A 113853-nucleotide genomic window follows, 5' to 3' on the forward strand; every position below is an offset into this window, starting at 1 on the left:
GCGATCGCCATGGGCCACCCGCTCGGCGCCTCCGGCGGGCGGATCCTGGGCACCCTGGCCCGTTCCCTGCAGGCCTCCGGGCAGCGCTGGGGCGTCGCCGCGATCTGCATCGGCGTCGGCCAGGGCCTCGCCGTCGTGCTCGAAAACGTCACCACCGGGCAGGCATAACCCGCAGGCTTAACCCGCAGGCATAACCTGTCGGCACAACCAGCGACGGACTGAGGGAATGCAGCACTGGCGGTCGGACACCGGGAGGTCCAAGCTTTAACCATTCGACGCGGGCCAAGTGTGGGCGTCCCGGCCTCCCTGGACTGCACGGCGAGGGTGATGGCACGGCGAGGGTGACGGCACGGCGGGTGCGAGGAGAGTGACGATGGTTGACACGGCAGCGCAGACTCTTCGGGCCGGTGCGCGGAACGACCTTGTGACGCAACTGCTGGGCATCTGGCTCCTCCTGGCTGTGTTCCTCGACGGCTGGGCCCACCTGCACGTTCCCGGGCTTGAAACCTTCTTCACCCCCTGGCACGCGGCACTCTATTCGGGCCTCGTGGCCACCGCCGCGTGGACGGCAAGTGTGATCTGGAGGAACCGCCAGCCCGGGCGGCCATTGACGCGGTCGGTGCCGGCCGGCTACACGGGCACGGTCATCGGACTGGTCCTGTTCGCCGTCGCGGGCGTCCTGGATCTGGCCTGGCACGAGATCCTGGGCATCGAAGTCTCCCTCGATGCGCTGGTGAGCCCCACCCACCTGCTGCTGGGGTTCAGCCTCTTCCTCATCCTCGGCACCGGTATCCGCAGTGCACGGGCCGCCGGCGGCGCAGAAGCCTTCTCATGGACGCCGGCTGCATTGTTGTCCCTCGCGCTGATGACCGGATTGGGAGCCTTCTTCCTCATTTACTGCTCGGCGTTCGTCCGGACCCCGCCGGCCGTCCCCTATCTACAGACGCCGATCGGGAGCCCCGGGCACACCCAGGCGGAGCTGCCCCCGGCCCTCGGACTGGCCAGCTATTTGGTGACCACAGCGCTGATTATCGCCCCCTTCCTCTACACCCTCTCCGGAGCCCGAAGGCCGCCTTTCGGTATTGCCACCATCCTGGTCGCCGTGGTGGCGTGGCTGCCGCTGGCCATGTCGGGGCTGCGCCCGGCCGCGGTCGCCGGTGCTGCCGGAGCCACGATCATCGCGGTAGCGGCGGATCTGCTGCTTGCCCGACGGCCGGGCCCGTGGCTGAGGCGCAGGTTGCCGGCGGTCACCGCCGTGCTGGCGGCACTCATCTGGACCGGCCAACTGGCTGGGATCGCCCTGGCTGCATCGATTCAATGGCCAGTGTCGATGTGGCTGGGAGCCGTTGTGCTGAGTGCGGGATTGGCCGCGGCACTGGCCTTCCTCAGCTCGTTGAACACCAGGAGCGCACCGTTTCCGGCAGGGCCACGATGAGCGTCAAATCCGCACTGTTCCCGGCGCCCGGAGTGGGCTAATTTGGGGATAAAGGGGAGTGCCCGGTGTCCGGTTCGTTGACGGCGGAGGCATCCGGCCTCGCCATCGAGTAAGGAACACACCGTGGCCTACAACGTGGCCCAAAAGCTCATCGCATCCCATCTGGTGGCCGGGGAGATGATTCCCGGCCGTGAGATTGGCCTGCATATCGATCAGACCCTCACCCAGGACGCGACCGGGACGCTGGTCATGCTCGAGCTGGAGGCCATCGGGCTGGACCGGGCACAAACTGAAGTATCCGTGCAGTACGTGGACCACAACTTGTTGCAGGCCGACAGCAGGAACGCTGAGGACCATGATTTTCTCCGCTCGGCCTGCCGCCGGTTTGGTCTGTGGTTCTCGAAGGCCGGAAACGGGGTGTCCCATCCGACCCACATGCAGCGGTTTGGCCGTCCGGGCACGACCATGGTCGGTTCCGACAGTCACACCCCGGCCGCTGGGTCGCTGGGGATGCTGGCAATCGGGGTCGGCGGCACCGAGGTGGCCCTGGCCATTGCGGGCGAGCCGCTCTACCTGAAGATGCCGGAGATCTGGGGCGTGCGGCTTACCGGCAAACTGCCACCGTGGACCAGTGCCAAGGACGTCATCCTCGAAATGCTTCGCCGGCACGGCGTGAAGGGCGGCAAGGACCGGATCATCGAGTACTACGGTCCCGGCCTCGCCACACTGAGCGCGATGGACCGGCACGTGATTGCCAATATGGGCGCCGAACTCGGTGCGACGAGCACGGTCTTCCCGGCCGACGACCGGGTCCGGGCCTTCCTGCGCTCCGAACAGCGCGAGGACGATTTCACCGAACTCCTCGCCGATTCCGGTGCCACCTACGACGTGACCGACGAGATCGACCTGGCCACGATCGAGCCGCTCATCGCCCTGCCCAGCTCGCCCGGGAACGTCGTTCCGGTGCGGGAGGTCACTGGGAGGCCGGTGGCGCAGGTCGTGATTGGGTCCTCAGCGAACCCGGGCCTGCGCGACTTCGCAATTGTCGCCGCCATCACGAAGGGACGGCAGTGCCACCCTGGACTGTCTTTCGACGTCAACCCGAGTTCCCGGCAGATCCTGCAGGACCTCACCAGGATGGGGGCCACGTTTGATCTGATCAGCGCCGGAGCCCGACTGCATCAGACCGGATGCATGGGCTGCATCGGGATGGGACAGGCCCCCGCGAACGGAAGCAACAGCCTGCGCACCATGCCCCGCAACTTTCCCGGCCGTTCGGGCACGAAGGAAGACTCGGTCTACCTGTGCTCACCGGAGACGGCTGCGGCTGCTGCGCTCACCGGAATTATCACCGACCCGCGGGACCTGACGGAGCTTTTCGACCTTGAGTATCCCGAGATCGAACTTCCCGCGGTGTCGAGCGTGAACGTGGCAATGCTGGAGGAGCCGTTGGCGCCGGAGGAAGCCGGCAAAGTAGCGCTGGTCAAGGGCGAAAACATCTCCTCGCTTCCGGTCTTCGGCCCACTCGCCGACCGCATCGAGGCACCAGTGGCCTTGGTGGTGGGCAACGATGTCTCGACGGACGAGATTCTGCCAGCCGGTGCGCGCGTTCTGCCCTACCGCAGCAACATCCCCAAACTCGCCGAATTCACCTTCGACCAGCTCGACCCCACCTACGCCGCCCGCGCCGCCCAAACCCGCGACTCCACCGGGCACATCCTGGTCGGCGGCACGAACTACGGCCAGGGATCCTCACGGGAACACGCAGCTATCACCCCGCGCTTCCTCGGGCTGCGCGCAGTGGTGGCCGTCTCGTTCGCGCGGATCCACTGGCAGAACCTGGCCAATTTCGGCGTCCTCGCAGTCGAGTTCACAAATGCGGCCGATCATGACCGCATCGAACAGGACGATGTGCTCGCGCTGACAGGGATACACGACGCCCTGCTCACAGGCAAGGAGATCCTCGTGGAGAACCGGACCCGAGACGAGGTCTACCCTGTGCAGCACAGTCTCTCCAGCCGTCAGGTGGACATGCTCCTGGCAGGTGGCCTCATCCCTTGGCTGCGCGAACGGAGAGCGCGGGAATGAGCTGCCGATCACCGCTGACGAGGATGGGTGTGCCGCGGTGAGCGGATGGCCGCGGCCGGACGAGCCCTCCGGCGAAATCAGCCTCGTACTCGACCAGCGCAGCACCCTGGATCCGAAGGCTGACCTGCGCGACGGGTTGTCCGCGGTCGCCCGGCAGGGTTCCCACCTTTGGGTCGCCAATGACGAGACGACCAGCCTCGAACGGCTCACCCTGGAGGCCGGCGGCCAGGCCCGCACCCACCGCAGCTTCGACCTCACCCACCTCCTTGAGCTGCCCGGGGACAGGGGTGAGATGGACATCGAGGGCCTCGATGTCGAGGATGACACGCTTTGGCTGCTTGGATCGCACAGCTCGGCCCGCAAACAGGTCAAGAACAACGCCACATCCGCAGAAGCGCAGGATTCCCTGGCGACAGTGGAGGTCAGCCAGCGCCGTCGGGTGTTGGCCCGGCTTTCGACTAAGGCCCTCCTCGATCCGGACGGCGGCCGGACGGGGCAACAGCAGCGCCCCGCCGTGCTGGGCCTCGGCCGGGGCACGGGCCTGGTGGATCTGCTGGCTGATGACCCACATCTTGGAAGCTTCATCCAGTCCTCGACGACCGGTCGCCCGATCCCGGGCAAGGACAACGGCATTGACTGCGAGGGCCTCGCCGTAGCGGGCGACCGGGTGTTCATCGGTCTGCGCGGGCCGGTGCTGCGTGGGTGGGCGATGATCATAGAGCTCCAGGTTGGTGGCGGGCCCGGCTTGGAGCCGCAGCCGATCGGTCCCGGGAATCGTCGCTACCGCAAGCACTTCCTTCGCCTGCATGGTTTGGGCGTGCGGGATCTGTGCCGTCACGGACGGGACCTGCTCGTCCTGGCAGGACCCACCATGGAACTCGACGGGCGCGCGGCCGTGTTTCGCTGGCGGGGCGCGCTGACGTCGCAGGCCGAGGCCGTCCTGCCGAAAGACGACTTGCATTGCGAATTTGACGCGCCGTTCGGTGAGGACGAGGACCATGCCGAGGGGATCACCGTTCTCGACGATGACCGGTCGGCCTTGGTGTTGTATGGGACGCCGTCAGGCAAGCGCAAGACCGGACGCCACGCGATCAAAGCCGACGTCTTCCGCCTCAGCACATAGGAACGGGCGCCGCGACGGTCCCGGGGAGATGTTCCTATTGCTGCCGGCCCACTTTTCCCAGCCAGGCCTGCAGGAGAGGAACGACGACGTCGCTGTGCATCGCGCCCAGGTGATCGAGTGCGGGGAGTACTTGGGAATAGCCGTAGTTCACTTCGGAACGCCCTGGCGCCATGGCGGCCCGATGTCCCTGCTCTGGCGCACACCGGCGCAGGGGGCGAGAATGGGGTCGTGCTCACCCTGATCGAACCCCACGGGAAGGACTTTCATGACGCTGTATCAGCCTGAACCGGTCGAAATCTCAACGAGGATGCGGCCGGGGGAGTGGACCGAGGAAAGCCTGGAGATGCTCGTCGCGTCATATCGCGAGCAGCTGTCGCGCATGGGGGCGGCCGCCTCCGAGATCGACGTCGTGATCGACCGCGACGACGGAGGCGGAGTCAGCGTGGTGGCGTCCTGGCTCAAGCCTGACGTGGCGCAAGAACTGACAGAGGTGAAGGACGACGCCGGGCTCGTGGCGATGGATCCCGACGCCGGGTCAGTGCGGCCGGCGCACGACGATTCCGCGCCCCGATAGAACTTCTGGGCCCGCCATGCCCTCCGGTAGGGTGATGTTTCCCGAAGCAACCCTTCGATCAGAGTGGAGCATTCATGGCACCGCAGATTTCCGGAAAAATCGATAAGAAATTGTTCGGGCTCTACCTCTCGGACCACCTCGCGGGAGCCACAGCGGGGCAGGGCCGCATAGAGCGCATGGCGCGCGACTTCACGGACACCCCCTTCCACGCCGAACTTGCAGCACTTGCCACCCAAATCAGGCAGGAGCGGGAGTACCTGCGCGGACTAGTGGCGGATTTTGGCCTGCCACGGCGAACTCCGCGGCGGGTGGCGGCGTGGGTTGCGGAGCGTGCCGGCCGACTCAAGCTCAACGGGCGGGTGGTGAGCCGCTCGCCGATGACGCTGGTGCTGGAGTCCGAGGTCATGCGGTCGGCGGTGATGGGAAAACTAGGGCTGTGGCAGACGCTGCAGGATCTCTCCGGCGATCTGGGACTGGACGGTTCCAGGTTCGACGGACTGGCCACCAAGGCACGCGACCAGATCGCCACCCTGGACCGGGTCCATGAGTACGCCCGCCGGCGGTCGTTCCACACGAACCAGGGCAGCTGAGCAGACCGGGCATCGTCGGCTCGACCGTTCGCGTCCTGCCCTGCGCCTGGTGTGCACTGGCGCGTGCCGGCAGCGGAGACGAGAATGGGCTCGTGCTCCCTCCTCGCCCTGGCGGGGACGGCGACGCGATGAACGCCGCCGCCCGAAAGATTCAGCGCATCTATTTGACGTTGACGCTGGGCAATACCCTTGCGGCCTCGTTCATCTGGGGGATCAACACCCTTTTCCTGCTCGACGCCGGTCTCAGCAACTTCGAGGCGTTTGCCGCGAATGCCTTCTTCACGGCCGGCATGGTGCTGTTCGAGGTGCCCACCGGGGTGGTTGCCGACGGGTGGGGCCGGCGCGTCTCGTTCCTGCTCGGAACCGTGACCCTCGCCGTCTCGACCTACTTCTACTACCTGCTCTGGCAGTTCTCCGCCCCGTTCTGGTGGTGGGCGGTGGTGTCGGTCCTGCTCGGCCTGGGCTTCACCTTCTTCTCCGGAGCGGTGGAGGCCTGGCTCGTCGATGCACTGCGCTTCTCTGGGTTCGAGGGCGGGATGGAAGCGGTGCTCGGTCGAGGCCAGATGGTCGCCGGAGTCGCGATGCTCGCCGGCTCTGTTGCCGGCGGCGTGATCGCGCAGGCCACCAATCTGGGCGTGCCGTTCCTGATGCGCGTGGGCGTGTTGCTGGCCATGTTCGCGGTGGCGTTTGGGCTCATGCGCGACGTCGGGTTCACCCCCGAACGCTCGACCCATCCCCTCCAGGCGACCCGTGCTGTACTCGCCGCCTCGATCGAGAACGGCTTGAAGAATCCGCCCGTACGTTACGTGATGCTGGCCGCGCCGTTCACTTTCGGCGTCGGGATCTATGTGTTTTACGCCCTGCAGCCGTACCTGCTCGAGCTCTATGGGGACCCCCACGCGTATTCTGTCGCGGGCCTGGCGGCGGCCATCGTGGCCGCGGCGCAGGTGCTCGGCGGCTGGATGGCTCCGCGCATCCGGCGCCTTGTCCGCCGGCGCACCACCGTGTTGATCCTGAGCAGCGTCGTGGACACGGTGATCCTGGTGGTGCTCGGGTTCACCCACGTATTCTGGTTGGCCCTGGTGCTGTTGGCGCTCTGGGCAGTGGTGTCCTCGGCGGGCATACCGGTGCGGCAGGCGTACCTGAACGACATGATCGCCTCGAAGCAGCGCGCCACAGTGCTCAGCTTCGATTCACTCATGGGCTCAAGCGGTGGCGTGGTGGTACAGCCGCTGCTCGGCCGGGCAGCAGATGTGTACGGCTATGCAGCGTCGCTGGCGATCGGCGGCGTGATCGAGTTGATCGCGGTGCCGTTCCTGATGGCGAGCCGCCGGCAACGCCACCAGGCCGATCAGTCCAGCGCCCCGACCAGCACCAACACCGGATCCCAGCCGGCGTAAGACGCCAGCCGGAATAACACTTCGGCCATGCTCCTTACTTGGCGGGGCCTTCGGGGCCTACAGTGGGCGTGTAGAACCGTCGACAGGAGCGCCCCAGTGATTACCCTGCAGATCGAACACCAGGTCCGGGATTTTGACATGTGGCGGAGGGCTTTCGACAGCGATCCGCTGGACCGCGCTGCGTCGGGCGTGCGGTCATTCCGGATCTCGCGCCCGCTTGACCAGCAGGATTACGTGATGCTGGAGATGGACTTCGATACGCAGGCGGCGGCGGTGGACTTCCTGGGCCGGCTGCAGAACGATACGTGGAAAACGGGTGTGACGGCGCCGGCGCTGGTTGGTGAGCCATCGACCAGAATCATCGAAACGGTCGCCATCGAGAACGTGGCAGCCGCTGACCGCGACCTTCGGTAGAACGTCTGCGCCGTCGCGGGGATCAGACGCGGGGATCACAAGAAACTCGCGTCATGCGTTTCGCTGTTGCCCCTGCTGTCCCTGGACGGGGTCGTGCGCGCTCCGCGGAGACACCGTGAGGGTGGCGACGCGTTCCAGCCTCGGATGCAGGTGGTCGCCGTCGTCCACCACCCCGGTCTGCCACCACAATTTCAGCCCTTCCGGTACCACCTCCAGATAGGCCACGTTGTTTTGGAACCAGGGCCCCCGGATGCCGGACCAGTGGAATGGCGGGTCCGGCACCTTGGCGGAGCGCGCGACCAAGGCGCCCACCGGGGTGGCCAGGCCGTAGGACATGATGGCCGCGAAGGACCTCATCAGGCGGGGCAACGGGTTGCGGATGGGGGAGCAGACGGCCTGCAGGATCCGGCTGCCCGAGGCACGCTCCACCTCCGCAACGTAGGAGTAGTGGACGTCCCCGGAGAGGAAGGTGATTGTTTCCGGTGCCGGGCCGCGTTTGCCGTCGGCGACTTCGCTGGCCATGGCCGCCAGTTCCCGGAAGCTGTTTTGGAATGCGCCCCAGTGTTCCAGGTCCAGCGCCTGGCGCAGCTTCTCGCCGGCCCAGGCGGCACGGTTACCCCACGCGCCCTCAGAGACGGCCTCATTCCACGACTCGACGTAGTGCAGGCCCATCGGCAACAGGAAAGGCAGGGACGTCGCCACGAGCAGGTGGCGGAAGCCGCCTTGCATCCGGTCGTCCAGCCACGCCATTTCCACCGCATCGACCAGCGCCCGGTCGTCCGGCGTCAGGTCCCGGGCTGCGCGGGAGTCGACCACGATCAGCCGGGTGTCGCCGAAGTCGCGGCAGTAGCTCCACCGGTAGGATTTGGGGTCCCGATCAGCCCGCTCCGCGAAGCTGTCCAGCTCGGCGCCCACATCGAGCTCATCCCCGCCTGTGTGCCCGATGATCCGCTGCCACACGGCATCCTCCGCCCGTTCCTGCGGTGACAGGTTCCCCAGATGCTGGTAGACCCAGTACGAGGCCAGTCCCGCGACGATCCGCCCATGCCACCACGAGGTTGCCTCCATCTTCTTCTTCCAGCTCAGCGAGGTATTCCAGTCGTCGCGGATGTCGTGGTCATCGAAGATCATGGCGCTGGGCAGGGTGGACAGCAGCCATCGGTTCGCCGGGTCTGACCAGGCCAGAAAGTACAGGTGGGCGTATTCCTCGTAGTCCTTGAGCTCTTCGCCGGGGGGTGCCTTGATGTCTCGCCGGCCGCGGATGAACTCCTGCATTTGTTCGCTGGTCAGGTCCGCGTACACCTGATCTCCGAGGAAGGCCAGAAGATCCGGCCACGGCAGGTCTCCGCCGGAGGCCATCTTCAGCGCATAGGCGCGCAGTGAGTCGACGCCATGGGTCCGGTTGCCGGATGCATCGTGCGGGACACTGGTCCTGCACGAGCCGTATGCCATCCGCAGCGGCTTACCGGTGGCCAGTGTGGCGATCATGGACGGCGGAAACCCGGATGAGGGGTCGGGCCAGGCCTGTGTTCCGTTGATATCGAGCGCGTACGGCGTCACCGTGCCGGGCTCCAGCCCGTCCAATTCCACCAGCGCGTAGTGGTGGCCGTGAACTGCGAATGTGCGGGCCTCCCAGCCCCGGCCGCCGGCACGGATGGAAATCCGGGCAGCGGTTTGGGTCTCCACCCAGACACTCGCCGACGTCTCATCCACGTACCGCACCATGGGGCCAAGCACCAGGGAAGGGGTGGTCATGAAACAGTTGTACCCGCTCCGGCCGGTTGCGGCCATGGCGCCAGGAAAGTCCAAGCGCAACGGAGGCAGCGTCAATGCCCCTGAGGCGGTTCCTTGGGTGCCCCTCCGAGGGCCGGGGTACTGCCGGAATCGCCCGGTCCCTGGGCCAGCTGGTCATGGAGCCTGCTGATCTGGGCCACGAGGCGGGCACGTTCCTCGCTGCCGATGCCTTCGTCCGATCGCCTCCGCAGATTGGTTGCTGCCGTCACACTTTCAACGAGCCAGGAGGACACCACCGCCGTGACCATGCTCAGGACTGCAAACCCGCCGACCATCAGCGTGGCCGCAGCCCACCGGCCCGGAACGGTTACGGGGTAGTAGTCGCCATAGCCGATCGTTGTGATGGTGACAATTGCCCACCACAACGAGTCGCCCATCGAGGTGATATTCGCGTTCGGTGCGCTCTTTTCGAAATTGAAGACGCTCAGGGCGACCGTGTAGAGCAGGAGGACCGCGGAGACAATGACGTAGGCCAGGACGCGGGTCCTGATGGCGGTGCCCGGGGCCCGTTCCATGACCCGGCGCAAGGTGAACGGACGCAGGAGCCGCAACGGCCGCGCAACGGGGAGCACCACCATAAGCAGGTCCAAGGGGTGGCGGACGAACCACCGGCCCCGTTGGGGCGCCAGGAGCAACTTCACAATGTAGTCGGCGCCGAAGGCGACCCACGTTGACCCCACGACGATTCCGAGAAGGTCGGCGTAGGGCTGCGGCGGTTCTGCAATGACGAGGATGGAGTAGGCCGCCAGAAAAACAAAAGCCGCACCGACGAGGGGCCACTCGGAATACTTTTGCCAGGTTTCTTGCCTCATGGCTGAATGCTAGGACTTTGTCCCTCGGATGTCCTTCGAAATTGCCACACTGACCCTAAGCGAGCCACCCGCTGGCAGCGAGCCACCCGCGGAGCGCTGACAACTGTCGCCGTCAGCGGTACATTGGCCTTCTGAGGTGGCAGACCGAGGCTGGGCACGGCAGACCACATGGCCAGAACCTGCGGAGGCGGACAGCCATGGCGGCAAATCAGGACAAAAACGGCGCTCGCCGGGACCACGCGCATCACGACGTCATACCCAACATACTTGAAATAGTGGAGCAAAGCGTCCTGCAGCGGATTGAGGACTTTAATGATCCGCGCCAGGAATGGCGGCGGCTGTTCTCGGAGTTATACGGCACGTTCCTGCTCGTGGTCGTCGCGGCCGGCGGCGGCATGATGGGCCAGGCGTTCCCCGGTGTCATCAGCCGCACGGCGGCAGTGGTGGCTCCGGGCCTGATGGTGATGGGCATCATCTTGTTCATGGGCAAGATCTCGGGCGCGCATCTGAACCCTGCGGTCAGCATTGCGTTCGCGCTCCGCGGTGACTTCCCGTGGCGCCGGGTGCCGGGCTACATCGTCGTTCAGCTCATTGGCGCGACGCTCGCCTGCCTGCTGCTGCAGGGCGTGATCGGCGTCTCCGCCACCTACGGTTCAAACTATCCGGCGGCTGGTTATACGGCCGGCGCCGCGTTCCTGATGGAGGCGCTGCTGACGATGGTGCTGGTCAGCGTCATCCTGGGAACCGCCTCCGGGGCCCAGAACGTCGGGCTGTTTGGGGCGTTCGGTGTCGGCGCGTACATTGCCTTGGCAGGCCTGTGGGGCAGCCCCATCTCCGGCACGTCGATGAATCCGGCACGAACGTTCGGACCGGATCTCGCCAGCGGAAACTTCAGCGACTACTGGGTATATGTCGCCGGGCCGCTGGTCGGCGCGGCGGCCGCCGTCGGTATCGCATTCATCCTGCGCGGAGCGGGCGGCGGGAGGTCGGGCTCGGGAGCCGCGCAGGGTGCCCTCTTCACCGAGGCCGCCGAGGAAGAGAAGCCGTAGCGGGCCGTGAACGTGACCCGCAGAAGGAGAGCGCCATGAGAAGGGCCGCACCGTCTCATCCGCTGGATCCGCTGGGCGAGGACGAGTTCCGTGCAGCTGCGTCCTTGCTCGCCAGCGCACAGGGCGTCACGTTTCCGGCGTGGCGGCTGGCAGCCATCGAGCTGATCGAACCGGAAAAGTCCGCTGTCGCCGCCTTCGAAGCCGATGCCGGCGCGCCGGCTCCGGAACGGATCGTCGGGGTGAACTGCTTCGAACGGTCCTCCAACAAGACCTACCAGGCGCGGCTATCGCTGACCCACGGGGTTGTCCTCTCCTTCACCCATATCCCTGGCGTTCAGGCGAACATGACCGTCGACGAGTGGGAAGAAGCTGACGCAGCGCTGCGCAGCCACCCGCAGGTGATCGCCGCGCTTGCCAAGCGCGGCATCACTGATCTGTCCCTGGTCTTCATGGACGTGTGGACCTATGGCCTGTCAATGATCCCGGAGAAGCACCAGGGGCGCCGGATCGGCTGGTCCGACACGTGGGTCCGTGCCGGTGCGGGCGCAAACCCGTATGCGGGGCCGGTCAACGGGTTCCACTGCGTCATTGACCTGGCTTCCATGGAGCTGCTGGACATCGAGGACACTTTTGCGGTGGACCGTCCCGAGATCATGGGCGAATATGTCCCGGCGCTGATCCCGGACCGGCTCCGCGACGCAAGCACCCGCGAACCGCTCAAGCCGCTGGACATTGTCCAGCCCGAAGGCGTTTCCTTTCAGATGGACGGCAACAGGATCAGCTGGCAGAACTGGTCCCTGCGCGTCGGGTTCAACTACCGCGAAGGTCTGACGCTGCACCGGGTCAGCTATCGCGACGGCGGCCGCGAACGGCCGATCGCGAACCGCCTGTCCTTCGCCGAAATGGCCGTTCCCTACCGGGATCCCAGCGATGACCACTACCGGCGCACCGCGTTCGACGTCGGCGAATGGGGTCTGGGATTCATGACGACGTCGCTGGAACTGGGCTGCGACTGCCTCGGGGAAATCCGGTATTTGGATGCGGTCATGCACAATTCTGCGGGGGAGCCCTACACCATCAGGAACGCCATCTGCATCCACGAAGAGGACGGGGCGGTGTTGTGGAAGCACATCGACCACGACGGCGGCATGGAAGTGCGCCGGATACGTCGACTGGTGATTTCTTTCCATGTCACCGTGGCCAACTATGAATACCTGGTGTACTGGCGCTTCTATCAGGACGGGAACATTGAGTGCGAGGTGAGGGCCACCGGCATCATGGTGGTCAGCCATTTCGGCGAGCGCCAGCAGCATCCGAGCGGAACGCTGGTGGACAACCGGACCTATGCACCCTTCCACCAGCACTTCCTCGTGGCCCGGCTCGACCTGGACATCGACGGCACCGCAAATACCGTTTACCGTTCGGAAACCGCGATGGTCCCGATGGGTCCGGACAATCCGTACGGGCTCGCCCTGCATCAGAACAAGACCCCCATCACGACCGAGGGGCACGACGACTACTCCTGGGAGACCCAGCGGGCCTGGACGGTGACGAACGACAACTCGGTCAACGGGCTCGGGACCCCGGTGTCGTACAAGCTGGTGCCCGGCGCAGCTTTCCCGTCGTTCTTTGACCCGGCATCTCCGGTTTTCCAGCGTGCGGAGGTCATCGGGCACACGGTATGGGTGACGCCCAACGATGCCGCGGAACGCTGGCCCGCCGGCGAATTCGTGAACCAGGGCACAGGCGGGCTGGGAATGCCCGAATGGGTGCGGCAGGGGCGGTCCGTTGAAAACACCGACGTCGTCCTTTGGTACGTTTTCGGCATTCACCACATCCCACGGCCGGAGGAGTGGCCGGTCATGCCGGTGGACACAGTCGCGTTCTGGCTCAAGCCGGCCGGCTTCTTCGACCGGAACCCGGCGCTGGACGTCTAGGCGGCCCGGGCCAGGGCGTGCCGCCAGAGGCACGTCACTCCAGTAGACACGTCAGTCCAGTAGATTTGTCGGAGTCGAGGCAGAATTTTGGGATCGAAGAACAGGGGATACGTGTGAGCAGGCTGAGCGGAAGATCGGACGGAACCGATGCGGACTTCGCGGCAACGCCCCTCACGGCGCCGGCGTATCCGCAACTGCGGCTCAACAGCGCTGCCCTCGAGAACAACATCCGGGTCATGGCGGCGTGGTGCCGGGAGCGGGGCGTGGACCTCGCGCCGCACGTCAAGACAACGATGTCGGCACCGATCATCGAGCGGCAGTTGGCGGCCGGCGCCGTCGGCGTCACAGTCGCCACCGTGGATCAAGTCGCCTCCGCACTGCGCTGGGGTCATCAGCGCGTCCTCGTCGCCAACGAGATCGTCGACAGGTCCGGGCTAACGCGTATCCGTGCCTGGCTGGAGGAAGATCCCGCCCGGGAAATCCGCTGCTTCGTCGATTCGGCAGCAGGCGTGAAGGTGGCTGCCGAGATCTTCGATGGTGCGGCGGCCGACCTGGAGGTGCTGATCGACGTCGGAACCCCCGGCGGGCGCACCGGCATCCGCAGCCTGTCCGAGGGTCTGCGCCTGGCCGGGCTGGTCCGTGCCACGCCGGGACTGAGGCTGGTGGGTGTTGCCGGGTATGAAGGCGTCGTGCCCAACAGCAGGGCCGAGGATAACGTCACAGCGGTTGACCGGCACTGCCGGCTGGTGCGGGACATCTATCTGGAAGCGGCGGAGTTCTTTGAGACAGCCACTCCCATCTACTCCATGGGTGGTTCCGCGTTCCCGGACCGCGTGGTTGAGTTCCTTCCCGATCGCGGCCAGGTGCCCGGAACACGAATTGTTCTCAGATCGGGCTGCTACGTCACCCACGACCACGGCACCTATGCCGCCGTCAGCCCCGTTCCGGGACTCATTCCGGCGCTGTCCGTTCGCGCGATGGTCCTGTCCACCCCCGAAGACGGGATGGCCGTCGTCGGAGCCGGCAAAAGGGACCTTCCCTACGACGCCGGACTGCCCAGCGTCCTCTCGGTCCGGACCGCGGACGGAGCCCTCAAGCCCGGCGCAACCGCAGCGGTGCGCAATCTCTTCGACCATCACACGGTGCTCTCCGGGGTGTCCGGAGTGGATGTCACCGACACGCTGGATTTCGGGATATCCCATCCTTGTTCCGCGTTTGACCGCTGGCCCGACTACGTCCTCACCGACGCCGACGGGCAGGACACGGACGTGTGGCAGACCGACTTCCGCCGGTCGTCCCTGGCCCCTGGCTACGCCCCGTCCTGACGCTCAATCCTTGAGCTGCCGGGTCAGCACTTCGAATTCCTCCACGCCCAGGATCTCCATGTGCTGCTCCGCACTGGTCTCGGCGCGGATCTTGGCGGCGGCCTGTTCGCTGCCGGCGAGAGCCGCCTCGTCCTCCCACAGCGTGATTGACAGTGACTTGCTGTCCTTCCCCAGCAGGTAATAGATGCCCAGGCATCCCGGCAGCTGGAGCACCCGGTTGACGGTGTCGTCTGTGGGTGCCCCGGAGCTGTCCGGGCCGGGCTGATACGTGCTGACGCGAGCGAACATGACTGTCCTCCTAGATCCAGGTTCGACGGTTGGAGCGCCTGCCGCCCCAACCGCTGAACCGGGCGGGAGCTGGATCCTTGCGATATCGCGCCCTGGCGGCGGGCGGCCTGGTCTCCTCCCACCAGTAAGGACCCGCGGGCGCAGAAGCACAAGGTTCGTGTGCCGGTCCGTTCGCCCTAGTCCGCCGGTCCGCTACTCAGCCGCCGGTCCGCTACTCAGCCGCCGGCCGCTACTCAGCCGCCGGCGCCGATGGCCCCACGGGCGTTCCTCTTGAGCTCGGCGAGTTCCTTGCGCGCCACAAGGGCCTCGTCCAGGCTGATTGCCACGAACCTGGTGGATGTGCCGGGGGCGGCGCGGGCCACCAGATCCATGTCGGCGCTGATGACCGTGCCCACCATGGCGTAACCGCCGCCGGAGACGGCATCGCGGTGCAGGATGATCGGCTGGGTGCCGCCGGGAATCTGGATGGACCCGACGGCATAGCCGGCATCCACGATGTTGGACGGATCGGAGCCGGCGCCGAATGGCTGCTCCCGCTCCTTCCACTGCACCCCGGGACCTGAGTACCTCAGCCCCATCCGGTCAGCCACCGGGGTCACCTTCCACTCGCTGTGCAGGAGATTGTCCAGTCCTTCGTCGGTGAGCCGGTGGTCGTAAAGGCCCAGGACGATCCGGACGGCCTGTTCCTTGGCGAATAGGGGACGGAATTCCTCCGGAACTGTATCGGCGTCGGGCAGGGCTCCGGCGTTGAGCGGGGCGCCCACCGGAATCCGGTCCCCGGCCTCCAGCTTGCGGCCATGGAACCCGCCGATAGCGCCCAGGCTGTAGGTGGACCGGCTGCCGAGCACCTCGGGAACATCGATGCCGCCCTGGACGGCGATGTAGTAGCGCGTGCCTCCCCGGATGACCCCGAAGCTGAGTTCGTCGCCGGCTTTCAGCTGGAGCCGGGTCCACTGGGGCCGGGCGTCGCCGTTGACCTTTACCTCAACCGGTGCCCCGGTGACGGCGACGACGGCATCCTGGTCGGTGGTCAGCACCGGGCCCAGGTACGTGCATTCGAGGACGGCTTCCTTGGCGGTGTTGCCCACCAGGGCATTTCCGAGTTCGGCCGAGTATTGGTCCAGGGAACCGCTCTGCGGGATGCCCACGTTGTAGTGGCCGGTGCGTCCCTGGTCCTGGACTGTGGTGGCCAGGCCGGGGTTCTTGATGTCAAACGCCATTGAGGGCCTCCATGAGTTCCTGGTTGTAGCCCGCGGGATTCGCCAGCGCCCTGGACAGATCAAATGTCACGGCCACCTGCCGGTAGCGGAACGTTCCGGCGGAGATCTCAGACTGGATGCTGTTGTATTCGGCCTCGGTGACGGGCTTGAACTTCACGATGTCGCCCGGCTTGAAGAACACCATGAAGTCCTTGAAATCGGCCAGGGACTGGGCAGGATCGAAGATGGGCGCGGCAGCGACCCCGAACATCTGGTAGCCGCCGGCACCGCGCACGGAGTAAATGCAGCCGAAGCAGCCGCCGTGGCCCACGGTCAGTTTGGGGGTGTCGGTGCGCGGACTCAGATACTTGGGTACTTCGAGTTGCTTTTCCTGCTCCACCAGCTGGAAGAGGAACGGGAGGCCTGCGACGAAGCCAACCATGGAGACAAGCCATGGTTGCTCATGGTGGCGCTGAATGAATTCGGCGGCGTCCTTGAGGTTGTTGACCTTGGCTGCGTAGTCAATGTCGGTGCCGCCGGGCTCCTGATGGAATCCTTCGCGGAATCGCTCGGCCACTTCCGCCGTGAACGGGTCTTCGTACCAGACCGGGACCTCGACGATCCGGGTTTCCAGCGAATGGTCGTGATGGTGCGCCAGATCCCCTTCAATGGTCCGGACGGTCTCTTCAAGGGTCGACGGCGGCAGGACATCGGGATCGAACCGCACCAGCAGCGAGGCGTTGGCGGGACAGATGTCCACGATGCCGGGCAGCTGCATGGCCGAAAGCTTCGCTGCTATGGACATCACCCGGAAGTTGGCGGCCAGGCTCATGGACTCCGCGACCTCAACGAACAGGAATTCGTCTCCGCCCCAGGTGTAACGGGCCTCCAACACGGCGGGTTCCGGGCTGCTCATTGTGCCTCCATCAGATCGGGGACGGTTTCAAGGAATTTCGAGTGGTGGGTGACGGCCGCAAATTCGGGCCGGCTCAGCAGCTTCTTGTGCACCGGGATGGTGGTTTTGACGCCTTCGATGCGGGTCTCATCCAGGGCCGTCAGCATCGCCTCAATGGCCGCTTCGCGGGTGTCCGCATGCACAATCAGCTTGGCCATCAGGGAGTCGTAGTACGGAGTGACCGTGGAACCGGTCTCCACCCCGGTGTCCACCCTGACGCCTGCGCCGGCGGGCCAGTCCATGGCCGTGATGAGGCCCGGGCTGGGGAAGAAGTGGTGGTCGGGGTCCTCGGCATTTATACGGCATTCGATGGAGTGGCCATTGAATGCGATGTCGTCCTGGCGGAGGGACATCGCCCCGGTGAACGCGATCTGCAGCTGTTCGCGGATCAGATCGACGCCCGTGATTTGCTCTGTGATCGGGTGCTCAACCTGGATACGGGTGTTCATTTCGATGAACGCCGCTTCATGGTTGACCGGGTCATAGAGGAATTCGACCGTTCCGGCGCCGCTGTAGCCGCACTCGCGGGCGAGTTCCACGGAGGAATCCCGGATCCTCTGGCGGACGTGGTCCGGGAGGTCCGGCGCCGGTGCTTCTTCAATGACCTTCTGGGAGCGCCGTTGCATAGAGCAGTCGCGGTCGCCGAGATGGATGAAGTTTGTTCCGTCGCCGAGGACCTGTACCTCCACGTGACGGGCATGCTGGACAAAGCGTTCCAGGTAAACGGTGGGATCGCCGAAGACAGCAGCCGCTTCGCCGCGTGTCTGCTCAATGGATTCCAGAAGCTTGCCTTCGCTGTGCACAAAGCGGATGCCCCGGCCGCCGCCGCCGGCGGAAGCCTTGATCACGAGCGGGTAGCCGATGCTGCGGGCGATTTCTACGGCGTCGGCCGCCGGATCGAGGGGGCCGTCCGAGCCACGGAGCACGGGGACGCCAGCCTTCCGGGCCGATTCCCTCGCCAAGGACTTATTGCCCATCATGGCGATGGCGTCCGCACGCGGCCCCACCCAGATCAGGCCCGCATCAGCGATCTTCCGGGCGAAGTCCGCATTCTCGGAGAGGAACCCGTAGCCCGGGTGGACGGCATCGCAGCCGTTGTCCACGGCCGCGGCGACGATGGCGTCCTGGTTCAGGTAGCTGGCGGTGGCAGGCGCCGGACCCACCACGACGACGTGGTCAGCGGACCGGGCAGCCAAGGATTCGACGTCGGCTTCGCTGGCCACCACGAATGTTTCGATGCCCATTTCACGGGCGGTCCGGGCGATGCGAACGGCAATCTCGCCGCGGTTGGCGATGAGCAGTTTCTTCATGGCTATCCTTCCCGGACGACGACGATTGCGTCGCCTGGGTTGACCATGTCGCCCTCGTTGACCTCAAACGACTCCAGGGTGCCGGCCACATCGGACTGGATTTCGGTGAACTGCTTCATGATTTCAATAATGCCGAGGGTCTGTCCGACCTCGATGGCGTCGCCTTCATTGGCGAAAGGCGGCTTGCCGGGGCCGGGCTTGCGATAAAAGACGCCGGGGAGCGGGGAAACGATGGTTGCCACGGGATGCTCTCTTTCAGATGGTTTGGATAGATCGGTTCAGCCCAGGACCGCACGCACTGCGGTGGCCACTGCGACAGAATTGGGTGCGTCGGAGTGGACGCAGATGCTTTGGAACCGGATGTCCAGCTCGGTGCCGTCAACGGCGAGGACGGGCTTGCCGGCCAGCGCCCTGCTGACACGCTCGGCGGCGGCGTCGGGATCGGTGGGCGCCGGGCGGCGCTGGATCAGCAGCTCACCGGCCGGGCCGTAGTTGAGGTCAACATAGAGTTCGGGCACGAAATCCACCCCCATGGACCGGCACACGCTTTCGTGGGCGGTCCCCGCGAGCCCGAAAAACGGAACGCCGAACTGCAAGGCTGTGCCGGCGGCAGCCTGCATCAGTTCCTCGTCGCCGGCCAGCATGCCGTAGAGGGAACCGTGGGGTTTGATGTGGTTCAGTTCCAGCCCGTACTTTGCGAGGAACGCCGTCAGGGCTCCGGTCTGATACAAGATGATCGATTCGACCTCGGCCGGGGTGAGAACCATTCGGCGGCGTCCGAACCCCACAATGTCCGGCAGGCCGGGGTGCGCTCCGACCGCCACGCCGTGCTCAGCAGCCAACGCCACGGTCCGTTCCATGACGTCGGGATCGCCGGCGTGATACCCACAGGCCACGTTGGCGACGTCGATGATGCGCATGAGTTCTTCGTCGTTGCCGAACTCGTGGAGGCCAAGGCCTTCGCCCATATCGGAGTTCAAGAGCACCCTCCGTTGTGCGGGGGGAGCGCTGAAAGGAGAGGCGTGGGCTGAGGTGCCTGAAGAAGTGTCGGGAGTCACATTGGGTTGCATGGGTGCAACGCTACTCAGCAATTCACGTGCCCGATATTGTGCAGGTCGCTGAATCTGCGGGCATCAATTATGGTTATTGCACTGTCCGGTGGGGGACGCCCGCCGTAGTGGGAGGGCCCCGTGCGAATTTCTGATTTAGCAGACAACGCCGATCTCAACATCCGGCTTCGGGTTGCGGGCGGCGAGGGCCGACTGGCCCGGCCCATCACCTGGTGCGCTCCCACCGAACACATGGACCCCACGCCCTTCCTCAGCGTGAACGCCCTGGTGCTGACCAACGGCATGGGCTTGAACGTCAAGGACTTCAGGACCTGGGACGCCTACGTGGAACGGCTGGTTTCCGTCCCCGTCTCAGGGCTGGCGTTCGGCTTGGGCGCGGCGCACAGCGAGCTGCCGGCCGGCCTGCTCCGTGCCTGCGAGGTGCACGGCCTGCCGCTGCTGGAGCTCGCGCCGCAGGTGCCCTTTGTGTTGGTCATGCGGCACGTGGAGCGGGTCATCGCTGCCGAGCGCTATGAGGAGTTGCGGAAGGGCTGGGAACTGGCGGACCAATGCACCCGGTTGGCGGCCGACGGGCATTCCCTGGCGGAGGTCCTGGAGAGGGTGGCGGATGCCATCGATGCGAGGGTGGCCGTGATCGACCAGAACGCCTTCGAGCTTGTTTCCGCGGGAGCGGCTCACGGCGGGACCGCGCGGACCGCGTTGCGCCTTCCCAGCGGCGAGTCCGAGCAGTTCAGGCTTGCCATTGAGGGGATCGGGAGCAACATTGTGCTGCAGCCCATTCTGGGCCCCGTGGCCGCCGTCATCGCTATGCAGCTTAGCTATACCCTCGGGTCCCATTCGCCCTTGCATTCCCGGGAAGCCGCACGCTTCATGGAGGCCCTTTATGAGGACCGCGGCGAGCCGTCCACGCCGCTGCGCCGCTACGCCCTCGAGTCCGGCTTCGATCCTGACAGCGACTGGGGTGCGGTGCTGATCGGCAGCTCAGAAGAGGTGGCCCCCGCAAAGCTGCGCGCCATCGCATGGCGCGCCCGGGTGGGTCTACAGGCCGGGTTCGGCACTGTGCGGTTCATGGAAGAGGCCGGACTCACGACTCTCTTGTTGCAGCACCGGCACTCGGCGGCCGACTTACTGGATGCTGCGCGCGGATTCTTTACGGACGCCCCGGAACTGTCCGTCATCGTCTCGGAATCCGCGGGCCTCAGCGAACTGCCGCTGGCGCTTCAGCTTGCCCGCCGTCATGTGGGACGGCCCGGGGTGCACCAGGCGCCGCTGGCAGATCTCGCCGGCATTGTGCAGGGACTGCCCAGTCCGGGTCTGGTTGCGATGTGCCAACGACTGCTGGCGCCCCTGGCCTCCGACGGCGGCAGCTCGCTGCGGGAGACCTTCGGCGCGTACCTGCGCCACAGCGGGAACTCCGCGAAGATCTGCGATGAACTCTTCATCCACCGGAATACGCTCAGCTACCGGCTGCGGAAAATCGAGGAGCTGCTGAAACTGGACCTGTCCGATGGCGAAGTCCGCGCCACGTGCATGCTCGCCCTCGGCATCGTTGCGGCCGCCCGCTAAAGGGACTGGGCAGTTTGCACTAAAAGTCGCCCCAATCTTGGGCGAACCTCCGATAGGACGCTGTGACCCGGGTCACTACTCTCAAGTCATGGGCTCCTCAACTCATGGGCGTGGAGCCTGCACGGTTGGGCTACGGATTGACGGACGGCGCGTGCCCGCATGGCCTCCCGATTCCACTCACTGATTCGACTGACTGGAGGATTCTCTTGCAGTGTCACACCGCGATGCCGAAGCCGCTGCTTTCCCGCACGCACAGGACCGGCTCCAGCCTGACCGATTCGACCTCCCGGCCGTCCAGGACGCCCTTGAGGAGCTGCACCGCCGTCCGCCCGATATCAAGCATGGGCGAGCGGACCGAAGAGAGTGGGATGGGCAGTTCCGCGGCCAGCGAGGTGTCATTGAAGCCAACCACCGCCACGTCGCGGCCGACGCCGAGGCCATGGGACCGCAGGGCTCCCATGGCGCCGATGGCCGCGAAGTCGTTGACGGCGAACAGTGCAGTCGGGTGGGAGTTGCCGTGAGCCAGGATGGTCTCGGCCGCTTCCCGTCCTCCGCCGGTATCGAATCGGGACCACACAACGACGTCAGGGGGAATCTTCCCGCCCAGCGCGCGCCAGCGGTCCACGAAACCGGCCGTCCGGTCGACGGCCGTGCTGGCATAGGGCTCGCCGGCGATCACGGCGACGTCCCGGTGCCCCATGCCCCACAGGTGGTCGGCCACAAGCTCGCCGCCAAGGACGTCGTCGCAGGTGGCCGACGGGAAGCCCGGGACGCGCCGGTTCATGAGCACGAACGGCACCTTCCGGGAGGCAAGCTCCCGCAACAGGCCGCTGTCCAGGTGTGCGTCGCCGATGATCAGCCCGTCCACGCGTCGGGCCAGCATGGAGTCCGTCTTGCGGCGCTGTTCCTGGGGCTCATCGCGCGAGTTCATAACAAACGTGGAATAGCCGAGCTCCGCCGCGGCTTCGTCGATGCCCTCGTACATGATCGCCAGAACGAGGTCCGAAAGCCGGGGAACTATCACGCCCATGAGATGCGTGCGCCGCGTCCGCAGGCCGGCGGCCTGCGGGTCGGGGGAGTAGCCGCGCTTCCGCGCGAGCTCGCGCACGCGTTCGGCGGTAGCTACAGAGGCTGCCCCGCGCGCCACTTCGGAGCCCGAGTGCAGGATCCTGGATACGGTCGAGGGGTGGATTCCGAGCTCGCTCGCGAGATCCTTCAGCGTGATGGTGCGGCCATCGGCCGTGCTCTCTTCCATTCAGTCCCCTGCCTCAGCTCAAAAGGTCGTCATCACCAAGAGTGCCTGATAATGCCCGGATCTCTGGTCCAGGCACTCTTGACGTGTCCCACCTCACATTCTATAGTCAATCAAACGGCGTACCCAATCGATTGGGTAGACGGAATCCCGGGAGCCGGCGGCGAAGTATTTACCCCCCTGAAACTTCCGGGAGCATCTGCAGGAAACATGGCAGGAATAACTTTTAACCACCAACCCAATCGATTGGGTAAGTGTGCGGAAACAGTTACAGAACAAACGGAGTGGACATGACCGTCACAGATTTAGTTGGCCCCCACGTGGTCCTGCTGGCCACGGGAGGAACGATTTCTTCACGTGCGTCCGAGGCCGGCGGAGCCGCGGTGGCGTCCGACACGGGGGAGCAGGTGTTTGCCAGCATGGGCGTGCCAGCGGCCCATCCGGTCCGCGTGTTCGACGTTTTCCGGAAGGGCTCGTACCTGCTGACAGTCGAGGACATGATCGCCATCTGCGCCACGATTCGGGAGGCCTTGGCCGACCCGCAGGTTCTGGGCGTCGTGGTCACCCACGGGACGGACACGATGGAGGAAACGGCCTATCTCGTTGACCTCACCCACGATGATCCCCGCCCGGTCGTATTCACCGGAGCGCAGCAGGCTGCCGACGCCGACTCCCCGGACGGACCCGGCAATCTGTCCCGTGCCATCGCCGTCGCCGGTTCTCCGCGGGCGCGCGGAACCGGTGTGTTGTTGGCCTTTGCCGGGACCATCTTCCCTGCGGCCGGAGTGCGCAAGCGCCACACAACCAGCCTCGATGCCTTCGCCAACCCGGACTTCGGAACCGTCGGATCGGTGTCCGACTCCGGCGAGGTCGAGATCCGGCCGGTACGACCAGGCCTTCCCCCGTTGCCCCTGCCGGGCGCGGACGCCGGTTCGCCGCGCGTGGACCTCATTGCTGCCTACCCCGGAGCCGACGCCACCCTCCTGCGGGCTGCCCTCCAGGCCGGGGCGGCAGGGATCGTGCTCCAGGGGACGGGAACGGGCAACGCTAACCGCGTGCTGTGCCAGGAAGTCGCGCGCGCCACCGCTGCCGGCGTCGTGGTGGTGACGAGCACCCGGGTGGATGCCGGTGCCGTGGTGCCCCGGTACGGCGACGGCGGCGGCGAGGACCTGCGCGCTGCCGGTGCCATCCCCGCCGGGCTGCTCAAGCCATCCCAATCGCTTGTCCTGCTGAGCCTTCTGCTCAGGCTCGGCACTCCCGCCGCCGGGATCGCGGAGGCCTTCGCCCTGAGGGGCACGCTTCCTGACTAGTTGCCGCCCAACATCCGAGCCTCACCAACAATCCACAGCCCAAAGACAAACCTCAACAAGAAGCCAAACCTCAACAAAAGCGCAGTGAAAGGTTGATCTCATGACTAAGGACATCCAAGTCGCGTTCGGCGTGGACGTGGACGCAGTTGCCGGAATGCTCGGCTCCTACGGGGGCGAGGACTCGCCCTGCGATATCTCCCGCGGCTTGTTCAGCGGCGAGGTCGGCGGCCCTCGGCTCATCCGGCTTTTCGAGAAGTACAGCCTGCCCGCCACCTGGTTCGTGCCGGGCCACTCGATCGAGACCTTCCCGGACCTGACGCGGATGATCGTCGACGCCGGGCACGAAATCGGCGTGCACGGGTACTCGCATGAAAACCCCATCGCCATGACCCGCGAGCAGGAGACGGCCATCCTGGACCGGTCGATCGAACTCATCGAGAAAGTCTCCGGCCGTCGGCCCACGGGCTACGTTGCTCCCTGGTGGGAATTTTCCCCGGTCACCAACGAGATCCTGCTCGAACGCGGGATCAAATACGACCACTCCCTGATGCACAAGGACTTCGAGCCCTACTACGTCCGGGTCGGCGACAGCTGGAAGAAGATCGACTACACGAAGGCCGCGGAAACCTGGATGGAGCCGCTGGTCAGGGGCACCGAAACCGACCTCGTCGAGATCCCGGCCAACTGGTACCTGGACGACCTGCCTCCCATGATGTTCATCAAGGCGGCCCCGAACTCCCACGGATTCGTCAGTCCCCGGGACGTCGAACAAATGTGGCGCGACCAGTTCGACTGGGTGTACCGGGAAATGGATCAGGCCGTCTTCACCATGACCATCCATCCGGATGTCTCGGGCCGCCCCCAAGTGCTGCTCATGCTCGAGCGCCTCATCGAACACATCAATTCCCACGAAGGCGTCAGCTGGCTGAAGTTCGACCAGATCGCGGACTCCTTCCTCGCCCGCAGCCCCCGAAAGGAAAACCAGTAATGACCATCCAGCAGCCCGCCGTCGATCTGACGCAACCCGGACCGGACGAAAAACGCCGCTTCCCGGTATTCTCCAAGCACCACACAACCGTCGCCACCGTCCTGGCGCTCTGTGCCTGGACGGTCGCCGTATTCGACTTCGGACTTTTCGGCACCCTCCTGCCGGCCATGCAGCAGGAGTTCGGCTGGACCGCCACCGAAGCGTACGCAATCAACACCTGGATCGCCGTCGGCACCGCGATCGTCTGCTTCGGAATCGGCCCGGTCATTGACCGGCTCGGCCGCCGCAAGGGCATGATGACCACTATCGGCGGGACCGCCATTGTCTCGGGCCTGACGGCCCTGATTCCGACCGGGATCCCGTTCCTCAGCAACGGCCTGCTGGTGCTGGTCCGTTCCTTCGGCGGGCTCGGGTTCTCGGAGCAGGCCGTCAACGCCACCTACATGAACGAGGTCTACCAGGTCACCGAAGTCGCGGATAAGCGCAAGCGCCCCGGCTTCCACTACTCCTTCATCCAGGGTGGCTGGCCGCTGGGCTTCCTGCTTGCGAGCGCCCTCGCCCTCGTCTTCCTCCCGTCCCTCGGCTGGCGCGCCCTGTACCTGATGGCGACCGTTCCGGCCGCGATCATCGTGTGGGTCATCGCAAAGAAACTGAAGGAGACGCCGCAGTTCGAACTGCACCACAAGCTGACCCAACTCGAGAAGAGCGGCAAGACCGAGGAAGCCCATTCCCTGGCCCACGCCTTCGGCGTCGAGCACTCCTCCGCAGCCCCGCTCAAGCGCATCTGGGAGCCGCACCTGCGCCGGAATACGATCGTCTTGTCGCTGGCCTGGATCTTCAACTTCTTCGGCATCCTTATTTTCAGCATTCTCGGCAGTTCTGTCCTGAAGAACGCCAAGGGTGTGGAACTTTCTGACGCCTTCTGGATGCTGATCGTCATCAACGGGCTGGCGTACTTCGGCTATGTCTTCCATGGGTGGCTCGGTGACAAGATCGGCCGCAAGCGGACCATCATCGGAGGCTGGATTATCTCCGGCATCTCCTTCGCCATCATGCTCAGCCCCCTTGCCACGGACCCCTTCATGATCATCGTCACCTACGGCGCCGGACTGTTCTTCCTGGTCGGACCGTACGCCGCGATCCAGTACTTCATGGCGGAGTGCTACCCCGTCAGCTGCCGTGCCACCGGCACAGCCTTTATCGGCGCAATGAGCCAGCCCGGCACCATTCTCGGTGGTTTCCTGTTCACGCTAGCGGCCGCCAGCGTAGGAACCGGTGCTGCAGCCTTGTGGGTCGGCGCGGCCGGAACCCTTTTCTCCGGCCTGCTGATGATCGCCGCGAAGCCGCCGGTCGAAGCCCTGCTCGAGGACCACCCCCATGACGCCTGAGAACAGGGTGGCCGTGATCACCGGAGCGGCCAGCGGCATTGGACGGGCCCTCGCGGTCCACTACGCCCACCGCGGCGTGCATTCTGTCATCGGAACCTTTCCCGGCGACCCGCACGACCCGGAGGAAACCCTTCGCCTCGTGAAGGACGCCGGCGGCCAGGGGATCATCCAGGAAGTGGATGTCCGCAGTACCCCATCTGTCGATGCCTTCGCCGAACGCGCCGTCGACGAGTACGGCCGCCTGGACTACGCCGTGGCCAACGCCGGAATCCTGCGCAACTCGCCCCTGGCGGAGATGACCGACCAGCGCTGGCACGACATGCTCGACGTCGACCTCACCGGCGTGATGCGGACCCTGCGCGCCGGGTCCGCGAAGATGACCGACGGCGGAGCGCTGGTTGCCGTGTCCTCCATTGCCGGCGGCGTCTACGGCTGGGAGGAACATGCCCACTACGCAGCCGCCAAGGCCGGCGTGCTCGGCCTGATCCGCAGTGTGGCCGCCGAGTTGGGGCCGCGCGGCATCCGCGCCAACGCCGTTATCCCCGGACTGATCGAAACTCCCCAGTCCCTGGACCCGGTGAATTCCCTCGGGCCCGAGGGCCTGCAGCGCGCCGGTCTGGAAATCCCCTGGGGCCGGGTCGGACGTCCCCAGGAAGTTGCCAGCGTGATCGGCTTCCTGACCTCCGATGACGCTGTCTACGTCACGGGCCAGTCCCTGATTGTTGACGGCGGCCTCACCATCAAGATGCGTGCCTGAAAGGCCCCGGAAGGACAAGAATGAACAACCCTGACGCCTCCCGGAAAACGGAGGGCCGCGCCGTTGTGGTCACGGGCGGAGCCAGCGGCATCGGCAAGGCCATCGCCGAGGCCTTCACCGCCAACGGCGACAGAGTCGCCGTCCTGGACCGGTCGGGCGCGGCGGGAAGCATCGCCGTCGACGTCTCGGACGAGGCGAGCGTGAAGGCGGCCTTTGCCGCAGCACGGTCCCGGCTCGGCAGCATCGACATTCTTGTGAACAGTGCCGGCCTGCTGACGGAATCGCCGCTGGAAGACATGACACTTGCCATGTGGAACGAGACGATTGCCGTTGACCTGACCGGTGTCTTCCTCTGCTGCCGGGAGGTGGTGGGGGAGATGCGGCAGCAGAAGTGGGGCCGGATCATCAACATCGCCTCCCAGCTGGCCATCAAGGGCGGCACCGGGCTCAGCCACTACAGTGCCGCCAAAGCCGGAGTCGTGGGGCTGACCAAGGCGCTGGCCCTGGAAACTGCCGCCGACAACGTGCTGGTCAACAACATTGCCCCGGGACCCATCGAAACGCCCCTGGTTGACGGCATCTCCGAGGAGTGGAAAGCGGCGAAGCGTGCCGGGCTGCCGCTGCTGCGCTTCGGGCTGGCGGCCGAAGTTGCCCCGACGGCGCTGCTCCTGGCCAGCGATCCCGGCGGCAACCTGTATGTCGGGCAGACACTCGGGCCCAATTCCGGCGACGTCATGCCCTAGGAGGGACGCTCACATGTGCGGTGCGTGCGGACGAAGTGTGGTGAGCGATCCCGTCCTGGGCCCGGTCAGAACGCTGCGGCAGCACCTGATTGTCGCCCAAACGATCAATGGTGCCAGCCAATCCTGGCCGGGAGCCCCGAAAGTGGCCGCGACCAGCGGCGGCTGGCTGGTCGCGGGGCCGACGGGAGCCACGGTGGCCGTATCAACCGTGCAGGCGCTGTGGTCCGTTGTCCTGCTGGGCGGGCCGGGGCCGCAGCGGCAGGACCTGCGTGCCGCCGGGAACCTGGGAGCGGGTGAACTGGGCACGGGTGAAGTGGGAGCGGGTGAACTGGGCACGGGGGCGCTGGGCGCCGGGGAACCGGACCCGGGGGAGTTGGCGCGCCGGGTGATGAACCTCGGCCACGAGATGGCACAGGATTCCGCTACGGAAACGGACACGTGACACGCCACAGGTCAGGCGCTACGGGGATCCCCGTAGCGCCTGACCTTTTCCGCGGCGCCGGCCCGAATTCGTAGCGAAAACCTAGCGAAACGGCCGGGCCGGGGCATTGAGAGTGTGCTCCGGCGGTCCCCGGCCGGGCCGGGCCCAGGTGCCGGGGTCAGCCTTCGGCCATCAGGATGCAGGCGCAGCCGGTGCCAGGATCAGGAAGCAGGACCGGCCGGGGAGTCGGAGTGCGGGCAGCGAATCTGCTCGCGGCCCTCACGTGCGTTCTCGACGTCCGCGGCGCTTGCCAGGTCACCGCGGGCCCGCAGCCCGGCCACCACACCGTCAACATCGGCGTTGGGCCGGTTCTGGCTGAGTTTGTGCTTCGCCTCGATCCGCGTGATGAGAAGCTCGACGCCGACGATCGCGCGCAGCTGGCCGGCAATGTAGCGCTCCGGGGCATCCTCGACAGTCCAGGGCCGCTCGGAGCCGGCCTCGTTGTGGTTGCTCAGCCGCCTCACATGGCTGGCGAGCCAGGCGGGATCGTCGTGGATGACCAGGGTGCCGTACACGTGGGCCGTGGAGTAGTTCCAGGTGGGAACCACGCGTCCGTGCTCCGCCTTGGACGCGTACCACCGCGGCGAGATGTAGGCGTCCGCGCCCTGGATAATGGCGAGCGATTCGCCGAGGGCGGGTTCAGACCATTGGGGGTTGTTGCGGGCCAGATGCGCGTGCAGGGCGCCGTGCTCACCGGCCGAGGGGTCGAAGACGAAGGGCAACAGCGTGGCAAGCATGCCCTTCGCGGTGGCGGTGACCAGGTTGGCCGCGGACGGGCGCGTGAGCAGATGCCGGACTGCATCGGGGCCGGCGGCGAAATGTGCGGGGATGTACACGGAACTTCCATTCGGATTGCGGATCGGTCTGGGGCTGGGCGGCTTCGGGGGCGGGGCAGGTGATCAGATCAGCCGGATTGTTTCACTGTCACAGCGTCCCTCGCGTTGTCCTTCGGGCTGTCCAGCACGTCCGCTTTGCTTCCCGCCGCCTTCGCCGCACTTGGCCGGGAGCGGACGGCCAGGCCGGCGCAGAGGATGACCGCCGTGCCGCCGATGATGGTCGCCCAGGTCAAGTCTTCGCCCAGTATGAGCCCGGCCCAGCAGATGCTCAAGACCGGCTGGACGAGTTGGATCTGGCTGACCTGCGCCATGGGTCCGATGGCCAGGCCGCGGTACCAGGCGAAGAAGCCGAAAAACATGCTCACGACGCCCAAGTATGCGAAGGCCGCCCACTGCACGGGAGTAGCAGAGGGAGGCTGGCTGGCCATAGAGAACGCCGCGATGCCGGCCATGAGCGGCGAGGACAGAACGAGGGCCCAGGAGACGGTCTGCCACGAGCCGAGTTCGCGGGCCAGCAGTCCGCCTTCGGCGTAGCCGATTGCCGCCGAGAGGACGGCGCCGAACAGCAGCAGGTCGGCCAATTGCAGTTGCCCGATGCCGCCGGACTGCGCAGAGGCGAAACCAATCGCCGCCACTGCGCCCGCGCCGGTGATCACCCAGAAAGACCTGGGCGGCCGTTCATGGCCGCGGATGACCGCCATCGTTGCGGTCGCCGCGGGGAGCAGCGCAATAACAACCGCGCCGTGGCTGGCGGGAACCGAGGTGAGGGCGAAGGAGGTCAGCAGCGGGAATCCGATCACCACCCCGCCGGCGACCACCGCAATACGCGCCCACTGGGCGCCCCGGGGCAGGCGCTGCCGGGTCAAAGTGAGGGCGAACGCGGCGAGAACGGTCGCGACAACAGCCCGGCCCGATCCGATGAACAACGGAGACAACCCCGCAACCGCCACCCGGGTGAACGGCAGAGTGAAGGAGAATGCGGCGACGCCGACGAATCCCCACCACAGTCCGGCTGCCGGCCGGGACGATAACGGTTGATCGATTCCCTGAGTAGCGCTACTATTGTTTTCCATGTCTTACGATAGCACCTCGCTAATGGCGGCGCGGCTCCGGGAATGGATTGCGGCCGCCGCTCCGGGCGCCCGGCTGCCTTCCACGCGTTCCCTGGTGGCCGAGTACCAGGCCAGCCCCGTGACCGTGCAAAAGGTCCTGCGGACCCTCTCCGCGCAGGGCCTGATCGAGAGCCGCCCCGGCGTCGGGACGTTCGTGCGGGCCGTTCGAACAGCCCGGCCCGCGGACTACGGCTGGCAGACGACGGCGCTGGGATCACCGCGGGCGCCGCTGCGCCCCGTCTCCACAGCGATGCGCGACGCGCCGAACGATGTCATCGCATTCCATTCAGGCTATCCGGACCGGGAACTCCTGCCCGAGCGGCTGGTGAGGGCGGCCCTGACCCGGGCAGCCCGGGGGGAGGCTGCCTTGTCGCGTCCGCCCGCCGCGGGCCTGCCCGAGCTGCAGTCCTGGTTCGCGCACGAACTCCGGGCCTCCACCCCGGCAGGCGTCACCCCGCCAACACCACGCGACGTGATTGTGCTGCCGGGGAGCCAGAGCGGGCTCAGCTCCGTGTTCCGGGCGCTGGTGGGCAGTGGGCAGCCGCTGCTGGTGGAGTCCCCGACCTACTGGGGGGCGCTTCGGGCTGCGGCGCAGTCCGGTGTCCGGGTTGTTCCGGTCCCCAGCGGTCCCGAAGGCCCGGACCCCGAGGACCTGGCCCGCGCCTTTGGCGAGACCGGCGCGCGGGTGTTCTATGCGCAGCCGAACTTTGCGAATCCCACCGGCGCGCAATGGCCTGCCCGTCTGCGCGAGCAGGTGCTCGACGTGGTGCGCGAACACGGTGCGTTCCTGGTGGAGGATGACTGGGCACATGATTTCGGCATCGCCACGGATTCCGTGCCCGTTGCCAGCCTCGACGATTCCGGCCACGTCGTCTACCTCCGCTCGCTGACCAAGAGCGTGTCCCCGGCCATACGCATTGCCGCGGTGATCGCCCGCGGCCCGGCGCGTGAGCGCATTTTGGCCGACCGGGGAGCCGAGTCCATGTATGTCAGCGGTGTTCTCCAGGCGGCCGCCCTCGACGTCGTGACGCAGCCGGGATGGCAGACGCACCTGCGCGGACTGCGGCTGCAGCTCCAGTCCCGCCGTGATCTCATGCTCAGCAGCCTGCGGGAACTTGCCCCGCTGGCCCACGTGGAGCACGTGCCCACGGGCGGACTCAATCTCTGGGCCCGCCTTCCCGACGGGACCGACGTCGACCAGTTCGTCGGGGACTGCGAGGCCGCGGGGGTCATCATCGCGGCCGGTACCGAGTGGTTCCCGGCCGAACCGGCCGGACCGTTCATCCGGCTGAACTTCGCCGGACCCAATCCGGGTGCTTTCAGGGAAGGTGCGCGGATCCTCGGCCAGGTGCTCGAACGCACCGCCGGGCGGTAGCCGGCCGCCGCCCTACGCCGGAGTGAGCAGCGCCTCAGGTGCCGCGAGCGTCACGAGGCCCTGCACGGAGCGGGCGAGCCCGGCGTCGAGCGTCACAAAGGCGTCTGCCTGAAGCCGGGCCAGGGCCACGTATTCGGCGTCGAGGGTGTCATCCCAGCCAAGTTCCTCGGCGAGGCTCCACGCGGTGCGTTGCAGGACGCGGTCGCCGAGGAGCCGGATGCGAAGGCCCCGGATGTAGTCGAGCTGACGATTGGCATCGGCCCGCGTCACGTCGCCGCGCCGGACTGACTGGTACAGGAGCGAGAGCACCTGCGAGCGGAGGAGCGTCGGGGCCACGAGCTGGTGATCGTCTGAAACCGCCGGCCTTTCGAGGGCAAGATGAAGGGCAACGTCCGGGCCAATCACGAATCGGGTCATGGTTACTGGATCCTTTCCTGGGGACAGCAGCGGTCATCCGGCCTCGCGGGGCGCGAACATGATGACGGCGACCCCGAACAGGCAGATCACCGAACCCAGGACGTCCCACCGGTCGGGCCGGAAGCCGTCGAAGATCATGCCCCAGGCCAGTGAGCCGGCCACGAACACGCCGCCGTACGCGGCGAGAATACGCCCGAAGTGTGCGTCCGGCTGCAAAGTCGCGGCAAAGCCGTAGATGCCCAGCGCCACGACACCCAGCCCGGCCCACCACCAGGCCCGGCCCTCGCGGACGGACTGCCAGACGAGCCAGGCCCCACCTATTTCGGCAACGGCGGCGAGGACGAACAACAGGATGGTTTTCGGGATAGTCACGCCCTCATGATGGCACCGGCTGGTTGCCAATCCGGGCCGGTGCGCGCCGACGCGCCCGCCCGGCCGTCATGCGGGGTCATCGCTTGCATCACCTGCCACCCGGTCCTATAACTTTAAGGTTCAAGTAAATGTGGCCGGAAAGACCGTGTCGCTCGAAGCCGACTGGCATGACGGCTCCGCCCCGCCAACAGCAGCACCTGTTGCCCAGTACCTGAGGACCCGAGATGACCCTTGCGCCAGAAACCACTGCAACGCCGAAGGCCGCAGCACCTTCGGCCGCCGTGCGCAGCCGCGTCTTCGTGCCGCTGCGCTTCCCGGACGGGTTCGAAGCCGTTGCCGAAGTGCTGACCTTCAGCGGGCTCGCCGACGGCAAGGAGCACCTGCTGCTGGCCCTCGGCGAGTGGGAGGCTGCACTGCAGGGCGCGGCGCAAGGCGGTGCCGGACCGCTGGTGCGGCTGCACAGCGAGTGCCTCACCGGCGACGTATTCGGGAGCCAGCGGTGCGATTGTGGCCCGCAGTTGCGGGAGGCCGTGGAGCGGATTGCCGCCGAGGGGGGCTTCCTGCTCTACCTCCGCCAGGAAGGCCGCGGCATCGGCCTGTATTCGAAGCTTGACGCCTACGCACTGCAGGATGGCGGCCTGGACACCTACGCCGCGAATCTGGCCCTGGGCCACGGCGAAGACGAGCGGGACTACACGGCGGCGGCCCAGGTGCTGGGGGCAATGGGTGCCGGCACGCTGCGGCTGCTCAGCAACAACCCGGACAAGGCAGCCCAGCTGACCGGCCTCGGCCTCGAAGTGTCCGGGCAGGTCGCCACCGGCGTCCATGCCTCGGCGGCCAATCTTCGGTACCTGGCCGCAAAACGCGACCATACCGGCCACACGCTCGTGCTCCCGTCCGACGCCGGACCCGTCGCCGGTGCGCCCGGCGGTGCCCCTGGCGACGTCGGGGCTGCGTCCCGGGCCGGTGCCCGGGCGGCGGCGGCCGTCCCGACCCATGACGACATGCTCGCCCGGGTCCAGGGGCTCGTGCCCGGCCTGCGCGAGCGGGCCGCGGAAACCGAGGAGCTCCGGCGCATTCCGGACGCCACCATGGAGGAGCTGCACGCGGCCGAAATCTTCCACATGCTTTCCCCGAAGGGGGTCGGCGGATTCGGCATGGGCCTGGAAACCTATGTGGAGGTGGTGCGCCGGCTTGCCCGGGGGTGCGCCTCCACGGCGTGGAGTGCCGGCCATCTGATCGAACATGTCTGGATGCTCGCGCGGTGGCCGCGGGAGGCGCAGGACGAGGTCTTTGCGAACGGACCGGCTCCCTTGGCGGCCGCTACCGGGGCGCCGGCTGGAGTGGCCAGGAAAGTGCCGGGAGGCTATTCCATCTCGGGCCGGTGGACCTTTGCCTCCGGGGTCATGCATGCCCAGTGGGCGCTGCTCGCCGCGCAGCACGGCGACGTGCGCCTCCAGTGCCTGGTGCCGCTGGCCGACGTCGAGCTCCTCGACGTGTGGCAGACGGCCGGCCTGAGGGGTACCGGGAGCAACGACATTCGGGCAGGGAACCTGTTCGTCCCGGAGCATCGAACTCTGGACTGGGAACTCCTGGGCGCGGAAACCAATCCGGGGAGCCTGCTCCACGCGGATCCGCTGATCCATACCCCCATGGGCGCGCTGCTGAACATGGTGGCCCCGGCCGCTGCCCTGGGGTCTGCCGAATACGCGCTCGACCTGTTCCGCGAGCTGATTCTGGTCCGGAAGGTCAAGCACACCGTGGAGAACCGCCAGGCGGACTCCCCGCTCGCGCAAGTCCGGTATGCGCACGCCTTCGGGCTGGTGGCCACCGCGCGGCTGCACTGGCAGGAGGCGGTCCGGGTGGTCTGTGCCGCCCATGCGCGCGGGCCTTCGACCATGACGGAGCCGGACCGCGGGCAGTACCGGCTGTCCCTCGCCCTGAGCGGCGAGGCGTCGGCCGAGGCGGTTCGGGTGATCATGCTGGGATCCGGCGGGGGCGTGCACCGGCTGTCGCATCCGCTCCAGCGGATCCAGCGCGACGTCAGTGTCCTGATGAACCATGCGGCGCTGACGAGGGATCCGGTTCTCGAGCAGGCGGGCCGGGGCCTTCTGGGTCTTGGGTTCAGTGTGCCCTCGTTCTGACCGAAAGCTTGAAGCTTCAATTAAAATGGATTAGGATGATCCCATGACTCAGACCACTGACCGCCCCCCGGTTCTCTTCCTCAGCCATGGCGCACCGCCGCTGGCCGACGACTCCACGTGGACCCGCGAACTCCACGACTGGTCCGGCGCCTTCGGCAAGCCCCGGGACATCCTCATGGTCTCCGCCCACTGGGAAAACGCCCCCGTGACGCTCAGTGCAACCGGGCGGGATCCGGGCCTGGTCTACGACTTCGGCGGCTTCCCGCAAAAGTACTACGAGGTGGCCTATGACGCCCCGCAGGCGCCCGAGCTGGCTGCCGAAGTCGAGAAGCTCGTCGCCGGCCACGGCCATCACGTGGAGCGCGATGAAAGCCGCGGGCTCGACCATGGCGCCTACGTTCCGCTGAAGGAGATGTACCCCGACGCCGACGTGCCGGTCGTGCAGATGTCCATGCCGACGCTTGATCCTCAGGGGTTGTTCGACCTCGGCATGTCGCTGGGGCCCTTGCGGGAGCGGGGCACGCTGATTGTCGGATCGGGATTCACGACGCACAACCTGCGCTGGTTCAATCCCGCCGGGGGACCGGACTCCGCCCCTCCCGCGGCCTCCAGTGAATTCGACCACTGGGCGGAGGAGGCCATGGCCCGCGGCGATGTCGACTCCATCCTCGACTTCCTGAACAAGGCACCCGCCGCCCGGGAAGCGCACCCCCGCAGCGAGCACTGGGCTCCGCTCTATGTTGCCCTCGGGGCTGCGTACGGCTCGGGAGACATCCAGGCCAGGACAGCAATCGACGGGTTCTGGTTCGGGTTGTCCAAGCGGTCGTGGACCCTGACGTAGAGGTCGCACAACGTAACAAGGGGAATGAACCGGACCGGGGTCCGGTTATGCCCGCCAGTGCCGGATCGCCGGCCAACCATAACGTGACGTGGCTTGACCACTGATGAGGAGCACAACATGACGATTGCAGTAACGGGTGCGACAGGACAGCTGGGCAGGCTGGTCCTCGATGAACTGCTCACCAGCCAGGAACCGGATTCGCTGGTGGCCATCGTGCGCGACGCCGCGAAAGCCCGGGAGCTGGTTGCACGTGGCGTCCAGGTGCGCGTCGCGGACTATTCCGATCCCGCGGCTCTCGAGGCTGCGCTCACGGGCGTTGACAGGCTCCTGCTGGTTTCCGGAAGCGAGGTGGGCTCCCGGGTGGCGCAGCACGGCAACGTCATCGACGCGGCCAGGGCCGCCGGCGTCGGGTTCATCGCCTACACATCCGTCCTTGCCTCGGACACCACCGAACTGATCCTGGCGCCCGAGCACAAGGCAACAGAGGAGCTCATCCGCGCGTCGGGACTCGACAACACCATCCTGCGCAACGGCTGGTACACCGAGAACTACGCCCAGACCGTGGCGACGGCCAAGCAGACGGGCGCCGTCGTGGCCGCTGCCGGTGACGGCAGGGTGGCCAGCGCGACGCGGGCTGACTACGCGGCCGCGGCCGCGGCGGTGCTCAGCTCCGCCGGGCACGAGGGCCGCACGTACGAACTCTCCGGCGACTACGCCTGGAACTTCAAGGAACTGGCGACGGCGATCACCCGGATCACGGGCCGGGAAGTTGTCTACCAGCCCGTCTCCGCCCCGGAACTGGTTGGGGTCCTGACCGCGGCCGGCCTCGACGCGGGCACCGCGGGATTCCTCGCAGCCCTGGACGCGGACACCGAGGCGGGCCTGCTGGCCACCGTCACGGGCGAGCTGTCCCGGCTGATCGGGCGGCCGACGACGCCGCTGTTGCAGGCTCTGACGTCCGCCGCCGCGAGCTAATCCGCGCTGCCCAGGGAGGCCGCGAGACCGGGAGGCCGGGAGGCCGCGAGACCGGGAGGCCGGGAGTGGGCATAATGAAGGCGTGGATTCCCGTTGCGCCCGCAGGGCATAGACATCCTGCGGGTGCGCGCCTCGACTGACAGGACCCATGGAAACTCCCGGTGATTTTCTGCAGGCCGGGGCCGGCGAATGGTCGGACGGCCCGCTGGTTGTCGGTGTGCCGTGGGAATTCGACGGGCGCCTGGTACGGGCCGCCGCCGGGCTCGCCGCGATCATGGGAGTGCACCTGATTTGCGCGTTCGTGGACCCGGCGAGCTACCTCACGGAGTGGGAGCCGCCCGGAGTCCTGGATGGCACCTCACTGGATCCCGCCCCGAATGTCGAAGCCGAATACCCGGCCTCACAGCTGCTCGGCTGCCTTGAGGGCATTCTCGGTCCTCCCGGCGGGGCATGGTCCTTCCGGGTGCTGAACGGCGAAGTTGCCCACGCCCTGGACCGGCTGGCGCAGAGCGCGGACGCGGCTGCGCTGATTGTCGGCGGGCAGCGGCCTGGGCGGATTGCCCAGATGGGCCGGCTCCTGGAGGGCTCGGTCAGCGTTTCCCTGACCCGTCTGCAGGGCAGGCCCGTACTGGTCGTTCCGCACGCGGGTCAGTGACGCACGCGCCGGCCGTGCGTTCCGTCCACCGATGGCGGGCCAACAGCGGGCCAGCAGCGGGCCAGCAGCGCGCCAACAAACCGAAGGCCGGCGGCGCGGGTTCATCCGTTCCGGGTGACGGCCCCGGGCCGCCGCGGCCATAGCGTTGGAGTACCGCCGGTGTGCGAGCGCCCGGGATGCGAAAGATTTCTGGGGCACGAGGGGCTGACGCTGACGGCGGAACTGCACGAGCCGTCAACGCCAGCGAATCGAAGTGAGTGATGGTAGACCCGAACAAGCCAGCAGCCGTCACGTCAGAGGCGCGGGCGCTCTTCGTCGGCAGCGCCGCCTTCCTCGTCCTGGGCGGCATTGCTTTTCTGCTGATCGGGCGGGAACCGGTCCCGTTGTCCGGACGGGGTTCAGTCGGTGACATTGCCTCGATCGGCACGGCAGTGGTGGGCGCCGGGGCGGTGGTGGCCGGTTGCCTGCAACGTCGTCCGGCTGTGGCACCGGAGGCCCGCGGGGGAGGCCGGATCCGCACGTCCATCGATATCGCCGCACTCGCGCTGGCGCACGCCTGCATCTTCCTGCTCGGCTGGCTGGCGCTCTTTTCGCTGTTCCAGCAGGCGTTCATCGGTGCGGTCGTCTACCCGTTCGCGGCCGCTGTCCTGGTCGGGACCACGGGAGCCATCAGCGCCTATATAGCCTACCTGTCCGCGCTCAGCATGACCGCCTACCGGCTCGCCGCCCTCCTCGCCGGCTTCCTGGTCACCGGCCTGCTCACGAGCATGCTCACCGCACAGAATCCACTGTGGTGGCAGGAGAACCTCAGTGCCCTCGGCATGAGCTCCGACGTCTCCGGAGTGGCGTTCAACTTCACCCTGATCGTCGCCGGCGTCGTCATTTCCACGCTGGCGGGATATGCGACGGCGACCCTCGCGGCGACCGCGAAGTCCCCGTCCGCGCTGCATCGGGTGAGGCTGCTCGAAGGCGGGATCGCCCTGATCGGCGTCTTCCTCGCCTGCGTGGGATTGTTCCCCGTCGATGAGCGCTTCGGGCTCCACACCCTGGTCGCGTCCGGCATGGTGGTGGTCTTCGCGTCCCTCATTGTCCGCATCCGCACGCTGGTTCCGTCCGTCTCGGCCACCTTCGCTGCGCTGGGGTGGCTCTTCCTGGCGGTCATCGTGGCCGCCGCGGTGCTGTGGTTCCCGGTCGGCTACTACAACCTGACCGCAGTGGAACTGATCGCCGCGTCGCTGATCTTCGCCTGGCTCATCATCCTGATCCGTAACCTCGCAGCCGTCGATGCCGACCAGCTTGAGGCTAACCTGCTTGTCCCCCCGCTGTCAGCGCCGGCTGAGCCTGCGGACCGGCCAGTTTCCGCAACAGACAGCGCGGCGACCGACCCGTAAGTACCGCAGGGCCTGCCGACGACGGAAGTGCCGCCGCCGGGGGTGCCGTCGGGAAGGGCCGCTTCTAGGCTCGCCTAGGAGTGCGTCGGTTCTTCGACCAGCGCGGTGGCGATGCTGTCGGCGTCCTCGAGCGCGGACAGGAAGCGTTCGGCGTCCAGGGCCGCGGCGCAGCCGGTGCCGGCGGCGGTGATGGCCTGGCGGTAGCGGTGGTCCACGGCGTCGCCGCAGGCGAAGACGCCAGTCAGGTTGGTGACCGTCGTAGGGGAGCCGACCTGGATGTAGCCGTCCGCATCGAGGTCTATCTGGCCGGCCAAAAGCTCGGTCCGGGGCACGTGCCCGATCGCGACGAAGATGCCCGTGGCGGCCTGCTGCCGGGTGTCGCCGGTGCGGGTGTCGGTCAGGGTCACCCCGGTGACCTTGCCGTTGCCGTGGATCGCGGTGACGGCGGAGTTCCAGGCGAACCTGATCTTGGGGTTGTCCTTGGCCCGCTGGGCCATGATCCGGGAGGCACGCAGTTCGCCCTTGCGGACCACCACGGTCACCGATTTGCCGAAGCGGGTCAGGAACGTGGCCTCCTCCATCGCCGAGTCGCCGCCGCCGACCACGATGATGTCCTGGTCGCGGAAGAAGAAGCCGTCGCAAGTGGCGCACCAGGACAGTCCGTGGCCGCTGAACTTCTTCTCCTCCGGCAGGCCCAGTTCCTTATACGCCGAGCCCGTGGCGAGGATGACGGCGGGCGCTTCATGTCTCGCCCCGGCGCCGGTGACCACACGCTTCAGGTGCCCGGCGAGCCGGACCTCGGTGACGTCGTCGAACACCACCTGCGCGCCAAACTTTTCGGCCTGCTGCTGCAGGCCGTCCATCAGTTCAGGGCCCTGGATGCCGCCCGGGAAACCGGGGAAGTTTTCCACCTCCGTGGTGTTCATCAGAGCGCCGCCGGCAGTGACCGCACCGGCGATGACCAGCGGTGCCAACCCGGCCCGGGCGGCGTAGATCGCCGCGGCGTAGCCCGCGGGACCGGACCCGATGATGATCAGCTTCTCGGTAGTCTTGATGGCGGCGCTCACGGTCGGGCTCCTTCGGTGACGGTTGCCGGGCATGTGCTGATCATCCCGCCCTGTGGGGCGCTTATCAACGCCCCCGGGGTTGATCCGGAGTTTAGACACCCGGGAACGCCGCGCGGGAGCGTGCCCGGGCGGCTAGGCGGAGGTCAGCGTCTGCGTCAGGATGGTGCCGCCAACCCCGACCAGGACCGCGCCTGAACTCCCGACGACGATCCGGCTGGTCCGGGGCCGGGCGAGGACTCCGGTCACTTTCTTGAGCGCGCTGAGCAGCAGCACGTACCAGGCCAACGCGATCAGCAGGAAGATGCCCGCCATCAATGCGTGCTGGGCGAGGGGCGGCAACGGGGCGACAGTGAACTGCGGGAACAGCGACAAGTAGAAGACGGCGACTTTCGGGTTGAGCAAGTTGCTCACCATTCCTTGCACGAAAGGCGAGCTCCCGCCGCGTTGGCGTTCCGCCACGGGCTCCGCGGGCCGGTTGTGCGTCGTGGCGAATGCCTCTGCGAGCGCCCGGGCGCCCAGGTAGAGCAGGTAGGCGGCCCCGGCAATTCTGATCCCGGTCCCGACAACTTCCGAGGCCCCCAGCAGCGCCGTGACACCGAGCACCGCCAGTACGGCAAGGATCGTGTTGCCAACCATGATGCCGGCGGCGGCTGTGGTTGCCGCCCGTGTGCCGCGGGGGGCATTCCTGAGGACAAGCGCAAAGTCGGGTCCGGGCACCACCACTACGACCAGGCAGGTCAGCACGAAGGCTGCCAGTTGTTCCAGCATCTGGGATTTCCTCCGGGCGTCAGTCTGTAGCGGTGGGTGGTGAATTTCGCCCGGGAACGAAACCCGGGCAGCCTTCTACGTTAGGCCATCGCGGGCACCACCGGAGCGCAGCCCCGCCTCGTTGCCGGCGGAAGGTGGCAGCAACCTCACCCGCTGGGCATGATTCGGTCAGGAGGCCGGACCGCTAGCTTTGCATCAGCATCGCATTGCGGTGGGCGCTGGTGGGATGTGCCTGCAGGACCATGCTCATGCGTGAACTGCCCGGTCTGCTCCAGAGGAGGCGACATGTCCGGTTGTGTGGTGGACCCGAGCGAGCCATCGAGTGTGGGAGGCGGACCGCGATGAACTCTCCAAAGGACGCCGCGACCCCGCCGGTGCAGTTCAACCAAAGGCTGGCGCTGCTGCTGGCGATGGCGATGTTCGTGCTGGTTGTCGACACATCGATCATGAACGTCTCGATCTCCGCGGTGGTGGACGACATAGGCGCGACCGTCAGCGGACTCCAGTCGACAATCGCCCTCGAGGCGCTGGTATCCGCGGCCTTTATCCTGATCGGCGGCAAGATCGGCGACCTGATCGGGCGCAAGCGCGCCTACGTCATTGGGCTTTCCTGCTACGCCGTCGGCGCCGTGGCGATGACCCTGGCCCAGACTCTCCTCCCGGTGATCATCTGCTGGGCCCTGATCGGCGGCCTTGGCGCCTCGCTGCTCCTTCCCGCCATGCAGTCCCTCATCCACGGAAATTTCGAGGGAGATGCCCAGCACCGGGTCTACGCCCTCGTCGGCGCGTCGGCCGCGATCGCCGCCGCCGTCGGGCCTCTGCTCGGGGGCTTCCTCACCACGTTCCTGTCCTGGCGCGTCGCCTTCCTGCTCGAGGCCCTCATCATCGCGGTCGTCCTGTCCGGAATCAAGCTCGTCAAAGACGTGCCGTACACCGGGCCCCGGGAACTGGATCTCTTCGGATCACTTCTGTCCATCGTCGGCATGGGCGGCGTCGTGCTCGGAATCCTGGTCTGGCAGGAAGGCGGCGAGGCAGTGGGCGCACTCCTGGCTGTGGGCGCCGTCGGACTGGGCGGCCTGGTCTACTGGCTCCTTCAGCGCAAACGCCGCAACAAGCCGACACTGCTGGATCCGGACCTGTTCCAGGCAAAAGCCTTCCGCTTTGGTGCCACGGGACAAATGCTCCAGCAGATCGCTCTGGGCGGCACCATGATCGTGCTGCCCATCTACCTTCAGATGGTGCTCGGATACAACGCGATGCAGTCAGGTCTGTCCATCGCCCCGCTCTCGCTGACCATGTTCGCCGTCGCCATGATCGTCGGGAAGAGGTCCGGTAGGCGGCGCCCGGCCAGCCTCATACGGTGGGGCTTTCTGTTTCTGATCGCGGGTCTGGTGGTGCTGGTCCCCATCGTGCCGCGAGCTGACTCCGGCTGGTGGCTGCTGATCCCGCTGATCATTTCAGGCTTTGGCCTGGGGCTGCTGGTATCCCAGCTCAACAACTACACCTTGTCCCCGATTTCGGACGAGCGGGTCAGCGAGGCCGCCAGCGTGAACTCGGCCGCGGGATCGTTCGGCTTGTCCTTCGGACTCGCGTTCGCCGGCGGCATCATGCTGGCATCGCTCTCGACCATCTTCATCGGCTTGTCGGATGCCAGCACGGTCCTCCCGCCCGACGACAAGCAGCAGGTCGCGACGGTACTGGAAGACGACGCCCAGGTGATGAGCGACGCGCAACTCCAGGAACAGATCGCCGGCCAGCCGGAGGACATCCAGAACGAAATCATCCGCATCAACACGGAGGCACGGCCCCTGGCCCTCCAGATTGCACTGTTCGTCCCGATCCTTGCCGGCCTCGCCGGGCTCGGCACCTCGTTCCGCATGATTCGGATCCCTGACCCCAAGCCCGCCGGCACCGGCGAGGGGAGCGTCCTGGGCTGAAGTTCACAGCGGCGAGCGTCCAGGCTGCACCCCCTGACAGCGGAGTTCCCCGGGATCCGGCGGGGTGCGTGGTTTCGGGGTAGTCCGATTAGAGCTGGAGAAGGCTGTAGCCGACGAGGAAGATCCCGATCGTCAGCGTCGCGATCGCCGCAATCCTGCGGCCATTGCGCTGCAGCCAGTTGTACAGGGCGGTCAAGGGCACTTGGGCCCGTTCGGGGGAGCGCAGCCACACAGCGACCGGAATGATGACGGCTGACTGGACCACGGCGGCGTATGCGAGGACAAGCAGGCTGCTTGGCAGCGGCGGCAGTTCCTGGACACCGATCACGGCACCGGCGGTGACGGCCAGCAGGAGCGCCTTCGGACGAAGGTTAAAGCCCAGGCCCAGTACGACGAATTCCCAGGGCCGGGCGGAGCGGAACCGCGACTTCATCTTGCCAAGCATGGCGTTGTCCCGGCCGCCCTTGCTCACGAGGAGGTACACGGCGTACGCAACCAGAAGCGCACCGATCACAATGGCAATTTGTGCCACCCATTCGTCCCTACGCAGGCGCGGCGGCTTGACGGGCAGGAATTGCAGCCCGACCGCCGCCAGGCCCACGACCACGATCGAACCCGCGAGGCTGCCGATCAGGAAGGGAAGGGCGCCGCGGCGCGGACTTGGCGAGAGCAGAATCATGATCGTCACGCTGACAGGCACTGTGCTGAGAGCCCCTGCCAGGGCGAAGAGAGCCAGGCTGCTGAGAGTGCTCAGCATGCTCCCCTCACCTTCCCCCGGCAGCACCCCGACGGCATGTCATGCCTTCGGCCCGCTTCCGGTGTCCGGGCGGCCCGTCTTCAGTCGTCCGCGGCGTGCCCGGATCGCCTTGTCTTCTTCCTTGATGAGCAGTTCGAGGTCCTTATTGTCGCCCGTCAACGGCCGCCACCATGAAAGTGTCGGGTCGGAATCGAGCAGGATGGTTCGGAACAAGAGCGTCAGGGGAACGGCGAGGACGGCGCCGACAGGACCCAGGACCACTGCCCAGAAGAGGACGGAGAAGAAGGTCAACGTCTCACTCAGCGACACCGCGTTGCCCACGTATTTCGGCTGGATGATCGACTGGATGATGCTGTTGATTCCGCCATAGATGATGATGACTGCCACGACGGTCGGCCAGCCCCCGGTGAGGTAGCCGAAGAACAACGGTGGGATGATGGCGATGAAATACCCGATGTTGGGGATGAAGCTGCAGATGAAAGACAGCAGCCCCCAGAGCAGGGCGCCGGGGATCTGCAGGATGACCAGAACCAGCCAGTTGAACAACCCCTGCGCGATTCCGAGGACCGTGGTGGCGACCATGTAGCGGCGTACACCGGTTCCGAAGCCGTTGAGCGCTGAAACCAGTGCCGGCCGGTGATAGTTCAGGTGAATCAAGAGCGCCGGCACGCGCGAACCGTCAATCGCCATAAGAATGAGCATCGTCAGGATGATCACGAGGCTGGTCACCAGACTTGCGACGTTTCCCAGGAGGCCGCCGAGGAACCCGACGATGCGGCCCGGCGTAAACCCGTTCAGGACTGCCTGGGTTTGCTCCGGGCCAAATCCTACAGATTCCAGCATCGCGGAGATCCTTGCGCCGAACTCGGCCATTTGGGGGGCGTATTGCGGCAGCAGCGCGGAGAACTGGGCGAGTGAGGCAATCAGGACTGCGGCGAAGGCGGTCAGCAATCCGAAGACAGCCGCGATTGTGGTCCCGGTGGCGATGCCCCGGGAAATTCCCCGTGCCTGCATCCAGCGGCGCAGCGGATGGACACAAAGCGTCAGCACGAAGGCAAAAAAGACGGGGGTGACTATTCCCTGGATCGCGCCGAGGCCGAACGCTGCAATCGTCGCGCTGGCCAGGGCGAGCAGGATTATTACGGTGCGGGGGAGGGCCGAACGATTGGATTCCGATGGTTCCGGCTCCATGAGCCCTCCTTGGTTCAGCCTAGCCATATCTTAGAAGCCTCATGGCCTCATGAATAGCGAGTTGGCCAGGCCTGCTCCTCGCGCCTCAACCCGGAGTCAGACGACGATCTTGCTCTTGATCTGGGCAAACTCCTCTGCACTGATGGTTCCCGCGTCCATGAGTGCTTTGGCTTTGGCGATCTCCTCGGTGGGGCTGGCCGTGGCGACACTGCGGATGTAGGCATCGGTTTCCTGCTGGGACTTGCGGGCCCGCGCCATTGACCGCTCCGCCATGCCCTTGCCCCGGGCAATCATGTATGCCAGCACGGTCAGGAACGGAATGAAGACCAGAAGAACGATCCAGACGGCTTTCCACCAGCCGCTGAGCTCGTCGTCGCGGAAGAGGTCGCCGATCACCATGAACACTGCATACAGGAAGGCGATAATTGCATAGAAGATAAACAGCCACCAGAGAATATCCCAAAAGTTCTCGAAGAAATTCATTTTGGCTTCCCTACTTTCGCTTGGTGCGGCGTCGCCTACGAACGCAGCCTTGGATGGGAATGGGTTTCGCCACGGATATCCCGGAAGACCCGGGCTAGCACTTGGCGTCATTCGAGAGATCGCTGATGGCGGCCTGCACGTTCGCGGCTTCGTCCTTGAGCGAGTTGGCCGCCTGCGTCAGGGTGGCGTCGTCGGGAACGGAGTTCACAGCGGAGGTGAACTTCTGTTGGGCTGCTTTGACGGCATCCACCCGATCTTTGGCCGCGTCGCTGGCCGCGTTGACCAGATCGTCGTAGCTCTTCCGAACCTGATCCCGGGCCGCCTGGATCTGGCCTATCGTGGCGCCTGGCTTGAGGGAGTCCTTGAAATTCGTCAGGGCTGTTGAAAAGCCAGTGGCGGCAGCGCAAACCGGTGAAACGCTCGCCGTCGGGCTCGCGCTGGGGCTGCTGCTGGGTCCCGAGGTGGCGCAGCCGGCGAGCAGCGCAACCGCCGCCCCGAGCGCAGACATTCGCGCGAGGACTGGTTTTGGTGTCGACATTGGACTCACCTCTCCATGGGCTTCCGCCTGGCAGCCCAATCACTGGCAGGTACCACCAGTGTTGGGTGAGGGGCCCGCTTGCGCGTCACCCGCCGCGGGTGATCCTTTCGCGCGGCTCTCCGTGCCGGGCGCGCCGCTGACCAGCGGGGACGCGACGACGGAACTATCGAACGCGGGTGGGACCCCATTACCTCCCACCCCGCGGCCCGAATCACCCCGGGGTGATGATGTGCCCGCTCCGTCGCCGTGATGGACTGCTGTCCACAACTGAGGGAGGATGCCATGTGTCGTTGGCTAGCGTATTCGGGTTCGCCGGTGCAACTGGAGGAGCTGTTGTACAAACCCACCAACTCGCTCGTGATGCAAAGCAAGCACGCCCGAATGGGCGTTGAAACCACCAACGGGGACGGCTTCGGCGTGGGCTGGTACGGATCCGCGCCGTATCCCGGGTTGTTCCACAGCACGGAGCCCGCGTGGAATGACCGCAACCTCCGCGAGTTGTCGGCGCAGGCGTCGGCCGGCCGGGTCTTCGCGCACATTCGGGCCTCGACCGGATCGGCGGTCCAACAGACCAACTGCCATCCATTCCGCCACGGCAGCTGGCTGTGGATGCACAACGGACTCATCCGGGAGTTCCCGACGGTGAAGCGCGACTTGGCCATGGCCGTTGAGCCATCGCTCTTTCCGCTGATCGAGGGAGCCACGGACTCAGAGCTCTTCTTCTTCCTCGCCCTGACCTTCGGGCTGGAGCAGGACCCGAGGGCGGCCGTAGCTGCCGCGGTTGGACTGATTGAAGACGTCGGCCGGCGCCACGGGATCGAGCAGCCAATCCAGATGACAGTGGCCACGACCGACGGCGACACCACCTGGGCGTTCCGCTACTCGAGTGAACGGCAGTCCCGGTCGCTGTTCCACAGCACCGACGTCGCGACCCTTCGCGTCCAGTACCCGGAGAACCCGTTGCTTCATGACCTGGCGGACAACGCGCGCCTGGTCGTCTCCGAACCGCTGGGGGATCTCCGCGGGGCGTGGCGGGAAGTACCCGAGGCTACCTGCGTGGTGGTGCACGGCGCCGGCGAGGACCTGTTCCCGTTCACGCCGACCGCCCCCTAGTGCCGGCGGCGGAGCCCCCCTCAGCGTCTGCGGCGAGTGCCGCTGCCGCGCAGCACCAGCTGGCGCGGCGCTAACTGGTGGTCCGGTCCCGCCGGTCCTTCACACGCCGGTTCCTCCGGCGTCGGGCGCCCTGGGGATGGGAATCGTGGGATACGTGTCATCGGGAGGGCCGCCCGCCGTGACCGACTCACCGCCTGGCACGCCGCCGGACTCGACACCGGACTCACCGCTGGGATCGACGCCCGGCTCGCCTCCGGGTTCGGCGCCGGGTTCGGCGCCCGGCCCGCCGGCTACGGCCGGCCGGCACAGCAGTTCGACCACGAGAATGACCAGCACGGCCAGGACGGCCGTCCAGATGGCGACGGCCGCCGTCGGGTCCTGCCAAAAGATCAGCACCAGCACAGCGATGCCGACGACGGTGGCTTCGATGATCCGCCGGTACCGGGCCAACCAGAGCTGCCATGACTTGGCCTGGCCACCGCCGATCTTGCCGGTGATGTAGTCGCCCGCCGTCGCCAGGCCGTGCCGGACATACTCCGCTGGACGCGAGTGGCCGCTCAGAAATGCTGCCAGGGCGATCAGCAGTCCGACGACGAAGACAAGGCGCAGGCTGGTGCGCAGCGGTACCAAGAGCGCCTCGACCAGGCTTTCTGCCGCCGCAGGGGTGACAGCACTCGACGGAATCGAGTTCAGGACGTAGCTTCGCCCGACCACAAGGGACAGCGCCAGCACCGCCATCGATACCGCCACGGCCAACCCCACGCCGCTCGTCGTACTCCGTCTCCGGCCCCGGGGGGCAACGGCAATGGCGCCCACGGCGCTGAGCACCGTCAGCCACGCCAGTATTGGGCCGAGCCGGTCCAGGGTCCGGATGGTTTCCGTGGCACGGACCAGTTCAGGCGACTGGAACAGGGCGATCTGCGCGTCAACTTCCGGGATCCTCGAGGCGATATCCACCCCTTGCTGGACAAGGAGAGTCTTGACCCGGGCGATGATCTCTTTCGTGGAAATCGACACCGTGCCGTTCTCATCAATACTGACCGTGCCTCCCGTACTTCCCGTGGCTAGGTTGACCAGCCCCTGGTGCGCGACCCGGTTCACCTGGATCCAAAGGTCCTGGAACTGCGGTGTCGCCACGAATCTGGCAACGGCGGTATGGATGAGCGTTTTGGTCTGCTCCGCAAGCATCGGGGCCAGCCCGGTGAGCACTGCCGCCACGCGGGGCGCCGTTTTAGCGAGCTCGTTCAGGGCATCGCGCGTGATGGTCTGGAAATCCACTGCGTCGGTGATCTGTTGGGTGACCTTGTCGGCGATTTCGGCCTGGATCGCAGGGTCCGAGGCCAACGGTGCGACGGTGGCGACGTAGCGATCGGTGTCGATGACTTCGCTGCGCAGGTAAAGGGCCGGAACTGTCGCGAAGGCCAACAGGCCGGTGATAACCACCAGCACGATTGCCACAATGCGCCGGGCCAGCCCCGGATGCCGCACGGCCGGCCTCGGCGGGGCCTTGCGGGCAGTGTCCCGTTCCTGCTGGAGACGGGCGACTTCGGCCCGTAACCGCAGAATTTCTTCCTGTTCCGGGCTAGCGGGGCCAGCGGGCTGATCGTTCAGCGACATGAGGGGATCCGCCTTAGCTTGTGTTCCGCGGCTGGGCATTTCACGGCTATTTTCATTGTTCACTCGGCGTGCCGGTCCAGCCCCACCCACACAGGGTGATCTGTCACGCCGGGGAAGGGCCCGCCGCGGCCTTCCCTACGGGCTGGACGCCGCGCGTCGGACGTGCAGAGTGGCGCACCGAATCCCGGCCCTGCCCGCGAAATTTCAGCCGGCCGGCCCGCTGTCATCCGTTTTGGGTGATGACGGCGGCGGATTCAGGATTCGCCGCCCAGACGCCGCCCGGCCGCGAAGAACGCAACTTTTGCGATCAATAGGAGTGCACCTAAATCGGCAATCATTTGGACGGACACGACACCCCTCGCCAGCTGGCTTACCGGCGTAATATCCCCGAACCCGACGGTGGCAAACGTGGAAGTGGTGAAGTAAAGGGCATCGGTTCGGCTCAGGGGCTCGCTAAACGCCGCCGCAGATGTGATCGACATTGATGTGTAAAGGAGCGCGAAGAGACACAAAAACATCAACAGGGTTTCGGCGACAGCCGCGGCCGCCCGAACCCTCGGGATATGCGCCACGAGTATCAGCCGCAATTGAATTGCCAGGACTGCGAAAAAGACCAGCACGACACCCGCCAGGCGGATCCAGGCGGCCGCGGGATCGGCGTCATTGAATCCCCCGACGGGAATAAAGAAATACAGGGCGAGGACCACAACCGAAAATGCGATGAGACGTGCAATCGCGAAAATAATGACCCGCCTGCGGTCGGCCTTGTCGAGGTCATGAAGGAAAATCGGGTCTGTCGGGCTGCCGTGCTTCATAGGCATGACTGATGATACAGCCGGGCACCCAATTCGTGCCGTGCCGCAATCGGGCCGCCCTAATCGCCGTATTTTCGCACTAAGGAGCGGCGCACAAGGGGTCTTTGCGCCCTGTTGGTGCCCTTTTGCCCCCACCTAGCATGTGGAATGTGAGAGATAGGCTAGAAGCCGAATGGGTACCGGGCCCACAGTTCAAGATCCGCCCGCCTGTGCGTGGTCTCGGAGCGTTGGAGCGTCCACGTCTGGAAAGCGCCCTGTCCGCGGCCGCAGATTCGCACCGCCTGACCCTCGTCGCGGCCCCGGCCGGCTACGGCAAGTCCACGTTTCTGGGTGATTGGGTCCGCAAGTGCGCTCTGCCGTGCGCATGGCTGTCGCTGGACAGGTTCGACACGCAGCCCGCGCGGCTGTTTCACGGCGTTGTTGGGGCGATCCAGTCCGCGGCGGGCAAACTGCCGTTACCCGGAACCGACGCCCTCCTCGCCCTGGACCCGAGCCTTGCCCACGACCGGGCGGCCTCCTACGACCTTCTCCTCGGGGCACTCGAGCACCTCACCGAACCGATTGTCCTGGTGATCGATGACGTCCATTTGGCCGGGCCGGGGCTGGCGAACGGAATCGTCGGGGTGCTCGCCGCATCCGCACCCCCCTCACTGCGGCTGGTCCTCTCGGGACGCGGCCATACGTCCATTCAGCTCGAAAGATTCCGGTACGGCGAGGGACTGGGTGAACTTCGCGCCGCCGAACTGGCCTTCACGCGGGAGGAAGTTGCCCAGTTCGCCAGTGCGCTGGGACAAGATCAAACGTTCGACGCCGGGTCGCTCTGGAAGATGACTGCCGGCTGGCCTGTGGCAGTCCACGCCAGCCTGGTCTCCTTGGCGCAGGCCCGCAACGTGCCGCTTGCAACGCCAGGCTCCGCGCCTACGCACGTCCCGCTCGCCGACTACGTCGCAGAAGAGATCCTCGACCAGATCGAACCGTCGCTGGCCGAATTCATTCTCAGGGCCACTACCAGCGACTGGCTCGGACGCCGGCTCGCCGTCGAACTCGAAGGCCGTCCCCGCGGCGGCGTGCTGCTTGAGGAATGCCTCCGTAACGGGCTCTTCATCGAGGAGCACGAATACCGTGCGGGCGAATCGATGTTCCGGTGGCATTCCCTCTTCGCGGCGCAGTGCCGGCGCATCCTGCAGCGGCGCGACCCTTTGCTCGCCGAGCGTCTGCACCGCGTGGCGGCGAGGTACTACCAGGACGTCGACGTCGTCGAGGGCGTCGCCCAGGCGCTGCAAGGAAGCGCACCCCGGCAAGCCGTGATTTCCCTCGGCGCCCATTGGCTCGAATTCCTGCTCGGAAACGACGTGCAGACCCTGGAACGGCTGTGCCTGGACCTCCCGGCACCGTGGGGCGAGGATCCGGAGATCCTGATGATCCGATCGGTCTGCCGTGCCCTTTCCGGCGACGGCACCGCCGCGGCCGAGCTCACCGACCGGGCGCTGTCGCGGACCTTCGCGCTGGACGCAATTCGACGCCGGAGACTGGAGAGTTACCGGGCGCTCTACGAGCCGCTGCCCGCCGACGGCCGGCTGGACCCGCACACCGAGACGGACGACGGCCGGTCGACGACGGACATTTCAGGAGATGGCCGCTCCAGCTCCTTCTCGACAGGACTCTTCCTGCTGGCCCAGGCAGAGTTCCGGCTGCACCGCACCGGCGAACTTGGCACGGCGCTGCTCCAGGCAACGGCGGCCACAGGCAACCCGGAACAGCTGGAAGCCGTGGAAATCTGCGCCCAGGCCGAGCTCGCGTTGGCTCACGCCATCGCCGGTGACCTCGTGAGCGCCGACGAACTTGGCACGGCGGCGTTGGACCGGGGAGAGGCGCTGGGTTGGAATTCGCGGCAGCGGATGGCTCCGGCCTGGCTGGCCCGTGGCATCGCGTGCTACTGGAATGATGATCTGAAGGCTGCGCGGACCTGTCTTACCAAAGCGCAGCGATTGGGCAGCGAGCTGTTCCCGACCGGTCCGCTCAGCGCCATCTATCGGGTCCTGGTTGATTGCGCCGCCGGCGACCTGGTCGGCCTGGCCGACTCCGGTGCGGCGCTGGAGTCCTTTCACGGGCGGGGACGGTACGCCGTTTCATGGAATGCCCTGGAGACCATCGCGGTGGCGAAAATTGCCGAAGCCAGGGGCGACCGGGACGGAGCTTTGCGGACCGTCCAACCACTCGGTGCCGGGGGGCACGGCGCATTGGCGGATACGCTGCTGGCGGAGTTGCTGCGCCGCGAAGGTGACACCGCCGCTTCGCAACGCTGTGCCGAGTCACTGGCCGATCGCCGCGGCAGCTCATATATCGACACCTGCCTGAGCCTGACCGAGGCGATCATGGCCCATGGAACCGGAGATGCCGCGGCGGCACACGAGCGGATTGAACATGCTGTCCTTCGTGCCGAGCCTGAAACCGTCCTGCGTCCTTTCGCCGAACGGAGAGAGGAATTGGCGGATCTGCTCGTGGAGCACGCTGTCTGGGGCACCGCGCACGAGTCCTTCATCGCAGCGCTGATGGCACGCGAGGCACAGGGTGAGACCCGCCTTCGTGCACAGTCCTACTGGAACCTGACCGAGCGCGAACGCGAAGTCCTTTCCTACATGCGCTCGATCATGACCGCTGCTGAAATTGCCGAGGCGTTGTACATTTCCGTGAACACGGTCAAGACCCACGAACGGTCCATTTACCGCAAGCTCGGGGCGGTAAGCAGGCGCGACGCGCTCAAGACGGCAGCCAAGCGTGGCATCGTCTGAACCCCGCGGCGGCCTTGACGGCCTTCGCGGCGAGGCACCGGACCCGGATGGGGTCAGAGGCCCCTAGGCGCCGCAAACCGGCAGTGAAAGTCTGGAACCATGAAAAAAGTTGATCCCTTTGTGATCGTGATCGGATTTGACGGCTCGAAGCAATCCCACGAGGCCCTGGCGTGGGGTGTTGAAGAGGCCCGGTACCGCAGTGCGGAGCTCCGGGTCCTGACTGTCTGGAACAAGGCGCCAATGGCGTGGTATCCGGCGATGCTGGAAACGGCGGCAGGCGAAATCGTGGCGGAGGACTCCCCGGAGCAGCAGGCTGAAGCGCTGGGCGCCGAGGCGGCGAAATCCGCAGTGGGTGTCAATGTCGTGACGCGGTCCATCAAAAACGACTCAGCGGCGTCGGCAATACTTGAGGCCGCACGGGAAGCCGACCTGGTGATCGTCGGCTCCCGCGGCCACGGCGGTTTCGCCGGGCTGCACATCGGATCGGTCTCCGCCCAGGTGGCCAGCCACTCCCCGTGCCCTGTCCTGGTGATCCGGCCGAAGGCTTCCTGAGCGTCCGGCCCGCTGGCCACGGACGTCCGGGGCAATGCCGCGTGCCCACTCGACTGTGAGCACCCGATGCCAGCGAGCCGTGAGCGCTACCATCGGCGTATGACCGTCCTGGACTGGCTGATGGATTCAGATCCTTCCCTTCGATGGCAGGTGTTGCAAGATCTCAGCAACGCCGCGCCCGAGGTCGTTACCGCAGAGCGCGCGCGGGTAGCGACCGAAGGCTGGGGTGCCCGCCTGCTGGCATTGCGGGACGAGGACGGCCAATGGGCGCATGGCGCATATTTCCCCGCCCGGGGCGACCGCCCCGACGGAGGCGGTGCCGAGGGCGGCGGTCCCGAGGGCGGCGGTGCGGAGGGCGGCGGTCCCGAGGGCGGCGGTGCGGATGATGCCGGCGGTGACACAGGTTGGGACCGCGTCCCCCAGCCCTGGACCGCCACAACGTACAGCTTGCTCCTGCTGCGTGACTTCGGGGTCGACCCGCAAAGTGAGCAGATGCGCCAGACCATAGCGCTGGTCAGGGACAACTGCCGCTGGGAGGAGGGCGGCCAGCCGTATTTCCAAGGCGAGGTGGAGCCGTGCATCAACGGAATGACGGTGGCGCTCGGCTCGTACTTCGATCAGGACGTCGACGGCGTCGTCTCCAGGCTTGTCAGCGGGCAACTGGACGACGGCGGGTGGAACTGTTGGGCGGAGTCCGGCGCCGTGGTGTCCTCGGCCGCCACGACGATCAACGTCCTCGAGGGCCTCCTGGCCCACGAACGGGTCACGGGCGGCTCGGCGCAGTCCGTGGACGCGCGGCGCCGGGGCGAGGAGTATCTGCTGGAGCGGGGCCTGTTCCGACGCAAGAGCACCGGCGCGGTCATAGACCCGGCTTGGCTGACGTTCTCCTTTCCGACCCGCTGGCACTACGACGTGCTCCGTGCCCTGGAGTACTTCCGTTCGACCGGAGAGCCCCCGGACCCGCGCCTGGCCGAAGCCGTGGAGGTGCTCCGGTCAAAGGAACAGCCGGACGGGACCTGGCTGCTCGAAAACACGCATCCCGGGATCGTCCATTTCCCGGTTGATGCCGGTGACGGCCGGTCCAGCCGGTGGAACACCCTTCGCGCGTTGCGCGTACTCGACTGGTACGGGCGCGATTGAAGTGGCTGTGTGGGTTACGTGCTGCTAGGGCAGAACCTTGTAGAGGTCGATCACCGTCTCGTCGGGCGGAGCGGCGAAGCCGCCCTCAATACCCGCCTGCATCCGGGGCAGGAGGATCGTGTCCCGGAATTTTTCCCAGCTTTCTTTCGATTCGTGGACTGCCAAGACCGTCCAGCCCCCCTCGGATGCCCCGCCGGCGTGGAAGATCTGCCCCTCGGGCAGGAGCCCCGCGCCTGGATGGACGGCTGCAAGCGACGCCTCGTATTGTTCCTTGGTGCCTCCCGGAAAGAAGTGCACGATTCCGTAGGGCGTGGTGGCCATAACAACTCCTAGGCTGGTGGATTGGACTGGACAAGGCCAGTCCTAGACGCCGCCACCGGGCGTGTCAAGGGCTCGCGGAAGCAGGCGGCGGTCCGGGGAGCCGGGCGCCCCGCAGGTTCAACATTATGACCCTTCATCCCGACGCCGCGCCGGCCTTTCCACTGGTTGGAAGGGCCGGCGGTGGGCAGCTCCGCGGTCAGCCGTCCGACAGGGTCCGGACGTCCTCGGCCAGGGCAGTCCGGTAGCCAAGGTTTCGTGAGACTGCCCTCGCGGTGGCCATCACCGCCGGAGCCAGGACATTGGGCGGGGTGGTCCCGTCCGGTACAACGATCGACAGTGCGGCCACCACCGTGCCCTGGGCATCAAAGACGGGCGCCGCCACGGAAACAGTCAGCGACGGCGCGGACCGGCGGATCATGGCAATCCCCGTCCGGTGGACGTCGGACAGGGTGCGCCGCAGCTGGCCTTCCGGCATGGGAGCCACGCCCGGTTCAGTTTCCGCGGGTTCCTTGAGGATCTTTTCCTGGAATGCCGCGTCCGCGCCGGCCATCAGGACCAGGCCGACGGCCGTGGAGCGCAGGGGGAGCCGGCCGCCCACCCGGTAGGCGACTTCCGTGGCCTGCTTGGAGGAAAGCCGTTCGATCAGGACGGCCTGGTCCTTGTCCCGCACGGCGAGCAAGACGTGATGGCGCGTCACCTCGAAGAGGTCCTCAAGGTAGGGCAACGCGATTTCGCGGATCCCGTGGCCCCTCGGGGAGAGGGACGCTATTTCCCACAGCCGGACGCCCACAACGTAGCGTCCGTCGTCGAGCCGTTCCAGAGCGCCCCAGGCGACCAGCCGGGCAATGAGGCGCAACGCCGTCGGGGCGGGCATCTGCGCATAACGGGCCATCTCTGACAGGGTCAGCGCCCGGCGGCGGTCCGTGAAGACAGCGAGGAGGCTCAGGGCCCGGTCGATCACCGGTTCGCCCTGCTTGGGCCGCTTGCCGCGCGCGGCGGGCGGGTTTTCAGCGGGGGAATGCGTATCCGCGGGTGCTGTCATTCGTCATCGTTCCTTCTTCGTCGCCAGTGACGTTCACCACAATAGTGTTCCAACCAATGAAATTCTCGTGTGACGTCATTGCGTCCGCCTACGACTCTTGATGGAGCCGGTCCACCCGACCGCATCTGGGGGAAGGGCCCGGAACGCACCGGCGCCGGGCGGCCACCGTCCGGCCGGTCCGCTCCAGTCCCGACCACCACCAGATGCCGAAAACCCCCGTTGTTTTGGAACGAATGCGAAGGCGCACTACATGAAACTTCTGAACCCCACCGCCCGACGGAGCGCGGCCGTTCTGGCCGGCGTCCTGATGCTCAGCTCCGTGACCGCCTGCGGCGGCTCCGGCCAGGCGGCATCCACCGTGGATAAGACCACCCTGACAATCGGCGTCGAGAGTGACAGCGCGTCCTTCGGATTCGACCCGCTGCGGGTCTCCGACGCGCAGCGTCAGTTCTTCGAAGGCCTCTACGAGAACCTCATGACCCTGAAGGCGGACGGCTCCGTGGGGCCAGGCCTGGCCACCGGTTTCAGATACAACGCCGATAACACGGTGCTGACCCTGACGCTCAAGCAGGGCGTGACGTTCACGGACGGGTCCACGCTAGACGCGGCACTGGTGAAGGCCAACTTTGACCGCCGCACGGATCCCGCCCTTTCGGCGTACTCAGCCATCGCCAAGGGCGGCGCCCAGGAACTGACTTCCGTGGACGTCATCAGCCCCACCCAGGTGTCGCTGAAGTTCGCCAAGGCGCAGCCGGGCTTCGAGAAGAACCTGACCTCCACCCTCGGCATGATCGTTGGCAAGGCAGGGGCCGCGGACACGGCAAGCCTGGCCGCCAAGCCGGACGGCTCCGGACCGTACACGCTGGACTCCGGAACCACGGTCAAGGGCAACAAGTACGTCCTGCAGAAGAACGACAAGAGCACCGACGCCGCGAAATACCCCTACAACAAGATCGTCTTCAGCGTCATCCAGGATCCGCAGGCCCGGGCCAACGCCCTCGTTTCCGGCCAGGTGGACGTCGCCCAGCTGACCTCACCCACCGTTGACTTCGTCAAGGCCAAGGGTGTCGGCGTCTCCCAGATCGGCGGCACGGTCCAGACCATGGTCGCCTTCGACAAGACGGGCAAGACGTCGCCGGCCTTCGCCAGCGAAAAGGTCCGCCAGGCGTTCCAGTACGCCATCAACCGGCAGGCCCTGGTCGATGCCCTGCACAAGGGTGACATCCCGGCGTGGAACGCCCTGCCCAAGGATTCGGCCGGCTTCACGGAGACACTGAACTCACAGTTCGCCTACGACCCCGCGAAGGCCAAGAGCCTGCTGGCGGAAGCCGGCTACGCCAACGGCTTTGAATTCACCATCGTCGCGAGCGCCACCACCCAGACCGACCTCCAGGCGGTCCAGAAGGACCTGGCCGCCGTCGGCATCACCATGCAGGTCAAGATGGCGACGTCGACAGATGAGGCGTTCGCCGCCGTCGCCACCACCCCGCTGGGCTACGCGCCGCTGGGCTGGGACAACCCGGTGGGCCTGATGTACGGCGCGATCCTCAACGGCTTCACCAACGTCCAGAAGGCCACGGACGACCAGCTCAGCGCCGCCACCGGCGAGGTCGCCGCCGCCAAGGACGATGCCGCCCGGAAAGCCGCGCTGACCAAGCTCAACACCCGGCTCGTCGAATCCGGCTGGATGATCCCGCTCTTCGAATCCCTCACCAACCAGGGCTACAACACCAAGAAGGTCAAGCCGGTCGAGTTCGCCGGCAGCAACGTCTACCCGCTGCTCTCGTCCTACGCCCCGGCCAACTGACCCCCCACCCTGCCGGGCGGCCTTCACCCCTGAGGCGAAGGCCGTCCGGCAGGACCTGACCAATGGAGGTCATCATGGCGATTTACGTCGCAAAGCGCCTGCTCATGGCGCTGGCCACCGTTCTGGTGGTCGCGGTGCTGGCGTTCCTCTTGGTGCACGCAATGCCGGGCAGCCCCGGCGCCGTGTCCCTCGGCGCCGGCGCCACCCAGCAAGCCATTGACGAGGTCAACAGCCGGCTCGGCTGGTCCGATCCGCTCCCCGTCCAGTTCTTCCGCTGGCTCGGCAGCGCCGCGCAGGGAGACTTCGGGGTGTCCCTGATCGACGGCCGGTCCGTGAGCGCCGACCTGGCCAGCAGGCTGCCGGTGACGGCGGCCCTCGCGGCCGGGGCCACGGTCCTGAGCGCCGTACTAGGCATCGGTCTTGGCGTCACGGCAGCCGTCCGCGGCGGCCTGGTCGACCGGATCGTCGGAGCCGTCTGCGGCCTCGCCGTGGCGCTGCCGGCCTTCTGGATCGGCATCATCTTTGTGTACCTCTTCGCCGTCCAGTACTCGGTCTTTCCGGCCACCGGCTACGTCCCCTTCGAGGTCTCACCCCAGGACTGGGCCCTGTCCCTGGCCCTGCCGGTGATCACCCTCGCCGTCGGCGGTGCGGCGTTCATCGCCCGCCAGACCCGGGCATCCATGCTGGAGGCGCTGCAGCAGGAACATATCCGGACCCTGCGCGCAACGGCCACCCCCACCTGGAAGATCCTGTACGTCCACGCCCTGCGCTATGCCAGCCTGCCGATCGTGGCCGGGATCGCCCTGCAGTTCATCGGGCTGTTCGGCGGTTCGGTGATCGCGGAGCAGCTCTTCGCCATGCCGGGCCTTGGCCAGGCAGTCCAGACCTCCGTCAGCACCCACGACGCCCCGTCCGTGCAGGGCGTTGTGGTGGTCGCCACCGTTGTGGTGGTGGCCGTGAACCTCGTGCTGGAGCTCGCCACCAAGTTTCTCGACCCGAAGTTGCGTGCCTCATGATCCCTTCCGTTGCCCCCGCGCCCGTCCCCGCCACCGCGAATGCGGAAGATACAGGCACAGGCGGAGCCCCACCCGCGAACACCGCCACGGGCCGGCCCGGTCCCGGCCCCGGTCCCAAAACTGGCGTCGGCCGGAGGCCTGCCCACCGCCTGTTCGCGGCGCCCGGTGCCGTGGCCGGAGTGCTCTGGTTGGCGGTCCTGGTGGTTGCCTCCCTCACGGCGCCGTGGTGGCTGCCGTACAAGACCGAGGACCAGGACTTCGCCGCCATCCTGTCCGGCCCCACTGCCGCCCACTGGCTGGGCACCGACGAACTGGGGCGGGACCTGCTCAGCCGCATCTTCGCCGCGGCCGCCGGCACCCTGGGGACATCGCTCATCACGGTGATTGTCGGCGTCGGACTCGGCACCGTCCTGGCGATGGTCGCCGCCGCTGGACAACGGACCGAAGGGCCGATCAGCCGCGTCACCGAGGTCATGATGTCCTTGCCCGGTACGGTGATCATCCTGGCGGTCATCGGTGCCGTGGGCACGAACATTCCCGTCGTCATGGCGATTCTGGGCGTCCTCATCTCGGCCGGCATCTACCGCGTGATGCTGGGCCAGGCCACCGCGCTGCAGTCACAGCTCTATGTTGACGCCGCCAAGGTGGACGGCGTGAGCACGCTCGGCATCAGCCTGCGGCACGTGCTGCCCGGGTTGAACACCACGATCGTGGTGCAGTCCGCCCTCATCTTCGCGGTGGGCATGCTGATCCAGGCCGGTCTGGCGTTCATCGGATTTGGGCCGCCCATCCCGCAGCCCAGCTGGGGCGGCATGATCCAGGGCGCATCCCAGCACGTCTACGACGCCCCCTGGCTGATGGTCCCCACCGGTGCGGTCCTGGCGCTGACGGTCCTCGCGGCCAATGCCATCGGAAACGCCCTGGGGAAAAGCCCGAACGCGGCCGCCTCCCACCTGCCCTCCGCCGCTGACCGCCGACGCCGGGCCGCTGCGTCCGCGGCTGCGCCGTCCACCGATGCCGCCGCGCCGGACGCGGCCGGCCGGCTGAGTGTCCGCGGGCTCTCGGTGGGCGTCGACGCCGGCACGCCCCTGGTCACGGAGGTCTCCTTCGACGTCGAACAGGGCACCGTGCTGGGGCTGGTGGGCGAATCCGGCTGCGGCAAAACCATGACGGCGTTGTCCCTGCTGGGCCTGTTGCCCTCGGGCGTATCCGTCACCGGAGGCCAGATCCTGTGGAACGGCCGGAACCTCGCGGCCGCCACGGAAAATGAGCTGGCCGGCGTCAGGGGACGGGAGATCGCGCTGATCTCCCAGGAACCCATGCGTGCCCTCGACCCCATGTTCACGGTCGGCTACCAGCTGGTCTCCGCCATCCGGCGCCTGCGGGGCATGGGCAAAGCCGAAGCACGCACCGAAGCCCTGAGCCTGCTCGAAAAGGTGGGCATCGTGGACGCCGCGCGCATCCTCACCACCTACCCGCACCAGATCTCCGGCGGCATGGCCCAGCGCGTGGCCATCGCCCTGGCCCTGGCCGGCAGTCCCCGGCTGCTGGTCGCCGACGAACCCACAACGGCGCTGGACGTGACAGTGCAGGCCGAGATCCTCTCGCTGCTGCGGGCACTGGTCAAGGACACAGGCATGTCCGTGGTGATGGTGACACACGACCTCGGCGTAGTGGCCGACATCTGCGACACCGTGGCCGTGATGTACGCCGGCCAGGTGGTGGAAAGCGGCCGGACCGCCAACATCCTGGACAAACCCCGCCACCCGTACACCCTGGCGTTGCTGGCCGCCGACCCGCACGCCAACACCGCCGAGGACATGCCTGAGCGGCTCGCCACCATCAACGGCCAGGTGCCGCAGCCCAAGGACTGGCCGGGCGGGTGCCGGTTCATGGCGCGTTGCCAGTTCGCAGGCTCGGCCTGCGTGGCGCCGGTCCCGCTGGTTCCCTCGGGCTCGGACGACGGCGTGGTGCGCTGCGTCAAGGCCGACGAACTGGCCGTGGAAGGCCTGGCCTGGGTGGCCACCGAAGTACCCGCCCACCGTGTCCTCGACATTCTTGAGATGGACAGCACAGTTGAGAAGGACAGGACATGAGCATCGAAACAGCGGTAGGCCAGGGCGGAACAGCGCAGGCTCCCGAGCAGCCGCTCCTGGACGTGGTGGACCTCGTGGTCCGTTACGGCCGGGGCCGGAAGGCCGCCGCCAGACCGGCCGCGGTGGACGGCGTGAGCTTCAGCATCCGGCACGGGGAGACCGTGGGCCTGGTGGGGGAGTCCGGCTCCGGAAAGTCCACGATCGGCAAAGCCATCCTCGGCCTGGAAAAGAGCAGCGGGGGTTCGGTCAGCTACAACGGCACGGACATCTCCCATGCCAGCCCCGCACGGCGGCGTGAACTGGGCGGCGAACTCCGGGCCGTGTTCCAGGACCCGAACTCATCACTCAACCCCCGGCAGAGCATCGGTACCTCACTGGCCGAACCGCTGCGGATCCGTGGCGTGGCCGGCCGGGAAGCCCGGCAGCGCGCCGAGGACATGCTGGCCAGGGTGGGACTCCCGCGCGAGACCGTGGACCGCTTTCCCGGCCAGTTTTCCGGCGGCCAGCGGCAGCGGATCGCCGTCGCCCGGGCACTGATCTGCGAGCCGAAACTCGTGGTGTGCGACGAAGCGGTCAGCGCCCTTGACCTCTCAACGCAGGCCCAGGTCCTGAACCTCCTGGCCGACCTCCGGGACGAGCGGGGGCTGAGCTACCTGTTCATCGCCCACGATATCTCCGTGGTCCAGTTTCTCGCCCAGCGCGTCGTGGTGCTCTACCGCGGCCAGGTCATGGAAAGCGGCCCGGCGGCAGCCGTCACGGAGTCGCCCCAACACCCCTTCACCCAGGCGCTCGTGGCGGCCTCGCCCGTGCCCCGCCCGGCGGAGCAGGCCGAGCGGCGGCAAAAACGCGAAGCGCTGGGCGTGCGGACCGCGGCGGCCGCCGCTGCCGCTCCCGGCGGCTGCCCCTTCAGCCAGCGCTGCCCGCTGGCCACCGACTTGTGCCGGACCGAACGGCCGGCCCTGCGGAAGGTGGGCGCGTCCGACGTCGCCTGCCACTACGCCTGAGCGGCACCGGCCGCGAGCCTGATCCCGCGGCACCAGCGGTACCGACCAAATCCCCACAGCATGGCAACTCCCCACAGCATGGCAACTCCCCACAAGAATGGACGACACCACATGACCCCCGCACCCTGGTCCGCCACGATGATCGCGCCGGATCGAGACTTCGACGGCGCCCCGCTTCTGCGCAAGGAATTCCGGCTGGACGAAGGCCACGGACCCGTGAAGCGCGCGCTCCTGCGGGCCACGGCGTTCGGGATCTACGAGGCGCAGATCAACGGCGTCCCGGTCGGTGAGGACGTGCTGAGTCCGGGCTGGAGCTCGTACGAATGGCGCCTGCGCTACCGCAGTTACGATGTGACCGCGCTCGTGGGGCCGGCCACGGTGATCGGCGTCGCGCTCGGCAACGGCTGGTACCGCGGACGCCTGGCCTGGCACGGCAAGTCGGGCCTGTACGGCGATGAGCTCGGGTTCTTCGGGCAGCTGGACATCGAATTCGCCGACGGCCACGTCCAGTCGGTCGCCTCGGACATGTCCTGGCAGTCAGGGCCCTCGGGCACCACGGCCAACGATCTTTACGACGGACAGCGAATCGACGCGCGGCGGGAACCGGCAGGCTGGGCCCGGCCGGGCTTCGCCGCGGACGCAGCCGGTCCGGAGGCCTACGCTGCCGCTGTGGGGGCCCGCGCCTGGACTGGGGTCCATGCCCTGGAGTTCGACGCCGGCCGGCTGGCGGATCCCGTCGGGCCGCCGGTGGTGCGCAACGAGGTCATCAAACCGGTGGAGGTCTTCACCTCACCGGCCGGCAAGACGCTGGTGGATTTTGGCCAGAACCTGGTCGGCTGGCTGCGCTTCACCGTCCAGGGCGACGCCGGCGCCACCATCACCGTGCGCCACGCCGAAGTCCTCGAGGACGGTGAGCTGGGCACCCGGCCGCTGCGCTCGGCCGCCGCCACCGACACGTTCATCCTCTCCGGCGCCAAGGACTTCTTCGAACCCAGCAAGACCTTCCACGGGTTCCGCTACGCGGAAGTATCCGGCTGGCCCGGCGGGCTGACGGCGGAATCCCTCGAAGCCGTGGCGGTGCACTCCGGGCTCGAACGCACCGGCAGCTTCGAGTGCTCCAACCCGCTGGTGAACCAGCTGCACCGCAACATCGTCTGGGGCCTCAAGGGCAATTTCCTGGACCTCCCCACCGACTGCCCGCAGCGCGATGAGCGGCTCGGCTGGACCGGGGACATCGCCGTGTTCGCGCCCACGGCCGCCTTCCTCTACGACGTCAAGGGCTTCCTGCAGGACTGGCTCCTGGACCTCGCCGCGGAACAAAAGGCTGCCGGCGGACTCGTTCCCATTACCGTGCCGGACGCACTGAAGTACTGCCCCCAGCCGCCGGAATTCCCGGCACCGGAATCCTCTGCCATCTGGAGCGAGGCATCCGTGTGGGTTCCGTGGGCGCTGTGGGAGGCGTACGGCGACGACACCGTCTTGAAGGACCAGTACGACTCGATGGCCTCCCACACCCGCCGGGTAGAGGGACTGCTCTCGCCCGACGGGCTCTGGAATGAAGGCTTCCAGTTCGGCGACTGGCTGGACCCGGACGCCGCGCCGGATCAGCCGTGGGCGGCCAAGGCGGACACCGGCGTCGTCGCCACAGCGTGCCTGTACCGCACCGCGTCCATCACCGCCCGGACGGCTGCGCTCCTGGGACACGACGCCGACGCCGACGCGTTCGGCCGCCTCGCCGAACGGGTCAAAGCGGCCTTCAACACCCACTACGTGGCCGCCGACGGAACCGTGCACAGCGACTGCACCACGGTCTACGCCCTCGCCATCGCCTTCGACATCCTGCAGACCGGCCGGCAGCGGGAGTTTGCCGGCAACCGACTCGCCGAACTGGTACGGAACAACAACTACCGCGTCTCCACCGGGTTCGCCGGGACCCCCTTCATCACCGGCGCCCTGGCCGATACCGGTCACACTGACGCGGCGTACAGGCTCCTGCTCGAACAGGAATGCCCCTCATGGCTGTACCCGGTGACCATGGGGGCCACCACCGTCTGGGAACGGTGGGACTCCATGCTCCCGGACGGCACCATCAACCCCGGCGAAATGACCAGTTTCAACCACTACGCGCTCGGCGCCATTGCTGATTGGCTGCACAAGTACGTCGGTGGAATCCGGCCGCTCGCCCCGGGCTACTCCAGGGTGCTGATCGCGCCCCTGCCCGGCGAGGGCATCGATTGGGCCAAGACCAGCCTGCGCAGCCCGCACGGCACCATCGCCGTCGAGTGGCGGACCACCGGCGACGGGGTGCTGGAAGTCGAAGCAACAATCCCCGACGGCGTGGAGGCGGAGATCAGGCTGCCGGGGCAGGACGGCCGAAGCGTGGGGGCCGGCACCCACCGCCTGACCGCCGCCGCCACCTCAGCAGCCGTCGCCTCCTAAATTCCACCCAGCGCCGTGTCAACCAATGAAACTGCGCTGTCCGGGCGCGCCGCCGCAAACCCATGCTGATAGCTGACGAAACCAACGATCAGGAGCACCAACGAATGACCTCCACGAGCTTTGACGCCGACGTCGAAGAAACGATCCGCACCCTGCCTTTGGCTGAGAAAGTCCGGCTCCTGAGCGGCTCCGGCCTGTGGCACACCCAGGCCGAGCCGCGCCTGGGACTGCCGAAGATCACGGTTTCCGACGGGCCCGTCGGCGTCCGCGGCCACCGCGACACCGAGGCAGCCGGCTCGGTGAACCTGCCGTCCGCCACGTGCCTGGCCTCTTCCTGGGACCGGCGGCTGATGGCGCGGGTGGGGAAGCTGCTGGCGGCCGAGGCGCGCCGCCAGCAGGTGGACGTGGTGCTCGGACCCACCATGAACCTGCACCGTTCACCGCTGGCGGGCCGGAACTTCGAGTGCCTGTCCGAGGACCCGCTCCTCACCGGTGAACTGGCGGCCGCGTACGTGGACGGCATCCAGGGCCAGGGCATCGGCGCCTGCCCCAAGCACTTCGTCGCCAACGAGGCCGAGACCGAGCGGACCACCGTCAACAACGTGCTCGACGAACGGACTTTGCATGAGGTGTACCTCGCACCGTTTGAACGCGTCGTCAGGCAGGCCCGGCCCTGGATGATCATGGCGGCCTACAACGGCGTGAACGGCAAGGCCATGACCGAAAATCCCCTCACGGAGAACCCGCTCAAGACCGAATGGGGATTCGAAGGCGCCGTGGTCTCGGACTGGCACGCGGTGTACTCCACCGTTGACTCCGCCCTTTCGGCCACGGACCTCGCCATGCCGGGACCGGAGAAGCTGTGGGGTGACGGGCTCGTCGAAGCCATCTCCGCCGGTCTGGTCCCCGAGGCCGTGATTGACGAGAAAGTGCGCCGGCTCGTCACCCTGGGCCGCCGGGTCGAGGAGGGCCGCCGGAACGAACCCGCGGCACCCGAAGCCGGCGCCGCCGTGGCCCGGGAGGCCGCGGCGGCAGGATTCGTGCTGCTGGAAAATCCGGCCGGCGTCCTTCCCCTCTCACCCGGGGACCTCACCTCCATCGCCGTGGTGGGACCGGCGGCGCTGGATCCCCGGACCCAGGGCGGCGGCAGCGCCTCGGTGTTCCCGGCCTACACGGTGGCGCCCGCTGCGGGGCTGCGCGCACGTGCCGGCGACGGCGTCCGGCTCACCACCGTCCAGGGTGCCTGGCTCTCCGAGGGCCTTCGCGAACCCCGGAACGCGGAATGCCACGCCCCGGGCCAGGGTGAGGGCAGCGTCCGGCTGACCTGGCGGGGGCCCGCCGGCACAGTTGCGGAGGAATACGGTCCCCGGACCACGCTAACCCGGGGCCCGGGCGCCATCCCCGCCGGCGCCACCGCCGTCGACATCGCAACAATCTTCACGCCGGACGTCTCCGGCACCTGGAAGCTGGGATTCAAGGGCATCGGCCGCGCCAGCCTCGAGGTCGACGGCGACGCCGTGGCGGCCGCCGACTCGCGGGACCGCTACGCCGACGTTGGAGCCGTGCTGATCGGCGCGCCGGACGAATCAGCCGGCGTCGTCCTGACCGCCGGAACCCCGGTGCGACTGACCTTGCGCTACACCTGGCATCCGGAGGCCACTCTGTTCCGCATAGGGCTGGCCATCGACAAACCCCGGGAATCGGCGGACCGCGAGATCGCCAAGGCGGCTGCCGCGGCCGGCGCCGCCGACGTCGCCGTCGTGATGGTCGGGACCTCCGGTGCCGTCGAAAGCGAAGGCTTTGACCGAACCTCCCTGGCGCTGCCGGGCCGGCAGGACGACCTCGTCCGCGCCGTCATCGAAGCGAACCCACGCACCGTGGTGGTGGTCAACGCCGGCGCCCCGGTGGAGATGCCCTGGCGGAACGACGCCGCGGCGGTGCTCCTGGTCTGGTTCCCGGGCATGGAATTCGGAAACGCCCTGGCCGATGTGCTGTTCGGCGACGCCGAGCCCGGCGGCCACCTGCCAACCACCTGGCCGGCCGCCCTGGCCGATGCTCCCGTCCGCGACACGCACCCCCGGAACGGCCAGCTCGAGTACACAGAACGGCTGGATGTCGGCTACCGCGGCTGGGCAAGACAAGCCGCGCAATCCACGCAGGCTGCCGCTCCGGCGTATTGGCTCGGCCACGGACTGGGCTACACCACCTTCGCCGTGGAGGGGTTCGCGCAGCTGGAGGAAGCGGCACCCGGGGAGGACGTGCACACCGTCCTGACGGTCCGCAACACCGGTGCCCGGGCCGGAAAATACCTGGCGCAGATCTACGCCGACGCCCCGGAAACGGACGTGGACCGGCCCGGGTTCTGGCTGACAGGCTTCGCGACGGCCCTCATCCCCGCCGGGGAACGCCGCGACATCCGGGTCACACTGCCCGGGCGGTCTTTCCAGCACTGGGACGCCGGGCGCGGCTGGTGCGGGGAGGAGACAACCTTCAGGATCGCGCCCGCCGGGCACGCCGGCGACGCGCGCGACGCGCTCGCCGGACCCCTCGCGGCCTCCGTCAGGCCGGCGGCGTCAGTCCCCGCCCTCGACGGGACGAGGTAGGCAGCCGTGAACCAGCCCACACACCTGCGCGTTGAGCACCTCAGCGAGGCCTTCGGCATCACCACCACCCGTCCCCGGCTCAGCTGGACCCCGCCGGAGGGGACGGTGCGGCAGAGCGCCTACCAGATCACCGCCAGCAACGGCTGGGACACCGGCCGGGTGGAATCGGGAACCCACCGCCTGGTGCCCTACGGCGGCCCGGCGCTGGGCTCCCGGGACCACTTTGAATGGACGGTGCGGACCTGGGACCTTGCCGCGGACGGCAGCGAGTCAGCCTCAAGGTGGGCGGACCCGATGCCGGTCGAACTGGGCCTGCTGCACCCCGCCGACTGGGCCGCACAGTGGATCGGCCCGCGCGAGGCCGCCATCCCCGCGGCCGGCGAGCGCCCGGGCTACGCACTGTCCACCACGTTCGAGCTGGACGCGGTCCCGGACTCGGCCCGGGCGTACGCCACCGCCCACGGGATCTACGAGCTCTTCATCAACGGCCACCGGGTAGGCGACCAGGAGCTCACCCCGGGCTCCACGAGCTACCACAGCACCCTGCAAGTCCAGACGTTCGACGTCGGAACGCTGCTGCAGACCGGCAGCAACACCGTCACGGGCGTCCTCACCGACGGCTGGTACCGCGGCACGTTCGGGTACACGCGCGACGCCGACATGTACGGAACCACGACGGCGCTGCTGGTACAGATCGAGCTGGCATCCGCGGCGGGTCGGACGGTGGTCGGGACCGATGACACCTGGCTGGTGGAGCCGTCCGAAATTGTCAGCGCGGACCTCATGGCCGGGCAGCGTGTCGACTTCCGTGCCGCAGGCGTTCGCTCCGGAAGCCGTCGCGGGCACGCTGTGCTCCGTGACGGCAGCTTCGAAACACTGACGGGTCCCGTCGCACCGCCCACCCGCGCCGTGGAGGACATCGCCCCGGTGTCCATCACCCGGCTGGCCAGCGGCCACCAGGTGGTGGACCTGGGCCAGAACATCAACGGCTGGGTGCGCCTGACCCGGCTCGGCGCCCCGGGCCACGCCGTGACGCTGGTGTACGGCGAAGCCCTGGACGACGCGGGCGAGGTCACGCAGGAGCACCTGCGGCCGCACGATTTCCGCAACCCGGGCCAGTTCCTGTCCGCCGGGCAGATCGACTCCGTGGTGTCCTCCGGCGCGCCCGGCGAAATTTTCGAGCCGCGCCACACGACGCACGGCTTCCGGTACGTTTCGGTCCGCGGGCTGGCGGACCCGCTGGAACCGGGGGATCTCGTGGGCCGGATGGTGCAGACCGACCTCGAACGCGTGGGCACGTTCAGCTGCAGCGATGACCGGCTCAACACGCTGCACGGGATCGTCGAGTGGAGCTTCCGCGGCAACGCCTGCGAGGTCCCCACGGACTGCCCGCAGCGGGAGAAAGCCGGCTGGACCGGCGACTGGCAGGTGTTCGTGCCCACCGCGGCCTACCTCTTCGACGTTGCCGGCTTCTCCCGAAAGTGGCTCAATGATGTCCGGGCTGATCAGTGGGACAACGGAGTGATCGTTAACATTTCGCCGTCGGCGGGCCCGGACGCCACCGCGGCCGATCACATGGCCTTTGTCAACGGCTCGGCCGGCTGGGGAGACGCGATCGTCCTGGTGCCGTGGGAGATCTACCGGGCCACGGGTGACACGGCCATCCTGGAACAGAACTGGGAGGCCATGAACCGCTGGCTCGGGTTCATCAGCAGCGCGGCCGGAGGCGCCCGGCACCCGGCCCGGGCCGTCACCCGACCTACGCCGGAACCACACGAGCAGTTCCTCTGGGACACCGGCTTCCACTGGGGTGAATGGCTCGAACCCGACGGGCCGGAACCGGACCTGTTCGCGGCCAGGTCCGCCGACCACGGCATCGTGGCCACCGCCTACTACCGGCACTCCGCCGCCATCATGGCCGGGATCGCCGCCGTCCTGGGCAAGGACACGGAGGCCGCCGCCCTGGCAGAGTTGTCCGCCAATGTCCGCGACGCCTGGGCCCGCGAATACGTCAATGACACCGGGCAACTGTTCGACCCCAGCCAGGCAAACTGTGTCCGGGCACTCGCCTTCGGCCTTGTCGCCGACGAGCACCGGGCGGCGGTCGCGGCGCAACTGGCCGGCCTCATCCGGGACGCCGGCACCCACCTGGGCACCGGGTTCCTCGCCACCGCAGACCTGTTGCCGGTCCTTGCCGACAACGGCCACCTTGACCTGGCCTATGAGCTGCTCATGCAGGACACCGAACCGTCCTGGCTGGTGATGGTGGACCGCGGCGCGACCACCATGTGGGAAGCCTGGAACGGCATCGGCCCGGACGGCACAGCGCAGCAGTCCCTGAACCACTACAGCAAGGGCGCCGTGGTGTCCTTCCTGCACCGCTACACCGCCGGACTCCGGCAGGCGCCGGGGAGCGCGGCCTACGAACAAATCATCATCGAACCGCGCCCGGGCGCCGGCCTCTCATCCGCCAGCACATCCCACCGCGGCCCCCAGGGCCTGGTTTCGGCCAGCTGGCGGATCGACGACGGCGAGCTGACCCTGAACGCCGTCGTCCCGGCCGGCACCAGCGCCGAAGTCCGCCTGCCCGGCCGGGCGGGGGCCGTCGTCGGGCCCGGAACGCACACCTTCTCCGTCCCGTATGGCCCGGCCGTCCCGGCATCCCTGCCCCACCTCACCAGGAGCGCACCATGACCTTTATCGAATCCCCAACGACTGACACCGAGGCACGCCCCGACGCCGCCGCAGGGAAGGACGGCCCTCCTTCTGGTCCAGCGTTACCGGCGTTCCCTGCCTTCGATGGCCCGGGCATGGCCGTGCAGGTATCCGAGGTCTCCGCGGTCCACCGCGAAGTCAGTTACGCCAGGACCGTCGGGTTCCGGCCGCTGAGCATGGACATCTGGCTTCCGCGGACGGCCGGGGGTCCGGTGCCGCGGCCGGTTCCGCTGGTGCTGTGGGTCCACGGCGGCGCCTTCCAGCTGGGGGACCGCCGTGAGCTGCCGCCCACGTTCCCCGCGGACTCCGTCTTTTCCCGGCTCAACGCGGCAGGGATCGCCTGCGCCACCGTCGACTACCGGCTGGCCCTCGAAGCCGCCTTCCCGGCCCAGCTGCATGACCTGAAAGCGGCGGTCCGCTACCTCCGCGCGCACGCACAGGAGCTGCGGATCGATCCGGAACGCTTTGGCGCCTGGGGCGAATCGGCCGGCGGCCACCTGGCCGCGCTGCTGGGTCTGACCGGCAGCCGGGAAGACCTCGAGGGCGGACTCGGGGCGCAGGGACACTCCAGTGCCGTCAGCGCCGTCGTGGACTTCTACGGCGTGTCCTCGCTGCCCCTCATGCCCCCGATGCAGCTCCCGGCCGGCCTCCTCACCGGACCCATGGTGGCCGCCGTTCCGGCAGGCATGAGCATGGAACCGGGACCCATGCTCGTTGGCGGCTCCAGCGACCCGGACCGGCTGGCGGCCGCGAGTCCGCTCGGCCACGTCAGCGCCGGGGCGCCGCCGTTCCTGCTGATCCACGGCGACAGCGACGCCCTCGTGCCCCTGTCCCAGAGCGAGCTCCTCGCGCAGGCCCTCAGCGCCGCCGGCGTCCGCAACGACGTCGTCGTCATCGAGGGCGCCGACCACTGCTTCTTCGGCGCAGAAGACCGGATCGACAGCATCCTGGATACCGCCATCACCTTCCTCTCCAACGAATTGAGCCAGCCATGACCCCCGTCACCGCCCGGTACCCGTACCCCTACCAGGACGCCACCTTGCCGGTCGGGCAACGCGTCCAGGACCTGCTCTCCCGGCTCTCGCTCGAGGACAAAGCGGGCCTGATGTTCCACGGCGCGCTGCCGTTCGCGCTCGGCACCGGCCCGGCCGTGGAGCTGATCGGCGGGCGCCGGATGAACCACTTCAACATCATCGGCGCCGCAACCCAGGCCAGGGAACTCGCCGAATGGCACAACAGCATCCAACGCCTCGCCCTGGACACCGGCTGGGGCATCCCCGTCACGCTCTCCACGGACCCGCGCCACGCCTACACCGACAACCCCGGCACCGGGGCCCTGGCCGGGCCGTTCTCGCAGTGGCCCGAGGCGCTCGGCTTCGCCGCCGTCGGAGACCCCGACGCCGTGGAAGAGTTCGCCGATATCGCCCGGCAGGAGTACCTCGCCGTCGGCATCCGGGCCGCCCTGCACCCGCAGGTGGACGTCTTCACCGAACCGCGCTGGTCCCGCGGCGCGGCCACGTTCGGTGAGAGCGCCGAGCTCGCGGCGGAGCTGGTGGGCGCCTACGTCCGCGGCTTCCAGGGCGACGCGTTCGGGACAGCGTCCGTGTCCACCATGACCAAGCATTTCCCCGGCGGCGGCCCCCAGCTCGACGGCGAGGACCCGCACTTCAGCTACGGCCGCGAACAGGTCTATCCCGGCGGCAACTTCGACTATCACCTGCTGCCCTTCCGGTCCGCCGTCGCCGCCGGCACACGGCAGATCATGCCGTACTACGGCATGCCGGTCGGCACGGAATACGAGGAAGTGGGCTTCGCCTTCAACAAGCGCATCCTCACGGAACTCCTGCGCGAAGAACTCGGCTTCGGCGGGATCGTCTGCTCGGACTGGGGCATCCTCACCGACGGCGACATCTTTGGCAGGGTGTTCCCGGCCAGGGCCTGGGGCGTGGAACACCTGACACCGCAGGAACGGCTGCTCAAGGCGCTGGACGCCGGCGTGGACCAGATCGGCGGCGAAAGCTGCGTCGACCTCCTGACCGGCGCCGTCCGGGCGGGCAAGCTCAGCGAAGACCGGCTCGACGTCTCCGTCCGCAAACTGCTGGAGGAGAAGTTCCTCCTCGGGCTCTTCGAGAACCCCCTCGTGGACGCCGCCGCCTCCGACTCCGCAGTGGGGACCCCGCAGTTCCGCGCCGCGGGCCGGGCCATGCAGCGCCGCTCCTACACGCTCCTGGCCAACAAGGACGTCGACGGCGGCCCCGTCCTGCCGCTCGCCGCCGGCGCCAGGGTCTACCTCGAAGGCATTACGGCCGCGGACCTGGGGCCGGGCTTCATCCCGGTTCCGACGCCGGAGGCCGCGGACCTCGCCATCCTCCGGCTGCGGACCCCGTTCGAAGTCCGCGGCGAGGGCTTCGAATCCTTCTTCCACTGCGGCAGCCTGGCCTTCGCGCCGGAGGAGATCGAACGCGTCACCGCCATCTGCCGGGCCGTCCCCACGGTCATCGACATCAACCTGGAACGGCCCGCCGTCCTGCCCGAACTCGCCGACCACGCCGCGGCCCTGCTGGCCAACTACGGATCCGACTCCGATGCCCTGGCGGACATCCTCACCGGGCGTGCCGTGCCGGAGGGCCGTCTGCCGTTCGACCTCCCGCGGTCCATGGCCGCCGTCGAAGCCTCCCGCGAAGACATGCCGTTCGACACCGAGGACCCCATCTTTCGCTTTGGCCATGGACTGTCCTTGCCCCGGTCCGGACGCGCCGGCGCGGCCGGGGCCGCTGCGGGGGCCGCTGCCGGCACTGCCGACTCTGCCGACACGGTTGACTTGGGGGCTCCGCTGCCCTGGGCCCAGACCGCGACCGGGTCCCGGCCATGAGCCTGGACCCGGACCTGGCCGGCGCCCTGCACCACCTGGCCGGAGCGGGCTCGATCACTGACCTCCTGGGCCAGCCCGGCGGCCTGGACCGGCTCGAGGCCTTCAGCGGCGGTGCCGTGCCCTACCAGGCTCCAGCCGTCCGTTTCCGGGAAACCGGGGCGCGCGGTCCGAACGGGACCGTCCCTGTCAGGGTCTACGGCGGCGCCCCGGGCCATGACGGTCCCGCGCTCGTGTGGATGCACGGCGGGGGATTTGCCGGCGGCGGGCCGGAGATGCGCGAAGCGGACCAGCTCGCCCGGGAAGTCGCCGCCCGCAGCGGCGGCGTGGTGGTGTCCGTGGACTACCGGCTGGCCCGCGACGGCGTGCACTTCCCCGTCCCGCACGAGGACGTCCTGGCCGCCTGGCTCTGGACCGTGGAGCACTCCGCGGAGCTGGGCGCCGACCCCGACCGCGTGTGCCTGGGCGGCGCCAGCGCGGGCGGCAATCTCGCCGTCGGGGCCGCGCTCTTCCTCAAGGACGCCGGCCTGCCGCTGCCGGCCAAACTGCTGCTCGCGTACCCGTTCCTGCACGCCGACCTGCCAGCGCCCAGCACCGGATCCAACCCCGGTTCCAGCACCGCTTCCAGTCCGGGATCCGGCGCCGGTTCCAGTTCCAGTTCCGAATCCGGATCCGGCGCCGGGTCCGGTTCCGTCCCGGCGCCGGACGTACCCGGCGTGCTCGAGGGGCTTCCGCGGCTGCTGCGCTTCACTGCCGATGACTGCCGCGCCCTCGTGGAGAACTACATCGGCGGTCCTGTCGCCATGGCGTCCTCCTATGCCATGCCCGGCAACGCGGACCCCTCCGGCCTGCCCCCCGCGGCGATCATCGCATGCGAATACGACGACCTGCGGCACTCGGCAGAGGCTTTCGCGGCAGGACTCCGGCGTGCCGGAACCGACGTCGACTTCCGCCTCGAAGCCGGTGCCGTCCACGGCTATCTCAACCATTCCGCGGGGCTTAGGATCGTGCAGGACGGCCTCGCCTTCCTGGCCCGGGCCCTGGTGGAGGCAAAGCCGTTCCAATGATTGAAATGCCCGGTGCCGGCACGACCCGGTATCCGACACCCTTGATTCAGACGCCGGAACACCTCGAGAGGCCGGCCAGCAGCAGATGGAGCCGACGATGACAGCAGAACAGATCCTGGACGGGATCGAGTTCGCCTGCCCCGGGGGCGCCGAACCCCTACTGCTGGACGTCTACCTCCCCGCCGCCGAAGAACACCCCGCCGAAGGGCCGTCCCCGAAACTGTTCCCCGCCATCGTGCACTTCCACGGCGGCGGCTGGCGGACGGGGGAGCGATCCTCCCTCGGCCCGGTCCTGGACGGCTTCGGCTTCAGCCCGTTCCGGCGGCTCACGGACGCAGGCTTCGTAGTGGTCTCCGCGGACTACCGGCTCAGCACGGCCGCCCGGTTCCCGGCGCAGCTGGAGGACGCGAAGGCCGCCGTGGATTGGCTTCGGAACCATGCGGCGGAGTTCCGCGTGGATCCTGACCGGATCTTCGCGTGGGGCGACTCCGCGGGCGGGCATCTCGCCAGCCTCGTGGGGCTCACCCCTGGCGACACTGGCGACGCCGGCGCCGCCGCGGTCGCTGCCGTGACAGCCTGGTACGCGCCCGCGGACCTGGCCACGATGGCCGAACAAAGCCTGCCCAACGCCGTCGCCCGCGCCGACGACCCCGCCTCACGCGAAGAACTGCTCATCGGAGCGGTGCTGGCCGAGGCCCCCGGCAAGGCCGCTGCCGCCAGCCCCATGGGCCATGTGACCCCGGCGGCGCCGCCCTTCCTCCTGGTCCACGGGACCGCCGACCGCTTCGTCCCGCCGGCCCAGTCGACGTCCCTCGCGGCGGCGCTGGAAGCCGCCGGTACCGACGTCGAACTGCTCCTGATCGAGGACGCGGACCACATGTGGGTACTGCCCGATCACAGCCAGGCGGCCGCGCAGAAGGCCATGGATGCCACCGTCGACTTCTTCCTCCGCCAGGCCCACCTACCCTGACAGACCCGTCCCCGCGAAGCCAGTGCAGGCCTCGGCCTGACCAGGGCAGCTTTGCCGTGCCAATTTTCCACGATCACCACTTCCCTCACCGCGCCCGTCCGGGCGGAACCTGAAAGGCCCTTCACATGCAGTACATCGGCATCACCCACGACGGCGCGGCCTGGGTTGCGGCCCTGGCCGACAGCCGGGTCTACCCACTGGCTCCGGTCCAGGATTTCTGGGCGGATGCCGCCGGCTGGCAGGAAAAGTCCCTGTCCCTGACGGCCGGCGGCGCGTCGCTGAACCGGGCGGACGTCAACGAAGTCCCGCTGGTCCCGCCCACCGCCCGCGTGATCTGCGTGGGATTGAACTACCGCGCCCACGCCGCCGAGGGTTCCTTCTCCGTGCCCGAATACCCCACGCTGTTCGGCCGGTGGACCGCGTCCCTTTCGGTCGGCAATGTCCCCGCGCCCGTGCCCGCCGGCGAGGCCGGGCTGGACTGGGAAGGCGAAGTCGCCGCCTACGTGGGCCGGCGGGTCGAATCCGCGGACGAGGCCACCGCCGCGGAAGCCGTCTTCGGCTACTCCACCTTCAACGACCTCACCGCGCGGCGGGCCCAGAAGCTCACCGCCCAATGGACCCTGGGAAAGAACGGCGACTTCAGCGGCCCCCTCGGCCCGCTGGTCAGCCGCGACGAGGCCGGGGACCTTCGCGAGGGATTGCAGGTCCGGACCCGGGTCAACGGCACCGAGGTCCAGAACGGCAACACCCGGGACATGATCTTCTCCGTCCCGGCCATCATCGCCCTTATCAGCCAGACGATGACCCTGCATCCCGGTGACGTCATTGCCACGGGAACCCCGGAGGGGGTCGGCTACGTCCGGACCCCGCCGTGGCTCCTGCAGCCCGGCGACACGGTCGAAGTGGAAATCGACACCCTGGGAACGCTCACCACGCCCGTGGGCGGCCCGTCACTGCGGGCACGGGCCTGATGACGGCCGTCAACAACGCGGCCCTCGGCGACCTGCCGGAGCGGGTGCCGGTGCTGATCGCCGGCGGAGGACCCAGCGGGCTGTACCTGGCCCTGGACCTGGCGCACCGCGGCATCCACAGCCTCGTCATCGAGCCGAGGACCACCATTGACCAGGACCGGCCGCGCGCCAAGACCACGAACGCCCGCACCATGACGCACCTGCGCCGCCTCGGGCTTGCCGACAAACTCCGCGACGCCGCGCCGCTGCCGGTCTCCTACGCCCAGGACGTCATCTTCTGCTCCGCCCTCACCGGCCACGAAGTCACCCGGTTCCGCCAGGCCTTCCAGCTCGTCCCTGGCCGGTATGGTCCCCAGCCGGAATGCGGGCAGCAGGTCCCGCAGCCCGTCATGGAGGCCGTGCTGCGGGAGGCCGCCGCCGAATCCCCACTCGTCACGCTGCTGACCGGCCTGAGCGTGGAAGACCTGGACATCAACCAGGGCGGCGGCACGCCGGGCCCGGGCCGGCCGCGCTTCGGCTCGCGCGTGGCGGTGTCCGACGCAACCGGACGGCGCAAGGCCGTGGACTGCAGCTTCGTCGCCGCGGCCGACGGCGGTTCCTCCACCGTGCGCCGCCGGCTGAACATCCGCCTCGCCGGGGGCTCCGCCGAGCTCTCCAACATCAGTGTCCTGTTCCGTTCCGACACCCTCGCCGCCGCGATCACCCTGGACCCGGCCGTCCAGTACTGGGTCCTGGGACCCGAGGTTTCGGGCATGGTGGGGCGGCTGGACCTCGGCAGCACCTGGTGGGCCATCATCCAGGGCGTGGACGGCAGCGCATCACCCGACGCCGGACGTCTGGTCCGTTCGCTCGTCGGGGCCGACGTCGACGTCGAGGTCATCGCCACCGACCCCTGGACGGCCCGCATGCTGCTCGCCCCGGGATACGGGCACGACGGCGTGTTCCTGGTCGGGGACGCGGCGCACCTGAATCCGCCCTGGGGCGGGCACGGGTTCAACACGTGCATCGGCGACGCCGCCAACCTGGCCTGGAAGATCGCCGCCGCCCTGGCGGGCTGGGCCGGCCCGGCCCTGCCCGGCAGCTACGAGCTGGAGCGCCGGCCCGTCGCGGCCCGGACCATCCGCGACGCCGCCGCCAACGGGAAGTCGCTGGCCTACCACTTCGCGGACCCGGCCCTGGGCCGGGCGGATGCGGACGGCGAGGCAGCCCGGCGGGTCGCCAAGGAGGCGCTGGCCGTCAAACAAAGCGAGTTCGACTCGCTGGGACTTGTGCTGGGCTACACGTACGGCTCCTCGCCTCTGGTCGTCCCGGACGGACTGCCCGTCCCCGCCGAGGACCCCGTCAGCTACGACCCCTCCGCCAGCCCCGGATCGCTGCTGCCGCACGCCTGGCTCGACGCGACAACGTCGCTCTATGACCTGCTGGACACCGGCTTCACCCTCGTGGTGGACCGCGACAGCCTGGGCGGCGCGGCCGCCGGACAGGCCTACACGGCGGTCCTGGCCGCCGCCGCGATCCACAAAATCCCGCTGTCCGTCGTCGACGTCGGACCCGACCAGCACGGAACCCCGATGACCACGCACTGGCAGGCCGCCGCGGTGCTGGTCCGCCCGGACCAGCACGTCGCCTGGCGGGGGACCGACCCCGCGGGGGCCGCCGCGGCCATTGGCGTGGCCGCCGGCTGGCCGCTGGCAACACCATCCGAAGAACCCGACAGGAGAACACGTGTCCGTGCCGTCCTTCCGTGACTATCTCTACCCGCCCGACCATCCGCGGGTGGCGCAGATCCGTGGCCTGGATGCCCGCGGCTATGCCGAGGCGGCAAAGACCGATCCCTTCGCGGGTCCCATGATCCAGGGCTGGGCCGCCCAATACCCCGAGCCTTTCACCGGGGTGACCAGCGACGGTGTCCACCGGGCCGGGCTGTACCCCCTCGAGCCGGCACCGGCGGGGGAGGAGGCGCCGGCGGCCGCCATGACGGCCGCCGCCCGGGACCTGCTGGCACGACTCACGCCTGCCCAGGCCGAACAGCTCCGCTACGGGGTGGACGCGCACGAATGGCAGAGCTGGGCCAACCCGGAATTCCTGCAGCATGACACGGGCCTGCGCCTGGACGAGCTGGACCAGGGCGTGCGCGAACAGATCCTGGCTATCTTTGCGGCGAGCCTGAGTCCGGCCGGCTACGGGCTGGTCCGGAACCTGATGCGGATCAATGGATTCCTGGGCGGCCTGGTGGAGCTGCCGGAGCTGATGAACGAGTTCAGCTACAACTTCGCCCTCTACGGTGACCCGTCGGAGACGGCCCCGTGGGGCTGGCAGCTCTTCGGCCACCACGTGGCGCTCAACGTCCTGGTGGCCGGGACCCAGCTGGTGGTCTCGCCGGTGTTCCTCGGCGCCGAACCGGACGTCATCGACGCCGGCCCGCACCAGGGCGTGGCCGTTTTCAAGGAGCGGATCGCCCTGGCGCGGCGCCTGATGCAATCCCTGCCCGGGCCGCTGCGGGACGAGGCCACGCTTTTCGCGGACATGCAGGACCCGGCCATGCCGGAGGGCAGGCTGCACCCCGGGGACGAACGGCACCTGGCCGGCTGCTTCCAGGACAACCGCGTGATTCCCTACGAGGGCATCCCGGTCAACGCGATGCCCGCCGCGGCACGCGCGATCCTGGACGAGCTCGTGGCAGACTTCATCGCGTTCCTCCCCGACGGGCCGCGGACCGCCCGCCGGCGGGAGATCGCGGCCCACTGGGACGAAACCTGGTTCTGCTGGATCGGCGGATGGGAGGCGCAGGACGCCTTCTACTTCCGACTGCAAAGCCCCGTGCTGGTCATGGAACTGGACCACCACACAGGCGTCTTCCTCAGCAACGACACCCCGGCCCCGTTCCACATGCACACGGTGCTGCGCACCCCGAACGGCAACGACTACGGGCGCGAGCTGGTGCGCCAGGCTCTGCACGCATCATGAACCGCTGACAAGCCATCCACAGACGCGAATGGCCCGGAACCCTCCGCGGGGGGTTCCGGGCCATTCGCGTGGGACCTGCAGCCGGACCGGAAAACCGGGTCAGATGCCCCGGTCCGGCTAGATGTCCAGCGCAGCCCTGCGCTGCGGCGGGGGACCCACCACGGTCAGGTCCATCTCGGCCTGGGCCCGGCCGAAGCCCTCCATGTCCATGTAGGGCTCGCCGCCCTCGGTGTACATGTAGTCCTCCGTGGGCTTGTTGAAGTACTCGAAGAAGCCGTTGAAGACCGACGGCGTCAGGAACCCGACCATCTGGGTGTTGTGGGAATCGAAGGCGAAGGAGTGGATGGTCCCGGCCGGGGCGTGGAGGAAGTCGCCCTTGGTGAGCAGCACTTCGCGGCCGTTGGCGTAGATCCACATCCGGCCCTCGGTGCAGAGGAAGTTTTCCGTGTGCTGTTCGTGGAAGTGCAGCGGAATGTAGGGGGACTTGGCACCCTTGGTGTGGACGGCGAAGTAGTTCGATCCCGTGTTCGCCGGCCGGGACAGGTACGTGAACATGGTCTGGTAGCTGACCATCCGCTCGCCCTCGCCGGCACTGAGGAAGTACGGGCTCTGGGCCGCCGGCAGCCCGGCGTCCTGCCGGAAAGACGGTGCCACCCGTTCGACGTCGGGGAACGTCATGCCGAATTCGGCTCCTACCGCCGCGCACTCCTGCAGGCTGGGCTTCCGGCCCGGGGTGACAGGAGGGACGTGCGAATCGATGGGTGTGCCGACGCGTTCGTAGTAGGCCTCGGCGCCGCCCGGGGTCATCCAGTTCAGGAACCGGGTGTAGTGGCTTGCCATCCGGTACGCGTGCGGGGTTCCCGGCGGGATCACCACGGAATCCCCGGGAGTCAGGATGCGGCTTTCGCCCGGCAGCCAGACGTGCAGGACGCCGTCGAAGACATACAGCGTTTTGTGTTCCACCGCGTGGCTCACAAACGGTGATTCGGCCCCCATGCCGCCGGAGATGTAGGCGGCGCTGAAAATGCCGCCGGTGTCCGCCGCCCGGGCGATCACCGTGACCAGCTGGCCGTTGATCTCATAGCGGGCGCCTTCGCCCGACGCCATGTAGTACGGGACGGCGTCGCCCGGCAGCACATTCGCCAACGGGAGCTCTTTGTTCATTTCCTCAACGCTGAGGGACATCGCATCCTTCTTTCCTGTCTGTGGAGCGCGGGCTGCCCCCAAGACTGCCCCTGATTCTCCGCCGCGGCGACCTCCATTTCCAATGGATGAAACACTTCTGCCCGTCGCCCCGGGCTGTTGGGCGCCGGAAGCCGTTGGCGGCGGCCTGCGGGCGGTCACGGGTAGGCGCCCGCCGCCTTTCGCCGATACGGTCCAAAGTCCCTGTTTTGGTGTCAGTGCTCCCGGTTAGTCTTGCGTGAGGCGCATGGCGGTCCGTAATGCGAGCCGGTGCGCCTCCAGCCAAGAACAATGGGGGGTACGTTGTCCAACGATTCAGTCATGACCTGGTTTCCCGGCGACGCAGGCCGCACCGCGGCAGCCGAGCCTTCAGAGCGGAGCGAGGCCGTCGCCCCCTCCTGGGACCGCGTCATCCCTCAAGGGTCTCCCGGCGCCAGCCGCGGTGACTACTGCCGCGACCATTGGCCGCCCCTGTAGGGGTACCGCGGAGGCGCCAGTGTTCCTGCCCGCGGCGGACCCAGACGGCGGTTGCCCGCGCACGGCTGTTGGCTTCTATTTACCTGGGATTTACGTGACTTGCCTTGTGGGCGTTCCACGGCCGCAGCGAGACTTTAATGACGGGCTGACATCATCCGTTCAGCCTCAGGGACAAACCAAACCAGCGGGCAGCAGCGACGCTTTCCCCTTCACCCCGTGGCAATGATGTCCGGACGGGGAGCCCGCGAATCGGGAGGATCGCCATGGCCGGCACATTTGAACTCTTCGTTGACGCCGATGCCTGCTTCAGGTTTCGGCTCAGGGCACCGGACGGGGCAGTACTGGCCGTGTCAAAGGGCTTCGCGGACAAGCCTGCAGCGGTTGCCGGCATCACCGCGGTGCGCGAGTACGCCGGCATGGGGCTGATCAGTGATCTGTGCCCGGAGCCGCCGGCAAGTCCGGCGGCTCCGCGGCCGAGAAGCACTCCGACTCCGGTGCCCGGCGTCGACCGGCGGGTGCACGACAACGACCTCCGTATCCGCGCCCGCGCCCTCCGCCGCCCGGCGCACGGGCCGGGCGCGGTAGGCGTCGGCTGATCCGGCAGGGCCCACGGCGACCCGGCCGCGGCAAACGGCCCAGGCGGACGTTGGGTGGCCAGGGGCGCCGCTACGGGTCCATTCCGGCGTGCACCGGAACGAATTCGATCTTGTTCGCGGGCTGAACCGTTTTCTTGGGCGCCCGCGAGAACCCCTTGGCATCCAGGTGGTTCTGCGCCCGGTACTCTGCCAGGGCCTCGTCGTAGATGCCGTTGAGCCGGTGCCCGGAATAGACGTGTTCTGAGCCATCGGTGAACGTGATGCTGATGAGCGACTTTTCCGGGAAGTGCCGGTTCATGCGGATGAACCCCTCGGCGTCTTGCTTGAGATTGATCATGTGGTTCCCACTTTCGTGATCGAGTTGATCCAGTCTCCCGCCTTCGCTGTGACTAAACCAACCGGCCAGGACCAGCCGGCTTCCTCCAGCGGGCCAGGCCACCCTGCTCGATGGGGATTAGGCCGTGCCCCTATTGGGGGGCATACGCGTCCACCGCTTGCTGCAGCACGGGGCTGAAGCGGTCCCAGGAATCGGCCGGCGTGGCCACAACCAGGACGCTGCTTCCCCGGGTTCCTGCAACGAGGCAGGCTATTTCACGGTATTTGTGGGCACCGATCCGCGTTACATAGGTGTCTTCCACGCAGGAACCGGTGCCTCCCCGGAACCCCATTCCGGCGCGGTACTGCAGCCGGCTCGCGGATGCGGCGTTCTCGCCCGTGAGATGGGCCAGCCGGAATTCGGGCCAATTAGCCAGCGACTCGTCGCCCTGCTGCGGCGTGGCATTGAGATAGATCTGGAGGTCCCCGTCGGGGGCGGTGACGGTCGCGGACACGCTGCCGGGGTCGCCCGGCACGGGAGCGGCATCAGGCGGGATGGCCAGCACGGCTGTGGTGTCCGGAAGCTCCAGCGGCTGCCATCCTGCCGGGGCCGGTCCGGAACGGAACCACGCGAACGGGGTGGGGCCGGAGGCAGGCGCCGCCGTCTGGTTCCCGGCCGGACTGCCGCACGCGCTGAGGGCCAAAGCCGCTAGCGCCGCCGGCACCCCGAACAGGAGCCCCCTGCCGGGGCCCGGCCCAAGCGCCCCGTGGCTGCTACCTGTTGCCGTCACCGTCGTCCGGTCCTCCGTTGTTGTCGGCATCATGATCGTTTCCGGCAGGCACCCGGGCGGGCGGCGGAACCATGGGCCGCGGCGCCGGTGGAACGACGCGCCGCGGGGCGGGCGCCGGCGGCCGGATCATGGGTGCCGGGGCGGGCGGAGCAGCGTACCGTGGCGGAGCCGGCACAACGGGCGGGGCAACGGTCGACGGCGGAGCCAGCACAACGGGCGGGGCAACCGTCGACGGCGGAGCCGCGTTGCCGGCTGGGTCCTTGGGCGACGGCGTGGGGGTCCCCGTCGCAGGAACTGACGGGACTGTGTAGGGGGCCGGTGCCGGCGTCGCTGTGCGCCCGGCGAAGCAGGCCCCCAGCAGCAGGATGGCGCCCAACGCCGCGGCGGCAGTCGCCGGGCGAAGAATCTTCATTGTGCTCTCCTTTGGGATGGCCGGCCAGGGGCGGCCGGACCTGTCCCTACAACGGTTCCGGCAGCCTGCAGGTTCAACGCGGGCTGCGGCCATCGACCGCGCCGGGCGTAAGTGAACTGTTTGCCGCCCGGCGTCGTCCTACCTCCAAGGAGGCGGAAATGTCCGATCAGGAGGCCGAGTTACTGCGATCGCTGCAGGAGGCTTACGGCCCGGCGCTATGGCGGTTCGTCATGGGGATGACCCGTGACAGCGCCCTGGCGGATGACGTCGTGCAGGAGACGCTGATCCGCGCGTGGAAACACCCGGCGATTCTGCGGCGCCCGGAGACGGCGGTGCGGGCCTGGCTTTACACGGTTGCCCGCAACCTCGTCATTGATGACCGGCGCAGCGCCCGGCGCCGGCACGAAACGGGAACCGATCAGCTGCCTGAGATTCCGGAGGCGGACCGGGTCGACAGGATCCTGGACGGGTGGCTTGTCTCGGATGCGCTCGCCGGGCTGTCCGCCGAGCACCGGGCCGTCGTCATTCATTCGTACTATTTGCGGGAGACGACCGCCGAGATCGCGCAAAATCTTCAACTGGCCGAGGGAACAGTGAAGTCGCGCCTGCACTACGCGCTGAGGGCGATGCGGCTGGCCCTGCAGGAGGGAGGCGTGACGCCATGAACCAGAACGGAACCGATGAGTACCGCCGCTGGGATGCCGCGTACGTGCTGGGTTCCCTCATCTCCTCGGAGCGGCGCGAGTTCGAGGAGCACTTGTCCGGCTGCGCGGGCTGCAGGGCCGCCGTCGCCGACCTTGCCGGACTGCCGTCGCTGCTGGCAGCACTCTCACCCGAGGAAGCCCAGTCCCTCGGGCGGACGGACGGCGAACGGCGGACGCCGACGTTGCAGCCCGGGCTGGCGCATAAGGTCCAGCGCGGCCGCCGGCGCACCCGCCTGGCTGTCGCCGGGATCATGCTGGGCGCCGCTGCCGCCGCAGGCGCGGTTTACGTTGAGGTCACGGCCTCCCCGCCCCCGGCTGCCCAGATCCAGGCCGCATCCGCGACGGCCCTGGACTTCACGCCGGTCGCCGACAGCGCCATGGTGGCCACCGGATCCCTGACCACGCAGCCGTGGGGAACGCAGATCGACTGGCAGTGCACGTACACGCCGTCCCCGGCCGACTACGCTCTGCCGGGTGGTCTCCGCGCGCCGGAAGAGTACGGATTGGTGGTTGTCGACTCCCGCGGCGCCACGACCCAGGTGGCCACCTGGACGGCAACGCCGGGGACAGTGGCGACGCCGACGGCCACCACGGTTGTCCCGAGAGCCGATATCCGCAGCATTGAAATCCGCGCCGTCGCGAGCGGCAAGACGCTGCTGGCCGCGCGCCCGTAGCGCCGGCACAGCGGCGCGGCGCCGGATGGATGGCCAGGACTCCATTGCAGGGACAATGGAGGCGTGACTTCCGCGACCGCACCCCTGGACCCAGCCTGCGCGAAGGGCCTCTTCGACCTCGGCGCCATCGGGGCTGGCCTGGCTTTTGCTGAATCGCTGGGAGCCCTCGCGGCGGCATTGCAAGCCGGTGGTGCGGGGGCGTCCGCGGTGGTGCAGGCGCCTCCTGGGACAGGCAAGACAACACTGGTGCCGCCGCTGCTCGCCAACATCGCCGCCGGCGTGGGGGGCGGGCGCCCGCGGATCGTGGTTACCCAGCCGCGCCGCGTCGCTGCCCGTGCGGCCGCCCGGCGCCTGGCCGCCCTGGACGGCACCCGGCTCGGCGACCGCGTGGGCTACACGGTCCGCGGGGAACGCCAGACCGGCCCCGGCACCGTGATCGAGTTCGTTACCCCCGGCATCCTGCTGCGCCGCCTCCTCGCGGACCCGGGGCTCGAGGGCACGGACGCCGTGATCCTCGATGAGGTCCACGAACGCGGGCTGGAGACCGACCTCCTCGTTGGCATGCTCGCCGAAGTCCGCCAGTTGCGCGGCGACCTCGCCCTCGTCGCCATGTCGGCCACCCTCGATGCCCCCCGCTTCGCCGCCTTGATTGGAGACGCGCTGATCGGTGCGGCGGCGGACGGAAATGACGACGGCGGCGGGCCGGCACCGGTCATCGACTGTCCGTCCGTGCTGTTTCCGCTGGACGTGGAATGGGCCCCCGCGCCGGCGCCGCGGCTGGATGAGCGGGGCGTGGCCCGGGCCTTCCTGGACCATGTGGCCGACACGGCAGCGGCCGGGCACGCGGCCGCGTTGGCTGGCGGACGGGATCTGGACGCCCTGGTGTTTGTTCCCGGCGCCTGGGAGGTTTCCTACGTGGCTGCGCGGCTCCGCGGCCGGAGCCGCGCCGAGGTTCTGGAACTCCACGGCCAGGCCCCGCCGGCGGAGCAGGACCGCGCCGTCTCCGGGCGTGAGCCCGGCGGGGCTGCCCGGATCATCGTTTCCACCGCACTCGCCGAGTCCTCCCTCACTGTTCCGGGCGTCCGGCTGGTCATCGATTCCGGGCTTTCCCGCGAGCCGCGGCGCGACGCCGGCCGCGGAATGTCCGGACTCGTGACGGTGTCCTGCTCCCGGGCGTCCGCGGACCAGCGTGCCGGCCGTGCCGCACGCCAGGGCCCGGGAACGGTGATCCGCTGCTATGACCAGCGGGCCTTTGGCGCTGCGCCGGCGCACCCCGCGCCGGAGATCGCGGCAGCTGACCTGACCGGCGCCGCCCTGGTCCTGGCCTGCTGGGGATCCCCCGGCGGCCGGGGACTGGCGCTGCCGGACGCGCCGCCCCGGGCCGCGATGGACGAGGCCGTCGAAGTGCTGCGGGAACTCGGCGCCGTCACCGCGGAGGGTCACGCAACCGAGGTGGGCAAGACCCTGGCCCGGGTCCCGACTGATCCCCGGCTGGCCCGCGCCCTGCTGGACGGCGCCGCGACGGTGGGCTACCGCACGGCGGCCGAGGCCGTTGCCCTGGTCTCGGGGGACCAGCGCGCACCGGGCGCAGACCTCACCAGGCTGCTTGCCGCGCTGCGGACGGGCCGGGATCCCGGATCCCGGCGCTGGTCGGAGGACGTCCGGCGGATGGAGTCAATCGCCCGGCAGGAATCCACCGGTGGCGGGCATCAGAAGCCATCCGGCGCCGCGCCGCTTGCATCTGCTGGGGCCGTTGGTGCCGCGGAGGCGGTCGGGTTCGTCGTCGCCCTGGCTTTCCCGGACCGGGTGGCGCGCCGCGTTCCGGGCCAGGGGCCGGCGCAATACCTGCTGACCTCCGGAACGCGGGCCGGGTTGCCGGCCGGCAGCGCCCTGTCCGGGCACGAATGGCTGGGAGTGGCCGAAGTGTCCCGCGCACAAGGGCGCGACGCCGCGGGGACCGGTGCCGTCATCCGCTCTGCGGCGCCGCTGAGCGCGGACACCGCAGAGGCCGCCGCCGGCAACCTCCTGAGCGACACGCTGCAGGCGCGGTTTAGCCAGGGCCGGGTCTCGGCCCGGCGGGAGCGCCGCCTGGGCGCGATCGTGCTCTCGTCCACCCCGGTGCGGCCTCCTGCGGAGGAGGGCCGCGCAGCCGTGGCCCGCGCCCTGGCCAGCGAGGGGCTGGCCACCATCGGATGGTCGAACGCGGCGGACGGCTTGCGCCGCCGTCTTGCCCTACTGCACCGGGAGCTGGGCGGGGCATGGCCCGACGTTTCCGAACCGGCGTTGCTGGCCCGGCTGCAGGACTGGCTGGCCCCGGAGCTCGCGGCGTTGGCCGGCGGGGCGTCGACGGGCGGGATCGACCTCGCCGGCCCGCTGAGCCGGCTGCTGCCGTGGCCCGAGGCGGCCCGGCTGGGCGAACTGGCACCCGAGTCGCTGGCGGTCCCCAGCGGATCCCGGATCCGGATCGATTACCCGGACGCGGCAGACGCCACCGGCCGGCCCGTAGTGGCCGTCAAGCTGCAGGAGTGCTTTGGCTGGGCCGAGACGCCGCGGCTGGCCGACGGGCACGTGCCGGTGCTGTTCCACCTGCTCTCGCCGGCCCGCCGGCCCCTGGCCGTGACAGACGATCTCGCATCCTTCTGGTCCGGGCCCTACGCCCAGGTCCGGGCCGAAATGCGCGGCCGCTATCCGCGGCATCCGTGGCCTGAAGACCCATGGACCGCACCCGCGACAGCCCGGACCAAGCCGCGGAACTGACGCCGGACCAGCAGCCCGGCGCTGCCAACTGACCACTCGCGCCGCCCGGGCAACAGGGGCATGATGAAGGAGCACGACACCGGCGGGCCTCCCGGCCCGCGGGACGCCGGGCAAACAGGCCGGTCAAACGGGCGGGTCAAACCTGCCCGTCAAACAAAAATCAGCCACGCGATGAAGAGTGATGGCCATGCACCTTGCGTTCGTCTCCATTCCCGCCTACGGACACGTGAACCCGACCCTGCCGCTGGTGGCGGAGCTCGTGGCCCGGGGGCACAGGGTCACATATTTCACGTCCGCCGACTTCGGACCGCTGATCCGCAAGGCCGGCGCGGACTTTCACGCGTCCGGCGGGAACTGGATGGCATCGCTGCCCGCCCTGGGGCCCGGGCAGCGGGCACAGGCGCACCTGATGCTGCCGATCATGCACCGCGTGTTCGAGGACCTCAGAACCAGCTTTCCGGCGTTGGTCGATCAACTCCGCCAGGACCCGCCGGACGCTATCTGCTTTGACGCGATGACGCTTAGCGGCAGCATGGCGGCGGAAAAGATCGGTGCCCCGGCCATTGCCCTCATGCCCACCTATGCCACCAACGAGCACTTCTCGCTGAGATCGCTGATGCCTGCCCCGCCACCGGACGGCGCCGATGAGATGGCCAAGGTTGCGCTGGCCATGGGCCGATTGCTGGCGGAGTTCGCGGCCGGGCAGGGCGTGCGGACACCGCGGATGTTCGATGGTCCGCCTGCGCCGTTCAACATCGTGTTCCTACCCCGCGAATTCCAGCCCATGGGGGCGACCTTCGATGACCGGTTCCGGTTTGTGGGTCCCAGCGTCGGCGGCCGGGATACCGACGGCGAATGGGAGCGTGAGGGAACGGGACCGCTGTTGTTTATTTCGCTGGGCACCACCCCGCTGAACCGCCGGCCGGACTTCTTCCGGATGTGCCTTGATGCCTTCGGCGGAAGCGAGTGGAACGTCGCGATGGCCGTTGGGGACCAGACCAGCCTGGCCGATCTCGGCACGATTGCGCCGAACGTCCGGGTCCGGCCGTTCTTCCCGCAATTGCAGGTACTGCGCCGGACCGCCGTCTTCATCACCCACGCCGGCATGAATTCGACCATGGAAGCGCTGTATTACGCCGTCCCAATGGTGGCCGTGCCCCAGCAGCCGGAACAGGCGGCCACCGCCCGCCGGCTGGAAGAACTGGGTCTGGGCCGGCGCCTTGCGCCGGAGGACGTCGGGTCCGACGCGCTCCGGGCCGCGGTCACCGCGGTCCATACGGACGAGCTGGTCCGGCGCAACCTGGTCGCGATGCGCGATGTTGTCCGCAGCGCGGGAGGGGCCGTGGCTGCCGCCGACGCCATCGAGGCGCGTGTGCAGCACGGGGCGGGCCGGTTCGGCGACGTCGGTTAGGCCGGGCCGTGACGCCAGACCGGTCAGGGGAGCGCGGCCGCGGGATTATCGCCGTGTGTTTTCAGGAAGTCGGCGACCGTCGCCGCCAGTGACGCGCCCGCCTCGTCGGCACTGCGCTTCGCGCCGGCAACGGCAAAGGAGTGGTCCCCGCCTTCGCGCCACTCCACGGTCGCGGACGGCCCGATTTTGGCCGCCACGGCCTCGAGCAGTTCCGGGGTGGCGAACGTGTCCCGCGTGCCCTGCAGGAACAGCATCGGCAGCGTCAGCCCGTAGAGGTGCTCGTCGCGGAGCTTTTCCGGTTTCCCCGGCGGGTGCAGCGGGTAGCCCAGATAGACCAACCCGGCGGCAGGCATGCCTTCCGCGACGGCCATTGAGGCCATGCGTCCGCCGAACGATTTCCCGGCGGCCCACAACGGCCGGCCCGCGGAACGGAACGCGGCTGCGGCCATGGCCGCCCGCCAGGTGGCGATGGCAGCCGGCGGCCGGTCCGGGAATTTTCGTCCGGCCTCGCGGTAGGGGAAGTTGAAGCGCAGGGTGGCGACGCCGAGTTCGTTCAGGGCGCGGGTGAAGCCCACAAGGAACGGATGGTCCATTCCCGCCCCGGCGCCGTGGGCAACGACCAGGGTTGCGAAGGAGTCCTCGGGGCCGGCAAAGACGCCCGACACTGCGGCGTCGCCGACTTCAAGGGTGATCGGGAACTCGGGCGTTGTCATGTGTCCATCATGCCGGGTGGACAGCTGTTCCGCTCTTCAACTGTCCACGCCGCCGGGGTAGGTTGTCCCCATGGCCAAGGAAGAAGTCCACCTCACCGTCAGCGGTCCGCACGGCGACCGGGAGTTGCGGGTGTCCAGCCCGGCTAGGGTTCTCTGGCCCGGCCCGGGACTGACCAAGCTGGACCTGGCCCGGTACCTGGTGGACGTCGGGGACGCCTTCCTGGCCGCGAACGGGGACCGGCCGGTAACGCTCCAGCGGTTCAAGGACACGGTGGACGGCGAGCAATTCTTCTCCAAGAACCCGCCCAAGGGTGCCCCGGACTTCATCCGCGCCGTCGACGTCGTCTATCCAAGCGGACGCACGCATCCCCAGCTGGTCATTGACGAAATCGCCGCCGCGGTGTGGGCGGTGCAGATGAATACGGTGGTCTTCCACCCCTGGGCCTCCCGGGCCGGCAAACCGGATTATCCGGACGAGTTGCGGATCGACCTCGACCCGCAGCCCGGTACCGGGTTCGTCGATGCCGTTCCGGTTGCACGCGAGTTGCGGCGCGTACTCGCGGAGGCCGGGCTGGAGGCCTTCATCAAGACCTCGGGCAACCGGGGGCTTCACGTCTTTGCCCCGATCGAGCCGACCCGGGAGTTCCTGGACGTGCGCCACGCCGTCATCGCGGCAGCCCGCGAACTCGAGCGTCGGATGCCCGCGCAAGTCACCACCGCGTGGTGGAAAGAGGAACGCGGCGCCCGCATCTTCGTCGACTTCAACCAGGCGAACCGCGACCGCACGATCGCGGGGGCCTACAGCCCGCGCGCACTCGCCAACGCGACGGTGTCGTGCCCGATCCGCTGGGAAGAGCTCGGGTCCGTCGACCCGGCTGATTTCACGATCGCCACCGTTCCGGAGCGGCTCAAAGTTTCCGGCGATCCGTGGGAGGGCATGCACGCAGGCGGCGCCGGCTCCGTCGATCTTTTGCTGGAATGGTGGAACAGGGACCTCGAAGCCGGGCTGGGGGAGCTGCCGTTCCCGCCGGACTTCCCGAAGATGCCGGGGGAACCGCCGCGGGTGCAGCCGAGCCGGGCGCGCAACAGCGGCTGAGGCTGCCCGCGCGGACGGGCAACACCCGCCGGCCCATCCGTGGCCGCTCCTGCATCGAATTACCGGCATGAGCAAGTCGGAGAAGAAGAACCTGCGGTATTGCGACTACTACTGCTTCATGTCGCTGAAGGACTTCGCGGCCTGGGTCGACGCCGACGACGACCGGGAACCCGCCATGTCCTACGCCGGGACCCCTACCAGGTAAGTTCCTGGGCCTTTATTACGTAGTGGCCGTCCCGCTCGGTGAACGTGGCCCGGTACCCGCGTTTGACCCCGTTAACCACCATCTGGCAATCCGTATGCGTGTTGACCTTGATATCCGGGAAGTTCTTGCACTCCACTTCGGAAATCGTGACACCAGGGTCCGTGGGTTTGGCGCGGGCCTTGATCCGCTCGGCCAGAACCTTGCCGCTGGTTTGCGGATCGAAGACCACCACCGACGGCGGGGCCGTCGCCGTCACCGTGGTTGTGGGGCCCGGTATGGCCGGGGGAGCGCCGCAACCCGTCATCAGGAGCGCCGCGCCCAGGCTTGCTGCACATGCAGTTCTGAATAAGTTCATCGTCGATCAAGTCCGTCCGACGCCCGACCACAGGGCTGCCCGAGACCCAGGCTGCCAGACCCAACGATGCCCGGACGGGCTTGGGGAATCCTTGGCCCTGCGGCCGCGGTGCTAGCGGTGGGAACGGACACTGCGAAGAATGCCGCGGATCGAAACGCCAACGGCGCACACCAGAGGGGCCAGCGCCACCAGAAGGACGACGGTGTTGGGCCGGAACGTCATGCGGCCCGAGGAGCCCTTGGCGTAGACGCCCAGGGGCAAGACGAAGCCGCCGCCCCCGCCTCCACTTCCGCCGCTGCCGGGCTGGGCGTCTTCCGGGCTGCTGCCTCCGCCGAAGCCGAAGGACACCACCGCTACCGGGACGATCTCTTCTCCTGCGATGTTCACGGCGGGCCCGTAGGCCCGGGACACACCGACATTCTTGAACGTGTCCACGAGGGACGAGAAAGACTCAGACATGGGACACACCATAGGCAACAGCACCCCCACGCGCCAGAGGCGTCCGCCGCTGATGCTTTGGGCAGGCGTGGTGTGCAGGGAAGAGGGGAGGGGGGCGGGGAAAGGAATCGGAACCAAAGCTCTGGTTGCCGGGCGTGTCATGCCCTTAGATTTGGAACTGGCGGGCTCAGCCCGCAGCACCGGAGACGAGGCACTGGAATTGAGGCACTGGACATGACGGCATCCACGAATGCGGCTTCACGGCTGGCCGACGCGCTGGCGATCATCCTTGGCACCGACGGCATCCCCCTGCGGCTGAAGGCCTGGGACGGCTCGGAAGCGGGACCGGAAGACGCTCCAGTCGTCGTTTTCCGGTCCCGGCGGGCACTTCGACGGATGCTGTGGTCCCCGGGGCAGCTTGGACTGAGCCGCGCCTACGTGGCCGGCGATATCGAGGCACCAGACGACATCTTCGCCGCCTTCGCGGCCATCAGTGCGGCGGGAAAGTTCGCCGAGCCCGGCCCGTTCCGGCCGCCGACGCCCGGCGAGGTGTTCGCGCTGGTCAAAACAGCCGTCCGGCTCGGCGCGCTCGGGACGAACCCGGCGCCGCCGCCGGAGGAAGCGCGCGTGAGCCGGCACGGGCGGCGGCATTCCATGGGGCGCGATGCCGCGGCCATTTCCCACCATTACGACGTCGGGAACGACTTTTACGCCCTCGTCCTGGGCCCTTCCATGGTGTACTCGTGCGCGGTCTGGGAGTCGGAGGAGACCGGGCTTGACGCCGCCCAGAGCGCCAAGCTCGATCTGGTCTGCCGCAAGTTGGGGCTCCAGCCGGGCATGCGGGTGCTGGATGTGGGATGCGGTTGGGGCAGCCTGGCGCTGCATGCCGCGCAACACTATGGGGCCGACGTCGTCGGGGTGACGCTCTCAGTCGAACAGGCGGCCCTGGCCCGTAAGCGGGCGGCGGACGCCGGACTCACGGACCGGGTGGACATCCGGGTGCAGGACTACCGCGACGTGGACGACGGGCCGTTCGACGCGATCAGCTCCATCGGCATGTCAGAGCATGTAGGGCGCGAGCAGATCCAGCACTATTCTTCCCACCTGCAGGGCCTGCTCCGCCCGGGAGGACGGCTGCTCAACCACGCGATTTCCTGGAACGCCGGCGCGACCCCGCCGGACCCTGACTCCTTCATTCCCCGTTATGTCTTTCCGGACGGTGAGATGCTCAGCCTCTCGGAGATGGTCGCGGCACTCGAATCGGCGGGCCTGGAGATCATGGACGTCGAGGCGTTGCGGCCCCACTATGCCCTGACGCTCAGGGCGTGGGTGCGGAACCTGGAGGAGCACTGGGACGAGGCCGTGCGTTTGGCCGGACTGGGAAGGGCCCGGGTGTGGCGGCTCTACATGGCCGCGAGCGCACTCGGCTTCGAGGCTGGCATCACGGGCGTGAACCAGATCCTGGTCCAGCGCCCGGGCGGCGCGGAACCCCCATTGCGCCGTTCGGCCTGGATGTGAGGCCCGGTCCTGGAAGTCCAGGCCGTGTGCCGAAGGCTGACCCGCGGACCGCGCGAAGCTAGGCTGTCATCATGAGCAATACCGAAGTCGCGCCCCAGGAAATCCTTTGCGAAACGGACAGGACCTGCGCTGGCGTCGAACTCCTGGTTCCGCGGCAGGTCCCGCTGGGCGGCCCGCGCGCGATGGATGTGCGGCGCACCCTTCCGCAGCGCCAGCGCAGCCTCATTGGGGCGTGGTGCTTCCTGGACCACTACGGCCCGGACCAGGTCGGCGATTCCGGCGGCATGAAAGTCCCGCGCCACCCGCACACCGGTCTTCAAACCGTCAGCTGGCTGTTCACAGGCGAAATCGAGCACCGGGATTCGGCCGGCTTCCACGCAGCGGTGCGGCCCGGTGAAGTGAACCTTATGACCGCCGGCCGCGGCATCAGCCATTCGGAATTTTCCACCCCGGACACCACCGTCCTGCACGGCGCGCAGCTGTGGGTGGCGCTGCCGGACACGGCACGCCACATGGCGCCCACCTTTGAGCACTACCGTCCGGAGCCGGTCAGCGGAAACGGCTGGACCATGCGCGTCTTCCTGGGCGCACTCGCCGGGTCCGTCTCGCCCGTCACCACCCACACGCCCCTGCTCGGTGCCGAGCTCCTGCTCGAAGCGGGGACGGAGCTGACGCTCGCAACAGATGCGTCCTTCGAACACGGCCTGCTCGTGGACTCGGGCAACCTCGCCCTGGACGGGCAGCCGGTCCCGACGGACAACCTCGCGTACCTGCCCGTCGGCCACGGGTCCCTGACCCTGGTCGCGGGCAGCGAGGGAGCCCGCGTTCTCCTCATTGGCGGAGAGCCGCTGGGCGAAAAAATCGTGATGTGGTGGAACTTCGTCGGCCGCAGCCATGAGGAGATCGTCGCGTACAGGGACCAGTGGCAGTCCGAGATCGGCGCGGACGCCGGCACTGCGGCCTCCGGCGCGGACGCCGGCACTGAGGACGCCGGCGCGGACGCCGGCGGCCGGGCATCCGACCTGCGGTTCGGCCCGTTCCCGCCCGGCGGCCCCGCCGCTCTCCCTGCCCCGGCCCTGCCGAATGCCCGCATCCGGCCCCGCGGCTGACCTGTTCATTCCGGCAGGCCCATACTGGCAAGCCCAGCCAGCCCTGCACCCGTAAGCCCGACTGCCGGGCCAATCCGGCCCGCTCAAGGAGACCATATTGACCACGATCACCATCAGTAACAACCCGCAGCGCAGCCGTTTCGAAGTGCTCGACGCCGGCACCGTGATCGGCCAGGCCGCTTACGTGGACGACGTCGGGGCGGGCCAGCGGATTTTCTACCACACGGAGATCAACGAGGAATATGGCGGCCGCGGGCTGGCCGGGGTGCTGGCCGCGCAGGCACTCGATGAGACTATCGCCGCGGGCCTCACGATCGTTCCGGTGTGTCCCTACATCAAGAAGTACTTGGGCAAGCACCCGGGCTATGCGGCCCACGTGGTACCGCCGGCCCCGGCGCATCTGCGGTTCCTGAGCGCCTCGCTGGCCCAACGCGTCCGGCAGTAGCCGCTCCGGGACACACCTGCGCCTCTGGACTCACGTGTGTGCGATGAACCGCTCCACACGCCGGTCCGGGATGAGCCAGATCGCGGCGACCACCGAATAGGCGGCGATCCCCAAGAGCGGGTTCACCAGGCTGAGCCCCATCCCGGCGATGTAGAGCGCCGGCGATCCCTTGCCCTTCCAGTCCTGCCCCATGGCCCGGTCCAGCGCGCCGCCGCGTCCCTGCTGGCGGATCAGGGTTGTTTTCAGGATGTAGTAGGCAATGGCGGCGAACAGCAGGTCCAGCCCATAGACGAGGACGGGTACCTCCGCCAGGCCCGTGTCATTTATCCACCGGGTGGTGAAGGGGATGAGGGAGAGCCAGAACAGCAGATGCAGGTTTGCCCAGAGCACCCCACCGTTGATCCGCCCGGCCAGATGCAGCATGTGGTGGTGGTTGTTCCAGTAAATCCCGACATAGATGAAGCTCAGCAGGTAGCTGAGCAGCGTTGGAAGCTCGTGAAGCAGGGCCGGCCAGGTCGGTTCGGCGGGGACGTGAAGCTCCAGCACCATGATGGTGATGACGATCGCCAGCACGCCGTCACTGAAGGCCTCCAGCCGGTTCTTGTTCATGGGCCGCCTTTAGTCAGGGCATCGTGGCAGATGCAACGAGGAACTGCCGACGCCGTGACGTGCGGTTCGTAAGTAAGGGTACTAGTCCGGGGTCCCTGCTTCGAGTTCTTCCTCCGCCATTTCGAGGGCAAAGCCCAGCGCCTGGACGAGATTGGTGGTCGCCGCCACGATCCGGGGAGTGCCGACGATGGGTGCAACGGCGATCAGGATGCCCCGGACATCCTCCAAGGTGATGCCGACGTCTACGGCGGTACCGGCGTTGAACAGGTAGGAGGCGCCCGGGGCGTCGACTGCCGCGAGCGCCGCAATCCGGGCCAGCATCAGTTCGCGAGGCTCAAGGGTGGAGCGTTCGAGCGAAACGGCGGTGATGTCGGCGAGGACGGCGAGAACAGGTGCTTCTTCTTCGGCCATGGTTATGTCTCCATCTGGTTTCAGTGTTGTGCGCCGAGTGACGCGACGTGAGCGGATCGGCCCGACTCGTCATGAACGTAACCCGCCACGACCAGGGGTGGCATCACCCGAACCGCATGAATCGATTGGTCAGTGGCCCGGCTGCGGAACAGATGGCGTTTTGAGCCTGCGCTGCGGGATCCATCAGCGATGCGTTGACGATGGGCCGGTTCGGGGCCAGAATCGCAGTAGCTTGAGCCGAGACGCAGTGGCGCGCTCGGCGGGGACTGACCCAGGCAAGCAGTGCCGGTGGCGGTTCCGGACCTAACAGGGAGGTCGCCGATCATGGCCGAGACCAAAAAAGTCAAGCATCCGAGTGTCGAGGAGCGTGCTGCGAAGGGCAAGGGCCGCCGGGAAAAGACGCCTGTCTCCGCCCACACTGGGTGGAAACCCGCGTCCGATCGCCCGGATCCGGTCGCGCTGCTTGAGGAACAGAACCTCACCCGCGAACAAGACCTCGTGCCGGTGCGTCACGGCCGGATGCTGGTCTCACCGTTCACGTTCTACCGGGGCGCCGCCAAGATCATGGCAACCGATCTGAAAGACACTCCCCGGGCCGGCCTGGTGTCCCAACTGTGCGGGGACGCCCATCTGTCCAACTTTGGCGTCTTCGCCTCACCAGAGCGGACCCTGTTGTTCGATCTCAACGATTTCGACGAAACTCTGCCCGGCCCATTCGAGTACGACGTCAAACGCATGGCCGCGAGCTTCACCATCGCGGCGCGGAACAACGCGTTCACCAAGGAAGAAACGCGCGACGCGACACTCACCGCCGTTCGTGCTTACCGCGAAGCGATGGCAGAGTTCGCACAGATGGGCACCCTGGACATCTGGTACGCCCGCCTGTCCGAGGAACAGCTGATGGAGACCATCGACCTGGCCGTCGCAACCCAGAAGGGCAAGGCCCTCAAGAAGACTGCCCAGGGCATGGAAAAAGCGGCAAAGGCGAACGTCGCGAAGGCCCACACCCGGGACAGCCTTCAGGCACTGTCCAAGCTCGGCGAGCGCGTGGACGGTAAGTACCAGATCGTCAGTCAGCCGCCGATCGTCATCCCTGTCCGGGAACTGGCAGATACGTACGGTATGTCAGGCGAGGAGGTTGAGAAGGCTGTTCGTGACCAGCTCCGGTCCTACCGGGCCACGCTGCCAGACGACCGACGAATCTTGCTGGAGCGCTTCGAGGTCATCGATGTCGCCCRCAAGGTGGTGGGCGTCGGCAGCGTCGGCACACGGGCGTTCATCGCCTTGCTCCAGGGCCGCGATGAGCAGGATCCGCTGTTTCTGCAGGTCAAGGAGGCCACAAGGTCAGTGCTCGAGGACCACCTGCCGAAGAGCAAGTTCAAGCAGCCGGGCGAGCGCGTGGTGCAGGGCCAGCGGATGATGCAGGCCGCGAGCGACATCTTCCTGGGGTGGACCAAGGGCGTGCAGGACAACCGGTACCTCTACTGGCGCCAACTGCGTGACATGAAGGGCTCAGCCATTGTGGAAGGCATGAAACCGCTCGGCATGGGATTCTACGCCAACGCCTGCGGCTGGACCCTCGCCCGTGCCCACGCCCGGTCAGGGGACCCGATCGCAATCGCCACTTACTTGGGCAAGAGCGACAAGTTCGAACGCTCCATCACCGACTTCTCCGAGCGGTACGCGGACCAGAACGAAAAGGACTACCAGGCCTTCGCCGACGCGGTTCGCTCCGGCCGTCTGGAAGCTACTGAGGGCCTCTGATTCCGGATGTTCAGCAGAAGGCGCCGCCGTGGGTGAACGGCTCGAAGGACGGCAGGTTTCGCTCTGGATCGCCACAACCGGTACCACCCGCTATCCCTCCCTGGACACGGATCTTGAGGTCGACGTCGCCGTCGTCGGGGGAGGGATCGCCGGCCTGACGGCGGCGCTGGCCCTCAAGCGCGCCGGCAGCACCGTCGCGGTCCTGGAGGCAGCCCGCATTGGCACCGGCGTCACTGGGCACACCACCGGCAAGGTCACCTCCCTGCACCGGCTGGCCTACACCGAACTCGCGGACCGGCACGGACCGGACGTCGCGGGCACGTATGGGCAGGCCAACCAGGCCGCCATCGAGCACATTGCGCGTGTCGTCGCGGAGGAGGGCATCGACTGCGACTTCCGCAGGGTATCCAATTACACCTACGCAGAATCCGACGACGCCCTCGCCCGGGTCCGCGGCGAGGCGGCCCTGGCCGGGCGGCTCGGCCTGCCAGCCGTCTTTACCTCCGAGGTGCCGCTGCCGTTCGGTGCCCGGGGCGCAGTCCGGTTCGACGGCCAGGCGCAGCTTCACGCGGTCAAGTACCTCCAAGGCCTCGCCCGCGCCGTGGACGGGAGCGGAAGCCACGTACTGGAGGACTCGCGCGTCACCTCGGTCCACGACGGGGTGCCCGCCGTCGTCGGGACCGGGAGCGGCACCGTCCGGGCGCGCGAGGTGATCATTGCCACCAACGTCCCCGTAGGCGACGCCGGCCTGTTTGCCGAGCGCTGCTACCTGCACCGTTCCTACGTCGTTGCCAGCCTGGCACCCGCCGTGCCCCTGGACGGAACCTTCATCAGCGTCGACGAGCCGATGCGCTCCATCCTGGCGATCGACATTGAGGGTTCCCGATTCGTTCTCACCGGCGGCGAGGGGCACCGTGCCGCCGAGGCCAGCGATGCCGCCGAGCGGTACCGCCGCCTCGCGGCTTTCTCCCGGGAACGCCTCGGCACCGGGGAGACCAGCTTCCGCTGGTCCACGCAGGACAACATGCCCGTCGACGGGTTGCCCTACGCCGGGACTTTGACTCCGACGGCGGCGCACCTTCATGTGATCACCGGCCTGCGCAAATGGGGCCTGACCAACGGCACCGCGGCCGCCCTGATCCTGGCCGACACCCTGTCGGGCCGTCACAACCCCTGGGCCGCGGTATTCGATACCAACCGCCCTTCCGCCGGCCAGGCCGGCGGGGTGCGGCAGCAACCGGACCAGCCGCCCCCACACCGGCTGCCGGATCAACCGGCCGTCGCCGGGCTGCGACCCGGCGAAGGCACCGTCGTGGAGATCGATGGCGAAATGACCGCCGTCTACGCTGGCGCTGCCGGGGGCCTCCTCGCCGTCTCGGCCATCTGCACGCATCTGGGTTGCACGGTCGCGTTCAACGCGGACGATTCGACGTGGGACTGCCCCTGCCACGGCTCGCGGTTTTCCGCCGACGGCGCCGTCATCCAGGGCCCGGCGACGATGGACCTGGCGCCGAGACCCGCACCGCGTTAGGTTCCTGCCGGTGTTCCGGCCCGTATGGCGGGGGAGCCGGCGGCCGAAGCGCGGCTTGCCCGGAGCCGTTCCAGCTTGACCACGTCCCGCCCGAATGAAAAGGCCAGCAGCCCAAGCGCCGGCCCGAGCACCATGGCTCCCAGCGGCGGAGGCACCCCCGGCAACAGGGCGAACAGCAGGGCGGCCGGCTGGGTGGCTCCGATGACCCTGCGGACCGTGCTGGACGGCAGCGGGTTCTTCAGGGACGCCCGGAACCAGGCCGCTGCGAGGAACGCGTAGTACATCAGGCCGATGCCCAGGGGCCACAGGCCGAACTTTCCCGCCGCGGCGCAGGACAGCACCAGGACCAGCGCGGCGTCCGTATCCGAATCCAGGCGTGAACCCTCGGCCGTGGCACATCCCGTGAACCGGGCCACCCGTCCGTCGACGGCATCGAGCAGGAACGCGGCCGTGCCCAGGACCACCACCAGAAGGTCTGGTCCGGTTCCGGCTCCGGCGATCAACCCCACCACCGTTTCGGCGGCACAGCAGGCCACGATGCCGGCCCTGCCGAGGGTGACGCGGTCCGCGGGGGTGGAAAAAGGGGGTTTCCGCCGCAGAACGGAGCCGGCGGCCCGGGTGATCACCGCGGCCCCCGCCGCCAGGGCCAGGAGCCAGGGCACAGGATCCGTGAGGACCGCCGCGCCGAGCCAGGCCCACACCACGAGATAGGCGCCGACGGCGGTGCCGGCATCCGCCACGGCACGGCGGGCGGCTGCCGATCCCGGCCCGGTCTGCCCTGGCGCCGGGGAAGCGGTGCCCCTCGTCGGTTCTGCAGGCCGGATTCCAGGCACGTTTGCTGACCCCGTGCCTGTAGACGCCGTGTCCTCTTGTTTCGTGCCTTCTGCAAACGACTTCAGCCTGAACCACCCCGCCCACATGCTAGCAAGTCCGCGGCCCGGGGTTGGTCAATGCTTGGACTGGGTGCCCTGCCCGTTCGTCCGCCGTCCGGCCCGGACGAAACCGATGGCTGCCAGGACGGCTCCGGCGCCTTCAGCCACGGCGCTGACAGACTTCTCGAAGAACCAGATGGGCTCGTACATGGCCGGGAAAGGCCCGAACGCGGGAATATTCACGTAACGGTATGCCACCACGGCCATGAAGGCGCTCAGCGCGACGACGAATGCGACGGCGAAGGCCGCCCTGCTGCCGCGCAGCAGCACGTACAACCCGGCCAGCACAGCGGCAGCTGATTCCAGCAGGAACAGGTTCCCTTGGCCGATTCCCGCGGAGTTCCCCGCCTGGTAGCCCGGGGCCAGGTGGATGTGGACGGCGGCGTCAATGAACAGGGCAACGGCCGTGAGGATTCGCAGTGTCATGCCGGCCGTATGGACCCGCACGGCCCGTCCGGGGCTCTGGGCGCTCATTTGACCACCAGCGTCCCGTGCATGCCCGGATGGTAGGTGCAGTGATACGCGTAGGATCCGGGCTTCGTCGGCGCGGTGAAGGTGGCAGTGCCGCCGCCCTTGACCTGGGCATCGAACGCTGAGCCTTCGTCAGCCGTGACCGTGTGCGCCGCGGCATCCATGTTGGTTACGGTGACCGCCGCGCCGGGGGCCACGGTGAGCGGGTCGCCGTAGGCGAAGTCCTTGATGGTGATGGTGGTGGCGGCGGCGGTGCCCGCCGTCGGGCCGGCCCCGTAGGCGGGGCCGGGTGGGGGCGCCGACGTCGACGCCGGCGATCCGCTGCCGCCGGCGCACCCGCCGGCGCCCAGCAAGATCAGGAGCACCCATAGCGATGACAGCTTCCGACGAGCATTCATTGCGCACCACCCCGAGCGGCTTGAGGAAACGAGCGGATGAACGTACTAGCTATATTGTGCGCCTGACCGGCACGAATGGAACCAGTCTGCGTCGAACGCCGGTCCGGGACAGCCCGGGGAGATAGCGTAGTCCCTGGCATGCATCCTGCAGCCGAGGGAGGAAAATGGCGTGAAGCGTAAGAAGTCCTGGTCCGCATCGCTCACGGTGCTGATTGCCTTTGCAGCGAACGTCCTTGTCGCGGCAGCCAAGACAGTGGCCGCACTTATCTCTGGCTCGGCGTCCATGACTGCCGAGGCGGCCCACTCCTGGGCCGATACCGGCAACCAGGTCTTCCTGCTCATCGCCGAACGGAAAGCCGCGCGGAAACGCGACAAAGCCCACCCCATGGGTTACGGGCGCGAGGCCTACGTATGGTCAATGATCGCCGCCTTTGGCTTGTTTACGGCCGGCGCGGTGGTGTCGGTGATGCACGGCATCCAGCAGCTGATCACCCCGGAACCGCCAGGTGACTATGGGATCGCCTACCTGGTGCTGGCCATCGCGTTCGTCCTTGAAGGCGTGTCCTTCATCCAGGCGTTCCGGCAAAACCGGAAGGCGGCGCGAGAGCTGGACCGGAACACCCTGGAGCAGGTGCTCAAGGGCTCCGACCCCACGCTGCGCGCCGTCTTCGCCGAGGATGGGGCAGCGCTTGTTGGCCTGCTCATCGCCTTCGCCGGGATATTCCTGCACCAGGTCACGGGGTCCTCCGTGCCGGACGCCGTGGGGTCCATTCTGGTGGGCATCCTCCTGGCCGTGGTTGCCGTCGTGCTGATCGACCGGAACCGGCGCTTCCTGGTGGGGCAAGCCGTGACCGGCGATATCGAGGGCACCATGGCCCGCCGCCTCCTCGAGCACCCAGCGATCGAACGCATCACGTACCTGCATGTCGAATACGTCGGCCCGCGCAAGCTTTACGTCGTGGCGGCCGTGGACATACAGGGGGACCTCCGGGAACACGACGTCGCCGCGGCCCTACGCCGCGTTGAACGCGAACTTGAGGATCACGAAACGGTGGAAGAGGCCGTCCTGACACTCGCCACCGCGGACGAGCCCTCGTTGGACTTCCCCGCCGTTTGAGCACAACGCCGACCTCCGGGTCCGGTCCTTCGGCTGGCTCAGGCGCCGGCCGCCGTCGCGTCCATACCTGCCGGTGGCTGCAGGCGGGCCCCGGAGGCCAGCAGCGCCTCGAGAACGGGGGACGGGCTGGGACTGGCCAGAAAGAAGCCCTGGCCCATGCCGCAGCCGAGCGAGCGCAGGAGATCCAGCTGCCCGGTGTGCTCAATGCCCTCGGCGATGACAGCCAGGTCCAGTTTCCGGGCCACTTCCAGAATGCCCTCGAGCATCGCCGCGGCCGGGGCGTCCCCAGGCAGCCCGGACAGGAAGGCACGGTCGATCTTGAGAATGTCCGCGGGCAGCGCAGCGAGCGTGCTGAGCGAGGAGAAGCCGGTCCCGAAGTCGTCGATTGCGATGCGGACGCCGAAGCTCTTCAGCCGGTTCAGGGCAGCGACCCCGCCGTCGGCGCTCGTGGCCAGGGCCGATTCGGTGACCTCGAGGATCACCTTGTCGGCCTGCGAGGCGGGGTGGGCCAGGATGCGCTCCAGGGCTGCCAGGTTCCGGTCACTCGATAGCTGAAGAGTGGAAAGATTGACCGAGACCCAGAAGTCTTCGGCAGTGCCGGGGGACCGGCGCCAGCCGGCGACGTGACGGCTGGCGGTGTCCAGGACCCAGCAGCCGATGGGCCCTATCTCGCCGGTTTCCTCGGCCAAGGGGATGAAGTCGGCCGGTCCCAGCCGGCCCAGGGTCGGGTGCTCCCAGCGGACCAGGGCCTCCACCCCGGCGATCTCGCCGGTGCCGAGATTCACGACCGGCTGGTAGTCGAGGCGCAACTGCCCGGCCTGCACGGCTGTGGCGAGGTCCGCCCGGAGAGCGGCCCGGTAGGTCATTTCGTCATATCCCCGGGCATCGAAGAGCTGGTAGCGGCCTTTGCCGCCGTGCTTGGCCATGTACATGGCGAAGTCCGCCTGCCGCATCAACTCGGCCGGATCTGCAGTGCCGGCGCTGCGCTGGGCGGCGCCCATGCTGACGGTTACCTTCAGCCGGACGTCATCGATGCAGAAAGGGTCCCGCAGCGTGTCCTGGATGCGCCGTGCGACGTCGTCCGTCGCCGTGCCGCCCTCATCCGTCACGACGATCGCGAATTCGTCACCGCCCAGCCGGGCGACGAGGTCATGTCCGCGCACGCAGCCCCGCAGCCGTTGGGCCAGCTGGATGAGCAACGCGTCGCCGCCCTCATGGCCCAGCGAGTCGTTGACGTCTTTGAAGTCGTCGACGTCGATGACCAGCAGGCCTTCACGCCCGTCGCAGACCTCGGCGCCAGCTGTTTCCGGGTTCTTTGTTCCGGGGTCGAACGCGGCGGTGAGGCGTTCGGTGAGGACTGCCCGGTTGGCCAGTCCCGTGAGCGGGTCGTGGGTGGCGCGGAAGGTCAGTTCCAGGTGGTTGTCGTGCACGGTGGCCGCCATGGAATTGAAGGCCTCGGCCAGCTGGCCAAGTTCGTCATTGCGGACAACGCTGATCCGGTGGCTGTAATCACCGGACTGCAGCTTCACGACCCCGCGGTACAGACCCTCCACAGGGCGCATCAGGTACTTGGTCATCCGCCGGCGGAAAAAGAACACCCCGCCCGCGGCCAGGGCAAAGAGGGCCGTGCGGACGGTCGATACCATCTGCTGAAGCCCGGCCCCACGGGCGACGCCGTCGTCAAGCGCGTCGAGCGAAGCGCGACGGACGTCGGCGAGCAGGGCGCGGGCCTTGGCGCTGGATTCGGCGAACGCCGGCGCCTCCGCCACTCGGTTGCCGTGGAGAGTGGCCACCTGGCTTCCCCAGAGATTGTGCGCGGACAGTCCCTCCTGCCAGGCGGCCCGGGCCCCGCGGACTGTGGCCCGCATGCCGTACGCCTCCGGCAGGATCCGGGCGGTGGCATCGAACTGGGCGGAGAGGTCCTTTTGTTGCAACAAAAAGGCGGACGGATCTGCGGGTCCTGCGGACAACAGCTGGAGTCCGGCTTGTTCGTGGGTCTCGATGCCGGTCCGGAGCTCGGAGATGGCCTCCGACTCGACGCGGTGCTGTGCGGCGGCGTGCTGGATCTGGTCCGTGACAAAACGGACGCCGACCAGGGTCACCGCGGCCCCGGCGAGCAGGGCAAGGATCACCAGGATGAATGCCCTGGACCATTCGCGCTGCAGGCTCCCTGCGCGGGCGGGTTTGCCGGTGCGGGGGGTACGGGTGCCCGCCTGCCCTTCAAACGGCATGGCCGGCCCGTCGGATCGTTCGGGTCCACTGGCGTCGTTGGCGGCGGCCGACGGCGGCACAGCAGCAGGGTCAGCCAAGCTGCTGGTGGATTTACGCATGGTCAGCCTCCGGCCGTGTGCCGGCAATCGCCGCATCGTCAAACAGGAGCGTAGCCGAACGTGCCCCGGCTGGTCATGTCCTGCCGCCTCCCGACACTATTGTGAAGCATGTGACAGAAGTGTATTCGACGGGTGGCCCGGCGGGTAGCGTCCGGCGCCGGAACCACACCTGCAGCGCTGAACGTCCCCGGACCGGCTGAGCCGGTCCTGCCGGGGGCTCTAGCTGAGGCAGTCTGCGCAGTAGGCGTGGCCGGCCTTCTCCTTGGCCAGCTGGGACCGGTGCCGCACCAGGAAACAGGAATAGCAGGTGAATTCGTCTTCCTTTTGCGGGATGACCGTGACGGTCAGTTCCTCGCCGGACAGGTCTGCCCCCGGCAGTTCCACGCCTTCGGAGGTATCGGCCTCGTCGAGTTCGCGGACAACGCTTCGCGCGTCAGGCGCATTCGCCGAACGGAGCGCCTCCAGGGAAGCGTTGCGGGATTCCGCGACGTCGGAGCGTACTTCGTCATAATCGGTTGCCACCTGGTGATACTCATTTCAGTTGCTGGGCGTGTGATTCGGAGTCTCTCCGGATCTACTTATCTCTGTATCTCCGGATCTCCGGATCTCCGGGATTGAACCGTACAGCATGACGCCGTGTAAATGCTGGGGACCGGGGCAGTCGCGGCAGTGACGCTCATGACACCCGGAGGCGGACGCCCCCGACGCCGGCCTTCCTGCTTTGTTCGCCACTCGTCACCGGGGCGTCACGCGCCGTTAATTTGGGTGCCCTAGCCTGATTCTTTAGGCACCATCCACCTTGGGCACCATCCGCACCATCCGTCGGGAGGATTCACCATGGCCGATATTGCTGCAGTGCTGGGACGGCTCACGCAGGACGAACTCAATGAACTGCGGTCCCTGGGCCCCAGCGGGCACCTGACCCGGCGCCTGACCGACGCCATCGACCGCGCAGCCGGCGGCCCCGGAGCCGGGCGCGGCTACTACGTCCCCAACGGGAGCGTCAGTTCCACCGGCGGACCGCACGTGGTCCTGCGCAGCGACGTTTCGGGGTGGCTGTTCGGTCCTCCCCAACAGGCCTGACCGAACAGCGACGGGCATCCCCTCCCACTGGACCCGCCAGGTTCCTTCCAGCCCGGCCCCGGAAGGGCCATACTGGCCCAAAGAGAGGGGGCTGGATTGCGGATCCTGATGGTGGAGGATGAGCATGCCCTGGCGGAAACAGTCCGCCGCGGGCTGAAGAACGAGGGGTTCGTCGTCGACGTCGCCCACGACGGCGTGCGGGGACTCGCGGCGGCGCTGGAGAACGCGTACGATGCCATCCTGCTGGACCTCATGCTGCCGCGGATGAACGGCTACGACGTCTTGAAGGAACTGCGGCAACGCAAGGTGTGGACTCCGGTGCTGATGCTCACGGCCAAGGACGGCGAATACGACCAGACCGATGCCTTCGACCTGGGCGCTGATGACTACCTCACCAAGCCGTTCAGCTTCCTGGTGCTGGTGGCCCGGATCAGGGCGTTGATACGGCGCGGAGCGCCCGCCAGGCCTGTCATCATGACACTTGGCACGCTGTCCCTGGACCCCGTCAGCCACAGTGTGCGCCGCGGCGACACCCTCATCAGCCTCACGGCCAGGGAGTACGGGCTCCTGCATTATCTGATGCGCCGGCATGACCAGATCGTCTCAAAGGCGGAAATCCTGCAAAACGTCTGGGATCCGGCTTTCGAGGGCGCGAACAATGTGGTGGAGGTGTACATCGGCTACCTTCGGCGCAAGATTGATGTCCCGTTCGGGATCCACAGCCTGACCACGGTGCGCGGCATGGGCTATCTGCTCAGCGCCGACCCGACCCCTGAACCCCGTGCCGCCGGGAGTTCCGAGGAGTGACGTCGGCCGGCGCCACAGGTTCCGGAAGGGGAAATGTGATCTCAAAGCGGCAGTGACCCGCCGGTCCGTCCGTCGGACGGATGCTCCCATGATGGGCGGCCACAATTCCAGCCGCGATGGCCAGGCCAAGTCCGCTGCCGCCGCCTTCCCGGGAACGGCTGCCATCGAGCCGGACAAACCGTTCGAAGATCCGTTCCCGGTCCGCCTCCGGGATGGGGTCGCCGTCGTTGTCGACAGTGAGGATGACCCGGTCCCCGGCGGTGTGCAGGTCCACGGCGATCCGGGACAGGGCGTGGCGGTCCGCGTTGTCCAGGACATTCCGCAGGACCTGCGCCAGCCGCCGGGCGTCGCCGCGGATCCGGGTCGGAACGAGCTGCACCGAGATCTGGTTCCGGCTGGTGGACCGCAGCCGGCGGATCTCCTGGTCCAGCACGTCGTCAAGATCGACGTCCTTCTGCTCCACGCGCAGGCCGCCGTCGTTGGCCTTGGCCAGTGTCAGCAGGTCCTCCACGAGGAAGCTCATGCGGGCCGTCTCCTCGGAGAGGACATCCTTCATCTGAAGCCACATCGCCCCGGTCGGGTCCGCCGCCGCGATCTCGATCCCGGCCCTCAGCGTGGCCAGCGGGCTGCGCAGCTCGTGGCTGGCGTCCGAGACGAATCTGCGCTGTTCGGTGTCCGAGGCCTGCAGCCGGTCCAGCATGGTGTTCATGGTCAGCGCCAGGGCGTGGATTTCGTCGTTGGTGGGCGGGACGTCGACGCGCCCGTCCAGCCGCTCGGCCTTGATCCGGGCCACCTGGCCACGGATCCGCTCAACCTGGCGGAGGGAACGCCCCACCAGGAGCCATACGGCCACGGCCACGGTCCCGAGCAGCAGCGGCGTGGCTCCCAGCATGAACCACGCAACGGTGGAAATGGTGTCCGCCTGTATCTGTGATGCCTGGGCCACCACCACGGTATAGCTCAACGTGCCGGTCCGTGCTCCCACGGTGACGATGTGGTAGTCGTCGGTGTCCCCGATGCTCGGAAGGCTCGAGACGTCCTGGGTCATGGTGTGGCCCGGGCTGGGCCGCTGGGCTGAGAGCGGGGCGTTGGCGACCTCGGGGTCCGAGCTGGCCAGGACATACCCTTCGGCATCCAGCACCTGGACGAACTGGCCCGCATGCGCGGTGTCAATGATGTAGGCGCGGGCATCCTCGATGTCCATGTCCTCCATCTCGGCGACCACGTCCAGGGCCTTCTGCTGGGCTGCGGCGTCGCTCGACCGCGCCAGGGACGCCTGCAGCAGGACCAGAAGGACGACGCCGCCGAGCAGCAGCGCCACGGCTACGACGCCGACGGCGACCGCCGTCGAGCGCTTCCGCACGCCCCATCGAATCTCGCCCGTGCCGGGGCCGGAGGGGGCCCGTTTGCCCAGTGCCATGCTCCAAGAATGCGTCAATGCGCGGTTCGGGACAACCACCGCGGCCGCATTGCCGGCGCCGCCCGCCCGGCCGGCACCCCCGGCGGTGGCCGGAGCGCTCCTGCATGAGCGCACGTCCCCAGGGAGAGGCTGCTCTCAGTCTCTTCTCAGCGGGATGGGGGAGAGTGGAAATAGGCCGCATAAGACCGGCCGCCGGCCGCCACGGGGCCGTTCGTCCACAGATTCCGGCCGCACGCTCTCCTCAACCAGTGTGCGGCCGGACACGGCACCCGGGCGAAGCGGCGCAGCGGACGCCGACACAGCCGCTACCGATATTGCATGCCGATAAGCCGCGGGCCAGCGCCTCAAGGCCGGGGCGTCACCCGGAGCCAGACGAACTGCCGGGCGTCCAGGACCAGTCCCGCGTCGAGGCACACGTGGGCGCCGGTCAGGACGTCGACGGCGCCGGCCGCGAAGCCGGAGAGCGTCAACGCCGTTACCTCCTCGGGGCCGTCGCTGAAGTTGGCCAGGGCGAGGATCAGCGTTCCATTTCCGGGACGCTGGTACCCCAGGACACCCGGGTTGTTCGTGGCGAACCCGACCAGCCGGGTCCCGGCCAGTTCCGGCGTCGCGGACCGTACGGACACCATCCGGCGCAGCCCGGCAAAGACCGCCCCGGCGGGGGTTTCCGGCTCCGCGCGCCGCGCGTACCCTGCGGCCGGGTAGTGCGGCCGGTGCACCCAGCGGCTGTCCGTTCCGTGGCCTTCCTCGTCGGCGTACCCGTAGTCGTTGAACTGGCCGACCTCGTCACCGAGATACAGCAGCGGGATGCCCCCGGTGCTGAAGGCCACCGAGTGGGCCAGCAGGATCCGGTCCACCGCCGCAGCGGTTCCGCCCTCGAGCCCGCAGAGCGACGCCGTTGTGCCGGAAATCCGGCAGTCGCCGGTGCGGGGGTTGTCCTGAAAAGGCACGCCGCGGGCGAAGCTGCCAGGGAAACGGTTGACGTAGAAGGAATTGAGGAACCGCCGGTGCTCGAAGGCATTGATGCCAAGCTCGGCAGCGTCCTCATCCGCAAACGTCCAGCCGATGTCGTCATGGCTGCGGACATAGTTCACCCACGCCGTGCCGTCCGGAATATTGTGGCGCCGCTCCAGGGCCTGGGTGAGCAGGGACACGTCGCGGGTGGCCAGCGCCTCCCAGGTCAGCGCCATCTGCAGGGGGTTGTAGGAGAGCTGGCACTCGGCGGGGTCAATGTAGCGGGCCACCTCGTCGGGGTGGACGATCGCCTCGGACTTGAACAGCAGCGACGGCGCCGCCAGCCGGCACACGGCGTTGAACGCCTGCAGCAGCGTGTGGGCTTCGGGAAGGTTCTCACAGGGCGTGCCGAGCTGCTTCCAAATGAAGGCGACGGCGTCCATCCGGAGAATGTCCACGCCCTGGTTGGCCAGGAACAGCATCTCGCCCGCCATGGCCCGGAACACGTCCGGGTTGGAGTAGTTCAGGTCCCACTGGAAGGTGTGGAACGTGGTCCAGACCCACCGTCCGTCCGGCAAATCCACAAATGAGCCGGGATGGTCGTCCGGGAAGATTTCGCGCACGGTTTGCTCGAACGCGTCCGGCATGGACCTGTCCGGGAAGATCCAGTAGTAGTCGCTGTAGGCCGGCTCGCCCGCGGCCGCCTTCCGGGCCCATTCGTGCTCGTCGGAGGTGTGGTTGAAGATGAAGTCGACCACGAGGCTGATGCCGTTCGCCCGCAGCTCGGCGGCGAGGTCACGCAGCTGCTCCATGGTGCCCAGCCCGGGATTGACGTCCCGGTAACTGGAAACGGCGTAGCCGCCGTCGGAGTGCGGTTCGGGGGCCAGGAACAGCGGCATCAGGTGCAGGTAGGTCAGGCCCAGTTCCTTGAAATAGGGGATCCGGGCGCGGACGCCTTCGAGGTCCCTGGCGTATCTGTCGACGTAGCAAACGCCGCCGAGCATGGTGTTGGACTGGAACCAGCCGCTGTTGTGTTCCCGTTCGGCGTCGAGGCCCTTGAGCGCGGCAGGCCTCTCTGCCCACGAGCGGGCAGACTGCATCACAAGGTCGGTGAGCTGATCCAGCCAATCCGGCCGTGCGCCGTAGAGATCGTGGAACAGCCGGAACAAGGCCGGGAAATGACGGTCGAAGCGCTCTTCGAAGACGGCCCGGTCCGCGCCGTCCCACCCGATGCCCGTGCCCGCCGCTAAGGCCCGGAGCACATGCCGGCGGGCCTCGCTGTCGACGCCGTCTGCTAAGAGGGCGGGTTCAACCATGGAGCATCTCCTTTGACCAGTTTCAATCCCCGACGGCGCGACGACCGTTCACATCCTTGCAGACGGACGCGCGGGTGCCCAGCACGGCAGCCGTGTCCGGCGAGGGAAGGCAGCCGACAGCCGATGCCGCCCATGCTGCTGCCGGGAAGGTCTATAGGCTGGCGTGATGACCGCCCTGACTGATCTCCTGCCCACGCTGCTGGGCGTCGGGCTCCTGATGCTGGTCACCGTGGGGTTGCTTGCGGTCTTCCGGATCCCGCACCGAACGGCGCCGGCGCTGGCCATCCTGCGCGGGGCTGTGCAACTGGCTGTCATCAGCCTCATACTGGGCACTGTCATCACCAGTCCGGTCTGGGTCGGCGCAGCACTTCTCGTGATGTTTTCGGTGGCCGCAGTGACGGCCGCGCGTCGCCTGGGGTGGAGTTGGGGCCGCCTGGCGGTAGTGGGGGGCTCGATGGCGGCCGGCATCCTGGTGACCCTGGCGATCGTTTTCGGCACGGGCGCGATAGCCCTGACGCCCCGCTACGCGCTGGCAATTGGGGGGATCGTGATCGGCAATGCGATGACCATCGCCACCCTGGCCGGCCGGCACTTTGCCGAGTCGGTGAATGAACGTTGGGATGAGGTTGAAGCGTGGCTGGCTTTGGGGGCGACGCGGCGTCAGTCGACGTTGGAGCTGGCCCGGCGCGCCGTCTATTCAGCCCTCATTCCTTCGACCGACCAGACTAAGACGACGGGACTTGTCACCCTGCCCGGGGCGTTTGTGGGTGCGATCTTCGGCGGCCTTTCACCCTTGGAAGCGGGCCGCTTCCAGATCGTCGTCCTCGCCTCGATCATGGCGGCAGGTTCCATGACCGCCGTGGCCCTGATCGGGATCATCGCGCCGGTGAGGGTGCGTCCGGTGCCTCCACGCTAGCTTCCGCGCAGTGGCCCGTCCTAACTACGCCGGCACCCGGATGACGAGGGGGTCCATCGCCTGGCCGTCGGCGTACTGGCCGTCGAACAGTTCCGAACCGGCCTGGGAGATGGCGACCTCGACGCGCTCCCAGACGAGAAACCCTTCCATGTTGCGGGGCGCGGCAGTGCGCAGGGTGCCGACATCCGAGCGGTCGGTCCCGCCGCCGTCGCCCGTGCTGATGGACAGGACCCCGTGCCCGGCCGCGAACTCGACCCATGGATCCAGCAGCCGGACGAACATCATTCCGTGGTGCCCGGCGACGCGGACATCGCCGCGGAACCGCAGCACCCCGGTGCCACTGGCGGGATCGTACTCGGAACCGGCGGGAGCGAAACAGAACTCTCCGGACGCAGTGACCGTGGCGCCGTCGGCCGCGGAAACAGCACCGTCCGGGAGTCCCGAAATGTAATCCATAAAGCTGCGCTTGATGCCCCAGGTCAGACCCGGCAGGGGCAGCGGGGCGGGGGAGGCGGACGTTGGTGTCACGTAGGTTCTCCTGGGCTGTCGGGCGGATCTACGTCCGAGCCTAGCCGCGGATCCGCGCCGGGCTGAACTGTTGCACCGCCGCCGCTTCATCCTGCGTATTTCTCTGACGGCGTATGCCCGCCAGGACTACTCCCGGGACGGCGGTGGTTGACTTGGATGAGTACCGTTTAGCAGGAGGTGCACCGTGGCCGCGTCAATCAGCAGGGTATCCGGATCCGATGTGTCCGAAGACCCGCTGGATTCCTATTCCGCAACGGTCATCCGCGTGGCCGAGGCTGTCACCCAGCACGTCGCCGCGCTCGAGATGACCGGCAACGGGCGCAACGGCAGGTTGAGGGTCGGTGCGGGGTCGGCCGTGCTGTTCACCACGGACGGATATCTGCTGACGAACGCCCACGTAGTGGGAGGCGCCCAGTCCGGCCACGCAGTCTTCGCCGACGGCACCAGCACGGCTGTTGACGTGGTGGGCGCCGACCCGCTCTCCGATCTTGCCGTGGTCCACGGCAGGGCACCCACCGCTGCACCGGCTGAACTCGGCGATGCCGAGTCCCTTCGGGTCGGCCAGCTGGTCATCGCCGTGGGCAATCCGCTCGGGCTCGCCGGCTCCGTCACCGCCGGGGTGGTCAGCGGGCTGGGCCGTTCGATCCCGGTCTGGTCCGGACGGAGCCGGCGCGTGATCGAGGACGTCATCCAGACCGACGCGGCCCTCAACCCCGGCAGCTCCGGCGGGGCGCTGGCAGACGCCCGCGGGCGGATCGTCGGCATCAATACGGCCGTGGCCGGTGTTGGGCTCGGCCTGGCCGTTCCCATCAACGCGACGTCCCGGCGGATCATCGCTTCGCTGCTCAAGGACGGCCGCGTCCGCCGGGCCTACCTGGGCCTGGTCAACACACCCATCCAGTTGCAGCCGAGCGCCGTCGTCCGGACGGGCCGCAGGGAGGGCCTGCTCGTGGTCGAAGTCCTCCCGGATTCCCCCGCCGAGCGGGCCGGGCTACGGGCCGGCGACATCCTCCTGAAGGTCGGACACATGTATGTGTCCAACGCCGAGAGCCTGCAGAAACTGCTGTTCGCCGAAGCGATCGGGGAGCCGCTGGACCTTGCCGTGCTCCGGGACGGCGCGGACCTGCGACTGGTGGCTGTGCCCGCCGAGATGACCGATAACCAGTAGGGAAACCCGGTCCCGACCCGCGGTTTCAACGTGCTGGAATTTGGCCGCCGGGGGCCAATTCCTTGCCCGCCTAAACTACTTGGGTCCGCATGGCGGCGGCCCGCGGAATTACTTGGTTGGCGCCGCAATCACCTGCCCTCCGCTCCGCCCGCTTACTCAGCGGTACTGACCCCTGTACGCGTCTTTCTTTGGGCGAAAGATCGGGTAGCGGCATGCCTTGTTGCGCCCCGCCGGGCGTGTCACGGTGTCATTGGAAAGCCGGAGGGAACAGAGCCTCAGTACGGCCTGGTTTCAATGTTGATCCGGCTCTCCATAGACGATTGAGTTCGTTTTACCTGGGGAAATCGGAGAACATCGTGGATAGCCCAAAGGAAACAGCACCTTCCATTTCGGTCCGCCTCTTCGGATCATTCGAAGTGCGCCGGGACGGCGTGGCGCTCACCGCCGCCGACATGGGCGGATGCAAGCCCCGGCACATACTGGAAATCCTTCTCCTGAACCTTGGCACGCCCGTGTCCAAGACCCGCCTGATCGATCTTCTCTGGGGAGCAGGAGCCAGTGACGGCTCCGTAGCGACCCTCGAGAGCTATATCAGCGGTATCCGCCGTGCCATCCAGCCGGGGCAGACTAAGACCGGCCCGCTCCGCACGGCCAACAGTGGCTACGTGCTGGACCCTACGCTCGTGGACCTCGATCTGTTCCGGTTCCGTGACCTGGTCCGCGACGCGGGTGAGCTGCCTCCGGCGGAGGCCTACCCCCTGATGCTCGAGGCCCTGGAGATTTCCGCCGAGCCGCTGCTCGGGTTCGAACTTGCCTCCGATTGGGCCGAAGAGGCGCGCGCACGTCATACAGCCGAGAAGGTGGCGCTGCAGATCCTCGCGGCAGAAACGGCGGCTCGGCTGGACAAACCAGACGATGCCGTCAACCTGGTCCAAGCTGCCATTCGCGCGGAGCCCCTGAACGAGCGGGCCTGGACGGTGCTGGTGACGGCCTATGAACAGGCAGGCCTGCCGGCCGAGGGCCTCTCGGCCTATGACCGCTGCCGGCGGCTCTTCGACCGCGACCTTGGCTGCAGCCCCGGTCCGGCCCTCCAGGAAGCTCATCTGCGGCTCCTGCGGCAGCGTGCGGAAAGCAACTCCGAACTCTCCGAGGTACTGGCGGCGCTGCTCTATCTGGGCGAGCGGTTGAACGGGCCCAAGAGCCGGCAGTTGCCGGCGGCCGAGTCCCGGCGCATGCACGAGAACGCCGGGCGGGTGCTTGATTCCTTCCTCCAGCGCGTCCGGGCCGCGGTCTGACCCCCGCGGGGCCGCCACCGGTGGACCGGCGGCGCCCAATTGATGACCGGGATGGCCGCCACCGGGACGCGGGCGTTAGCTTCGTCACGTGGCCGGGATTCTCGGGGAATTCCGCCGCGCCGGGCCCCATACTGGGAATATCCCCGGCGGGCAGTCCCACCGCCAGGTGTGAGGAGGGCCCATGGAAACCTTGAAGAAAGTCGTCACGAACGAGTACTTCCCCGCAGCCGCTGTGCTGTCCGGAGTCATCCTGTTCTGGGTCCTGGGCCTCTTCGGCGGACTGTCCCTCCTAAGCACCCGCCAAAGCCCGGTGACCACCCTGACGTGGATGATGTTCGTCTACGCCGCAGCGGTGCTCTCGCCCCTGGCCGGGCTTGTCGCCGCCATCGACCTCGTGCGCCGGTGGCTGCGGAACCGGCAGGCGGCCACGGCGGAATCCGCCTAGTCCGCCCCGCCTGGTCCGCCCCGGCGCCCGGCCGGCGCCATGCCGTTGCCGGCGTCGTCTGTTAACCGAAGCGCCACTGTTACTCGAAGCGCGACGGATCACCCATGCCGCGCCGGACGATTTCCGCGACGCCGCTGGAGTAGTCGATCACCGTGGTTGGCTCGGCACCACAGTCGCCGGAATCGATCACGGCGTCCACCACGTGGTCCAGGCGTTCCTTGATCTCCCACCCCTGAGTGAGTGGCTCTTCCTCATCGGGAAGCAGCAAAGTGCTCGACAGCAGCGGCTCGCCGAGCTCAGCGAGCAGTGCCTGCACGACGTGGTTGTCCGGGATGCGCACGCCAACAGTCTTTTTCTTCGGGTGCAGCAGCCGTTTCGGGACCTCCCTGGTCGCCGGCAGGATGAAGGTATAGCTGCCCGGCGTGACGGCCTTGATGCTGCGGAACACATCGTTGTCGATCTGGACGAACTGGCCCAACTGGGCGAAGTCCTTGCAGACGAGGGTGAAATGATGTTTGCCGTCCAACTGCCGGATGGTCCGGATCCGGTCCAGGGCCTCCCGGTTACCCAGCTGAGCGCCCAGCGCATAGCAGGAATCCGTGGGGTAAGCGATCAGGCCGCCTGAGCGCACGATGTCCACCGCCTGGAGGATCGAACGGTGCTGGGGGTTCTCGGGGTGCACATCGAAGTATCTCGCCATGCCAAGAGCATACGCCCGGCGGCCGCCCGGACGGCCACTGCGGAGCCCGTCAGCCGACCCGAACGCCCCGCGGCGGAGCAGGGCCGGCCGCTGCTTGTGCACAGACAGTTCTGTCTGATACCTTCGTTCCCGATGTAGACAAACCTGTCTACACCCCACTCATGCAGCTTTGCGGCACGAACACCGAGAGCGAGAACCGAATGCTGTCAATGGCAGGAAAGACAGTTCTGATCACCGGAGGCACCGGCGGGATCGGCAAGGCCACGGCTCTGGGTCTGGCCGCCCTGGGTGCGCGGGTTGCCATCACCGGCCGCAATGCTGACAGGGCATCTCGGGCAGCTGAGGAGATCGGCGCTGTGGCGTCGGCACCCGTCGAGGTGTTCACCGCCGATCTCTCCTCCCAGCGGGAAGTCCGCAGGCTGGCCGAGGAGGTACTGAATACCTTGGACCGCCTCGATGTGCTGGTCAACAATGCGGGCGGATTCTGGAACACCCGCCGCGTCACCGTGGATGGACTTGAGTACACCTTCGCCCTTAACCACCTTGCTCCTTTCCTGCTCACCAACCTGCTCCTTGAACGGTTGAAGGAGAGCGGACCGGCGCGGATCGTGACGGTCTCGTCCGGCGCCCAGGCCATGGCCCGGATGGACTTCGCGGACCTGCTGGCCGAACGGTCCTACTCGGGGCAGCGGGCGTACAACCAGTCGAAACTGGCCAACGTCTTGTTCACTTACGGACTCGCCTCACGTCTCTCCGGCACTCACGTCACCGCAAATGTGCTCCACCCCGGAGTCGTGGCGACGGCGTTCGGAGCCGAAGATCCGGGCCGGCTGCAAGAGTTCCTGACACCGCTGGTTCGGCGGTGGATGAAGACCCCGGAGCAGGGCGCCCGGACCTCCATATACCTTGCCTCGGCGCCGGAGCTCGAAAACGCCACCGGCCAGTACTTTGCCAACAGCACTCCGAAGAAATCATCAAAACGCAGCTACAGCCAGTCCGATATCGACCGCCTCTGGCAGGTCAGCTCGGCCCTGGTCGGCCTTGAATCCGACTCTGAAAGAAGCACGAACCTCCCATGACCCCACAGCGCACGCTCGTCCTTGTTGCCCACCCCGACCTGGAAAGCTCGCGGATCACCGCGCACCTCACCTCAGCCATCATGGACTTGGAGCACGTGACGGTGCATGACCTCTCCGCCGCCCACCCGGACCGGCGGTTCGACACCGCCCGGGAACAGGAGTTGCTGCGCGGGCACGACACCATCGTCTGGCAGTTCCCGTGGCACTGGTACTCCGTCCCGGGGGTCCTGAAGGAGTGGATGGACCAGGTGCTTACGTACGGCTTCGCGTACGGCGCCGGAGGCGACGCCCTCCACGGAAAGCGGCTCCAGCTGGTGCTGTCAACCGGCGGCCCTGAATCGTCCTACGCGCCGGCAGGACACAACCGCTTCACTATGGAGGAGCTCCTGCGCCCCCTCAACGCGACCGCGCACTTGTGCGGCCTGGAGATGGCCCGGCCACTCATCCTGCATTCGGCACCCCGGGTGGACGCCAACGAACTCGGCCGGCACGCCGCCCGGTATCGCGAACTGCTGGCTCCCGCGTCGGTCGCCGCGCGGTAGCCGGAATCCGGTGCGTCGGATCAGACGCAAAGGGGGAGCGGCGGTCAGGCGGCCTGGGCGGCGAACATGAAAGCAGACCCGCCGGCCCGGCTCCACGAAAGTTTTGCCCGGCCGAGTAGCCCGTTGCCGCCGGCAGCAGCACCGCCAGCGTCCAGCCCAGGGCGTCGTCCGCCGTCACGGCCACACAGTCACAACTGCTCGTCGTGGTGGATCCGT

At 67.8% G+C, this 113853-nt stretch carries 105 protein-coding genes and 1 pseudogene (1 of these 106 only partly in view); 65 read left to right on the forward strand and 41 right to left on the reverse strand.

Annotated features, from left to right (window positions below):
* The 8 genes and pseudogenes from AC1DDH_RS05860 to AC1DDH_RS05895 all read left to right on the forward strand — a co-directional run.
* Positions 1-168, forward strand: a pseudogene (locus AC1DDH_RS05860) (3-oxoadipyl-CoA thiolase); the annotation flags it as partial.
* Between the two features lie 205 nt (positions 169-373).
* Complete coding sequence (locus AC1DDH_RS05865) at positions 374-1435, forward strand: hypothetical protein (protein WP_476955022.1); 1062 nt, start codon at positions 374-376, stop codon at positions 1433-1435.
* A 123-nt stretch (positions 1436-1558) separates the two neighbouring features.
* On the forward strand, positions 1559-3523 hold the full coding sequence (locus AC1DDH_RS05870; protein WP_476955023.1) for an aconitate hydratase: 1965 nt from the start codon (positions 1559-1561) through the stop codon (positions 3521-3523).
* Positions 3524-3560: 37 nt separating this feature from the next.
* Positions 3561-4646: a DUF3616 domain-containing protein gene (locus AC1DDH_RS05875; protein WP_476955024.1), complete on the forward strand. Its 1086-nt coding sequence runs from the start codon at positions 3561-3563 to the stop codon at positions 4644-4646.
* Positions 4647-4911: 265 nt separating this feature from the next.
* Positions 4912-5220, forward strand: coding sequence for a hypothetical protein (locus AC1DDH_RS05880; protein ID WP_230008448.1), 309 nt, complete (start codon positions 4912-4914; stop codon positions 5218-5220).
* Positions 5221-5294: 74 nt separating this feature from the next.
* A complete protein-coding gene (locus tag AC1DDH_RS05885; protein ID WP_476955025.1) occupies positions 5295-5810 on the forward strand; it encodes a hypothetical protein in 516 nt (171 codons plus the stop codon).
* Positions 5811-5938: 128 nt separating this feature from the next.
* Entirely contained in the window at positions 5939-7210 is a 1272-nt protein-coding gene (locus AC1DDH_RS05890; RefSeq protein WP_476955160.1) for an MFS transporter, read from the forward strand.
* Positions 7211-7306: 96 nt separating this feature from the next.
* Positions 7307-7624 (forward strand): hypothetical protein, encoded by a 318-nt coding sequence (locus AC1DDH_RS05895; RefSeq protein ID WP_223917034.1) that lies wholly within the window; start codon positions 7307-7309, stop codon positions 7622-7624.
* 51 nt (positions 7625-7675) lie between these two features.
* Here the strand turns inward: AC1DDH_RS05895 and AC1DDH_RS05900 are convergent, their stop codons facing one another.
* Entirely contained in the window at positions 7676-9379 is a 1704-nt protein-coding gene (locus tag AC1DDH_RS05900; RefSeq protein ID WP_476955026.1) for an alkaline phosphatase D family protein, read from the reverse strand.
* Positions 9380-9450: 71 nt separating this feature from the next.
* Positions 9451-10230 (reverse strand): potassium channel family protein, encoded by a 780-nt coding sequence (locus AC1DDH_RS05905; protein WP_476955027.1) that lies wholly within the window; start codon positions 10228-10230, stop codon positions 9451-9453.
* 197 nt (positions 10231-10427) lie between these two features.
* On the opposite strand from AC1DDH_RS05905, the gene AC1DDH_RS05910 reads away from it, so the two are divergent.
* From AC1DDH_RS05910 to AC1DDH_RS05920, 3 genes are all read left to right on the forward strand, one after another.
* Positions 10428-11279, forward strand: coding sequence for an MIP/aquaporin family protein (locus tag AC1DDH_RS05910; RefSeq protein ID WP_476872646.1), 852 nt, complete (start codon positions 10428-10430; stop codon positions 11277-11279).
* A gap of 35 nt (positions 11280-11314) precedes the next feature.
* On the forward strand, positions 11315-13216 hold the full coding sequence (locus AC1DDH_RS05915) for a primary-amine oxidase (RefSeq protein WP_476955028.1): 1902 nt from the start codon (positions 11315-11317) through the stop codon (positions 13214-13216).
* Positions 13217-13329: 113 nt separating this feature from the next.
* Positions 13330-14541: an alanine racemase gene (locus tag AC1DDH_RS05920; protein WP_476872644.1), complete on the forward strand. Its 1212-nt coding sequence runs from the start codon at positions 13330-13332 to the stop codon at positions 14539-14541.
* 3 nt (positions 14542-14544) lie between these two features.
* On the opposite strand, the gene AC1DDH_RS05925 is transcribed toward AC1DDH_RS05920, so the two are convergent.
* From AC1DDH_RS05925 to pxpA, 6 genes are all read right to left on the reverse strand, one after another.
* Positions 14545-14829, reverse strand: coding sequence for a hypothetical protein (locus AC1DDH_RS05925; RefSeq protein WP_476872643.1), 285 nt, complete (start codon positions 14827-14829; stop codon positions 14545-14547).
* Between the two features lie 233 nt (positions 14830-15062).
* Positions 15063-16049: a 5-oxoprolinase subunit C family protein gene (locus AC1DDH_RS05930; protein WP_476872642.1), complete on the reverse strand. Its 987-nt coding sequence runs from the start codon at positions 16047-16049 to the stop codon at positions 15063-15065.
* Positions 16039-16944 carry a 5-oxoprolinase subunit B family protein gene (locus AC1DDH_RS05935; protein WP_476955029.1) on the reverse strand — a complete coding sequence of 302 codons (906 nt, stop codon included), beginning with the start codon at positions 16942-16944 and terminating at the stop codon, positions 16039-16041. Before AC1DDH_RS05935 ends, AC1DDH_RS05930 begins: the two co-directional genes overlap by 11 nt.
* Entirely contained in the window at positions 16941-18293 is a 1353-nt protein-coding gene (locus AC1DDH_RS05940) for an acetyl-CoA carboxylase biotin carboxylase subunit (protein ID WP_476955030.1), read from the reverse strand. Before AC1DDH_RS05940 ends, AC1DDH_RS05935 begins: the two co-directional genes overlap by 4 nt.
* Before the next feature lie 2 nt (positions 18294-18295).
* Positions 18296-18535, reverse strand: a complete 240-nt coding sequence (locus tag AC1DDH_RS05945; protein ID WP_028276237.1) for an acetyl-CoA carboxylase — start codon at positions 18533-18535, stop codon at positions 18296-18298.
* Positions 18536-18571: 36 nt separating this feature from the next.
* Positions 18572-19279 carry a 5-oxoprolinase subunit PxpA gene (gene pxpA, locus AC1DDH_RS05950; RefSeq protein WP_308288969.1) on the reverse strand — a complete coding sequence of 236 codons (708 nt, stop codon included), beginning with the start codon at positions 19277-19279 and terminating at the stop codon, positions 18572-18574.
* Positions 19280-19483: 204 nt separating this feature from the next.
* Between pxpA and AC1DDH_RS05955 the strand changes: the two genes are divergently transcribed.
* Positions 19484-20929: a PucR family transcriptional regulator gene (locus tag AC1DDH_RS05955; RefSeq protein ID WP_476849515.1), complete on the forward strand. Its 1446-nt coding sequence runs from the start codon at positions 19484-19486 to the stop codon at positions 20927-20929.
* 214 nt (positions 20930-21143) lie between these two features.
* Here the strand turns inward: AC1DDH_RS05955 and AC1DDH_RS05960 are convergent, their stop codons facing one another.
* Positions 21144-22184, reverse strand: coding sequence for a LacI family DNA-binding transcriptional regulator (locus tag AC1DDH_RS05960; protein ID WP_476955031.1), 1041 nt, complete (start codon positions 22182-22184; stop codon positions 21144-21146).
* 287 nt (positions 22185-22471) lie between these two features.
* Here AC1DDH_RS05960 and AC1DDH_RS05965 point away from each other — a divergent pair, with 287 nt between their 5' ends.
* The 6 genes from AC1DDH_RS05965 (at position 22472) to AC1DDH_RS05990 (ending at position 27809) form a co-directional block, all read left to right on the forward strand.
* A complete protein-coding gene (locus AC1DDH_RS05965; protein ID WP_476955032.1) occupies positions 22472-23491 on the forward strand; it encodes an asparaginase in 1020 nt (339 codons plus the stop codon).
* A 100-nt stretch (positions 23492-23591) separates the two neighbouring features.
* Entirely contained in the window at positions 23592-24479 is an 888-nt protein-coding gene (locus AC1DDH_RS05970) for a polysaccharide deacetylase family protein (protein WP_476849518.1), read from the forward strand.
* Positions 24479-25867, forward strand: a complete 1389-nt coding sequence (locus AC1DDH_RS05975; RefSeq protein WP_243177850.1) for an MFS transporter — start codon at positions 24479-24481, stop codon at positions 25865-25867. Before AC1DDH_RS05970 ends, AC1DDH_RS05975 begins: the two co-directional genes overlap by 1 nt.
* Positions 25857-26624 carry an SDR family NAD(P)-dependent oxidoreductase gene (locus AC1DDH_RS05980; protein ID WP_476955033.1) on the forward strand — a complete coding sequence of 256 codons (768 nt, stop codon included), beginning with the start codon at positions 25857-25859 and terminating at the stop codon, positions 26622-26624. Before AC1DDH_RS05975 ends, AC1DDH_RS05980 begins: the two co-directional genes overlap by 11 nt.
* Before the next feature lie 20 nt (positions 26625-26644).
* On the forward strand, positions 26645-27367 hold the full coding sequence (locus tag AC1DDH_RS05985; RefSeq protein ID WP_476955034.1) for an SDR family NAD(P)-dependent oxidoreductase: 723 nt from the start codon (positions 26645-26647) through the stop codon (positions 27365-27367).
* Between the two features lie 40 nt (positions 27368-27407).
* Positions 27408-27809, forward strand: coding sequence for a hypothetical protein (locus AC1DDH_RS05990; RefSeq protein ID WP_476955035.1), 402 nt, complete (start codon positions 27408-27410; stop codon positions 27807-27809).
* 200 nt (positions 27810-28009) lie between these two features.
* On the opposite strand, the gene AC1DDH_RS05995 is transcribed toward AC1DDH_RS05990, so the two are convergent.
* Together AC1DDH_RS05995 and AC1DDH_RS06000 are read right to left on the reverse strand one after the other, a co-directional pair.
* Positions 28010-28684 carry an FMN-binding negative transcriptional regulator gene (locus AC1DDH_RS05995; RefSeq protein ID WP_476955036.1) on the reverse strand — a complete coding sequence of 225 codons (675 nt, stop codon included), beginning with the start codon at positions 28682-28684 and terminating at the stop codon, positions 28010-28012.
* Between the two features lie 68 nt (positions 28685-28752).
* Positions 28753-29757, reverse strand: a complete 1005-nt coding sequence (locus tag AC1DDH_RS06000; RefSeq protein ID WP_476955037.1) for a DMT family transporter — start codon at positions 29755-29757, stop codon at positions 28753-28755.
* Between AC1DDH_RS06000 and AC1DDH_RS06005 the strand changes: the two genes are divergently transcribed.
* Complete coding sequence (locus AC1DDH_RS06005) at positions 29756-31171, forward strand: aminotransferase-like domain-containing protein (RefSeq protein WP_476955038.1); 1416 nt, start codon at positions 29756-29758, stop codon at positions 31169-31171. The two genes, AC1DDH_RS06000 and AC1DDH_RS06005, sit on opposite strands and share 2 nt — an antisense overlap.
* A gap of 12 nt (positions 31172-31183) precedes the next feature.
* On the opposite strand, the gene AC1DDH_RS06010 is transcribed toward AC1DDH_RS06005, so the two are convergent.
* Positions 31184-31588, reverse strand: coding sequence for a type II toxin-antitoxin system VapC family toxin (locus AC1DDH_RS06010; protein ID WP_476955039.1), 405 nt, complete (start codon positions 31586-31588; stop codon positions 31184-31186).
* 33 nt (positions 31589-31621) lie between these two features.
* Positions 31622-31960, reverse strand: a complete 339-nt coding sequence (locus AC1DDH_RS06015) for a YnfA family protein (protein ID WP_028276742.1) — start codon at positions 31958-31960, stop codon at positions 31622-31624.
* 224 nt (positions 31961-32184) lie between these two features.
* Between AC1DDH_RS06015 and ribA the strand changes: the two genes are divergently transcribed.
* From ribA to AC1DDH_RS06040, 5 genes are all read left to right on the forward strand, one after another.
* Positions 32185-34104 carry a GTP cyclohydrolase II RibA gene (ribA, locus tag AC1DDH_RS06020; protein ID WP_476955040.1) on the forward strand — a complete coding sequence of 640 codons (1920 nt, stop codon included), beginning with the start codon at positions 32185-32187 and terminating at the stop codon, positions 34102-34104.
* 43 nt (positions 34105-34147) lie between these two features.
* Positions 34148-34945: a dioxygenase family protein gene (locus AC1DDH_RS06025; RefSeq protein WP_476955041.1), complete on the forward strand. Its 798-nt coding sequence runs from the start codon at positions 34148-34150 to the stop codon at positions 34943-34945.
* Between the two features lie 117 nt (positions 34946-35062).
* Positions 35063-35920 (forward strand): SDR family oxidoreductase, encoded by an 858-nt coding sequence (locus AC1DDH_RS06030; protein ID WP_476955042.1) that lies wholly within the window; start codon positions 35063-35065, stop codon positions 35918-35920.
* A gap of 148 nt (positions 35921-36068) precedes the next feature.
* Positions 36069-36575 carry a universal stress protein gene (locus tag AC1DDH_RS06035; protein WP_476955043.1) on the forward strand — a complete coding sequence of 169 codons (507 nt, stop codon included), beginning with the start codon at positions 36069-36071 and terminating at the stop codon, positions 36573-36575.
* 260 nt (positions 36576-36835) lie between these two features.
* Positions 36836-37966, forward strand: coding sequence for a hypothetical protein (locus AC1DDH_RS06040; protein WP_476955044.1), 1131 nt, complete (start codon positions 36836-36838; stop codon positions 37964-37966).
* A 74-nt stretch (positions 37967-38040) separates the two neighbouring features.
* Here AC1DDH_RS06040 and trxB read toward each other — a convergent pair whose 3' ends face one another.
* Positions 38041-39033 (reverse strand): thioredoxin-disulfide reductase, encoded by a 993-nt coding sequence (gene trxB / locus AC1DDH_RS06045; protein ID WP_476955045.1) that lies wholly within the window; start codon positions 39031-39033, stop codon positions 38041-38043.
* 132 nt (positions 39034-39165) lie between these two features.
* Entirely contained in the window at positions 39166-39801 is a 636-nt protein-coding gene (locus tag AC1DDH_RS06050; RefSeq protein WP_476955046.1) for a LysE family translocator, read from the reverse strand.
* Positions 39802-40142: 341 nt separating this feature from the next.
* Here AC1DDH_RS06050 and AC1DDH_RS06055 point away from each other — a divergent pair, with 341 nt between their 5' ends.
* Positions 40143-41738 carry an MFS transporter gene (locus AC1DDH_RS06055; RefSeq protein WP_476856009.1) on the forward strand — a complete coding sequence of 532 codons (1596 nt, stop codon included), beginning with the start codon at positions 40143-40145 and terminating at the stop codon, positions 41736-41738.
* A gap of 88 nt (positions 41739-41826) precedes the next feature.
* Here the strand turns inward: AC1DDH_RS06055 and AC1DDH_RS06060 are convergent, their stop codons facing one another.
* The 4 genes from AC1DDH_RS06060 to AC1DDH_RS06075 form a co-directional block, all read right to left on the reverse strand.
* The gene (locus AC1DDH_RS06060; RefSeq protein ID WP_476955047.1) at positions 41827-42495 is read right to left on the reverse strand and encodes a GAP family protein; all 669 of its coding nucleotides are present in this window, start codon (positions 42493-42495) and stop codon (positions 41827-41829) included.
* 39 nt (positions 42496-42534) lie between these two features.
* Positions 42535-43686, reverse strand: coding sequence for an AI-2E family transporter (locus AC1DDH_RS06065; RefSeq protein ID WP_476955048.1), 1152 nt, complete (start codon positions 43684-43686; stop codon positions 42535-42537).
* Between the two features lie 96 nt (positions 43687-43782).
* A complete protein-coding gene (locus AC1DDH_RS06070) occupies positions 43783-44169 on the reverse strand; it encodes an SHOCT domain-containing protein (RefSeq protein WP_230010772.1) in 387 nt (128 codons plus the stop codon).
* 94 nt (positions 44170-44263) lie between these two features.
* Entirely contained in the window at positions 44264-44707 is a 444-nt protein-coding gene (locus AC1DDH_RS06075; RefSeq protein ID WP_253906773.1) for a hypothetical protein, read from the reverse strand.
* Between the two features lie 282 nt (positions 44708-44989).
* Here AC1DDH_RS06075 and AC1DDH_RS06080 point away from each other — a divergent pair, with 282 nt between their 5' ends.
* The gene (locus tag AC1DDH_RS06080; RefSeq protein WP_028276753.1) at positions 44990-45820 is read left to right on the forward strand and encodes a class II glutamine amidotransferase; all 831 of its coding nucleotides are present in this window, start codon (positions 44990-44992) and stop codon (positions 45818-45820) included.
* 99 nt (positions 45821-45919) lie between these two features.
* Here the strand turns inward: AC1DDH_RS06080 and AC1DDH_RS06085 are convergent, their stop codons facing one another.
* Both AC1DDH_RS06085 and AC1DDH_RS06090 read right to left on the reverse strand, forming a co-directional pair.
* The gene (locus AC1DDH_RS06085; protein ID WP_476955049.1) at positions 45920-47437 is read right to left on the reverse strand and encodes a transposase; all 1518 of its coding nucleotides are present in this window, start codon (positions 47435-47437) and stop codon (positions 45920-45922) included.
* Between the two features lie 254 nt (positions 47438-47691).
* Positions 47692-48252 (reverse strand): potassium channel family protein, encoded by a 561-nt coding sequence (locus AC1DDH_RS06090; RefSeq protein WP_243177831.1) that lies wholly within the window; start codon positions 48250-48252, stop codon positions 47692-47694.
* A gap of 227 nt (positions 48253-48479) precedes the next feature.
* On the opposite strand from AC1DDH_RS06090, the gene AC1DDH_RS06095 reads away from it, so the two are divergent.
* The 3 genes from AC1DDH_RS06095 to AC1DDH_RS06105 all read left to right on the forward strand — a co-directional run bounded on the left by AC1DDH_RS06095 (position 48480) and on the right by AC1DDH_RS06105 (position 52736).
* Positions 48480-51044, forward strand: coding sequence for a helix-turn-helix transcriptional regulator (locus AC1DDH_RS06095; RefSeq protein ID WP_476955050.1), 2565 nt, complete (start codon positions 48480-48482; stop codon positions 51042-51044).
* Between the two features lie 99 nt (positions 51045-51143).
* Positions 51144-51596: a universal stress protein gene (locus AC1DDH_RS06100; RefSeq protein ID WP_476849536.1), complete on the forward strand. Its 453-nt coding sequence runs from the start codon at positions 51144-51146 to the stop codon at positions 51594-51596.
* 99 nt (positions 51597-51695) lie between these two features.
* The gene (locus AC1DDH_RS06105; RefSeq protein ID WP_476849537.1) at positions 51696-52736 is read left to right on the forward strand and encodes a hypothetical protein; all 1041 of its coding nucleotides are present in this window, start codon (positions 51696-51698) and stop codon (positions 52734-52736) included.
* A 24-nt stretch (positions 52737-52760) separates the two neighbouring features.
* Here the strand turns inward: AC1DDH_RS06105 and AC1DDH_RS06110 are convergent, their stop codons facing one another.
* On the reverse strand, positions 52761-53057 hold the full coding sequence (locus AC1DDH_RS06110; RefSeq protein WP_476849538.1) for a hypothetical protein: 297 nt from the start codon (positions 53055-53057) through the stop codon (positions 52761-52763).
* Between the two features lie 196 nt (positions 53058-53253).
* Entirely contained in the window at positions 53254-54099 is an 846-nt protein-coding gene (locus tag AC1DDH_RS06115; RefSeq protein ID WP_476849539.1) for an IclR family transcriptional regulator, read from the reverse strand.
* 250 nt (positions 54100-54349) lie between these two features.
* On the opposite strand from AC1DDH_RS06115, the gene AC1DDH_RS06120 reads away from it, so the two are divergent.
* The 14 genes from AC1DDH_RS06120 (at position 54350) to AC1DDH_RS06185 (ending at position 76623) form a co-directional block, all read left to right on the forward strand.
* Positions 54350-55906 (forward strand): ABC transporter substrate-binding protein, encoded by a 1557-nt coding sequence (locus AC1DDH_RS06120; RefSeq protein ID WP_476955051.1) that lies wholly within the window; start codon positions 54350-54352, stop codon positions 55904-55906.
* 62 nt (positions 55907-55968) lie between these two features.
* A complete protein-coding gene (locus AC1DDH_RS06125) occupies positions 55969-56922 on the forward strand; it encodes an ABC transporter permease (protein ID WP_476858662.1) in 954 nt (317 codons plus the stop codon).
* Positions 56919-59018, forward strand: a complete 2100-nt coding sequence (locus tag AC1DDH_RS06130) for a dipeptide/oligopeptide/nickel ABC transporter permease/ATP-binding protein (RefSeq protein ID WP_476955052.1) — start codon at positions 56919-56921, stop codon at positions 59016-59018. Before AC1DDH_RS06125 ends, AC1DDH_RS06130 begins: the two co-directional genes overlap by 4 nt.
* Positions 59015-60022, forward strand: coding sequence for an oligopeptide/dipeptide ABC transporter ATP-binding protein (locus AC1DDH_RS06135; protein WP_476955053.1), 1008 nt, complete (start codon positions 59015-59017; stop codon positions 60020-60022). The genes AC1DDH_RS06130 and AC1DDH_RS06135 overlap by 4 nt, the downstream gene beginning before the upstream one ends.
* Before the next feature lie 111 nt (positions 60023-60133).
* On the forward strand, positions 60134-62461 hold the full coding sequence (locus AC1DDH_RS06140; protein WP_476955054.1) for an alpha-L-rhamnosidase: 2328 nt from the start codon (positions 60134-60136) through the stop codon (positions 62459-62461).
* A gap of 104 nt (positions 62462-62565) precedes the next feature.
* The gene (locus AC1DDH_RS06145; protein WP_476849545.1) at positions 62566-65064 is read left to right on the forward strand and encodes a beta-glucosidase; all 2499 of its coding nucleotides are present in this window, start codon (positions 62566-62568) and stop codon (positions 65062-65064) included.
* Between the two features lie 6 nt (positions 65065-65070).
* A complete protein-coding gene (locus AC1DDH_RS06150; RefSeq protein ID WP_476955055.1) occupies positions 65071-67758 on the forward strand; it encodes a family 78 glycoside hydrolase catalytic domain in 2688 nt (895 codons plus the stop codon).
* Complete coding sequence (locus tag AC1DDH_RS06155; protein ID WP_476849547.1) at positions 67755-68774, forward strand: alpha/beta hydrolase fold domain-containing protein; 1020 nt, start codon at positions 67755-67757, stop codon at positions 68772-68774. The genes AC1DDH_RS06150 and AC1DDH_RS06155 overlap by 4 nt, the downstream gene beginning before the upstream one ends.
* Entirely contained in the window at positions 68771-70651 is a 1881-nt protein-coding gene (locus AC1DDH_RS06160) for a glycoside hydrolase family 3 protein (RefSeq protein ID WP_476955056.1), read from the forward strand. Before AC1DDH_RS06155 ends, AC1DDH_RS06160 begins: the two co-directional genes overlap by 4 nt.
* The gene (locus tag AC1DDH_RS06165; protein ID WP_476886623.1) at positions 70648-71715 is read left to right on the forward strand and encodes an alpha/beta hydrolase fold domain-containing protein; all 1068 of its coding nucleotides are present in this window, start codon (positions 70648-70650) and stop codon (positions 71713-71715) included. Before AC1DDH_RS06160 ends, AC1DDH_RS06165 begins: the two co-directional genes overlap by 4 nt.
* A 97-nt stretch (positions 71716-71812) precedes the next feature.
* Positions 71813-72685 carry an alpha/beta hydrolase fold domain-containing protein gene (locus AC1DDH_RS06170; protein ID WP_476955057.1) on the forward strand — a complete coding sequence of 291 codons (873 nt, stop codon included), beginning with the start codon at positions 71813-71815 and terminating at the stop codon, positions 72683-72685.
* 125 nt (positions 72686-72810) lie between these two features.
* The gene (locus AC1DDH_RS06175; protein ID WP_476955058.1) at positions 72811-73656 is read left to right on the forward strand and encodes a fumarylacetoacetate hydrolase family protein; all 846 of its coding nucleotides are present in this window, start codon (positions 72811-72813) and stop codon (positions 73654-73656) included.
* A complete protein-coding gene (locus tag AC1DDH_RS06180; protein ID WP_476955059.1) occupies positions 73656-75404 on the forward strand; it encodes an FAD-dependent monooxygenase in 1749 nt (582 codons plus the stop codon). Before AC1DDH_RS06175 ends, AC1DDH_RS06180 begins: the two co-directional genes overlap by 1 nt.
* Entirely contained in the window at positions 75382-76623 is a 1242-nt protein-coding gene (locus AC1DDH_RS06185) for a DUF3500 domain-containing protein (RefSeq protein ID WP_476872611.1), read from the forward strand. Before AC1DDH_RS06180 ends, AC1DDH_RS06185 begins: the two co-directional genes overlap by 23 nt.
* A gap of 117 nt (positions 76624-76740) precedes the next feature.
* Here the strand turns inward: AC1DDH_RS06185 and AC1DDH_RS06190 are convergent, their stop codons facing one another.
* Positions 76741-77808 carry a quercetin 2,3-dioxygenase gene (locus AC1DDH_RS06190; protein WP_476955060.1) on the reverse strand — a complete coding sequence of 356 codons (1068 nt, stop codon included), beginning with the start codon at positions 77806-77808 and terminating at the stop codon, positions 76741-76743.
* Positions 77809-78126: 318 nt separating this feature from the next.
* Between AC1DDH_RS06190 and AC1DDH_RS06195 the strand changes: the two genes are divergently transcribed.
* Positions 78127-78282, forward strand: a complete 156-nt coding sequence (locus AC1DDH_RS06195; protein ID WP_476849555.1) for a hypothetical protein — start codon at positions 78127-78129, stop codon at positions 78280-78282.
* A 263-nt stretch (positions 78283-78545) separates the two neighbouring features.
* Positions 78546-78878, forward strand: coding sequence for a YegP family protein (locus tag AC1DDH_RS06200; protein ID WP_028276773.1), 333 nt, complete (start codon positions 78546-78548; stop codon positions 78876-78878).
* Positions 78879-78948: 70 nt separating this feature from the next.
* On the opposite strand, the gene AC1DDH_RS06205 is transcribed toward AC1DDH_RS06200, so the two are convergent.
* Both AC1DDH_RS06205 and AC1DDH_RS06210 read right to left on the reverse strand, forming a co-directional pair.
* A complete protein-coding gene (locus AC1DDH_RS06205; protein WP_018772760.1) occupies positions 78949-79215 on the reverse strand; it encodes a hypothetical protein in 267 nt (88 codons plus the stop codon).
* 130 nt (positions 79216-79345) lie between these two features.
* Positions 79346-80017 (reverse strand): hypothetical protein, encoded by a 672-nt coding sequence (locus tag AC1DDH_RS06210; protein ID WP_476955061.1) that lies wholly within the window; start codon positions 80015-80017, stop codon positions 79346-79348.
* A gap of 537 nt (positions 80018-80554) precedes the next feature.
* Here AC1DDH_RS06210 and AC1DDH_RS06215 point away from each other — a divergent pair.
* The 4 genes from AC1DDH_RS06215 to AC1DDH_RS06230 all read left to right on the forward strand — a co-directional run bounded on the left by AC1DDH_RS06215 (position 80555) and on the right by AC1DDH_RS06230 (position 85942).
* Complete coding sequence (locus tag AC1DDH_RS06215) at positions 80555-81061, forward strand: sigma-70 family RNA polymerase sigma factor (protein ID WP_230011359.1); 507 nt, start codon at positions 80555-80557, stop codon at positions 81059-81061.
* Positions 81058-81774, forward strand: coding sequence for an anti-sigma factor family protein (locus AC1DDH_RS06220; RefSeq protein WP_230011360.1), 717 nt, complete (start codon positions 81058-81060; stop codon positions 81772-81774). Before AC1DDH_RS06215 ends, AC1DDH_RS06220 begins: the two co-directional genes overlap by 4 nt.
* Positions 81775-81837: 63 nt before the next feature.
* Positions 81838-84531 (forward strand): ATP-dependent helicase HrpB, encoded by a 2694-nt coding sequence (gene hrpB / locus AC1DDH_RS06225; protein ID WP_476955062.1) that lies wholly within the window; start codon positions 81838-81840, stop codon positions 84529-84531.
* Between the two features lie 187 nt (positions 84532-84718).
* Positions 84719-85942 (forward strand): macrolide family glycosyltransferase, encoded by a 1224-nt coding sequence (locus AC1DDH_RS06230; protein ID WP_476955063.1) that lies wholly within the window; start codon positions 84719-84721, stop codon positions 85940-85942.
* A 23-nt stretch (positions 85943-85965) separates the two neighbouring features.
* Here the strand turns inward: AC1DDH_RS06230 and AC1DDH_RS06235 are convergent, their stop codons facing one another.
* Entirely contained in the window at positions 85966-86655 is a 690-nt protein-coding gene (locus AC1DDH_RS06235; RefSeq protein ID WP_476955064.1) for an alpha/beta hydrolase family protein, read from the reverse strand.
* Positions 86656-86725: 70 nt separating this feature from the next.
* Between AC1DDH_RS06235 and ligD the strand changes: the two genes are divergently transcribed.
* Positions 86726-87751 (forward strand): non-homologous end-joining DNA ligase, encoded by a 1026-nt coding sequence (gene ligD / locus AC1DDH_RS06240; protein WP_476855982.1) that lies wholly within the window; start codon positions 86726-86728, stop codon positions 87749-87751.
* 67 nt (positions 87752-87818) lie between these two features.
* Complete coding sequence (locus AC1DDH_RS06245) at positions 87819-87956, forward strand: hypothetical protein (protein WP_164468558.1); 138 nt, start codon at positions 87819-87821, stop codon at positions 87954-87956.
* Here AC1DDH_RS06245 and AC1DDH_RS06250 read toward each other — a convergent pair.
* Positions 87946-88212, reverse strand: coding sequence for a hypothetical protein (locus tag AC1DDH_RS06250; protein ID WP_476849564.1), 267 nt, complete (start codon positions 88210-88212; stop codon positions 87946-87948). The two genes, AC1DDH_RS06245 and AC1DDH_RS06250, sit on opposite strands and share 11 nt — an antisense overlap.
* A gap of 210 nt (positions 88213-88422) precedes the next feature.
* Positions 88423-88770: a hypothetical protein gene (locus tag AC1DDH_RS06255; protein WP_476886615.1), complete on the reverse strand. Its 348-nt coding sequence runs from the start codon at positions 88768-88770 to the stop codon at positions 88423-88425.
* Between the two features lie 213 nt (positions 88771-88983).
* Here AC1DDH_RS06255 and AC1DDH_RS06260 point away from each other — a divergent pair, with 213 nt between their 5' ends.
* The 3 genes from AC1DDH_RS06260 to AC1DDH_RS06270 all read left to right on the forward strand — a co-directional run bounded on the left by AC1DDH_RS06260 (position 88984) and on the right by AC1DDH_RS06270 (position 91821).
* On the forward strand, positions 88984-90267 hold the full coding sequence (locus tag AC1DDH_RS06260) for a class I SAM-dependent methyltransferase (protein WP_476886614.1): 1284 nt from the start codon (positions 88984-88986) through the stop codon (positions 90265-90267).
* Between the two features lie 71 nt (positions 90268-90338).
* Positions 90339-91376, forward strand: coding sequence for a pirin family protein (locus AC1DDH_RS06265; RefSeq protein ID WP_476886613.1), 1038 nt, complete (start codon positions 90339-90341; stop codon positions 91374-91376).
* A gap of 97 nt (positions 91377-91473) precedes the next feature.
* Positions 91474-91821: a GNAT family N-acetyltransferase gene (locus tag AC1DDH_RS06270; RefSeq protein WP_476872601.1), complete on the forward strand. Its 348-nt coding sequence runs from the start codon at positions 91474-91476 to the stop codon at positions 91819-91821.
* Positions 91822-91851: 30 nt separating this feature from the next.
* Here the strand turns inward: AC1DDH_RS06270 and AC1DDH_RS06275 are convergent, their stop codons facing one another.
* Together AC1DDH_RS06275 and AC1DDH_RS06280 are read right to left on the reverse strand one after the other, a co-directional pair.
* A complete protein-coding gene (locus tag AC1DDH_RS06275) occupies positions 91852-92430 on the reverse strand; it encodes a TMEM175 family protein (protein ID WP_028276784.1) in 579 nt (192 codons plus the stop codon).
* A gap of 81 nt (positions 92431-92511) precedes the next feature.
* A complete protein-coding gene (locus AC1DDH_RS06280) occupies positions 92512-92841 on the reverse strand; it encodes a carboxymuconolactone decarboxylase (protein WP_476849568.1) in 330 nt (109 codons plus the stop codon).
* Between the two features lie 324 nt (positions 92842-93165).
* On the opposite strand from AC1DDH_RS06280, the gene AC1DDH_RS06285 reads away from it, so the two are divergent.
* Both AC1DDH_RS06285 and AC1DDH_RS06290 read left to right on the forward strand, forming a co-directional pair.
* Positions 93166-94605: a DUF2252 domain-containing protein gene (locus tag AC1DDH_RS06285; protein WP_476955065.1), complete on the forward strand. Its 1440-nt coding sequence runs from the start codon at positions 93166-93168 to the stop codon at positions 94603-94605.
* A gap of 28 nt (positions 94606-94633) precedes the next feature.
* Positions 94634-96136 (forward strand): FAD-dependent oxidoreductase, encoded by a 1503-nt coding sequence (locus AC1DDH_RS06290; RefSeq protein WP_476955066.1) that lies wholly within the window; start codon positions 94634-94636, stop codon positions 96134-96136.
* Here the strand turns inward: AC1DDH_RS06290 and AC1DDH_RS06295 are convergent.
* From AC1DDH_RS06295 to AC1DDH_RS06305, 3 genes are all read right to left on the reverse strand, one after another.
* Complete coding sequence (locus AC1DDH_RS06295; protein ID WP_476931736.1) at positions 96133-96876, reverse strand: CDP-alcohol phosphatidyltransferase family protein; 744 nt, start codon at positions 96874-96876, stop codon at positions 96133-96135. The genes AC1DDH_RS06290 and AC1DDH_RS06295 overlap by 4 nt on opposite strands.
* Before the next feature lie 207 nt (positions 96877-97083).
* A complete protein-coding gene (locus tag AC1DDH_RS06300) occupies positions 97084-97494 on the reverse strand; it encodes a hypothetical protein (RefSeq protein WP_476849572.1) in 411 nt (136 codons plus the stop codon).
* A gap of 44 nt (positions 97495-97538) precedes the next feature.
* Positions 97539-97904 carry a cupredoxin domain-containing protein gene (locus AC1DDH_RS06305; protein WP_476849573.1) on the reverse strand — a complete coding sequence of 122 codons (366 nt, stop codon included), beginning with the start codon at positions 97902-97904 and terminating at the stop codon, positions 97539-97541.
* Between the two features lie 202 nt (positions 97905-98106).
* Between AC1DDH_RS06305 and AC1DDH_RS06310 the strand changes: the two genes are divergently transcribed.
* Positions 98107-99054: a cation diffusion facilitator family transporter gene (locus AC1DDH_RS06310; protein WP_476955067.1), complete on the forward strand. Its 948-nt coding sequence runs from the start codon at positions 98107-98109 to the stop codon at positions 99052-99054.
* 38 nt (positions 99055-99092) lie between these two features.
* On the opposite strand, the gene AC1DDH_RS06315 is transcribed toward AC1DDH_RS06310, so the two are convergent.
* Positions 99093-101384 carry a putative bifunctional diguanylate cyclase/phosphodiesterase gene (locus AC1DDH_RS06315; RefSeq protein ID WP_476955068.1) on the reverse strand — a complete coding sequence of 764 codons (2292 nt, stop codon included), beginning with the start codon at positions 101382-101384 and terminating at the stop codon, positions 99093-99095.
* 219 nt (positions 101385-101603) lie between these two features.
* Positions 101604-101906, reverse strand: coding sequence for a DUF4193 domain-containing protein (locus AC1DDH_RS06320; protein ID WP_028276793.1), 303 nt, complete (start codon positions 101904-101906; stop codon positions 101604-101606).
* Positions 101907-102221: 315 nt separating this feature from the next.
* Here AC1DDH_RS06320 and AC1DDH_RS06325 point away from each other — a divergent pair, with 315 nt between their 5' ends.
* Together AC1DDH_RS06325 and AC1DDH_RS06330 are read left to right on the forward strand one after the other, a co-directional pair.
* Positions 102222-102467 (forward strand): hypothetical protein, encoded by a 246-nt coding sequence (locus tag AC1DDH_RS06325; RefSeq protein ID WP_230008878.1) that lies wholly within the window; start codon positions 102222-102224, stop codon positions 102465-102467.
* 96 nt (positions 102468-102563) lie between these two features.
* On the forward strand, positions 102564-103274 hold the full coding sequence (locus tag AC1DDH_RS06330; RefSeq protein ID WP_230008877.1) for a response regulator transcription factor: 711 nt from the start codon (positions 102564-102566) through the stop codon (positions 103272-103274).
* Here AC1DDH_RS06330 and AC1DDH_RS06335 read toward each other — a convergent pair.
* Together AC1DDH_RS06335 and AC1DDH_RS06340 are read right to left on the reverse strand one after the other, a co-directional pair.
* Positions 103222-104694, reverse strand: coding sequence for a sensor histidine kinase (locus AC1DDH_RS06335; protein ID WP_476955069.1), 1473 nt, complete (start codon positions 104692-104694; stop codon positions 103222-103224). The two genes, AC1DDH_RS06330 and AC1DDH_RS06335, sit on opposite strands and share 53 nt — an antisense overlap.
* Positions 104695-105038: 344 nt before the next feature.
* Positions 105039-106964 (reverse strand): alpha-amylase family protein, encoded by a 1926-nt coding sequence (locus tag AC1DDH_RS06340; protein ID WP_476955070.1) that lies wholly within the window; start codon positions 106962-106964, stop codon positions 105039-105041.
* 166 nt (positions 106965-107130) lie between these two features.
* Here AC1DDH_RS06340 and AC1DDH_RS06345 point away from each other — a divergent pair, with 166 nt between their 5' ends.
* Complete coding sequence (locus tag AC1DDH_RS06345) at positions 107131-107880, forward strand: ABC transporter permease (RefSeq protein ID WP_476855969.1); 750 nt, start codon at positions 107131-107133, stop codon at positions 107878-107880.
* A 24-nt stretch (positions 107881-107904) separates the two neighbouring features.
* Here the strand turns inward: AC1DDH_RS06345 and AC1DDH_RS06350 are convergent, their stop codons facing one another.
* Complete coding sequence (locus AC1DDH_RS06350; protein WP_476871518.1) at positions 107905-108408, reverse strand: HtaA domain-containing protein; 504 nt, start codon at positions 108406-108408, stop codon at positions 107905-107907.
* Between the two features lie 184 nt (positions 108409-108592).
* Here AC1DDH_RS06350 and AC1DDH_RS06355 point away from each other — a divergent pair, with 184 nt between their 5' ends.
* The 3 genes from AC1DDH_RS06355 to AC1DDH_RS06365 all read left to right on the forward strand — a co-directional run bounded on the left by AC1DDH_RS06355 (position 108593) and on the right by AC1DDH_RS06365 (position 111316).
* Positions 108593-109576 (forward strand): S1C family serine protease, encoded by a 984-nt coding sequence (locus tag AC1DDH_RS06355; RefSeq protein ID WP_476871519.1) that lies wholly within the window; start codon positions 108593-108595, stop codon positions 109574-109576.
* Positions 109577-109932: 356 nt separating this feature from the next.
* Positions 109933-110871 (forward strand): AfsR/SARP family transcriptional regulator, encoded by a 939-nt coding sequence (locus AC1DDH_RS06360; RefSeq protein ID WP_476955071.1) that lies wholly within the window; start codon positions 109933-109935, stop codon positions 110869-110871.
* A gap of 181 nt (positions 110872-111052) precedes the next feature.
* On the forward strand, positions 111053-111316 hold the full coding sequence (locus tag AC1DDH_RS06365) for a hypothetical protein (RefSeq protein WP_476855967.1): 264 nt from the start codon (positions 111053-111055) through the stop codon (positions 111314-111316).
* A gap of 79 nt (positions 111317-111395) precedes the next feature.
* Here AC1DDH_RS06365 and AC1DDH_RS06370 read toward each other — a convergent pair whose 3' ends face one another.
* On the reverse strand, positions 111396-112016 hold the full coding sequence (locus tag AC1DDH_RS06370; RefSeq protein WP_079549522.1) for an L-threonylcarbamoyladenylate synthase: 621 nt from the start codon (positions 112014-112016) through the stop codon (positions 111396-111398).
* A 209-nt stretch (positions 112017-112225) separates the two neighbouring features.
* Between AC1DDH_RS06370 and AC1DDH_RS06375 the strand changes: the two genes are divergently transcribed.
* Positions 112226-113095, forward strand: a complete 870-nt coding sequence (locus AC1DDH_RS06375) for an SDR family oxidoreductase (RefSeq protein WP_476955072.1) — start codon at positions 112226-112228, stop codon at positions 113093-113095.
* Complete coding sequence (locus AC1DDH_RS06380; protein ID WP_476886602.1) at positions 113092-113637, forward strand: NAD(P)H-dependent oxidoreductase; 546 nt, start codon at positions 113092-113094, stop codon at positions 113635-113637. Before AC1DDH_RS06375 ends, AC1DDH_RS06380 begins: the two co-directional genes overlap by 4 nt.
* Positions 113638-113825: 188 nt before the next feature.
* Here AC1DDH_RS06380 and AC1DDH_RS06385 read toward each other — a convergent pair whose 3' ends face one another.
* A protein-coding gene (locus tag AC1DDH_RS06385; protein WP_476955073.1) for an XdhC family protein crosses the window boundary here: on the reverse strand, positions 113826-113853 show its 3' end. The gene runs 1100 nt beyond the window's last position; 28 of the gene's 1128 nt are visible here — the last part of the coding sequence; its start codon lies beyond the right edge, outside the window; the stop codon is at positions 113826-113828.

The sequence above is a fragment of the Arthrobacter sp. 10T425 genome (assembly GCF_056393985.1).

Coding starts and splice junctions, on each gene's coding strand:
- AC1DDH_RS06370 (WP_079549522.1), bottom strand. CDS start 112,016: ATGGCGAGATACTTCGATGTGCACCCCGAGAACCCCCAGCACCGTTCG.
- AC1DDH_RS06230 (WP_476955063.1), top strand. CDS start 84,719: ATGCACCTTGCGTTCGTCTCCATTCCCGCCTACGGACACGTGAACCCG.
- AC1DDH_RS06140 (WP_476955054.1), top strand. CDS start 60,134: ATGACCCCCGCACCCTGGTCCGCCACGATGATCGCGCCGGATCGAGAC.
- ligD (WP_476855982.1), top strand. CDS start 86,726: ATGGCCAAGGAAGAAGTCCACCTCACCGTCAGCGGTCCGCACGGCGAC.
- AC1DDH_RS06145 (WP_476849545.1), top strand. CDS start 62,566: ATGACCTCCACGAGCTTTGACGCCGACGTCGAAGAAACGATCCGCACC.
- AC1DDH_RS06100 (WP_476849536.1), top strand. CDS start 51,144: ATGAAAAAAGTTGATCCCTTTGTGATCGTGATCGGATTTGACGGCTCG.
- AC1DDH_RS06110 (WP_476849538.1), bottom strand. CDS start 53,057: ATGGCCACCACGCCCTACGGAATCGTGCACTTCTTTCCGGGAGGCACC.
- AC1DDH_RS06000 (WP_476955037.1), bottom strand. CDS start 29,757: ATGGAAAACAATAGTAGCGCTACTCAGGGAATCGATCAACCGTTATCG.
- AC1DDH_RS05905 (WP_476955027.1), bottom strand. CDS start 10,230: ATGAGGCAAGAAACCTGGCAAAAGTATTCCGAGTGGCCCCTCGTCGGT.
- AC1DDH_RS06080 (WP_028276753.1), top strand. CDS start 44,990: ATGTGTCGTTGGCTAGCGTATTCGGGTTCGCCGGTGCAACTGGAGGAG.
- AC1DDH_RS06260 (WP_476886614.1), top strand. CDS start 88,984: ATGACGGCATCCACGAATGCGGCTTCACGGCTGGCCGACGCGCTGGCG.
- AC1DDH_RS06375 (WP_476955072.1), top strand. CDS start 112,226: ATGGCAGGAAAGACAGTTCTGATCACCGGAGGCACCGGCGGGATCGGC.
- AC1DDH_RS06280 (WP_476849568.1), bottom strand. CDS start 92,841: ATGGCCGAAGAAGAAGCACCTGTTCTCGCCGTCCTCGCCGACATCACC.
- AC1DDH_RS05940 (WP_476955030.1), bottom strand. CDS start 18,293: ATGAAGAAACTGCTCATCGCCAACCGCGGCGAGATTGCCGTTCGCATC.
- AC1DDH_RS05865 (WP_476955022.1), top strand. CDS start 374: ATGGTTGACACGGCAGCGCAGACTCTTCGGGCCGGTGCGCGGAACGAC.
- AC1DDH_RS06120 (WP_476955051.1), top strand. CDS start 54,350: ATGAAACTTCTGAACCCCACCGCCCGACGGAGCGCGGCCGTTCTGGCC.
- AC1DDH_RS06160 (WP_476955056.1), top strand. CDS start 68,771: ATGACCCCCGTCACCGCCCGGTACCCGTACCCCTACCAGGACGCCACC.
- AC1DDH_RS06365 (WP_476855967.1), top strand. CDS start 111,053: ATGGAAACCTTGAAGAAAGTCGTCACGAACGAGTACTTCCCCGCAGCC.
- AC1DDH_RS06060 (WP_476955047.1), bottom strand. CDS start 42,495: ATGCTGAGCACTCTCAGCAGCCTGGCTCTCTTCGCCCTGGCAGGGGCT.
- AC1DDH_RS06220 (WP_230011360.1), top strand. CDS start 81,058: ATGAACCAGAACGGAACCGATGAGTACCGCCGCTGGGATGCCGCGTAC.
- AC1DDH_RS06090 (WP_243177831.1), bottom strand. CDS start 48,252: ATGAAGCACGGCAGCCCGACAGACCCGATTTTCCTTCATGACCTCGAC.
- AC1DDH_RS06070 (WP_230010772.1), bottom strand. CDS start 44,169: ATGAATTTCTTCGAGAACTTTTGGGATATTCTCTGGTGGCTGTTTATC.
- AC1DDH_RS06030 (WP_476955042.1), top strand. CDS start 35,063: ATGACGATTGCAGTAACGGGTGCGACAGGACAGCTGGGCAGGCTGGTC.
- AC1DDH_RS06345 (WP_476855969.1), top strand. CDS start 107,131: ATGACCGCCCTGACTGATCTCCTGCCCACGCTGCTGGGCGTCGGGCTC.
- AC1DDH_RS06075 (WP_253906773.1), bottom strand. CDS start 44,707: ATGTCGACACCAAAACCAGTCCTCGCGCGAATGTCTGCGCTCGGGGCG.
- AC1DDH_RS06085 (WP_476955049.1), bottom strand. CDS start 47,437: ATGTCGCTGAACGATCAGCCCGCTGGCCCCGCTAGCCCGGAACAGGAA.
- AC1DDH_RS06050 (WP_476955046.1), bottom strand. CDS start 39,801: ATGCTGGAACAACTGGCAGCCTTCGTGCTGACCTGCCTGGTCGTAGTG.
- AC1DDH_RS05900 (WP_476955026.1), bottom strand. CDS start 9,379: ATGACCACCCCTTCCCTGGTGCTTGGCCCCATGGTGCGGTACGTGGAT.
- AC1DDH_RS06175 (WP_476955058.1), top strand. CDS start 72,811: ATGCAGTACATCGGCATCACCCACGACGGCGCGGCCTGGGTTGCGGCC.
- AC1DDH_RS06055 (WP_476856009.1), top strand. CDS start 40,143: ATGAACTCTCCAAAGGACGCCGCGACCCCGCCGGTGCAGTTCAACCAA.
- AC1DDH_RS06065 (WP_476955048.1), bottom strand. CDS start 43,686: ATGGAGCCGGAACCATCGGAATCCAATCGTTCGGCCCTCCCCCGCACC.
- AC1DDH_RS06195 (WP_476849555.1), top strand. CDS start 78,127: ATGACCTGGTTTCCCGGCGACGCAGGCCGCACCGCGGCAGCCGAGCCT.
- AC1DDH_RS06025 (WP_476955041.1), top strand. CDS start 34,148: ATGACTCAGACCACTGACCGCCCCCCGGTTCTCTTCCTCAGCCATGGC.
- AC1DDH_RS06215 (WP_230011359.1), top strand. CDS start 80,555: ATGTCCGATCAGGAGGCCGAGTTACTGCGATCGCTGCAGGAGGCTTAC.
- AC1DDH_RS06325 (WP_230008878.1), top strand. CDS start 102,222: ATGGCCGATATTGCTGCAGTGCTGGGACGGCTCACGCAGGACGAACTC.
- AC1DDH_RS05885 (WP_476955025.1), top strand. CDS start 5,295: ATGGCACCGCAGATTTCCGGAAAAATCGATAAGAAATTGTTCGGGCTC.
- AC1DDH_RS06245 (WP_164468558.1), top strand. CDS start 87,819: ATGAGCAAGTCGGAGAAGAAGAACCTGCGGTATTGCGACTACTACTGC.
- AC1DDH_RS06255 (WP_476886615.1), bottom strand. CDS start 88,770: ATGTCTGAGTCTTTCTCGTCCCTCGTGGACACGTTCAAGAATGTCGGT.
- AC1DDH_RS05965 (WP_476955032.1), top strand. CDS start 22,472: ATGACCGTCACAGATTTAGTTGGCCCCCACGTGGTCCTGCTGGCCACG.
- AC1DDH_RS06165 (WP_476886623.1), top strand. CDS start 70,648: ATGAGCCTGGACCCGGACCTGGCCGGCGCCCTGCACCACCTGGCCGGA.
- AC1DDH_RS05970 (WP_476849518.1), top strand. CDS start 23,592: ATGACTAAGGACATCCAAGTCGCGTTCGGCGTGGACGTGGACGCAGTT.
- AC1DDH_RS06130 (WP_476955052.1), top strand. CDS start 56,919: ATGATCCCTTCCGTTGCCCCCGCGCCCGTCCCCGCCACCGCGAATGCG.
- AC1DDH_RS06380 (WP_476886602.1), top strand. CDS start 113,092: ATGACCCCACAGCGCACGCTCGTCCTTGTTGCCCACCCCGACCTGGAA.
- AC1DDH_RS05910 (WP_476872646.1), top strand. CDS start 10,428: ATGGCGGCAAATCAGGACAAAAACGGCGCTCGCCGGGACCACGCGCAT.
- AC1DDH_RS05925 (WP_476872643.1), bottom strand. CDS start 14,829: ATGTTCGCTCGCGTCAGCACGTATCAGCCCGGCCCGGACAGCTCCGGG.
- AC1DDH_RS06005 (WP_476955038.1), top strand. CDS start 29,756: ATGTCTTACGATAGCACCTCGCTAATGGCGGCGCGGCTCCGGGAATGG.
- AC1DDH_RS06170 (WP_476955057.1), top strand. CDS start 71,813: ATGACAGCAGAACAGATCCTGGACGGGATCGAGTTCGCCTGCCCCGGG.
- AC1DDH_RS06300 (WP_476849572.1), bottom strand. CDS start 97,494: ATGACACTGCGAATCCTCACGGCCGTTGCCCTGTTCATTGACGCCGCC.
- AC1DDH_RS05980 (WP_476955033.1), top strand. CDS start 25,857: ATGACGCCTGAGAACAGGGTGGCCGTGATCACCGGAGCGGCCAGCGGC.
- AC1DDH_RS06125 (WP_476858662.1), top strand. CDS start 55,969: ATGGAGGTCATCATGGCGATTTACGTCGCAAAGCGCCTGCTCATGGCG.
- AC1DDH_RS05960 (WP_476955031.1), bottom strand. CDS start 22,184: ATGGAAGAGAGCACGGCCGATGGCCGCACCATCACGCTGAAGGATCTC.
- AC1DDH_RS05975 (WP_243177850.1), top strand. CDS start 24,479: ATGACCATCCAGCAGCCCGCCGTCGATCTGACGCAACCCGGACCGGAC.
- AC1DDH_RS06265 (WP_476886613.1), top strand. CDS start 90,339: ATGAGCAATACCGAAGTCGCGCCCCAGGAAATCCTTTGCGAAACGGAC.
- AC1DDH_RS06155 (WP_476849547.1), top strand. CDS start 67,755: ATGACCTTTATCGAATCCCCAACGACTGACACCGAGGCACGCCCCGAC.
- AC1DDH_RS05880 (WP_230008448.1), top strand. CDS start 4,912: ATGACGCTGTATCAGCCTGAACCGGTCGAAATCTCAACGAGGATGCGG.
- AC1DDH_RS06205 (WP_018772760.1), bottom strand. CDS start 79,215: ATGATCAATCTCAAGCAAGACGCCGAGGGGTTCATCCGCATGAACCGG.
- ribA (WP_476955040.1), top strand. CDS start 32,185: ATGACCCTTGCGCCAGAAACCACTGCAACGCCGAAGGCCGCAGCACCT.
- AC1DDH_RS06035 (WP_476955043.1), top strand. CDS start 36,069: ATGGAAACTCCCGGTGATTTTCTGCAGGCCGGGGCCGGCGAATGGTCG.
- AC1DDH_RS06010 (WP_476955039.1), bottom strand. CDS start 31,588: ATGACCCGATTCGTGATTGGCCCGGACGTTGCCCTTCATCTTGCCCTC.
- AC1DDH_RS06315 (WP_476955068.1), bottom strand. CDS start 101,384: ATGCGTAAATCCACCAGCAGCTTGGCTGACCCTGCTGCTGTGCCGCCG.
- AC1DDH_RS06040 (WP_476955044.1), top strand. CDS start 36,836: ATGGTAGACCCGAACAAGCCAGCAGCCGTCACGTCAGAGGCGCGGGCG.
- AC1DDH_RS06335 (WP_476955069.1), bottom strand. CDS start 104,694: ATGGCACTGGGCAAACGGGCCCCCTCCGGCCCCGGCACGGGCGAGATT.
- AC1DDH_RS05890 (WP_476955160.1), top strand. CDS start 5,939: ATGAACGCCGCCGCCCGAAAGATTCAGCGCATCTATTTGACGTTGACG.
- AC1DDH_RS06340 (WP_476955070.1), bottom strand. CDS start 106,964: ATGGTTGAACCCGCCCTCTTAGCAGACGGCGTCGACAGCGAGGCCCGC.
- AC1DDH_RS06210 (WP_476955061.1), bottom strand. CDS start 80,017: ATGATGCCGACAACAACGGAGGACCGGACGACGGTGACGGCAACAGGT.
- AC1DDH_RS06275 (WP_028276784.1), bottom strand. CDS start 92,430: ATGAACAAGAACCGGCTGGAGGCCTTCAGTGACGGCGTGCTGGCGATC.
- AC1DDH_RS05915 (WP_476955028.1), top strand. CDS start 11,315: ATGAGAAGGGCCGCACCGTCTCATCCGCTGGATCCGCTGGGCGAGGAC.
- AC1DDH_RS05930 (WP_476872642.1), bottom strand. CDS start 16,049: ATGGCGTTTGACATCAAGAACCCCGGCCTGGCCACCACAGTCCAGGAC.
- AC1DDH_RS06235 (WP_476955064.1), bottom strand. CDS start 86,655: ATGACAACGCCCGAGTTCCCGATCACCCTTGAAGTCGGCGACGCCGCA.
- AC1DDH_RS06190 (WP_476955060.1), bottom strand. CDS start 77,808: ATGTCCCTCAGCGTTGAGGAAATGAACAAAGAGCTCCCGTTGGCGAAT.
- AC1DDH_RS05985 (WP_476955034.1), top strand. CDS start 26,645: ATGAACAACCCTGACGCCTCCCGGAAAACGGAGGGCCGCGCCGTTGTG.
- AC1DDH_RS06115 (WP_476849539.1), bottom strand. CDS start 54,099: ATGACAGCACCCGCGGATACGCATTCCCCCGCTGAAAACCCGCCCGCC.
- AC1DDH_RS06105 (WP_476849537.1), top strand. CDS start 51,696: ATGACCGTCCTGGACTGGCTGATGGATTCAGATCCTTCCCTTCGATGG.
- AC1DDH_RS05935 (WP_476955029.1), bottom strand. CDS start 16,944: ATGAGCAGCCCGGAACCCGCCGTGTTGGAGGCCCGTTACACCTGGGGC.
- AC1DDH_RS06200 (WP_028276773.1), top strand. CDS start 78,546: ATGGCCGGCACATTTGAACTCTTCGTTGACGCCGATGCCTGCTTCAGG.
- AC1DDH_RS06180 (WP_476955059.1), top strand. CDS start 73,656: ATGACGGCCGTCAACAACGCGGCCCTCGGCGACCTGCCGGAGCGGGTG.
- AC1DDH_RS06135 (WP_476955053.1), top strand. CDS start 59,015: ATGAGCATCGAAACAGCGGTAGGCCAGGGCGGAACAGCGCAGGCTCCC.